This is a genomic window from Mycobacterium bohemicum DSM 44277, assembly GCF_001053185.1.
Lineage (GTDB): Bacteria > Actinomycetota > Actinomycetes > Mycobacteriales > Mycobacteriaceae > Mycobacterium > Mycobacterium bohemicum.
The window spans coordinates 494,761-608,494 of sequence record NZ_CSTD01000001.1 but is presented as its reverse complement, the minus strand read 5'-3'; the positions used below and the strand labels follow the sequence as shown (position 1 = coordinate 608,494).

Below are 113,734 nucleotides of genomic sequence, written 5' to 3'. Positions count from 1 at the left end.
GGTGGGCGTGCACGGCCTCCAGGACGGCCAAGCGGGGCCTCGTCACCCGCAAATCGGCCATCCGCAGCTGTTCTGCGTGATCGGCCGCCGATGACACGGCATCAATATGCGCCACTTATCTGGACTGAGTCAAGACTCTTTTGTGAAGTGGCCCACGAATGGCCCCGAACGTGGCGCACGCAACATTCGGCGGGGCGTCAGGGCTTCAGCGCGCTGCCCTTGCGCCAGTCATCCCAGCTCAGCGTCCAGTCGCCGTTCTGCTCCAGCTTCAGCCGCGGGCCGCCGGTGTTGCGGACCTCGACGACGTCGCCGGGCACCGAGAAGTTGTAGAACCACTTCGCGTTGTCGGCGTTGAGGTTCAGGCATCCGTGCGAGGTGTCCTGGTGGCCCTGCGCCCACACGGTCGCGTCGAGCTCGTGCAGGTAGATCCCGTCGGTGCTGATCTTGGTGGCGTAGTTGATGGTCTCGCGATAGCCGAGCCGCGAGTTCTTCGGCAGCCCGAAGGTCGAGGAGTCCATGATGACCGGGTTGCCCTTGTCGAGCACCGTGTAGGTGCCCGACGGAGTCCACAGCGAAATGGTCTGGCCGCCGACCGTTTCCGTGCCGCCCCTCCCCATGGAGGTGGGCATCGTGCGCACGAGCTTGCCGTTGTCGAACACGCTCACCTGATGGGTGGCGTCGTCGGCGATCGAGACGTGGGCGTCGCCGATCCGGAAGGACACCTTGGTGTCATCCTGCCCGAAGAGGCCGTCGCCCAACGCAATCCCGTAGATCTTGGCCTCGGCGGTGACCCTGGTGCCCGGGGCGTAGTAGTGCTCGGGCCGCCAATGCGCGTTCTGCCCGTCGACCCAGTACCAGGCGCCGTCCACCTTGGGGTCGGTGGTCACCGTCAGCTGCCGCTCGGCGGCCGCGCGGTCGGCGATCTTCTCGTCGAAGTGGGCGACGACGACCGTGCCCACGCCGTACGTGCCGCCGTCGGTGAGGGCCGCCTCGTTCGTGGTGGTGAAGGACACCTTCGTCTGGTTGGACGGCTGCAGCGTGGAGAAGGACGAAACTTGGCTCGACGCAACGCCATTGGAGCCGCTGCTGTTCACCGTCACCGTATAGGTGCGTCCGTACCCCAGCGGCACGGTCGGCTTCCACACGGTGTTGTCGGGGGTCATGACGCCCTGAACGGATTTGCCGCTCTCGTTGACCATGCGCACGTCGGTCAGCGTGCCGGAGTCGGCCTTCACCAGGACGGGCGAGACGGGGTCCACGCCGTGCGCGCCGTTTCCCGGTGTGATCGTGATGTGCGCCGGCCCAGGCGCTTTCGCGGGAGTGTCGCGGTGACCACAGCCGCCGACCACGGCGAGGGCGAGCAACCCGGCGAGCACGAGCCGGAGGGGCCCGCGCCGGTTACTGCGTGGTGACATCATGTGGGGCTGCCGATCCTTGGTCCGCTGGCGCGATGGTGTAGATCAGGTAGCCCGTCGCGGTCGCCGTCTAAACCGACGGGCGAATCACATCGCCGCGCGAGCCCGCCGGCGACGCGGTGAAAAGACCGAAGCGCAGCTCAGTCGGGCGCCGCGGCCCGGTCCGGGCGGTGCCGGGTTTCCCGGCCGCCAGGCCGGGTATCAGTGCCGCGTGACTTCGTTGTGGCTGTCCGAGCGAGCCGAACAACCTTGGGCGCCAAGCGCGCTTGACCAAGGACCCCACTCCGCGGACATCATCGTCGTGGGAGCCGGGATCACCGGTTTGATGACCGCGGTGCTGCTGGCCCGCGCCGGCAAGGACGTGCTGGTGGTGGAGGCGCGCACCGTCGGCGCCTGCGCCACCGGCAACACCACCGCCAAGATCAGCCTGCTGCAGGGCACGCACCTGTCGAAGATCGTGGCCAAGCACGGCACGCGGCTGGCCCGCGCCTACGTCGACGGCAACCGCGAGGGCCAGGACTGGGTGGTGCAGCACTGCGAGGCGCGCGGGGTGGCCGTGCAACGCGAGGACGCCTACACCTACGCCCAGTCCGCCGAGGGCGTCCCGTCGGCCAAGGCGGAGCTGAAGGCGTGCCAGGCGGTCGGGCTGCCCGCGGTCTGGGACGACGACGCCGATGTGCCGTTTCCCTATCACGGCGGCGTGCGCCTGCCGGACCAGGCGCAGTTCGACCCGATGCCGTTCCTGGACTCGCTGGCGGTCGAGTTGCTCGACCGCGGCGGACGGCTGGTCGAGCACACCCGGGTGCGGCGGGGGTCGTGGCGCGGCAAGACGGTGCGGGCGTACGTCAACGGCGCCGACGGGCGGGACGTGGAACTTCAGGCCGGGCGGCTGGTCCTCGCCACGGGAATGCCGATCCTGGACCGCGGCGGGTTTTTCGCGCGGCTCAAGCCGAGCCGGTCGTATTGCCTGGCCTTTCACGTGCCCGGCGACATCACCCGGCCGATGATGATCTCCGCCGACTCCCCGACGCGATCGGTGCGGTATGCCCCGGTGGCCGACGGCGAACGCCTGATCGTCGGCGGCGCCGGCCACACCGTGGGCCGCGAGCGCAGCCCGTCGAAGGCGCTGGAGGAGCTGTCGTCGTGGGCTCGCATCCATTACCCGGGCGCGGCGCAGACGCACTTCTGGTCGGCGCAGGACTACACGCCCATCGACGATCTGCCCTACGTCGGCCCTATCCTGCCGAACAACGAAAGCATCTACGTCGCAACGGGTTTCAACAAGTGGGGGATGACGAACGGGCCGGCCGCGGCGTTGGCCCTCGCGAGCGGCATCCTCGGCGGGCGGATGGACTGGGCGCGGGCGTTCGCCAGCTGGAGCCCGCACGAGCTGTCCGGGCTGCCGACGGCGCTGCAGGCCAATCTCGAGGTCGGCTTCGACATGGTGAAGGGCTGGATCACGCCGGCCACCCGCACCCGTCGCCGCGACCCGGGCGCCGACGAGGGCGGCGTCGTCAGCGGGCCGCCGTGGCACCTCGAGGCCCGGTGCCGGGTGGACGGCAAAGAGCATCGGGTGTCGCCGGTGTGCACCCACCTGGGCGGCATCGTGAACTGGAACGACGCGGACAAGGCGTGGGAGTGCCCGCTGCACGGCTCGCGGTTCGCGCCGGACGGGACCCTGCTGGAGGGACCGGCCACCCGCGACCTCAGCGCCTCGAACCCGGGGGAGTGACCCGCCCGGTTCAGCCCGCCTTGCGGTAGACGAGCCAGCACAACTCGATCGGCGAGTCCGCGGGCTCGACGTCGAACACGTCGAGTCCGCTGGCCCACCCGTCGAACCAGCCGGTGGGTGGCCAGGCGCCCTCGGGCAGGTGCGCCTTCTCGTACTCGCAGGCGGAGTCGTCGCCGATCAGCTCGAGGGGAAGCCCGGCCGCGGCCGTCGCCACCTCCTCGCGCGTGAAGATCATTGCGTTGCACTGCTGCCCGAGTTCGCGGGCCGCATCGTCGGGGGTGTAGCCGGGGCGCGCCAGGAACGCGTTGAACACCAGGCGCCCGCCCACCGCCAGGCAGTCCGCGGCGAGTTCGAACAGGCCGCGCAGCTCACCGGTCGTCCGGAAGTCGGGCACCACCTCGGAGAGCACCATCAGCTGGTACTCGTCGTGCATGCCCTCGGTGGCGGTGAAGACGTCGCTCTGGATGACGCGCACGCCCAGCGATGCGCGTTCGGCCTCCTCGCGGATCACGTCGGCGAACTTCGGCGTCATCTCGACGGCGTCCACCGGGTGCCCGCGCCGGGCCAGGGCGAGCGCGTTGCGCCCCGTGCCCGCGCCGACGTCGAGCACCCGGCAGGCCGCGGGGTCGGCCCCCTCGCCGGCCAGCGCCAGCACGCGGGCGTCGGGCTCGGTGCCGAACAGCGGCGGCGGGCGGAAGCCGACCCACTGCTCGTAATCGGCCTCGATCGTGCGCCACTCCGCTTTCACGCGGATGTTCACGCCCGTCCCGAACGGCGCCTGGAAGGAGATCACGATGTCCGAGCGGGGCGAGGCCTTGAAGGCCTTGGCGAGCTCCGCCTCGAGGTTCGATCTGAGCGCGGCCGATTGCTCGGGGGTGTACCAGACGCCCAGGGTCGCGCAGATGTTGCCGCACAACTGGACGTATTCGTCGACGAGGGCGGGCACGGCCGGGACCCTGATCTGGCCCTCGGCCACCGATCGGCGGTACAGCCGCCGGACGATCGCCTCGCGCAGCAGCGAGGGCTCGAACGACGTGGGCGGGTGGTCTTCCACCAGACCCTTCTACAGGACGCTCAGGGCCGGCACCAACGCTGGCGCAGGAGCCGACCGGCGGTCACCGCCCCAGCAGTTGGTTCTTCAGCCGGTCGTATTCGTCGTCGGTCAGGCGCCCCTGGTCGCGGAGCTTGGTGATCTCGCGGATCTTGGCCGCGACTCCGGTGACCACGATCCGCGGCGTGCCGGGTGGCGGTGGGCGATCACCGTCACCCACCGCACGTCCCATCCGCGCGGGCACGCGAGCGCCCTCCACCGTGCCGCCGGCGCTGCCCCCGCCGCCCTGCGGACCGGCCGTCGACGTCAGACCGGCGAGCCCCATGTTGCTGATGGTCGTGCTCGAGCCGGCTTCCGTCGATGCCGCGCCGACGGGGTCGATCCCACTGGCCGGCAACGCCAGCGCAAGAGGGCGGACCTCCGGCGCCGCGACGGTCCACGCCGACGGGACGGAAAGGGCGCCGACGGTGTCCGCGGCGCCCAGGGCGGCCGAGGACGTGCCGGGGGACGGGTTGGTCAGGGTCGCGGGGAACTCCTGGACCGGGGCCGGCGCCGTGCTCGGCCAACTCTTCTCCCCGTTCCAGCCACTGATGATGTCGTCGGTGTGGAAACCGATGTAGGTGCCGTAGACGGCGAACGGGAGATCCACCGGTCCCGTCAGGATGTCCAGCGGGACCTCGACACCGAGGGCGCCGATGTCGGCCGGGACGCTGAGGAAAATGGTGATGAGGCTCGCGAGCGTGTCGAGGGTGGTGGCGGAGGGGAGCGCCTGGGCCGGCGTCGCGAGGCTTTGCAGGACCGAGGGCACCGCGGCGAGGGTCTGCGGGACGCCGGAGACGACGTTCTGGGCGCTGCCGCCGGGCGTGCCGAGGGCTTGGGTGACCGCCGCGGCCTGGCCGGCGGGTCCGAGGTCGGCGGCGTCAGCGCGGTCGCCGCCGCCGACGACGCGGCGTAGGTGTACATCGCGCCCGCGTCCTGGGCCCACATCGCGGCGTACTGCGCCTCGGCCGCCGCGATCGCGGGGGTGTTCTGCCCAAAGAAGTTGGTCGCCACCAGCGCCGCCAGCAGACTGCGGTTGGCAGTGACCTCCCAGGGCGGCGCCGTCATGGCAAACGCTGCCTCGTAGGCGCCGGCCGCGGCGCTCGCCCGGGTGGCGGTTTCCTCGGCGACCGCCGCGGTGGCCCCCAGCCAGTCCGAGTACGACGCGGCGGCGGCCGCCATGGACGCCGCGGCCGGTCCCGTCCACAGCCGCCCGGTCAGCCCCGCGACCACCGATTGATAGGCGCCGGCCGCCGTGTACAGCTCGTCGGCGAGGGTGGCCCAGGCCTGCGCAGCGGCCAGCAACGGCCCCGAGCCGGGACCGGCATACATCCGGCCGGAGTTGATCTCCGGCGGATAGATCCCGAAATCCATTCGCTGCGCATTCCTCTTCCAGGCAACCGGCGGCCGCCGCGGCGGCGGTGTCTAGCGACCGAGCAGGCGGTTCTTCTGCTCCGTGTACTCCTCGTCGGTCAGGATTCCCTCGTCGCGGAGCTTGGCGAACTCGCGAAGCTCGGCCGCTACTCCGGTCACCACCGGCCTGGGCTCGCCCTCGGGCGGTTCGCCGGAAGCGTCCGCAGCCTTGTCGTCCGCGTTCGTGGCGTGGCCGGCGGCGGCCTGCACGCGTTGGCCGCCGGTCCCATTGCCGCGCTCTTTGCCGGCACCGGCGCCCAGGGAGCCGGCGATGGCCCGCCCGGCCAGGCCCGCCACGGCCATCTGGCCGAGCATGCCGCTCGATCCGAGCGTGGGACCCTCGCCGGCGGTGCCGCCCGCGGCGGGCGGCAACGCGGGCAGCGTGTAGGAGATCGGGCGGACCGCCGGCGTCGCGATCGTCCAGGTCGACGGCACGGACAGCTTGCCCACCGTGTTCGCCTCGCCCAGGCCGGCCGAAACCCTCGGCGGCGGCGGCACGGTACCCGGGGCCAGATTGGCAAGAGGCGCCGGAAACTCCTTGACGGGCGCCGGGCCGTTACCCGGCCACGGCTGTTGACCGTTCCAGCCGCTGACGATGTCGTCGGTGTGGACACCCGTGCCGTAACCGCCGATGTCGAACGGAAGCGCCACCAGGCCCAGCACGCCCAGCGGGATGCTCACGGTGAGTTCGGCGATGTTGGCCGGCGCGTCCAGGAAGATCGCGATCAGGTCGCTCAGCAGGTTCAAGTTGTCCAGCAAGGGACTCGACTGCGCGGGCGTGGCGAGGCTCTGCAGCGCGGCGGGGACGGCGGACAGCGTTTGCTGCGCCGACGCCACCGAGTTCTGCACACTGCCGGCCGATGTGCCGGTGGCCTGGCCCGCGGCGGCCGCCTGGGCGGCCGGTCCGCCCGGATTGGTGTTCTGCTGCGGGGCCGCGAAGGGCGTCAGCGTGGTCGCCGAGGCCGAAGCGCCCGCGTATCGGTACATCGCCGCGGCGTCCTGAGCCCACATCTCGGCGTACTGGGCCTCGTTGGACGCGATCGCGGAGGTGTTCTGCCCGAACAGGTTCGTCGCCACCAGCCGCGCGAACAGCGCGCGGTTGCCGGCGACCAGCTGGGGCGGCACGGTCGACGCGAACGCCTCTTCGTAGGCCGCCGCCGCGGCCCTGGCCTGTCCGGCGGCTTCCTCCGCCTGCGCGGCCGCGCCGCTGAGCCAGCTGACATAGGACGCGGCCGCGGCGGTCATCGCCGCCGACGACGGACCCAGCCACGGACCGGCGGTGAGACCCGATATCGCGGATCGGTACCCGTTGGCCGTGGTGTGCAGCTCGGATGCCAACGCCTCCCAGGCTTCGGCCGCGGCCGCGATCGAGCCCACCCCGGGGCCGACATACATCCGGCCGGAGTTGAGCTCCGGCGGCAGCATCGAGTAGTCCACGTCGGCCCCTAACCGCGCCCGATCCGACTGCGCCCGATCAGCAAAGCCGTGGCGGTGGTCGCGTCCCGGTGCGTGCCGCAGCGCGGGTGCGTGCGGAGTTCAACGCTGAGGTGGAACGGCCCCAGCAGTCCTATCGATTTGCTGGCGACACCGCGATGCCCGTCGCATCCCATTGCTGGCGGCCCGGGTCTACGGCCGTAGCCATGACGGCGCCACGCGTCGGCGCGCGGCCGTCGGTGCCCAAATCGCTCGTCGAACGGGCCGTCGCCACGCCCTCGACGGGTCCGACCGATTCCGCAGGACGTGCGTAGATATGCTCCGGACCGGCACAAATCCTAGCCCCCTGGTCAGCCGGACATGCTGGCGAGGGCAAATCCTGGCGATTGGAATTCGTTCCTGACTGTCCCAATACTAGTCGACAAGACGGCTTTTAACGCGGTGGCGTCGCCGGTCGCGCGCTTTCCTCGCGGCGCAGGCGCTACGCGGGAAGCGGTTGCTGACGGCCGCGGAGCCCCCATTGCCGGTGACCTCCCCGGGCAGCACGACCGAATCGCTGCGGCCCCGGAAACCCCGCCCACCGGCGCTCGGGACGAACGTTTCACGCCGGTGCATTCCCAGGGCGAAAAGCCACCCTGTTCAATTGCGCTCGCCGCGAACATCGGCGTCCATTCACGAATAGATGCTCCGGCAATAGTTTCACACCAATTCAGTTTCCGTACGCAGGGCTGCGAGCCGTTTCCTCGAGTGGCTCCGCGCCGGGCCGGAATTCGTGTCAATATTTGTGCTAAACCGCCCGCACGCGGTGCGAGAGTTTGCCCGCTATTGGGTTCCCAACCGAACCCCAGGAGCCGACATGCCGTATTCCCGGGCCCTCGCGACGGCACGCGCCGCGTTCGCGCCCGTGTGCCTGGGCGCGGTGTTCGTCGCGCTCGCCGGGTGCGGCTCCGCACCGCCCTCGACGCCGGCGGGCACCCCGGCGTCGACACCCACCGCCGCCACGCACCGAGACCCCTCGCCGACACCCGTCGCGACGTCGGCGACCGCGGCCGACGGCGTCTACGGTGACCCCGCCGCGGCCGCGAAGTACTGGCAGCAGCAGTCGCTGGAAGACAATTGCGGGCTGATGGCGGTCGCCGACGTGGTGGGCGAGGTCACCGGGCACAGCCCCACCGAACGGCAGATCATCGCGCTGGCGGAGGTGACGCCGTCGCAGACCAATCCCGGGCCCATCTACGCCCCGCCGGCCGATCCCGGCCATTCCAACGGCAACGGTGGCATCGAGATGGGCGACGAGGTCGTCCTGCTCGACCACTACGGCATCAAGTCGACGATGACCTATTCCGCGCATCCCGACCAGACCGGACTGCCCGCGCTCGAGCGCTACCTCGCAGACGACCGCAAGGTGATCGCCTGGGTCAATTCCGCGGTCATCTGGAAAACGAGTGACCAGCGGACCAAGGCCGACCACTTCCTGGTCGTCACCGGAATCGACACCAACAACGACGTCGTGCACCTCAATGACCCCGGCGCCGACTCTCCCGACGAGCGGGTCTCGATCGGCACTTTCCTGACGGCCTGGCACACCGGCGAGGAGTCGATCGTCGTCACCCGCGGGTAGCTGAGCCACGACGTGTATGAACAAACTATGAGCGACAACCCGACCGCGCGGTTGGGCGACGAGAAGTTCGTGTCGTTGACGACGTTCAAGCGCGACGGCAATCCCGTCGCCTCGCCGATGTGGATTGTCCGCGACGGGCCGCAGCTATGGCTGTGGACCCCTGCGAAGGCTTCGAAGGTCAAACGGGTTCGCCGCAACCCGCGCGTCACGCTCACGCCTTGCGGCCGGACGGGCAAAGTGCGCGCCGGGGCTGCTGTTGTCGACGCGACCGCTGAGGTGCTCACCGACGTCGGCGAAGTCGCGCGGATCGAATCGTTGCTCAAACGAAAGTACGGCGTGGAATTCTGGGTGGTGGTGATCGTGGAAACGATTGCTGCACGAGGCCGTAAACCGCGGGTGCTCATCCGCGTCGCCGTGTAGCAGAGAACGGGCGCCGCCGCAAATTCGCGATGCCCGGTTTCAGCGATTATTCGTCGAGTTTCACGCCGACCCTTTACAAGTAGGAAAGGGTTTTCATAGGTTTAATATTCGGGCTCTCAAAGGTCCATATACTGACCGCACCTCCACGCCGACAAGAAAAGAAAAGAAGGCCACATATGATCTCAACTCGCTGGCTTGTCAGAATCGCCGCGCCCGTGCTGGTTGGCGCCGCCCTGTCCACGAGCACCGCGATTGCGTTCGCCGATGCCACCGACGACGCCTTCCTGGGGCAAATGCACAAGCTCGGCTTCACGTGGCCGGCCGGGGACGACTCCGACATCATCGCGATGGGTCACCAGATCTGCGCCGACCGCAACGCCGGCAAGACGCCCGACCAGATCGCGACCGACATCCACAGCACCCTTGGCCCGAAGGGCATCACGTTCGCGGACGTCACCTCCATGGTCAGCGCCGCGGAATCGAACTACTGCCCGGGCTGATCGATTTCGGGGCCGCGACTGCCGAACGGCCGGCCGCATACTGGTATGGATGAACGCGCCGCAGATGCGAGTGGCGAGTCTGCTTCGCTACCCGGTGAAGTCGATGCTCGGCGAAACCGTGACCAGCCTTTTCGTTGATGAGGGCGGCGCGGACGGGGACCGGCGTCTGGCACTCATCGACGCCGAGACCGGCCATGTGGCCAGCGCCAAACAAGCACGCCTGTGGCGTGGGCTGTTGCAGTGCACGGCCCGCGCCGACGACGGGCGGGTGAGCATCCTGCTGCCCGACGGGACGCCGGTCGGCGCGGATGACCCCGGCGTCGAGGACGCGCTTTCCCGCTTGACGGGGCGGACGGTGCGCCTGGTACGCCAGCGACCGGACGGCGCGACGCTGGAGCGACCCGACCCGGAACGACTTCTCGAACTCGGGCTGGACGCCGACGACGCCGACGTGGGCGGCCGGATCCTGCAGATCGCTCAGGCGACCCCGGGGGACTCGTTCACCGACGAGGCCCCGCTGCACGCGATCACGACCGCCACCGTCGAACACATCGGCGTCGAGGCGCTGCGCTACCGGCCGAACGTGGTGATCGCGACCCCTGACGGCTATCCGCCGTACGCCGAGAACGACTGGGTCGGCAAGGCCGTGACGGCCGGCGCCGCGCGCATGCGCGTGTTGACGGCCACCTCGCGCTGCGTGGTGCCCACCCTCGAGCACGGCCCGCTGCCGCGGGCCCCGCAGGCGCTGCGCATTCCGGCGGCCGAAAACCGTTGGGACACCGGGGGGCACGGGCCCCAGCCGTGCGCCGGGGCGTACCTGGAGGTGCTGGCCGGCGGTGTCGTGCGCGTCGGCGACCCCGTCACCATCGGGGCGTGAGGGTTCCGACCAGCGGGCCGGCGATCGAGCCGCGGGCCCCGGCTCAGTCCGCGATCCCGGTGAAGTCCACCCACAGGTGGCGCGGGCCGCGGAACACCTGGTTGTGCCGGTAGGGGGGCGGGTCGACGACCAGCCTCGGGGATTCGACGCGGCCCAGGAAGATCTCCAGCGCCAGGTTGACCTCGAGCCGCGCCAGCGGGCCGCCCATGCAGGTGTGAATGCCGCTGCCCCAACCGAAGTGCTCGTTGTCCTCCCGGAACGGGTCGAAGCGGTCGGGGTGGTCGAAGCGCCGCGGATCGCGGTTGGCGGCCGCGTAAACCAGGTGCACCGCCGAGCCCGCCGGGATAACGGTCCCGCCGATCTCGATGTCGGCGGTCGCACTGCGGCTCGGGAAGAACTGCACGGCCGACTGCAGGCGTTGCACCTCCTCGATGGCCCGGGGGATCAGCTCGGGCCGCTGCCGCACCAGGTCCCAGGAGCCGGGGTTGCGCAGCAGCGTCATCACGCAGTTGGTGATCGTGTTGACCGTCGAGTCGTGGCCGGCGACCAGCAGGAGCATGGCGTTGGAGGTGGTCTCCGTGATCGACATCGGGCCGTCCGGGCCGTCGTCGTGCAGCAGGTGGGATAGCAGGCCGTCGCCCGGGGTCTTCGCGTACCGCTCCACCAGACCGCCCAGATAGTCCAGCAGCGCCGCCGTGCTCGCGCGACCCTTGCCGGCCAGCGCGCGGCCCTGTTCGGTCGCGCCCTCGGGGCCCAGGTCGGTGCCCATCATGAAGTCGAAGATCCAGCCGTGGAACATCGGCTCGTCCTGCACCGGCACGCCGAGGATCTTGCAGATGACCGCCACGGGTATCGGGTAGGCGAAGTCCTCCACCACGTCCAGGCGGTCGACGCCGGAGGCCTGCACCGTGTCCAGCAGCTCGTTCGCCAGCCGCACGACGAAGGGCTCCATGCCCGGGATCAGGTCGGGGGAGTGCGGCGGCCCCAGGTGCCGCATCACCTGCCGGCGCGCCCTGTCGTGGTCGGGCGGGTCCGACACGATGATGCTGGCCTCGCGGCCGTAGGCCTGCATGTGCTCGCCGCCGGGTTGCGGATCGGGCCGCTCGCCGCCGAAACCCGCGGGGCTGCGGCTGATGTCGGAACTGATCCGCGGGTCGTGGGCGAGCGCCAACAGTTCGCGGTGGCCGGTGACGACGTAGGTTTGCTCGCCGACCTTGGCCACCGGCGTCCGGCGCAGCTCGTCGAAGTAGGGATACGGGTTCGGGCGATTCTCGAACTTCATCGCCTCGGCCCATGCGGTTGCGGCATCCATCGAAATCTCCTGCCGTTCAGCGCTTCTCGGGCGCCCGGAATTCGGCGCCGCGCGAGGTGGGGTCGTGTCCGGTCAGCACGACGTCGGGGAGCGCGGTCGGCTCGCGCGGGTCGGGGAAGCGGGCCGGCAGCGGCTCGAAGAGCACGGGGCGGTCGTAACCCGGTGGCGGCGGCGGGAAGGGCGCGGACCGCTCGATGAGCGAGGCGTAGTAGGGCAACCACTTGCCATGGTTGAAGGTCACCGCCCCCACGATGCGGCCGCGGTAGCCGTAGGCGGCCGCGAAGCGGCGCTCGGTGATCGATCCCTGGGTGAACACGATCTCGTCGCCGAAGGAACACACCCCGACGCTTTTGATGTTGACGCCGAACTGGCCGGACCAGAAGGACGGCAGCGGCAGATGCGGGCGCCGGCCGGTCTCCAGGCTGATCATGTTGTTGGCCGCCACCTCCGCGCCGAAAACGGCGTTGTCCCAATGCTCTTGGGACATGAACTGGTATTCGTACAGCACGTGCGGGGCGCGCGCCACGTCGCCGGCGACGAAGATGTTGTCGGTCACCACGCCGTTGATGTCGAACGCGCGGCAGCCCGCGTCGCAGGCGACCCCCCAGAACCCGCTCGCCAGTTGGGCGCCGTCGAGCCATTCCACGTTGCGGATCGAGCCCAGCGAGGCGACCACCACGTCCACGTCCAGCACCGTGCCGTCGGAGAGCCGGGCCGCGCGGACGTGGCCGTCGGCGTCGGCGTCCAGGCCCTGCACCGCCACCCCGGTGCGCAGGTCGACCCCGGCGTCGAGTTGCATCCGCGCCGCGATGTCGCCGATCACCCCGCCGAGCGCACCCACCAACGGTGCCGTGCCGCGCTCGGCGACCGTCACCGGCAGGTCGAGATCGCGGCACACCGAGGCGATCTCGGACCCCACGAAACCCGAGCCGACGATGAGCACCCGCCGCGGTCGCCGCCGCAGCGCTGCGGCCAGCTTCGCGGCGTCGTCGCAGGTGCGCACCGTGAACAACCCCTTGTACGCGGCCTCCTCGGGTTTGAACCACGGGCGCGCCCGGGTGCCGGTGGCGATGAGCAGCCGGTCGTAACCCACCTTGTCGCCGTTGGCGAGCAGCACCTGGCGGTTGGACCGGTCGAGCCCGGTGGCCGCAACCCCGAGCCGCCAGTGCGCGTCGACGGGCCGCAGGCGGGGCAGCTTGGTGTGGTCGGCGGGCACCCAGCCCTTGAGGACCTGCTTGGACAGCGGCGGCCGGTCGTAGGGTTCGTGCGGCTCGTCGCCGACGATGGTGAGTCCTCCGCGAAACCCTTTCTCCCGCAACGCTTCTGCGGCTCGCAACCCGGCCAGTGAGGCGCCGACGATGACGATGCGGCCGTCGGTCTTGAAGCTCTCGACGAGCTGGCTGACCAGCGAGGCGGTGCTCACTTGGTGTCCCGGTCCGCGGGCGGGTCCACCTCGAGGATGATCGCCTGCACCGGGCACGAGGCAGCCGCCCGCAGGACCCGCTGGCGCTGGGAGTCGTCGGGGTTGGGGTCGTACGCCAGCGCTTCCTCACCGACGAGCTGCAACACCTCGGGCGCGAGCGGGACGCATTGCGCGTAGCCCTGGCACCTGTTGAGATCGACCACCAGCCGCATAGCCCGACCTTTCGCCCGCCTGCATCACTCTCCGCGCGCAGACACTACGTCGGCGTGGCCGGCGATTTCACACATCAGGCAAAAATGCGGCCGCTCGCGCGACGCGGCGGGGCGGCGGGTTCAGCCGCCGAGGTTGCGCACCGATCGTCGAGCGTCAGCCCTCGGAGTTGGCGGTCGGGCTCTGGGCCGACTCCCACTTGGACCCGAGCGAGCGCATCACCGTGGTACCGGCGGCCAGCTCGAGCTGAAAGGTCTCACCGTTGTCGGCTTCGAGCGTCAGCACGTACCCCTCGTCGGTGGCGTCCTTGAACACCAGCTTGTACGGCCGTTCGCCGGATCCGCGGTCGACGGTGATGATGTCGCCGGGGCTGACGTCGTCGATTCGATCGTTACCGGAGGCTTGGGACATGGTCTCGACGGTAGCCGACGCCGAGAAGCGCCAGGCGGGACGCGCGGCCGACTGACGGACGGTCACACCTTGGCGCCCAGGCCGGCGATCAGGTTGACGGTGACCGCCAGGACGACGGCGCCGAGCAGGTAGGACAGCAGCGCGTGGCGCAGGACCGTCGCCCGGATCGAAGTCAGGCAGATCTCGGTGTCCGACACCTGGAAGGTCATGCCGACGGTGAACGCCACGTAGGCGAAATCCCGGAAGCGCGGCGGCTCGGGGTCGTGGAAGTTGATCCCGCCCGGTTCGTCGGAGTAGTAGAGCCGCGCGTAGTGCACGGTGAACAGCGTGTGCACGGCGAACCAGGACGCCGCGACCGTGAGGACGCCCAGCAGGGCGGCCACCACCGCCGCGGGACCCGAGCGTGATCCCGCGGCCACGACGTAGCCGACGCCGACCAGGCTGGCCACGCTGGCCGACAGGACGACCACGTCGGCGACGATGCGGGTCGGATCCTCGCGGGTGACGTAGGCGCGGGTTTGCTCGGCGTCCATTCCGCCCAGGAGGAGCCGCGTCCACACCACGTACACCCCGGCCGTGATGACCCAGCCGACGAGGGCGAACCGCCAGCCGACGGTGTTGCCGACCGCGACGGCGACGGCGACGCCCACCAGCACGGCAACGGCAATCCGGACCGCGACGGTGTCGCGCAACGACGCCCCCGGGAATCGCACGATCGCTCGCTGCCCGCTACCCCGACGCGGGCCGTCAGGTGCGGTCCGGGCCGGGGCCCAGCCTGTTGGCCGCGAACGTCGCGGCCTGGGTCGTCATCCCGGACTGGATGTAGGACACGTGCGCCATGATGTTGCCGCCCGCCGAGCAGATCGGGTCGTCGGGCGCGCACAGGCTGATGGTCTTGGCGGCGTAGACCGGGTTGATCGTGGGCAAGGGCTGGCCCCCGTACAGCATGCTCGAGAACCCGCTGGACGGCTCGCCGAACAGGGCGACGGCGGCCACGTGGTCCGCCACGGACGCCGGCATCTGGTTGGTGGCCAGGTCGATGACGGTCGAGCCCTGCGAATACCCGCCCAGCACGATCTTGCTGTTCGGGCAGGCGGCGACCGTGCCCTGCACGTGGGCGCTGGCATCGTTGGCTCCGGCCGACGAGCTGCCGTGGTAGTCGTCGTTCGCCGGGTAGTCGACCGCGTACACGTCCACCGACCGGCCGTTGGCCTGCGAGGTCAGCGAGTCGACGAATGCCTGGCCGACGTCGCCGAGGCCGGGCGCCTGGTGGGTGCCGCGGGCGAAGACCACCGCGACGTCGGAGCAGGCGTCGGCGGACGCGGCCGGAGCGGCGATCGCCGGGGACACCAGCGTCCACGACGTCGCCGCCGAGACGCCGATGATGCGGGCAAGGATCCGTGCGCTGCGTGCGGTCATTGCCAAATGCTGACACACCGGCGTCGCCGGACGCTCGGCGCCTAACGCCACTTGATGCCGCAGCCGATCGACGGCCGCTGGTCGAGGTCGACGGGCCGGCCGGCGAGCACGGCGTCGACGGCGGCCCGGACGTCGGCGGCCGTTACCGGGAGCGCGTTCTTGGGGCGCGAGTCGTCGAGCTGGCCGCGGTATACGAGCCGGCGTTCGCCGTCGAACACGAACGTGTCCGGCGTGCAGGCCGCCGAGTAGGCGCGGGCCACGTCCTGGCTCTCGTCGTACAGGTACGGGAACGTCCAGCCGTGGCGGTGCGCCTCGGCGGCCATCTGCGTGGGGCCGTCCTGTGGATAGGTGGCGGCGTCGTTGCTGGAGATGCCCACCATCGGGACGCCGCGATCGGCGAGGTCTCGCCCGAGCGCGGCGAGCCCGGCGGCGACGTGCTGGACGTACGGGCAGTGGTTGCAGATGAAGGTGACGACGAGCGCGGGACCGGTCAGGTCGTCCAGGCTGACCGTGCCTCCGGTGGCCGGCTCGGGCAGCGTGAACGCGGGGGCGGGGGTGCCGAGGGCGAGCATCGTGGATTCGGTGGCCATGCCCCCAGCGTAGTGGCCCGCGCCCTTCTTCCCAGCCCGCGGCCCGGGCCGGACAACACCCGTCTGAACGGCCCCTCACCTGGCCTTTGAGCGAAACCATTAGGGGTATCCGGTTCTCGGTAGGAAACCGGCTCGATCAAGGAGGATCACATGTCGTTCGTGACCACGCGGCCCGACGCGCTGCTGGAGGCCGCCCGCGCACTCGAGGGTCTCGGCTCTTCGATGGCCGCCCAGAACGCCACCGCCGCCGCGCCCACCACGGCCGTCGCCCCGGCGGCCGCCGACGAGGTGTCGGCGTTGCAGGCGGCGCTGTTCAGCGCCTACGGGAACCTGTATCAATCCGTGAGCGCCCAGGCGGCGGCCATTCACCAGATGCTGGTGAACACTCTGGACACCAACGCCCGGTCGTACGGACTCACCGAGGCGGTCAACCAGGCCGCGACCGGCGCCGCGCCGGCGCTGCCCGGTCTGTCGTCGACGGACTCGGTGATCGGCACCCCGGTCGGGTGGCTGCAGAACTTCCCCGCCGCGGCGTCGGACATGTTCTCGCTGTCCCCGGGCTTCGCCACGTCCAGCGGCGGTGCGCCGGCCGCCGGCCTGGCGACCGACGTCGCCGCGCCCGCCCTGCCCACCGCGGTCCAGTCGCTGGCCTCGCCCGTCGCGGCGGCCGCCGCCCCGGCCCAGTCGATCCTCGATCCGCTGAGCAGCATCTTCAACGACAGCCTGGTGGTCAACGCGGGGCAGGCCATCTTCGACACGGGGGCGTGGAACATGTTCGCCGCGATCGCCGCCGGGGTGGTCACCCAGCACATCCAGGCCGGGGCCATCTCGGCCGGCGCGCGGGCGCCCGCCGGCGGCGGCGTCCTGGCCGGCTCCGGCGCCCCGGCGGGCGCCTCGGCGGCGCCGGTGTCGGCCGGCATGGGCTCGGCGTCGCTGGTCGGGAAGTTGTCGGTGCCGCCGGTGTGGTCGGCGGCCACGCCGGCCCCGCAGAACGCGTCGGTGCTGGCCGGCTCCGGCTGGTCGGCGCCCGCGGTCGAGGGCGCGCAGACGACGACGCTGGCCGGCGGCATGCCGGCGGTCGCCTCGGCCGGGCGGTCGTCGGGTTACGCCGCCGGGCCCCGCTACGGCGTGACGCCGAAGGTGATGCCCACGCGGTTGCTGGTTTGAGGAGAGGATCGGGCATGGCCGCTGTGAGGTAGCCGCCGGTTTGCACAATCGCGAGATTTCCCGGCGCCGATTTCTTAGAGTGCAGGCGTACCGGCCCTGGGAGGCGCCCCGTCAGTCGACTGGGGGGTGGGGTGCCGTTCTGGGTATGACATGCGGTCTCGACATAGTGGAAGGACACTCGGGGGATGAGTTTTTTGGTGTGGCCACCAGAAGTGAACTCGTCGCTGATTTTCGACGGCGCCGGGTCGGGGCCCATGCTGGCCGCGGCGGCGTCGTGGGACGGGCTGGCCGCCGAGCTGAACACGGCGGCGCAGTCGTTCACCTCGATCACCTCCGGCCTGGCCGATCAGGCCTGGCAGGGTCCGGCGGCGGCCGCCATGATGCAGACCGCCACGCGCTACGCCAGCTTCCTCAACGAGGCGACCGCCCAGGCCCAGACGGCGTCCGCGCAGGCCCAGGCGGTGGTCAGCGCCTTCGAGTCGGCCCAGGCGGCGACGGTGCACCCGTTCGCCGTGGCCGCCAACCGTAACTCGTTCATGCAGCTGGTGATGTCGAACCTGTTCGGGCAGAACGCGCCGGCGATCGCCGCCATGGAGTCCGACTACGAGCAGATGTGGGCCCAGGATGTGGCCGCGATGGTCGGCTATCACGGCGGCGCGTCGGCGGCGGCGGCCGGGTTGCCGTCGTGGACGACGGCCCTACAGGGCCTGTCCGGCCAGCTGTCCGGCGCGCTCACCGCCAACCCCGCCGCCTCGGCGCTGACCTCGCTGGACTCCGCGGCCAGCAGCGGCCCGCTGGCCAACGTGCAGCAGAACATCATCAACGCGATCAACGCCCCGACCGAGTTCCTATTCGGGACTCAGCTGATTTCCACCGGCCCCACACCGGCGCTGGGTGGCAACGGTACGACGGGCAACGTCCCGATCTCGCTGTACGCCAACACCGAGGCCCTGGTGAACGCCTCGGTGGGCACCGGGAGCGCCGTGCCGTTGTTGGTGGATACCGGATCGCAGGGCCTGGTCATCCCGTTCCAAAAGGTCGGTGGGATCGTCGGCCTGCTGCAGCTCGGCCTGCCCGTCAGCGGTGGCATCAGCGGCTACAGCGGCGGACTGGACTACGCCTACCTCACCTACAACGCGCCGGTGAACTTCGGTGGCGGGCTCACCACCGGGGCGACGCCCGTGGACGTCGAGCTGTTCGCGTGGCCGACGTCCCTGTCGTCGGCGCTCAACGGCGGCTGGTCGTTCCAGAACTTCTTCGCCTCCGACGGCGCGAGCGGCGTTTTGGGCATCGGGCCGAACGCGACCGGCCCCGGCCCCAGCATTCCGACCGAGCACTTCGTCAACTCGGCCTTCAACCAGGGCGTGCTGATCAACGAAACGCCAACTGGTCAGTACCTTCAGTTCGGCGCGCCGCCCAGCGGGGCGACCGCCCTCACCACGCTCAGCGGCGCCCCCATCACCAACGACCTGACCGTCGAGGTGACTCCTCCCGGCGGCAGCACCACTATCTACAGCAACGTTCCGTCGATCGTCGACACCGGTGGGGTGAACGGAACCATCCCGTCCTCCGTGAACGCGTCCCCTGGGGACACGATCGCGGTCTATGGCCCGAATCATCAGGAGCTCTACTATTACGTCTACAACAGCACTTACTTCCCCACGGCGGTCTCCTCGGGCGAGCTGATGAACACCGGTGCAGCGCCCTTCATCAATTTCCCGGCGTACATCAGCAACGACGCCAACACCATGACCTTCTACTCATCGCTGTGACCTGACGTGGCGCGCCGCGTTTTGCCGCATCCGGCCGCCGGGTACTAACGGGCATGGGTTGGGTCACCGGGCACGCGGTCGCGATCTTCTCGGCGTTGCTGGCCGCGTTCTGGGCCGCGGTGGGCATCGTCGTGCGCCAGCGCGTCGCCCGGGCCGTCCCAGACCGCCAGGCGATGTCCACCGGGGTGGCGGCCAGCGTCGTCCGCAAGCCGCAGTGGTGGGCCGGGGTGATCGCCGCCGTCGCCGGCTACGTGTTCCAGGCCGTTGCGTTGGCACACGGGTCGCTGCTGCTGGTGCAGCCGCTGCTGGTGTCGTCGCTGCTGTTCGCGATGCCGCTGAATGCGCGGCTCAGCCGGCAACGCATCAGCTGGGCCGACTGGGCCTGGGCGACGCTGTTGACGGCCGCGCTGGCGACCTTCGTGCTCGTCGGCCGGCCCGTCGAGGGCCACAACCGCCCACCGATACCCGCCTGGACGGTGGCCGTGGGGATCACGGTGCCGCTGGTGATCGCCTGCGTGGTCGCCGCCCGTCGCGCGCTCGGTCGCGCGCGTGCCATGCTGCTGGCGATCCCGGTGGCCGTGCTGTTGGGCGTGATCGCGGTGCTGACGAAGATCTGCACGCGCCGCTTCGCCGTGGGCGGCTGGCACGCGCTGCTGACCGTGCCCGCCCCGTACGTGCTCGTCGCGCTGGCCGTGACGCTGACGGTGTTGCAGCAGCAGGCTTTTCAAGCCGGGGCGCTGCAGGCGTCGGTGCCCATCATGCTGGTCGGCGAGCCGATCGTCGCCGTGGCGCTCGGAGTGGTGGTGCTCGGCGAACACGTCGCGGTACGGGGCCAGGGCGCCCTGGCGCTCGTCGCGGCGGCCACCGCGATGGCGGCGGCCACCGTCGCGCTGGCGCGTGATCAGGCCCGGGTGTCGAGCGATTCCTCAGCGCAGCAATGGCCTCCGGACGACTCCGCATCCCCGGTGCACGATCGCCCGACTCGCGTCGACGGTCGGGTAACCCATTGTCGCGCAATCTGATTCGTAGGGCGTAGCCTCACCGGCCCCGCCACCGTGGGGCGCGCTTCTCCCGCCACGCCCGCAGCCCCTCGGCCACGTCCTCGGTCGCCGCCGCGACCTTGCGCATCGTCTCGCCGAAACGAACCGACTCGATCCACCCCATGTCCGCGGTGCGCCAGGCGACCTCCTTGGTGGCGCGCTGGGCCAGGGGAGCGGCCTCGGTGAGCGTGTGCGCCCACGCGCGTGCCTCCGCCTGCAGGTCCTCGGGCTCGACCAGCTTCCAGACCAGGCCGACCTCCTTGGCCCGCGCGGCGCTCATCGGTTTGCCGGTCAACAGCAGTTCCATGGCGTTGGCCCAGCCCACCCGCTGCGGCATCCGGATGGCCCCGACGATGGTGGGCACCCCCAGCGACACCTCGGGGTAGCAGAACGTGGCCTCGGTGCTGGCGATGACGAAGTCGCAGAACAACACGCCCGTCAGCCCGTAGCCGATGCACGGGCCGTGCACGGCCGCGATGGTCGGCTTGAACAACTCCATGCCGCTTTCGAAGGAGTTGATGGTCGGCTTCTCCCAGAAAGTCCCGCCGAAGGTGCCGATCGCGCCCTCGCCGTCCTTCAGGTCGCCCCCGGCGCAGAAGACGCCGCCGTTGGCCGTCAGGATCCCGACCCACGCGTCCAGGTCGTCGCGGAACCGGTCCCACGCCGCGTTGAGGTCCTGGCGGAGCGGTCCGTTGATGGCGTTGCGAGCCGCCGGGCGGTTCAGGGTGATGGTGGCGACGTGATCGTCCAGCTCATAGGTGACGAGGCTCATGGGCTCACCCTAAATTCGCGGCCGGGCCCCTAGTCTGGCGGTTCTTTCTCCGACCCGCGGACTTCGGCCTGCTCGCGCTCGCTGGGCTTGCCCGGAACGTCCTCGGCCTCCCGCTCGCTGGCGACCTTCTCGTCGAGTTCATCGACGATGTTTTCCAGCTGCTCAGTGCGGCTCAGGGGCTCGCTGGGGGCGTCTTTGTCGGGTTCCGTCATATCGCTTTCCGTTGATTCCGCTCGTCCGGGCGGCGCCCCCCACCGGCGCGAGGCACCCCTGTCCAATTACCCTGCCGTGCTGTTGCCAATCCGGAAAAGCATACGGCCGACCACGACGGCGTGCGCCATCGAGACGCCACGCCGGGCACTGGGAGCGACGCACAGCCGAGGGTCATGGAGATCGCTTGTGCTTGACGGCGTAGAGATCGGTGTCGGCGGCCCCATGCAGCGCGGCGATGTCGGCGGCGTCGCCGAAACACGACGCGCGCCCGATGCTGGTGCCCGGCGTGCGGGCCAGGGCGTCGGCGACGAACCGCTCCGCCGCGACCGGTGTCGAGGCGCGCTCGGCGATGCACACCGCGAACTCGTCGCCGCCGAGCCTGGCGAGAACGGCCTTGGGGGGCAACACCTCTCGCCATGCGTTCGCCCGGCCGATCAGATGCTCGTCCCCGGCCAGATGCCCCTGGGTGTCGTTGATCTGTTTGAAGTTGTCGATGTCGAGGGCCAGCACGGTGACGACGCATGACGCCGACCGCGATCGAGCCAGCAGGTCCGCGGTGGCGATTTCCCAGCCGGCACGGTTGAGCAGGCCCGTCAGCGGGTCGGTGCACGCGGCGGTGACCAGGGCCCGGGTGAGCAATCCGAACGACTCGGCCGCCCCGACGATCGCGATCGCGAAGATGGCGTAGTCGATGTACAGCTTCGGAACGGGCGCGGCCGCGAGCGCGCCGACGCAGGCCGCCGTGAGCACGGCGACCAGAGCCACGCCGCGGCGTGCCGGGTAGAACGCACGCAGATACATGGCCAGGAACATCGGGGCGATCAGGCACGCGAATTCGGCGGTGATCGTTCGGTGGAACGCCATCACGATGGGTGTGGCCGCGATCGCGGCCGCCGTCGCCGGCCCCGGTTTGTCGGGCCGCAAAGCCAGCAGGGCCAGCGCCGCCACACCCAGCCCGATCGCGATGATGCCGCCGACGGGATTCGACAGCGTCAGTCCCCGGCGGATCGGGAACAGCGTGAAGACGACTCCGTACAGGTAGAGGAACGTGGTGGCGCCGAAGTAGATGCGCAAGATCCTGACCTGTTGCCTGCGGTAGAAGACGCTGCCGCCGTCGGTGCGCATCCGCACGCGGTCTCGGCGAGTGGCCCGCCCGCCGAACGGGCCGGCGAGGGTCAGACCCATCCCGTCAACTCCTCGTCGCGCCGGTGGTGCGGAGTGCGGCCAATTCTGGCATTACCGGGTCGGCCGCGCGCGGGTGGGCGCCTCGGCGCACGCCGGCACCCCGCCGGGTCTGGCTAGTCTGATCCGAGTGGCCGAACCGTCCTTCGAAACGTCTGCGGCGCAGTTGCGCAAGCGACTCGACGGCCTGACCCTTCGCGACGCGGCCCGCCTTTCCAGGCGCCTGAAGAACCTGCGCGGCGCCCCCGCGGACAGGCTGCGGCAGCTGGCCGGGGAGATCGCGGCGGCCGAGGAACTCGTGCTCACCCGGCAAGCCGCCGTCCCGCCGATCAGCTACCCGGACCTGCCGGTGACCCAGCGGCGCCACGAACTCGCGGACGCGATACGGGCCCACCAGGTGGTCGTGGTCGCCGGGGCCACGGGGTCGGGCAAGACCACCCAGCTGCCCAAGATCTGCCTGGAGATCGGCCGCGGGATCCGCGGCACCATCGGGCACACCCAACCCCGTCGGCTGGCCGCCCGCACGGTCGCGCAGCGCATCGCCGACGAGCTGGGCAGCCCGCTCGGGGACGCCGTCGGCTACGCGGTGCGGTTCACCGACCGGGTGAGCGACCGGACGCTGGTCAAGCTGATGACGGACGGCATCCTGCTGGCCGAGATCCAGCGCGACCGCCGGCTGCTGCGCTACGACACCCTGATCCTCGACGAGGCCCACGAGCGCAGCCTCAACATCGACTTCCTGCTCGGCTACCTGCGCGAGTTGCTGCCGCGCCGTCCCGACCTGAAGGTCATCGTCACGTCGGCGACCATCGAGCCGCAAAGGTTTGCGGCGCATTTCGGCGGAGCCGAGGGTGGGCTGGGTGGCGGGGCGCCCATCGTCGAGGTGTCCGGGCGAACCTACCCGGTGGAAATCCGTTACCGCCCACTGGAAGTCGCCGTGACCGCCGGCAGCGGCGACAGCCCCGACGACCCCGACGACCCCGACGACCCCGACGAGGAGATCGTCCGCACCGAGACCCGCGACGAGATCGAGGCCATCGTGGACGCGCTCGGCGAACTCGAGGCCGAACCGCCCGGCGACGTGCTGGTGTTCCTGTCCGGCGAGCGCGAAATCCGCGACACCGCTGAGGCTTTGGCCGGACTGCTCACACACACCGAGGTGCTGCCGCTGTATGCCCGGTTGCCGACCGCCGAGCAGCAGAAGGTATTCGCACCGCACAGCGCCCGCCGCCGCGTGGTGCTGGCCACCAACGTGGCCGAGACGTCGCTGACGGTGCCCGGGATCCGCTACGTCGTCGACCCCGGCAACGCGCGCATCTCGCGCTACAGCCGCCGCTTGAAGGTTCAGCGGCTGCCGATCGAACCGATCTCGCAGGCATCGGCCGAGCAACGGGCCGGCCGGTGCGGACGGGTCGCGCCCGGGGTGTGCATCCGGCTGTACTCCGAGCAGGATTTCGCGGCCCGTCCGCGCTACACCGATCCCGAGATCCTGCGCACGAACCTGGCCGCCGTGCTCCTGCAGATGGCCGCGCTGCAACTCGGCCCCCCACCCGGATACGTCGAGAACTTCCCGTTCCTCGACCCGCCGGACCGGCGCAGCGTCCGCGACGGCGTGCAGTTGCTCCAGGAACTCGGCGCCTTCGACGCCGACGGCGCCATCACCGCGCTCGGCCGTCGCCTGGCGCGGCTGCCGCTCGACCCGCGGCTGGGGCGGATGATCCTGGCCGCCGAGCACGAGGGCTGCGTGCGGGAGGTGCTGGTGTTGGCCGCGGCGCTGACGATTCCCGACCCGCGGGAGCGGCCCGCCGACCGCGAGGAGGCGGCGCGCCACAAGCACGCCCGCTTCGCCGACGAGCACTCGGACTTCCTGTCCTACCTCAACCTCTGGAACTATCTGCGCGGACGGCGAAAGGAGCTGTCCGGCAACCAGTTCCGCCGGATGTGCCGCGACGAGTTCCTGCACTACCTGCGCATCCGCGAATGGCAGGACCTGGTCGGGCAGTTGCGCGGGATCGCCCGCGACCTGGGCATCACCGAATCCTCCGACGCCCAGGCGCCCGCGGATCCCGGCCGCGTGCACGCCGCCCTGCTCGCCGGGTTGCTGTCGCACGTGGGCATGCGCCGGGAGGACGGCCGCGAGTTTCTGGGCGCCCGCAACTCGCGGTTCGTGCTGGCGCCCGGCTCGGTGCTCGGCAAGCGGCCCCCGCGCTGGGTCGTGGTGGCGGAACTGGTGGAGACCAGCCGGCTGTACGGGCGGACCGCCGCCCGCATCCAGCCGGAGGTCGTCGAGCGGGTCGCCGGCGAGCTCGTGCAGCGCACCTACAGCGAACCGCACTGGGACGCCCGGCGCGGCGAGGTGATGGCCTACGAACGCGTGACGCTGTACGGCCTGCCGCTGGCCGCGCGCCGCCGCGTGGGTTACGCCGGCGTCGAGCCGGCGGTCGCGCGCGAGCTGTTCATCCGGCACGCGCTCGTCGAGGGGGACTGGCAGACCCGCCACCACTTCTTTCGCGACAACGCCCGGCTGCGGGCCGAGCTCGAGGAGCTGGAGGAGCGGGCCCGCCGCCGCGACCTCCTCGTCGGGGACGACGAGGTCTACGCGCTCTACGACGCCCGCATCCCCACCGACGTCGTCTCCGCGCGGCACTTCGACGGATGGTGGAAGAAGCAGCGGCACAAGCAACCCGACCTGCTGACCTTCACCCGCGACGACCTGCTGCGCGCCGAGGGCGCCGAGGGCGCCGAGAGGCCCGACGCGTGGCGGACCGACGACGTTGCGCTGCCGCTGAGCTATCGGTTCGAGCCCGGCGCCGCCGACGACGGGGTGACGGTGCACGTGCCGATCGACGTCCTGGCGCGCCTGGGCGGCGACGAATTCGCCTGGCAGGTGCCGGCCTTGCGTGAAGAGCTGGTGACCGCGCTCATCCGGTCGCTGCCGAAAGATCTGCGCCGCAACTTCGTTCCGGCCCCCGACACCGCCCGCGCGGTGCTCTCGGCGATCGACCCGGCACGCGAGCCGCTGCTGGATGCGTTGCAGCGCGAATTGCGCCGCCGCACCGGCGTCGTCGTGCCCATCGACGCGTTCGACCTGGACAAGCTGCCGCCGCACCTGCGGGTGACGTTTTCCGTCGAGTCGCCCGACGGCAACGAGGTCGCCCGCGGCAAGGACCTGGGCGCGCTGCAGCAGCGGCTGGCGGCTCCGGCCCGCCGGGCCGTCGCGCACGCCGTGGCCGGGGAGTTGGAGCGCACCGGATTACGCACCTGGCCCGACGATCTCGACGAGCTGCCGGGCGCCGTCGAGCGCACGGTCGACGGGCGCGCCGTGCGCGGGTTTCCCGGCTTCGTCGACGCCGGTTCCGTCGTCGACCTGCGGGTGTTCGCGACGGCCGCCGCGCGCGACGCCGCGTCGAGGCCGACCGCGAACGCATGCGGCGCGTGCGGGCCGTCCAGGACGCCTACGACGAACTGGTGCGCGGCCTGTCGTCTGCGCGGGCGACGTCCGCCGACGTCCGCGACATCGCCCGGCAGATCGAGGAGCTGCGGGTGAGCCTGTGGGCCCAGCAGCTCGGCACGCCCCGCCCGGTCAGCGAGCAGCGGATCTATCGCGCCATCGAGGCCGTGCATGATCGTTCCTGAACAGATCCGAGCTCGACGCCAGAAAGCGAAACATGTCATGGGACCGACACCGCGCCCCCGGCGATCCGCCCTCTACCTGCCGGGCAACAACGCCCGGGCGCTGCAGAAGGGGGAGACGCTGCCGGCCGACGTGCTGATCTTCGACCTCGAGGACGCCGTCGGCCCGGACGCGAAAGCCGAGTCGAGGGCCCGGGTGTGTGAGGCGGTCTCGTCGCAGAGGTACCGGCCCCGCGAGGTCGTGGTGCGCATCAACGGGCTGGGCACCGGCTGGCACGACGACGACCTCGCCGCGGTGGCCGGCTCGAGCGCCGATGGCGTGCTCGTGCCGAAAGTCGAGACGGCCGAACAGGTCCGGGCGCTGGTCGCGGCGCTCGACGGGTGCGGCGCCCCGGAGTCGTTGCGGCTGTGGGTGATGATCGAGACGCCCCGGTCCTTCTTGCGCGCCGAGGAGATCGCTTCCGCCAGCGACCGGTTGGAGGCGTTCGTGGTCGGCACCAACGATCTGGTGAACGACCTGCACGCCCTGCACGTGCCGGGACGCGCCCCGGTGGTGCCGGCGTTGGCGATGGCCGTGCTGGGGGCCAGGGCCGCCGGAAAGACCGTGCTGGACGGGGTGTTCAACGACATCGGCGACGAGGACGGGTTCCGGGCCGAGGCCCGCCACGGCCGCGAGATGGGGTTCGACGGCAAGACCCTCATCCATCCCTCGCAGATCGCCGCGGCCAACGCCGTGTTCGGCCCCTCCGGGGACGAAGTGGCCGACGCGCGCAAGATCGTCTCGGCGTACCAGGAGGCGGAGGCGTCCGGGAAAAGCGTCATCACCGTCGACGGCCGGATGATCGAGAGCCTGCACGTGCGCAACGCGCAGCGGATCATCGCTCTCGCCGACCTCATCTCCCAACGGGAACGAGCGGGTGACGTGCCGTAGGGTTCGAGAGCTTGCAAGCAATCCACTCCGGGGGCAGAAGGAGCATTCCGTTGAGCGTGAACCGAACCACGGTCGCGGCGCTGGTCGCCCTCGCAGTGATTCTCGCGGGCTGCTCGAACGACAAATCGCCGACGGCCTCGTCGACCTCGTCCTCATCGACATCATCGCCGCCGGCGCCGGCGTCCTCCGCGCCGGGCGCACCACTGGACCAGTCGAGGTGCCTGGACATCGCCTTCGCCAAGGACAACCTGATGGTGGCCACCCAGGCCGACGCCGCGCGCCGGGCCGCCGACACGCTGGAGAAGTTCAGTCCGCCCGACCCGGTAAAGGCCGCGATCGAGCACTTCGTCACCACATTGGGCGCCAAGCCCACCGATCCGGACCTCGACTCCAATCGGGACCAGATCACCAATTGGATCAAGCAGATCTGCCCGAACGTGAACCCCTGACGCGGGCGCGCGGCGACTTGCCTCCCACTCTCAACTTATAGGGCATGGGGGGGCTTGCGGCAAGACCCGGGTGCTGACGCAAAATCGCTGGGCGAAGCGAGGACTCAACGCATCGGGGGGCGGTCACATTGTGTGTCGAGCATGCGGTCCTGATCGTCGGCGCGGGCCCGACGGGGCTGACGCTGGCGGGTGAGCTGGCGCTGGCGGGGATCGACGTCGCGATACTCGAGCGGCGCGCCACCCAAGACCTCGTCGGCTCACGCGCGGGCGGCCTGCATTCACGCACCATCGAGGTGCTCGACCAGCGCGGCATAGCCGAGCGGTTCCTGGCGCAGGGCGAGGTGGCCCAGGTCGCGGGATTCTCTCAGATACGGCTGGACATCAGCGACTTTCCCACCCGCCATCCGTACGGACTCGCGTTGTGGCAGAACCACATCGAGCGCATCCTCGCCGGCTGGGTCGACGAGCTCGGGGTGCGCATGCATCGCGGGCATGAGGTGACGGCCGTCGCCCAGGACGGCACGGGCGTCGATGTCGAGGTGGCGGGCGGCTCGTCCTTTCGGGCGCAGTATCTCGTCGGCTGCGACGGCGGGCGAAGCCTGGTCCGCAGAGCGGCGGGCATCGAATTCCCGGGCTGGGACGCGACGACGAGTTACCTGCTCGCCGAGGTCGACATGGCGTTCGACGCCGCCAACCCCCCGCAATGGGGCGTCCGCCGCGACGGCATCGGCGTCCATGCCCTCAGCAGGCAGGACGATCGGGGCCCGGTACGGGTGATGGTGACCGAGCGTCAGATCGGACCCGCCGCCGAACCCTCCCTGCGGGACCTGAGCGAGGCGCTCCTCGAGGTGTACGGCACCGATTACGGAATACACAGTCCCTCATGGATTTCCAGGTTCACCGACGCGGCCCGACAAGCCGCGTCCTATCGCGAAGGGCGTCTTCTGCTGGCCGGCGATGCCGCGCACGTGCACCACCCGATAGGCGGGCAGGGCCTCAACACCGGAGTGCAGGACGCGGTGAACCTGGGGTGGAAGCTGGCGCAGGTGATCAGGCGGACGTCGCCCGAGGGCCTGCTGGACACCTACCACGCCGAACGCCAGCCGGTGGCCGCCCGCGTGCTGCGCAACGCGCTGGCGCAAATAGCACTGCTGCGCCCCGATGACGGCACGAAAGCGTTGCACGACACCATATCCGGAATGCTCGCCATGGACGAGCCGCGCCGGCGGTTCGCGGCGATGATGTCCGGCCTCGACATCCGTTACGACCTCGCAGGGGACCACCCGCTCGTGGGGCGTCGCATGCCCGACCTCGACGTCGTCACCGCCGACGGCCCGTGCCGGGTGTTCACCCTGCTGCACCAGGCGCGGCCGGTGTTGCTGAACCTTTGCGGCCCTTGCGTTTTCGACATCACCCCCTGGGCGGACCGGGTGCGCTGCGTCGACGCGGAATACCTTGGGGCCTGGGAACTTCCGGCGCTGGGCGCGGTGCCGCGCCCCGGCGCCGCGCTGATCCGGCCCGACGGTTACGTCGCCTGGACGGGCGAGCGGCCCGACACCGGGCTCCTCGGCGCGCTCACCAGGTGGTTCGGCCCGCCGAGGCGCGCCTAGCTCCGGCGGCCGGTGCTGCGGATGCGGATCGGGCCGCGCCACTGGCCGGCGGGGTCGAGCACGGCGCCGCGCTGTGTGATCTCGATGCTGCCGCCCTTCGCCAGCTCGCGGGCGGCGCCATAGGCGTCGGCCATCAGGTCACGCCAGTCGTTGCCGCCGACGGCCCGAGCCGCGTCCGAGGGGCAGATGCTGCTGCGCGGGCCGCGATGCTCGGCCAGCGCGCGGATCGAGGCGCTCAGGCGCTGCCGCAGCGGGCCTTCGCCCAGGGCGATCTCGGCATGGCGCGCGGCGGCACCGCCGCCCGCCAGGACGCGACGCAGCTCGTCGACCAAGGGCTGACCCTTGGGGGGATCAGCCTTGCGCGCGGTCAGGCACTCCTCACGAATCCGCGGCGCCGTTGCGGTGGATCCACTGGGTGAGCGCATCCTCGAGCGCGGCCGCGACCGCCACGCCGGCGTTGCCGGCGGCTTGTTCGAACCGCTCGGCCAGCTCGGCCGGCACCGAGGCGTTCAACTTGGTTCGCCCGGATTTGGGCTTTGCCGGCAGATCCACCGCCACGTGCTTTGCCGAGACGGCGTCCATGGTTTCCCGCAGCGCCGGGATCTCCTCCAGCAGGCGGGCGAGATCGTCGCGCTCGATGCGCAACACCTCGGCCGGCCCGATCGTCGTGACCGTCGCCGAACGCAGTTTGCCCTGGCGGAGCGCGGATTCGCCGATCACCTCACCCGGGCCCAAGACGGCCACCCGGTCGTGGCCGACGTAGACGCCGACTTCCCCGCTCAAAAGGATGTAGCAGTCGTCGGACGGGGTCTGCTCGCGAATCAGGGGCCACGGCTTGGACTGCGAGGTGTGGTGTGCTGCGCGGACCAGGCGGTCGAGGTCGCTGTCGGTGAACTTGTCGAACGCGGCGAATTCGCGGAGCCGGCGGACGTCTTCCTCCTCGTGTCCCTTCGCATCGGCCTTCATCGGCGGGCTCCTCACTTGCGATGTGAAACCGGGCACCGAGAAGCCTAACGCGATTCTGCGATAACAAAAGGAAAAGATTATTTGCTGGTCGGCGTCAGAAACGCTGGCCGGCCGCCCGGCGCCCGGCCAGCCGGGTGCCGGTCGCCCGGCGCCCGGCCAGCCGGTAGGTTGAGGGCGTTCCAGAAGAACCCGAAGGAGACACCGTTGGGCCAAACCGCGGCGATGGCCGAGGCCGACCGCGCGTGGATGATCGACACGCTGCTGGCGTTGCTGCAGACACCGAGCCCGTCGGGGCGCACGGACGCGGTGATGCAGCTGATCGGCGACATCTTCGACCACTTCGGCGTGCCGTTCTCCCTCACCCGCCGGGGGGCGCTCACCGCGGAACTCCCGGGCAGGTCACCGACCACCGAACGCGCGCTGGTGGTGCATGCCGACACCATCGGCTGCATGGTGCGCGGCCTCAAGGACAACGGGCGCCTCGAGGTGATCCCGGTCGGCACGTTCTCGGCGAGGTTCGCCACCGGCGCCCGGGTCAGGATCTTCTCCGACGACCCCGACGAGTTCATCACCGGCACGATCCTCCCGCTCAAGGCCAGCGGGCACGCGTTCGGTGACGAGATCGACACCCAGCCCACCGACTGGGAGCACGTCGAGATCCGGATCGACCGCAAGGTGGCCTCGAAGCAGGACCTGATCGACCTCGGGCTGCGGGTCGGCGACTTCGTCGCGCTGATCACCAGCCCCGAGCTGACCGCCGACGGGTTCATCGTCTCCCGGCACCTCGACGGCAAGGCGGGCGTCGCGATCGCCCTGGCGCTGGCCAAGAACTTCTCCGAGAACCGGGTGGTGCTGCCGCACCGGACCATGATCATGGTGACGATCACCGAGGAGGTGGGCCACGGCGCCAGCCACGGCCTTCCCGCGGACGTCGCCGAGCTCATCTCGGTCGACAACGCGGTGTGCGCGCCGGGTCAGCACTCCATCGAGGACGGCGTCACGATCCCGATGGCCGATCTGCACGGCCCGTTCGACTATCACCTCACCCGAAACCTGTGCCAGCTCGCCGAAAAGCTGGACATCAAGTGCGTGCGCGACGTGTTCCGCTACTACCGATCGGATGCCGCCGCTGCGATCGAGGCCGGCGCGGGTACCCGCGCGGCGCTGATCGGCTTCGGGCTCGACGGCAGCCACGGCTGGGAACGCACCCACATGGACTCGCTGGAGGCCGCCTACAACCTGCTGCACGCCTGGCTGCAGACGCCGCTGACGTTCGCCGAGTGGGACGCCAAGCCCTCGGGCAAGCTGCGCGACTTCCCGTCGTCGAAGCAGCCCGCGCCCACCGAGCAGTGGGTGCCGCTGGCCCGCGGCGACCACACCGAACCCGGCGAAGCCTCGCCCGGTACGCACTGGCCGCCGGCGGAGGGGCCGCAGGCCTGAGGCCGCCCGCAAGCTTCCGTCGTCGCCGAAAGCTGTTGTGCGCCAAGACCGGTCAGGCCACGACCGAGCGCTCCAAGGTTTCCAGCGACGCGGCCAGGTAGTCCTCCGGAAACGGCGGCATCGCGCCGATACGATCGCGAAAATCCTGCGGCGTGGCGCTCCAGTCGTAGGTGAGCGTCACGTCGGTGCCGTTTCCGCTCGGTGCCAGGTCGTAGCGCCAGAACCAACCGCCGGCATTGTGGTGACCCGCGTCGTCGAGCACGCCCGGCATCCACCCGATCGCGCTGTCCCGGTCGAAGACGTTGACCAGGTTGTGCGTGACGTAGTCGCCCCCCGCCCGGGGGAGGTGCATGTTCATCGCGAACATCTGTCCGACGCCCGTAATCGGCGAGGCCTCCACCGGCTCGCGGACCCAGTCGCCTGGCTCGGTGTCGTGGTGGCGGGCCGGGTCGGCCAGGACCGCGAAGATGCGCTCCGGGGTGGCGGCCATGGTGCGGGTGGCGACGTAGCGTTCGGCATCGGTGGTCACGCGTTGTCCTCCGGTCCGTAGGCGCGGGCGATGTCGGGGGAGTCCAGCCAGCCGGAGTAGGTCGGGCGCGACGGCCAGCCTTCGGGGGAGTCGAGCCATTCCTCCTGCCTGCCCCACGGCAGGATGTCGATCAACCCGAACGTGTGGCTGAGCTGCTCGGTGCCACGCCCGTTGGTGTGCCAGGTGCGGTAGACGGTGTCGCCGTCGCGCAGGAATACGTTGACGCCGAACCCTCCGCCGGAGGGTGCGTCCATGTCGGCCGCGAACGGGCTCTCCGCTGACGAGTACCACTGCATCCGGTTGCCGACCTTCTGTTTGTAGGCGAGCGCCTCGTGGATCGGTCCGTTGGTGACGATGACGAAACGGGCGTCGTAGCTGTCGAGGAACTCCAGCCGAGTGAACTGCGACGTGAAGCCCGTGCACCCGCCGCACTGCCACGTCGCGCCGTTCGACCACATGTGGTGGTAAACGATGAGCTGCGAGCGCCCTTCGAACACCTCGACCAGGCGGATCGGCCCGTCGGCACCCATCAGCGTGTAGTCGGGCAACTCGACCATGGGCAGGCGCCGGCGCTGCGCGGCGATCGCGTCCAGTTCGCGGGTGGCGGCCTTCTCCCGCTTGCGCAGATCCTCGAGCGCGGCGCGCCAGGTCCGGTGGTCGACTTTCGGTGGTAATGCGTCGGGCATCGGGGCACCCCTCTTCTTGCGATGTTCGGTCTCAGGGTATGACCGGTGTGCCGCCAGAAACTCATCGCTGTTCGGCCCAGTCACATCCGTCACGGGGCGGGAGGGGGCAGGCGTTGTGCCCGCCTCCGAGCGACAATCGGTGCGGCGCCGTGCAGTTGTCGCTCAGAGGCGGGCAGAAAGCTCATCCCCTCTCCCGCGGTGACGGATGTGACGGGTGCGGCGTCCGTCGGCGATGACGCACGGACTCAACCGCCGAACGCGTCCGCAATCTGGGTGAGCCGCACGCTGTTGCCCGACGGATCACGAAATCCGGAGTCGATGCCGTACGGCATCTCATGCGGTGGTTCGGTGAACTCGACCCCGCGCGCCTTCAGGCGCTCATAGGTGGGCAAGCCGACGGGACCAGTGCAGCCGGGCGCCGTGCGCCTGGTCGACGGGGACGAGTATCGGCAGGTGGGCCGCCTGCTGCGGCAGAAATATCCCGTGCTGCATGGGGTGCTGGTGCCGTCGGCGCACCGCCTGATGCGGTCGAAGTTCGGTCGCACGGTGCACGCGGAGCTCACCCCTGGACGCTATGACGAGTGCCGCGCCGAGCGCGCCAATTCCGCTGTGGCCGAGCGCAACTGATCGGCGGAGGCAAGGCGTTCCGGGAAGCCGACCCGCGTGTAGGCCACCCCGCGCGGGGTGTGCACCCGCAGGTCCAGGCCGTAGCGGTCCACTCCGGTGCACGCCGCGGTGTCGGCGTCGGGGTAGCCGCCGAACGCCCGGGCCATCGCGGCCAGGGCGTCGGCGTGGTCGGCGTTGAGGTGTGCGACGGCCCCGGCCGCGGCCGGCGCGACGGGATCCGGCTCGGCGCTTGCGTATTGCTCGCCGGTGGCCGAGTCCATCCGGCCGTATCCGCCGACCCAACGCACCCGCTCAACCCGCAACAGCCACAGGGTGAAGTCGCTGAAGTCGAGGTAGAAGCGGGCGGCGGGCACCGCGCTCAGGTAGGCCGCCCGCGCCGCGTCCCGGTCGGCGTCAGATGGCCGGACAACCTTGCCGGCCAACGTGATTCGGCTGCCCGCCAGCGGGTCGACATCGGTGGTCGCCGCCACGATGGACAGGCTCGCCCTCGGGTCGGCCGCCAGGTTGCGGCCGTGCTCGGCCAGGTCGGACACGCACAGCACCGGCATTCCACCCAGCAGCCCGTAAGCCACGAACGATGCCCACGGGTCGCCGTCGGCGGTCAGGGAAGCCAGCGTGGCGGCGTTGGTGGCGGCCGCGATGGTGCGGGCCTGCTCGGCCGCCGACGGGCGCGCGTCGTTGGTCGGCGGGCGCAGCGGCGGCGGCGCGGAGGGTGCGTCCCCGGGATCGCCGTGATCTCTGACTGCCACGAAGGCGAGGTTACTTGCCGGGTTGGGCGCCGGCTAAGCGACGGTAGGCGGACCGGGCAATCAGGTCGACGCGCTGAGGATCTTGATCGCGAAGATGAGCGAGTCGCCCGGACGGATACCGGCGCTGGGCTGACCGTTGGGATAACCGTCCGCGGACGTCATGGCGACCGCGACCGTCGACCCGACCTTCTGTCCCGCGATGGCCTTCTGGAAGCCGGGCACGACCCCGTTGAGCGGGAAGTCGACGGGGGCTCCCCGTTCGTAGCTGCTGTCGAACACCGACCCGTCACGGCCGTTGACGCCCATGTAGCAGACGGAAACCTGGGCCGTGGCCGGGACCACCGGCCCGTCGCCGGCGCGCAGGGTGTGCACCTGGGTCTGGGTCACGCTGAACGGGGCGGTCACTACGACGCGGGGGGCGGTCGTGTCGGTGGGCCCGGTGACCGCCACGCTGCCGGTGTTGCCGGCCAGCGTCCAGTCGGGCGTCCCGCCGGTTGCCGCTGCCGCGGTGGGGCACGAGCCGGCCGCGGCAGCCGTACCCGATGCGGCGAGCGGTAGGGCGATGGCGGCGACAAAGGCCGCGAGTGCGACGGCGGGATACCTCCGGCAAGGGTTCACGGCCGTCACGCTACAGCAGCGTCACCGCTGGCGGCCCGAAGCCATCAATTGGTGATTCCGGCCAATTCGTATGCCACCGCGTCGAATGCGCGCAGCGTGTCCAGCATGTGCGGCTCGTGAGAGTGCGGCTGGGTGGATAGCTTGGCGGCGACCATCTCGGCCGCGCGATTGATGTAGATCATCTGACCGCACATCCCCAGGCACAGGACGACGTTGCTGCCGGGGTAGGGGACCCACATCTGGTTTCGGTACATCCCGCCGGGCAGTTCGGTGTCCTCGGGGCAGGCCGCGAACGCCTGACGCGAGTCGGGGCCGCCGTCGAGGGTGTCGGCGATCCACGCCGCCGGCACCACCTGCCGGCCGGTCAACGAGGCGCCGTCGCGCAGGAACAGCGACCCGAACCGGATCATGTCGGTGAGACAGGCGTTGACGCCACCGTCGAACAGTCCCGTGCCCTCGCTGTCGACGCCGATGGTCGCGTCGCCCCGGGCGCCGATGCGACTCCACAGCAATTCGGACATGAGCTCCGGCATCCGTTGGGCGGCAACGACTTCGCAGATCCAGCCGAGCACGTCGGTTTCACACGAGCGATATTCGAAGGGGCCGCCGTGCGGGGACTTCTGCCGCAGTGTCAGCAGGAATTCGCGCAGCGTTGCCGGGGCGTCGGGACGGCTTTTCGGGGCCCAGCCCATCGACTGGTCGAGGAGGTGTATCTGCGCCGCCGGGTCGTCGTAGTTTTCGGAGAAGTCGATACCCGACCTCATGTCCAGCAGATGGCGCACGGTCGCGCCGGCATAGCCGCAGTTCGCCAGGGCGGGAACGAATGTCGTGACCGGCGAGTCAAGCTCGATAGCACCGGCCGCGTTCAGCGCGCCGACGACCGCGGCCACCAGCGACTTGCTCACCGAAAACAGCAGGTGCCGGGTCTGCGGTCCCATGCCGCCGAGGTACTCCTCGGCCACCAGGGACCCGCGGCAGGCGACGGCCCACCCGTCGGTGGCGGTGGCGGCCATCACCGCGCCCACGGTTGCGGAGGTGCCGCTCGTCCCTGTCACCGGAATCTCGGCCAGGGGAGAGGGATTCGACGCCAGGGCGGCGGCCGGCCCGGTTCCACGCGAGATCATTGCGGTCGGCACGAAGTCCTCGACGTGCTGAAAAGACCAGTGCGAGTAGGGCGGTGTCAGCCAATTGTCCAGCGAGATGCCGGCCGGGGCGTTCACGCGCGCGCGACGAGCCGCGAGACGATCGGCGCGGCCGGCGTCAGGGGAGTCGAGACGAACTTCCCCTTCATGCCCTTGACCCAGCGTTGGCAGCGCTCGGTGAGCTGGTAGTCGTCGTTCTGGAGGTGCCCGCGGGTAACGAGCACCCCGAGTTGGGCCCCCTCGCAACGTAAGTCGTGCGGCGCCGCCACGCGCATGTAGAAGGCCTCGGACCCGTCGAGCAGCGTGGCCCAGTCGTTGGCGGGCCGCGCGAAGGAAACACGACCCTCGTCGTCGATGCGCCACACCCCGGTGCGCGGTGTCGAGGTGAAGATCTCGATATCCGGCGAGGTCTCGTTGAGTATCACCTGACCCCAGACCTCGTCCTCGCCATATCCGCGCTCCCAGCGCGCGTTGATCTCGTCGATGTCGAGTTCGTAGTCCACGTCCATGTACTCGAGCAGGTGGAAGAGGAACAGGGGCATGTCGGCGTAGGCCTCGGTGGTCAGGTTCGTCATCGGGCTGGCGCCGCTCAGGCGGGGGTTCACCTCGCCCAGGTAGAGCTCGTCGGAGTCCAGGTCGTGCAGAATGTCGACCTCGAAGTAGCCGCGGTACCCCTCGCGGCTGAGGATGTCGCCCAGCTTTCCCACCATCTCGCGCGCCGCACGCGTCTGGTGCACCGGCAGCACTTCGCGCCAGATGTCATTGCCGCACCACGCGCCCTTGTAGGGAGTGAGCTCCGAATGGCCGACGAGGCTGGTCATCGCGGGCCCGATCGCGGTGCCGTGGCGGGTGACGGCGCCCTCGATGCACACCTCGACATTGCGGATGCGCTTCATGACTTTGAGTTCCTGCTCGACCAGGTCACCGGCGTGCTCGTCCCAGTCGCGTTGGCCGCGCACGAAGAAGGTTCCGCTGCCGGCGTTGCCATAGGGGATCGAGATGACCAGGTCATCTCCCAATCCGGCATCCTGCGCCAGCGTCAGCAATTCCTCGTAGGAGCCGGCCCGCCCGATCACGTGAGGCACGCTCGGCACCCCGGCCTCGTCGGCCAAGCGCGTCATCACGGTCTTGGACCCCAGCCGATCGCGCAACTCCACCGGGGGATGCATGACCTCCAGCCCTGCCTGACGCGCGAGGGCCTGCGTCTCCTCGTCCATCATCACGAAGCAGGCCTTGCCGCCCGGCCCCCGACTTGCGATGAATTCGAGTGTCTCCGGGTCGCGCAGCAGGTGGTTGCACACATCACCCATGGAGTCGAAGTCGATGCGATCGCGGCGCCGGGGCACGAACACGCGCGAGTGATTGCCCTCGAACGAGTCGTAGTAGGTCAGGTAGAAGAAGTTTCGTATCCAGCGGTCGACGCCCAGCAGATTGAACGGGGTCGGCGAGATGAAGTAGAGCGGCACCTTGTTGGTGTGAAAGAACGCGCGTACGTCCGACAAGCCGCTGAGCGGGCGGGTTGAGCCTTGCTCGGGCCCGGAGGCGTTGCCCATCACGCCCGCCCGGACGCGAGCAGGGGTATTGCGGTCAATGCGACGTCGTGGGGATGACCAGGCTGCATTCCCCAATTGTGGACCATCCCTGCGCTGAGTGCGCGCACTGCCCCGGCCTGCGCAATCCGACAAAACGGTCTTGACCTCGTTGCTCGGACTCGGTTGCATGATGAATAAGCGACGAGGGGGGAGGCCCGGAATGAGGACTTTGGTTCGCCGCCTTGTTCCCGCCGTCATGGTGGCCGTGATGTCAATGGCGTCGATGGCATTCGCGACGATCGTGACGCCGGCGGTGGGCAAGGCCGACTGCGACGCCGGCGAATGGTGGGACCCGACGGGGAAGGTCTGTCGCCCGCTGGGAGTCGGGCCACAGCCGTTGGCGTGCGACCCGGGCCAGTGGTGGGATCCGACGGCCAATGTTTGCCGGCCGCTGGGTGTCGGGCCGCAACCGCTGGCGTGCGACAACGGCTGGTGGTGGGATCCGGGCGCCAACGTGTGCCGCCCGCCGATCGTGCCGCCGCCGGGCTAGTGATCCAGCGGATAGTGTCCGGCAGTGCGCACGGGCAGCGCAGAATGGCGGCTATGACCGACACCCAGCACCTCGGTATCGACGTGGCGCTCTTCTGCCCGTCACAACACCACATCGGCAACCTCATCAAGCCCGCCACCCACATCGGCTATCAGCCCAGGGGCGGGCAAATCGCCGCGTGGCCACCACACCAGACGGACGTGTGGTGGGAAGTCACGTGTCCCGACGGCTGCCCCGGCGTCTTCGGGGGTGCTGTCGATCCGATCCGCCAAGAGGTCAACAGGCTCGCTGATGACCCGAGGCGAACATCTGCCCACTACACGTTGAAGCAAGTGAGCTGAGCGCCACCCGTGCGAGCGGGCCACCCGTTCCACACCCCCGCCGCGGGGTCACGCATCGACACGATCTGAGGAACTTGCATGAAGACCTACCGTGTGGTGCAGTGGTCGACCGGAACGGTCGGGCGGCGCTCGCTGCAAGCGGTCATCGATCACCCCGAACTCGATCTCGTCGGCCTATATGCGCACGGGGAGAAGAAGATTGGGAAAGACGCCGGCGAGCTGGTCGACCGGCCCGCGACCGGTGTGACGGCGAGCAATGACGTCGACGCCCTCATCGGCCTGGCGCCGGATTGCGTGATTTATGAACCCAACGTCCTCGATTTCGAGCTTGCCTGCCGATTCCTTGATGCCGGTATCAACGTCGTCACGACCGGGGACTTCGTGACCGGAAGTCACCGTCGCACGGAACGGGACGCGCTCGAGGCGGCATGCCGGCGGGGCCGTACCACGTTCCTGGGGACCGGATCCGAGCCGGGCTTCATCAACGTGCTCGCCGGGTTTCTCACCGGTTCCTGCCGCCGTGTGCACAGCGTCCGGTTGATCGAGACGTTCGACGCGACCACCTATCCTGTCCCACAAGCCTGGCGCGCCATGGGATTTGGACGACCGATCGGGACCAGGTCGGAGCCGATCGACTCGGGGCCGTCCGCGCTCGGGCTGGGTTACTTCGAAACCCTGGATCTCGTGGCCGGCATGATGGCCCTCGAATTGGAGGCGACCGAAGGGTACGTCGAGCACGCCGCCGCCACCCGCGACATCGACCTGGGCTGGATGCGATTCCCCGAGGGCACCGTTGCCGGGCAGCGACGCGTCTACCGGGGCCTGGCCCACGGGCGCGTCGTCGTCGAGCTGGAAACGTGCTGGACGATGAGCAGAGACGCGCTGGATCCGCAGTGGGGCGAACCGGAACGTTTCCGCATCGAGATTGAAGGTGAGCCCCGCGTCGAAGCGACGCTGAACTTCACGATGCCGCGCACCAGCGGGCTGTCGCAGGAACCCGACGCCACGAGCATGCTCACGGTGTTAACCGCCATGGCCGCGGTCCACGCGGTGCCCTTCGTCTGCGACGCCGACCCCGGGGTGATGCGACCATCCGACCTGCCGATCTACGGGGCGCGACATTGCGTCGTGTGAGGGCAAAGCCACCGATGGCGGCCGCTTATTCACTCATCGGGAAGACCCCATGCTGGGTCGTGGCGATGATGCGTTTGTTGCGGTCCTCGGCCAGGACATAGAGCTGGGTATCGGCCAGATGCCGTGCGGCAATGTGTTGGGCGCGCTCGGCGTCGCCGATCTCGATGGCGTCGGCGAGCGCTTGGTGCGTCTTCAACGCAAGCTTGCGTTCCTCAAGGGTCGGGTAGGCGCCATCGGCCGACCTTCTCTCCGCCCATTTCTGTTCGTGGTGGGTCCACAACGCCTCAAGGCTTCCCACAACGGCGATCAATGTCGAGTTGCCGCTGCCCTGCACCACGCTGTCGTGGAACTGCCTGCCGTACTCCGTGCACAAGGGTCCGTCGTCCAGGGTGTCGGCCATGGCGGCGTTGATCCGTTGCATCACCGGGATCACCGCCTTGGCGCGGTCCGGGCGTTGGGCCGCCATGGCCGCGCAGGTGGGCTCGATGGATTTCAGCGCGGCAGCCAGATCGTCGAGTTTCACGTATTGGCTCTGGAGCAGCAGACCCAGCATGTAGCCGGCTTTGGTCTTGTCCGGCGCGTGTACCACCGCACCACCCTGGTTGCCGCGTCGAATCGAGATCAGTCCCTCGGTGACGAGAATCCGCAACGCCTCGCGCAAAGATACGAGGCTGACATTGAATCGCTCCACCAACACCGCCTGAGGGGGGAGCAAGGTTCCGTCAGCGATCTCGCCGTCAACGATCTGGCGGCGCAGCTCGTCGGCCACGGTTTCGGCGAGGCGGGGGGTCGTCAATCGTGGGCGAGGCTGCTGGCCCACGCCTGCTGCTGTCATCTGAACTCCCTGCGGCGGTTTGGGTTGCCCTGGTTGCAGTCCAGCCACCCGCGACCCGTTTCTTGTGAATTTAGCAGGCCAGCGGGGCCTCGCCGGAGTTGCGCGCTGGCGCGGCGGTGGGCGAGAAATCAAGCGCTGCCGCGCCAGTGCCGCCAATCCAACACCTGGAACCGGGATCGTTGCCAAGCTATTTTACTATAACAGCGCCGTCTGCTGAGGTGGTCCTTATCGCGGGATCCGCCGCCGCGAGGCGACGAGGGTGTGACGGCAAGGAGAAGAGCATGAGGGTTCACGGCGTCGCCGACCAGTGCGAAGCCAACGGGGTCTGCGAAGGCCTGGTGCCCGAGGTTTTCCCGACTGGGAGAGCGTGACGAAGTCGAAATCCCCCAACAGCCAATCCGATCCGATCTGAAGCCCGCGGTCGCCGGTGCCGTGGCGTCGTGCCCGAAAGCGGCATTGCGCTGTCAGACGATTAGCGCGGGGATTGCGGCAGGGCCGCCCGCGGGGGGCGGGCAGGGGAGCGCCACCTGGCTTCGGAACGTCGCGGCGCGCCCGGGCAACCTTGACCTAGAATGCTAAAGATAGTAAAACAGTCGGAGCGGCGCCCGGCCTACACCGGCTTGCGGCCGTTGATTCGCGGATGGAGCAGAGATGACAGAGACCTTCACCAGCGTGGCGGCCGACCCGTCGGAGTTGGAGTTCGGAGCCTCCGGGATTGCGCTCTCCACCTACCGGTTTCCCACCGGGTGGTTCATCGTCGGCTTCTCGTCGGACCTGCGCCCGGGCGACGTCAAGCCGGTCCACTACTTCGGCGAGGACCTGGTGCTGTTCCGGACCGAGTCCGGGCAGGCCCGGGTGTTGGACGCCTTTTGTCTGCACCTGGGCGCCAACATGGGCATCGGCGGCACCGTCGAGGGGGAGCAGATCGTGTGTCCCTGGCACGGCTGGCGTTGGAACGGGGATGGCGCAAACACCTCGATTCCCTACAGCAAGATCGGCTGTAAGCAGAACGTGCGCATCAAGACCTATCCCACCCGGGAGTGGTATGGCTTCATCGTGGTGTGGCATGAACGCCACGGGCGTGCGCCGTACTGGCAGCCGCCGGTGCTGCCCGACCTCGAGAGCTCGGACCGCTACCCGTTGCACCCCCACACGCGAATGGTCAACCGGGTGAAGGTCCATGCGCAGATGATCATCGAGAACGCGGCCGACCCCTACCACGTCCAGTTCGTGCACAAGGCCGATTCCGCGGCGAACACAACGTCTTTCAATGTCGACGGGTATCACCTGCACGCGACGGTGCGGGCTAACTTCGGGGGTGGCCGGGAGTCGACGTGGCTGACACCGAACGGACCGGTCGACGCCGACATCATCTACGACAACTACTCGCTGGGACTCGGGATAGTCAGGTTCCCCGACACTCTGGTCGAGACAATTCAGGTGACCGGGCAAACGCCCGTCGACGAGGAGTACACCGACTACTTCTATACCCAGTCGTCGGTCCGCGAGCCGGGCGACACCGGCGACGTTCCCACGGGACGGGCGGCCAGGTTCCTGCAACTGCAGCAAGAGGTCATCAAGCAAGACTTCTTCACCTGGGAGAACATGAAGTATCTGGAGAAGCCCAACCTGGCCCCCGAAGAGGCCCGGGACTACGCGGCGCTGCGGCGGTGGGCGCATCGGTTCTACCCCGGGCCCGAGCCGACGCCCGGCGATTTCGGGTATCTCCCTGATGGACAACCGGATCCGGCGGCAGCCGATGCGTGATGGCCGGCAGCCGGTGGTGCCGCGCCCGCGGAATGCCCTGGCCCAGCACGACTTTAGCGTGACCGTTTTGGCTGCACAGTGCACCGCCAGAAAGTGAGAGAACGATGTCGATGGGTTATCAACAGCAGTGCGTCCTGGACGCTACGGCCGCGCGAGCGGCGATCCTGAACCTCAATGCCCGCCACAACCGCTACTACAGTGGCGGCGAACGAACGCCATGGATCGCCACTTTCAAACACACGGGCGCCCGCCTCGCGGTCAACGGACAAGTGCATACCGACCTGCGGACTGCCTTCGACGGTGGCCGTGGTCGGCTGGTGACCCTCGACCACGACATCGTCGTCGACGGCGTGTTCGCCACCCAGCACTGCATTGCCGTGCTGCTCGCCGAGTCCGGCGACGCGTTCACCACCGGCACCTACTCCGACGAGCTCGTCTACGAACGCGGGGCGTGGTACTACGCGACCAGGTCCTTGAGCTGGGAGGGCGCGCGCAGGGTCGGCTCAGTCTCCGCGTGATCGCCGAAGTGAGACACGCACGTTCCGTCGAGGCGCAGATTTCATCACGGTTTCAATTGAGCAAAGGTCGTGCAGCGGGCCCGCGATGCGCGGGCCGATACCGCGTGTTCGACTTTAGTGTTGGCTGCTATGGCCGGACTGGGCACTTTCGTCAAGCGCTGCCGCACAGCGCTTCACGTGATCGTGTCTGCCTTCATGGTGACCGCCTTCGCACTCGCCAGCACCCCGGTAGCCCATGCGGCGGCGGCCGCCGCGACGTTGTCGGTGTCATCGACGTGGCAGACCGGTTTCATCGCCAACTTCACCGTCACCAACTGGAGCGCGGCGCCGATGTCCGATTGGCGGCTCGAATTCGACATGCCGGCGGGGCAATCCGTCCTGCACACGTGGAATAGCACCATCGCACAATCCGGCACGCACTTCGTTCTCACCCCGGCGAACTGGAACCGGATGATTGCACCCGGTGGTTCGGCCACGGGTGGCTTTCGCGGCGTGCTGAGCGGGACGTACTCGCCACCGTCGAATTGTGTGCTCAACGGGCAATATCGCTGTAGCTAGAGGTGACGGCTCAGGGCTGACGCACTGAGTCCGGCCGAGCGAGCGCCGACGGTTAAGACTTGTGCTTCTCCGGGCAGTACTCCGTGGTCGCAACCAAAACGAACAACCTGGCCTGGTCCGGACTCAGCTTCTGCGACAGCTGGGTTATCTCGTCGTTCTGGCTATAGCCGGCACTCAGGTCGTGGCACATCGCGCGGCCCATGTCCGCGGTCTGCGACACCGTGCCGAGGTGGATGCCGTCCGACTCGAGGTAGTTGGCAAACTCAACGTCCTTGTTGTCGGCGCTGGCGATGGCCGGGGGCACCAATAGCAGAGCCCCCAACGCACCGAACGTGCACTTGAATAGTTTGCTTGTCATTTCCACCACCACTCTCAAGGCATCACATCACGCTGGGAACGACACGAGGCCCGCCGAACTCATCGAGGGTCTCCGGTGCTCAGGGTTCCCACGGTGGGGGGTGTTTGATCATCAAATCCAAATGTCAACCAGCCGTTCACCAATGGTTTTCGGACCGTCGGCGGCTTTGAGGTCGAGGTGGACGCGGACATCCGTAACGGTCCGTGGGCGGGGTCATCGTCAGCGGTGATGGAAAGCGAACTGGCCGGCGGCGCCTTCGGTGATGTTGCGCTGCAACGCTTCTGCCCGGAATGCGGTGAGCTGGTGGGGATCGTGGGCGCCTAAGCTGATGCCGAGGTAAGGAGTGCGGTGACTGCGGCGCGAGCCTCCGCCGCGATGGATGGGTCGTGATCCATCTGCGCGCTGAGGATGGCGCCGTCATAGACGAGGTGCAGTTGGCGTCCCAGCGTCCGGGGATCGGCGGCACCGGTGTCTGCGGCGAGATTGGTGAACAGTTCCCGTAGCTCGGCGCGGTAGGCCTCGACGGCGTGTTCGATCATTCCGCCGGGCGGCGCCTCGGCGCTGGCCGAGATGAACGCGCAACCACGGAAGGAGGGCTGGGCAAGGATTTCGGCTTGGGCGTCGAAGACCGCGTACACCCGCGCCACCGGGTCACTGTGCTGTTGCACCGCGGCCCGCAGACGGGCGATGGTGCGCGCGTGCCGTCCATCGAGATAGGCCTGCACCAATTCGTCCTTGCTGCCGAACGCGTTGTACAGCGACGCCTTGGCCACTCCAGCGTGTTCGATAACGCGGTCGATGCCCACGGTGTGGACGCCTTCGTCATAAAACAATTCGTCGGCGGCATCGAGCAGCCGCTGGCGAGCCGAGCGCCTCGGCGCTGGCGCACTCGTGCCGGTGGTCGCCCGTGCCGCGGTGGCCATCAGCTCTCCCCGGCCACGTGGTCGACATCCGTTGCGCTGTCGGACCGTTCGACCGGTTCGAGCAGCATCACCGGAATGTCGCGATCGCCGGCCTTGGCGCGGTATTCGGGGAAGTGCGGCCAGAAGCGTTCGGCGACCTCCCACCATTGCGCTTTCTCGGCACCGTGGGCTTCCCGGGCGCGCAGGTAATGGACGGTGGCGCCGTCCTGCAGCGTCACCTGTGGGTGGGCATTGAGATTGCGGTACCACGCCGGATGAGTGGGGGCGCCGGCGGCCGAGGCGACGGCAACGTAGGTGTCGCCCTGTCTGATGCGCATGACCGGGTTTTTCCGGACGCTGCCGGTTTTGGCGCCGATCGTGGTCAAGATGACCACCGGTCGGCCCTCCAGGGTGCCGCCCTCGACTCCGCCGGTGGCTTCGTAGAGTGCGACCTGCTCACGTACGCGATCACTGGGGCTGGGCACATAGCTGCTGGTCATTTTCTACACCGCCGTCCGGCCGCCGTCGACGGGGATGACCGCGCCGGTGATGTAGCTGGCCTTGTCGGAGGCGAGGAAGGCAACGACCTCGGAAATCTCCTGCGGTTGCGCGGCCCGATTCAGTAGCGTGGTGCCGGCCAGATTCTCGATCAGATCGCGCATGGACTCAGCGGTGAACACCGGCCCAGGCGCCACCGTGTTCACCCGCACTCCCGAGGGGCTGAACTCGGCTGCCCACGCCCGTGACATCGCGGTCAGCGCCGCTTTGGTCGCCCCGTAGGCGGCTCCGCCGGCCAAGCCGACGTGCCCGGCCATGCTGTCAATGCTGACGATGCTGCCGTGCCCACGCTCGGCCATCCCCGGCGCCAGTGCAGCGACCAGCTGGTAGGCCGCGCGCACGTTGCTGTCGAACAAGTGATCAAAGGTCTCGGTGTCCAGCTCCGCGCTGGGACCGAACCAGGAGATCCCACCGTTGTTGACCAGCACCTCAACCTCACCAACCTCCGCCGCCAACGCCGTCACCGCGTCGGCGTCGGCTAAATCCGCCCCGACGAACCGCGCCCGACCGCCGTTGGCGGCGATCTCATCGACCGTGGCCGCGCCCCGTCCGGCGTCGCGACCATGCACGATCACCTCGAAACCGTCACGCGCCAAGTTCAATGCGACTGCCCGGCCGATGCCCGAGGTCGCCCCGGTCACCAATGCCACCGGACGCCGACTGTTCGATTGCTCCGTCATGATGACTCCTGATTGAGTAGACCTGTCTGTCTAAATTTGAGGACGCCAGTTCAAACAGCGGCCCTCGTCCGGTCATTCCCGACACAGCCGAGACGCGATCTGAGCACGCTCGTTGCTCCAGCTGCGCCGCCACGAGTCCACGCTTGCGGGCGGTCACGTGGCGTCAGTGGCCACCGCGTCGCGGCCGGCTAAGACCGCGGCAGACGCCGATACGGTCGTGTCATCCCTGGCAATCCACCTAGCTGCCGAATCCGCCCGAGACGGGTGTGGTGCGCGCGTTGATCAGGGTGGGTCGGTCGCGGTCGGCGATGCCCGCCTTGACCAACTCGAACACCTCGTCGGAGCTGTGCGCTTCGTGGGCGTCGACGCCGTAGCTGGCCGCGGTTCCCACGACGTCGAGGCCGGGGATGTCGAGCCCGGGGACGTTCGGGGTCTTTTCCCAGACGCCGAATTCTTTGACAACGCCGTACTCGGCGTTGGACGCCACGACAACGGTGACCGGGATCTTGTATCGCGCCGCGCTCCACAGCGCGGTGATCGCGTAGTGCATCGAGCCGTCGCCCATGAGCGTGACCACGGGCCGATCCGGTGCCGCGATCTGGGCGCCCACCGATGCGGGTAGGCCCCAGCCGAGTCCGCCGCCGGCCGCGGACAGATGCGACAGCGGGTTGCCCGGACGGATGCTGTCGGTCATGGGGATCTCATTGCTGCCGGCTTCGCTGACCCACAGCGTGTCATCGGGTGCGGCGTGGCCGACGGCCGTCCACAGGTCCTCGGGCTTCAACGGCACCTGAGCCGACACCCGTTCGGGGACCGCGGCGCGCGGCGTGGGGGCGGGCCGTTGCGTTGGTTTCACCGTCGCTGCCAGCGCCTGGGCCGCTGTGCGGACGTCGGCCACGATCGCATCCCCGACGGGGGCGCGTGCGGCCTCGTCGGGATCGTTGGTGATTTGGATCAGGCTTGCGCCCTCGGGCAGGTAAGGCCCGGGCACCAACGGGTAGTAGCGGAACACCGCGGTCCCGATGGTGAGGATGAGGTCGTGGCCGGCGAGAATCTGTGAGATCCAGCCCGCACCCGGCGGCAGCGCGCCGTGATAGAGACGGTGATTCTCCGGGAACCCGCTCCAGCCGGTCAACGGGGCGGTGAACACCGGCGATTCGGTGCGCTCAGCCAGTTCGATCACCGCGTCGTAGGCGTCGTAGCGGTCGATATCGCCGCCAACAACGATCGCCGGGGATCTGGCGGCGTCCAATCGTGCGGCGACCTGCTCAGCCAACTCGGTCGGAAAACCCGTCGCATGGGTCACGGTGCGATCGCGCACCACCCTGACATCGGCGAGCTGTTCGTCGGTCAGTTCGACAGGCATGTCGTCCATCGGCAGCGAGACGAAAACCGGTCCCATCGGGGGGGTGGTCGCCAGGTGGATCGCGCGGGCCAGCACGGCCGGGGATTCGCTCGCGATCGCCGGCTCGGCGGCCCATTTCACGAAAGGCTTGGGCGTAGTGGTGGGTTCGTGATTAGTCAGCAGGCAGTACTGGTTTTGCATGTTGCGGCGCTGGTTGCCCGCCGTGATGATCAGCGGCGTCTTGTTGACGTAGGCGTTGTAGATCTGGCCTTGCGCGTTGCCCATCCCGGGCGCGGTGTGCAGGTTGACCACGGCGGGGCGTCTGGTGACTTGCGCGTACGCGTCGGCCATCCCGACCGGGATCATCTCCTGCAGGCCCAGAAAGTAGCGGAAGTCGTCGGGAAAGTCTTGCAGCAGAGCCAATTCGGAAGAGCCGGGGTTGCCGAACCAGGTGGTCAGATTGTGTGAGCGGAACAGGTCGAGGATGGCGTCGCGCACTGTGGTCATGGGTGGTCACTGCTTTCGGGCGAAGTTATGAAAGGGCGTTCATGGCAAATATCTTGATCACTCTGTGTGGACTCCACAACGAACGGCAGCCTGAATTCACGATCGTGAAACGTGTGGCCAGAAGGGGACGCGTGGTGTTCTGCGCGAGCGCGCGTCTCCGGCAGGGGAGCGGCGCGGCGAGACGGAAGGCTTCATCACGGCCGGCTACTGCCGCGCTTACCGCGGGCGCGGCGGTCGCAACTGGACTGTGTGTCGCGCGGTGCTGAGCTGAAACTGGCGACCAGCGCGGCATCCACGGCAATCACCCGCCCGGGGTCTGACTCAATGCCAGCGCAGCGGCAAACTCGACAGCCGTACCGCCTCCTCGAGGATAACCGGCGGCACGGACTCAGCAGCTAACCCGAACGCGGGGATAGCGCGCAACCATTCGCTGACCAACACAGTCAGCGCTGTTTTCGCCAGACTGACGGCCACACAGCGGTGCGGGCCCCCGCCGAACGCCCAGTAGTCCGCCCGCGACCCGTGGCCGTCCGCCATGTCTTCTTGGATGGCCGCCCCTACGCAGAGCACGACTCGGGCCCCTGCCGGTATCTCGACACCCGCCACGGTGACGTTCTGAGCGGCCCTGCGGATAATCACCGGGGCCGGCGGCTCGCGGCGCAGCACGTCTTCGACGAATCCCTCAATCCCTGCGGGGTTTTTGCGGAGTGAAGCGCATAGCCGCGGGTCGCGGGCAAGGTCGAGAAACACGAAACCCACCGCGCTCCTAAACGGCGTAATGCCCGCAGCAATCAGCATCTCAACTACCGCGCACGCGTCAGCTTCGTCGAACCCATCGTCACCGGCAACCAACTGGGACATAACACCCGCAATATCAGGGCTGGCGCGGCGCTGCGCGAAAGCCTCCGCCAAATAGGCGAGCATCTCAAATTTTTGCACCCACTCCTCGAAACGGACACCGTTGACCGCGGCCAGAGGCGCCCGCTGGATCGCCCAAAGCGCCTTCTCCCAGCGCAGCAACCTATCCCCGTCCTGCGGCGGCAACCCCAACACTGTGAGAAGAACCTGGGCCGCGAATGGCTCGGCGACATCGGCGATCACCTCACAACTACCCCGCGGGGCGAGCGCTTCGACCACCGCCGCGGACTGATCTTGCAACGCGGGTTGCATCTGTTTCACCGCGCGGGAATTCAACAACGGCTGCAAGATCGCGCGCCAACGCGCATGGTCCGGCCGATCCAAAACGGGGTTGAGCGAAAACACTTCCGGGTTACGCAGCGCTGCGAGCACGTCATCGGCCCGTGTGAGGCAATAGCCATTCATAAACACGCTGTCCTCGATAAACACGACCGGCCCGCGCTTGCGCAGCGCGTCCCAAAGCTCGCTGCGATCCTCTGTCAAGAAATCAGGCAGCAACTTGTCACCGATCGGTGAGAGGTGATCTATCAGTCGAACTCGTCCAACAGCTACAGCCGCTCCCGCGCACGCCCCTTCCGCCGTAGGGCAACCCGGCGCGCGCAAGCTCACTCCCGGACACCACAACCGACTCAACAGCGTTCAACGCACGCTCGAACTCACACATCCGGCCTTCAATGCGCCACCGGTCCCACGACGCCTGCATGGCGACCCTGATTTACGCCACTCACCATAGCCGACGCCTCGGGAACATCGGTCTTGAGCGCCAACGTCTGGTTGATCGCCAAGTGCAGCGTTGCTTAACTTGACATAATGTTGCTTATCGGTAAATGCATGACCTGCGGATAACGCCCGGACGCCCGGTGACCAGCTGCTTCGACCCCTCGCACCGCTCCACTGTGAATGCTGCGACGCGACACGCGGTAAAAGCCGTCGCCCAGATGCGCACTCACTGAAACGGCCGACCAGGGCGGCGTCACGCTTGAGGCCGACGGAAGCACTTTGGGCCAGCCGCCCGCGGCCTCCCCGGACCCGCGCTTCACCCAGGCATTCGTCACAGTGACGAAACCGGCCCCACCAGCCCGAGCTCACACTCCGCCACAACGCCTGCCGACAACCCGCCGACCCGTCGTCAGATGCACACTCGCGCAACGAGGCCTGCCGCGGGCGCGTCAGGTCGGGGCCTTCCCCGGAGTCACCCGCCGACCCCTAATCGTCACAGTGACGTAATTGCCTTGCCGGGCAGCCGAATCTACGCCCGCCGAAAGACCGCGACGAGAAAGTCCGAGTCGTCGGTGAAGGGTCGCAGGTCCCACGTCGACAGCAGCAGGTCGGGTCGCAAGCCGGCGGTCGCCGCGTCGTCGAGGAATTGCGAAAAACCATATCCGCGCCCGGCGCCGAAGCCGATTACCGCGCGGCCGTCGCTCCCGAGATGGGTTCGCAGGCGGCTCAGCACCTGTGTGCGGGTGCTCGGCGCAAGAAAGGTCATGACGTTGCCGGCCATGACGATCACGTCGAACGGCTCGTCGATGCCCCGCGCCGGCAGGTCGAGTTCGGCGAGATCACCCACGAGCCATCGCGGCCCGGGATGATCCTGCTCCGCCGCCTCGATGAGCGCCGGGTCGACGTCGACGCCGACCACCCGGTGACCTGCCGCGGCCAGGTATCCGCCCACCCGGCCGGGGCCGCACCCGGCATCGAGGATGCGGGCGCCCCGCGGCGCCATCGCGTCTACCAGGCGAGCCTCACCGGCCAGATCCTCACCGGCGCGCGCCTTGGAGCGGAAACGCTCGATGTACCAATGCGAATGCCCCGGATCGGCCGCCACCTTCTGCATCCAGATGCTCTGTTCCGCCACGCACGCATTGTCTCAGTCGCCGATCGGGGCCATAAAGAGCAGTGGGCCGGTGCAACTATCGCACCAGCCCACTGTCAGGTATGTGATGTCTTAGACGGCAGTGACTCCTACAGCCTGGGGTCCCTTGGCTCCTTGCTCGACCTCGAACTGAACGCGCTGGTTCTCCTCGAGTGAGCGGTAGCCGGATCCTTGGATCTCGGAGTAGTGCACGAAGAGGTCCTTCGAACCTTCGTCCGGGGTGATGAAGCCGAAGCCCTTGTCACCGTTGAACCACTTCACAGTTCCCTGTGCCATTACTTTCTTCTCTCATTTCAATATGGATGTACCTACAACATCCAGACGATCAAACTATCACGAGCCGGCCGATTCCGATGGAAACGGTTATCGGCTACGACAATTGCTGCCGCGCACGCGCGGGACGACGCGCCCGCCGGCGCCCGGCGGAACCCGAGCGGCGAGGCTGGTGCGTCGGAGGCGGCGGAACCACCTTTTTTGGTTCCGGAGCCCGGTGCGGCGCAATCTCACCGGCGACGGCGTGCACGGCCGGCGAATCGACATTGACCTCCTGCGGGGTGACGCGAATACCCGCGCGGCGCATCAGCGCATGAGTGTCCTTGCGCTGCTCGGGCAGCACGACGGTCACGACGTCGCCGGAGTTCCCGGCCCGCGCCGTCCGTCCGGACCGATGTAGATACGCCTTGTGCTCGGTGGGCGGATCGATGTGGACCACCAATTCGATGCCATCGACATGCACACCGCGAGCGGCGATGTCGGTGGCCACCAATACCTTCGCCTCCCCCGCGCTGAACGCGGCGAGGTTTCGGTCGCGTGCGGGCTGAGAAAGGTTGCCGTGCAAGTCAACTGCGGGCACGCCTGATTCGGTGAGCTGGCGCGCGAGTTTGCGCGCCTGATGTTTGGTGCGCATGAACAGGATTCGGCGACCGGACCCCGAGGCGAGGCGGTGGACCAGTTCCTTCTTGGCCTGCGCGCCGGAGACGTGGAACACGTGGTGGGTCATCTCGGCCACCGGCGAGTCCGAGCCGTCGACCGAGTGCAGCACGGGGCTGCGCAGGAATCGATCGACGAGCTTGTCGACACCGTTGTCCAGGGTTGCGGAGAACAGCAACCGCTGGCCGCCGCTCGGGGTCGCCGCCAGGATCCGGGTCACGCCGGGAAGGAAGCCGAGGTCGGCCATGTGGTCGGCCTCGTCGATCACCGTGATCTGGATCGAGTCGAGGGTGATCAGCCGCTGCTTCATGAGGTCTTCGAGCCGGCCGGGGCAGGCCACGACGATGTCGACGCCGGACTTCAGCGCCGCCACCTGCCTGCCCTGCGGCACACCGCCGAAGATCGTCGTCACGCGCAGGCCGACGACGGCCGCCAACGGTTCCAGCGTCGCCGTGATCTGGCTCGCGAGCTCCCGGGTGGGCGCAAGCACCAGGCCCGAGGGTCGCGACGGTCGCCGGGGTTGCCCGGCCAGTCGGCTGACCATGGGAAGCGCGAAGGCGAGCGTCTTACCGCTGCCGGTCTTGCCACGGCCGAGGATGTCGCGGCCGGCGAGCGTGTCGGGAAGGGTTTCGATTTGGATGGGAAACGGATCGGTGATCCCGCGAGCCGCGAGCACTTCGATGAGTGATGCGCGCACGCCGAGATCGGCAAAAGTCTTGCCAGTAGTCACTTGATGTCTTTCAGCAGTGCGATGCCGAGTTGGCGGCGAGATGCGCGCGTTCGGTCATCGCAGGGTGGCGAGATTGCCGGGAGGCAATATCGATCGCCGCGATACGAACAACGCCGGATTCAGTACGTCTACCTCTGGTTATGGGCGGACGCCGGTCGGAAGAAGAAGCGTTTCACGACGTGCTTGCCGTCAACCTGACAGCGAGCGTTGTGAACAGCATAGCAGGAAGGCGGATCTGCGGTCCCGACCCGCCGATGTACACCCGTAGCCCACGACCTGTACAGTTGAGGGCGGCCCGCGTTCTGGCGATCACCCGTCAATGCATACGCAGGAGATCAGCGCGATTTGCTTCGTCACAGTGCGAAGCGGCCGACCCCTTTGTCTTGTAAGGACACCACATGGATAGCTCGAACCTGTTTTCTCACCCGGAAGTCCCGGAACACGTCGCGCCCAGCGAAGCCTCTGCCAAACCGGTAGAGAACCCGAGGTTTTCCGACCGCCCCGAGGCCCAGACCGGGGGTTCGCCGCACAAGCGGTCGTGAACCGCCGCGTCAGGCCCGCAGTCAGTCTTCCTCTTCGATGATGTGAATCGCGGCCTCCTCGGCCGACGCCGCGCCGCCGCTGATCCCGACGTCCTCGGCGATCAAGTCCGACTCGCCGTCCTCTCCAAACCCTAGGTCGGGAGCCACAAGTCGCCCTGCGCGCACGCTGCCGACCTCACGCCGCTGGGGGAATTCGGCTTCCCGCTCCCAGTCGTCGGAGAGCTGCATCTCGGCCTCGTCGAGCACCACATTGATGCGCGCCGCCGGATCCGGCTCCTCTTCGGCAAGAAGCTGATCCATGCTTTCCGACAACGCGAAAGCGCGGCTGCCATAGGGCCGCTCGGGCGGCGAGTACCCCTCGTCGAGGATGTCGTCGATGCCCCGATCGATGAGGGTGTCCTCCGGCTGCAGTTGGTTGTCGTCATCCACGCTGTATTCGCCGTAGGGAGCCGTCATGGTTTGCCCACCCCGTGGTCGCCGGTCATTGTGTCCTCCTGACTCGTCATGGCGCCGCAACAATCTGGCCCCACACAAAACAAGCTAGGAGCGGTGCCGCTCGCGCGCCTAGGGCCATTCGTCCCTTCGGGGTAGCCGCAGCGCCCGCGGACGGGCCTGATGCGATTTCGGCGTCCGCGCAACGCCACTCCAACGAGAACTCGGGCTCCCCCTCGATTATGCTTCGAAGTGGTGGGGCAGCCGGGTGTCCGCTCGACAATCAGCCCAACGACATCGGACCCGGACAGCGTAGGGGAATTATTCGAATGGGTTGGACGGCGACGGTCCGGCGGAGGCGACGCGAAAAGGACCCGGGCGACGACACCGACTACGTGAACGCGCTCACCACCCTGTCCGAAGGGTCGGTGCGAAGGAACTTCAACCCGTACACCGATATTCCATGGGAATCAGCGGAATTCGCGGTCACCGAAGGCGATCCGCGGTGGACCCTCCCGGCGAGCGACCCGCTCGGCCGCCATCCCTGGTATCGGGCCCAGTCGGCCGAACGCCAGATCAAGATCGGCATGTGGCGGCAGGCGAACGTCGCCAAGGTGGGGACTCACTTCGAGTCGGTGCTCATCCGCGGACTGATGAATTACACGTTCTGGTTGCCCAACGGCTCGCCGGAATACCGCTACTGCCTGCACGAAGCGGTGGAGGAGTGCAACCACACGCTGATGCTTCAGGAAATGGTCAACCGCGTGGGGGCCGACGTTCCGGGGATGCCGCGAATGCTGCGCTGGCTGTCGCCGCTGGTTCCGCTGGTGGCCGGGCCGTTGCCGGTCGCGTTTTTCATCGGCGTGCTCGCCGGCGAGGAACCGCTGGACCACACGCAAAAAAGCATCCTGCGCGAAGGCAAGTCGCTGCACCCGGTGATGGAGCGGGTGATAGCGATCCACATCGCCGAGGAGGCCCGGCACATCTCGTTTGCCTACGAGTTCCTGCGCAGGCGGCTGCCGATGCTGTCCCGGACGCGGCGATTTTGGATCGCGCTGTACTGCCCGCTCATCATGCGACTGCTGTGCGAGGCCATCGTGGTCCCCCCGAAAGCGTTCTGGCAGGAGTTCGATATCCCCGACGAGGTCAGGCGGGAGTTGTTCTTTGGGTCCGCGGACTCACGGGAGTGGCTGCGCGACATGTTCGCCGACATGCGGATGCTGGCCCACAGCACCGGACTGATGAATCCGGTGGCGCGGCTCGTGTGGCGGCTCTGCGGGATCGACGGCGCGCCCTCGCGGTACCGCAGCGAGCCACGACGCCGGCATCACACCGGCGCCCCACCATCGGTTCAGGCGGCGTCGTGAAAGATCAGGCCGAGGGTGTAGCGCTCGCCGGAGCGCACGACCGACACCCCGTGCCGCACGGGGGCGACTGACCATCCCCGCGTGGAGCGCACCGGCCGTTCCCTGGTGGTGAACACGTAGCCGTGCCCTTGCGGCAGCGAGATCACCGTGCCGCGCGACTGGGCCCGCGCCCGCTGCTCGACGAGGAGAAACTCCCCACCGGTGTGCGTCACGCCCGGTCGGTCCAGATTGATGACGACCTGCAGCGGAAAGACCAACTCCCCGTAGAGGTCTCGGTGCAACGCATTCCAATCGCCCGCACCGTACCTGAGCATGAGGGCGGTGGGCTTGGTTTGCCCGGCGCGATGGCACGTCTGCAGCCAGTCATCGAGTTCGTCGGGCCAGGGGGCGTCGCGCCGCAGCTTCGCCCACCAGTCGCGCGCGATCGGCAGCAACCGCGGATACAGCGCGTGTTTCAGCTCGTCGATGGGTTTCGGGTACGGGCATTTGAAGTAGCGGTACTCCCCCCGCCCGTAGCGATGGCGCCCCATGTCGATGGTCGCCCGGAAGAGGCTGTCGTCGCCGTAGAGATCGCGCACCGCCGCGCATTCGGTGGGCGTCATGAGTCGCGGCAGCAGCGCACCACCTACGTCGTTCAACTCGGCGGCGACCGCATCCCACTCCGCCGCATCGACGCGTCGGCGCCACGCCGATCCCATCAGTTCCACCTGCCAGCCGCGGCCCGGGACGGGCACTTCCGGTTGTCGACCGCCAAGCGTAACTAAACCCGCTCGATCACCGGCGGGGACCAGTGCACCACCTTCATGGCGGTCATCTCGTCGAGGAGTTCGGGCCCGAAGCCGAAGCCGGTTCCGCTGGCCCGGCGCGGTTGGGACGCTCCGCCCGGCGCACCGCCGAACACATCGTTGATCTTCACCGTGCCGACCGGGAGGCGCCGCCACGCCTCCTGCGCGTTGGCCATGTCCCCGGTCAGCACGGTGGCGGCCAGGCCGTAGCGGTCGTAGGACGCCTCGACGAGCGCGGCGGAGAAGTCGGGCACCATTCGCACCGGCGCGATGGGGCCAAACGTCTCCTCGCACATCACCAGCATGTCCGCCGAGCAGTCCGTCAGCACGGTCGGCGGATAGAAGGAACCCGGGCCCTCTCGCGGCTCACCGCCGATCAAGACACCTGCGCCACGTCGCGTCGCGTCCTGGACGTGGGAATGAACGTGCTCGCGGTGCGGCTCGTCGACCAGGGGACCGATGCGATCGGCCCACGTCGCCGCCTCGTTCACCAAAGCGTGGACGAACACGTCGGCGATCGATTGCGGCACGTACACCCGTTCCACCGACGCGCAGATCTGACCCGCGTTGGCGAAAGCACCCAGCGCAGCCTGGGCGGCGGCCCATTCCGGGTCCACGTTGTCGTCGACGATCAGGGCGTCGTTGCCGCCGTTTTGCAGCAGCGCCTTCGCACCGCGTTGGGCGCAGGCTTGCGCGATCGCCCGGCCGGCCTCGCTGCGGCCGACGTGCGCGACGACGTCGACCCGCTCCGCCTCGGCCAGCTGAGCGCCGACCGTTTCGTCGCCGTCGACGATCTCGAGCACCCCCGCGGGCAGGCGGGCCGCCAGCAGCTCGGCGAACCGCCGGCCCGTCTGCGGGCACCGCTCGCTGGGCTTGTGCACGACGGTGTTCCCGCTGACCAGCGCCGCACCGAGCAGCCCGGCGGCCACCGCCAACGGGTCGTTCCACGGCGTCAGCACCGCCACCAGACCCCGGGGCTGCGGAACCATCAGATCGGTCGCCGACCAATCGCCTTGCAGGCTGCGCCCCCGGTGCAGCGGCCCCAGCTGGGCGTACCGCACGAGCGTCTCGACCCCGGCGTCCACGCCGCCGCGCGCGTCGCCGCGCAGCCTGCCGGTCTCGCGCTCGTTGATCTCGGCGAGTTCGTCGGCGGCGGCGCGGACATCGGCCGCGGCCGAGCCCATGATTCGGCGGCGTCGGCCGCACGCCCGATCGCCGTGTCACAGTCGGCGGGGTCGGTGATCGGCACTTGGCTTGCGACCTCGCCGGTACGCGGGTCCACGACGCTGATGATCTTGGTCAGGGCTGAAGACACGCGACCGGATACCCCATGGCGGCGGCATCCAATCGGTCCGCTTCGCCTCGGCCGGAGACATCATCGGGGTGAGGTATGGTCAGCATGCCGCCGGCGCCGGGACCAGAAAGCAGACGATGGCGAACCCCTTGCCCCACAACGCTTTCACGTCGAGCAAGGCCGTCGACCCCCAGCTGCGCAAGGTGGCCCGATTCCTGCCGCGGGGAAACGCGCTCCAACGGGGCTACCGGGTTCAGCGCGCGATTATGAACGCGATGGGCAACGCCGGCCGCATCCGCAACCTGCCGACGGCCGACGTCAACGAGCACGTCACCGTCCGCCTGCACCGCCCACCCGGACTGCCCGCGCGGGCGCCCGCGATGCTGTGGATCCATGGCGGCGGCACGATCATGGGCCACGCCGCCCAGGACGACAAGTTTCTCCGCAGGCTCTCGCGCCGCACCGGCGTGGCGGTGGCGGCCGTCGAACACCGGCTGGCCCCGGAGCACCCCTACCCCACTCCCGTCGAAGACTGCTACGCGGCCCTGCGATGGCTGGCGGGTCAACCGTGGGTGGACCCGGCTCGCGTCGCGGTCGGCGGGGCCAGCGCCGGTGGCCACTTCGCCGCCGCGGTGGCCCAGCGGGCCCACGACCGCAACGAGATCGACCTGGCGTTCCAGATGCTCGTCTACCCCATGCTCGACGACCGCACGGGCGCCGATCCCGACGGCCGCAAGCGGATCATGTGGACCGAGACCGACAACCAGCGCGCGTGGCGGTGGTACCTCAACGGGGCGGATCCCGCGGAGGCCGCGCCGGCGCGCCGCACAGACCTGTCGGGCTTGGCGCCGGCCTGGATCGGCGTCGGGACGCTGGACCTGTTCTACCGGGAGTGCGTCGACTACGCGAACCGGCTCCGGGAGGCCGGCGTTGCCGTCCACGAGGAGATCGCACCGGGCGCCTTCCACGCGTTCGACCAAATCGCGGAGAAGGCGCCGGTCTCGGTGAAGTTCTTCGCCAGTCAGTGCGTTCACCTGCGCGCAGCCCTCGGCGTGAGCCCGGCCTGATTGCCGGCCGCACCCGATTGCAGGCAACGAATCGGGCGCCTTAGGACTGCAAAGTGTGCAGAACGTGCAACTATAGGTGCCATGCGTGTTATGTCGTCCAACCCGGTGGGTCTGCGCGAGCGTCGTCGCCGCCAGACGAGCGCGGACATCCGCGACACCGCGGTGCGCCTGGCGCTGCAGCGCGGATTCGACAAGGTGACCATCGAGGAGATCTGCGTCGAGGCCGGGGTGTCGACCCGCACCTTCTTCAACTACTTCCCCAACAAAGAGTCCGCGATCGCGTACGGACCCTCGGACATCCCCCCGGAGCTGGTCGAGGAATTCGTCGCCGCCGGACCGGTCCCCTATTCGGTGGTGCTCGCCGAGCTGATCACGCTGGCGGCGCACCATCTGCGCGACGTTCCCCCCAAGCGGGAACAGGCCGCGGGCATGCTGCAACTCGCCAAGACGTCCCCGGCCGTGTTGGCTGCTTTTCTCGCCGAACTGGAGAGGTTCCAGAATCACTTGACCGACGTCGTCGCGCGCCGGCAGGGCATGCGGCCCGACGACGAGATACCTGCCCTCATCGCCGCGCTGGCCCTGACGGCGGTGCGTTCGGGCATCGAGCGCTGGTCGGGCGGTGAACCCGACGCCGGCGAGGACACGCCCATGCCCTATGTCGAGCGCGCCGCCGCGCTGGTGAACAGCATCTTCACAAAGTGACGTGAAACACCGAGCCCAATTGTTGCATGACGTGCAAGGTCTGCACATTATGTACTATGCTCAGCAGGCGGCTCCCGAGACGACCCGGAAGTCGCGAAAGTAGGTTCCGGCACCGGGGGCGAACGCGGGGCGCGCCAGGTCAGCCGTGGCCTGCTCCAGACCATCGAATCCCGTTGCAGTTCAAGGTAATCGGCGCCTTCCTGCCGATGAGCGGTTACCGCAGGCCAGTACCGACGCTGAGCACATCACGGCGCGCTGATGGGGAAGGGAATCACGTAGGTGCAGATGATCTCGAGACTCGTGCGCAACGCCTGGTTACCGCTGCTGATCGTGGTGGTCGTGGCGGTTGGCGGCTTCGCGGTGGTTCGGGTCAAGTCCTTCTTTGCCGCCCACGACACCGGCGTCATGACGAGCCCTCGGCTCGACGATTCCAAGCCGTTCAAACCCAAGGTCGTCAAGTACGAGGTCTTCGGCTCCGCCGACCGCGCCAATGTGAACTACTTGGACCTGTCCGCGGACCCGAAACGCGTCGACGGTGCCCCGCTGCCGTGGACGCTGGTTCTGAGCACCACCGCGCCGTCGGTCTTCCCCAACATCTCCGCACAAAGCGACGGTGACCGCCTCGGTTGCCGCATCACCATCGATGACGAAGTCAAGGACGAGAACATCATCAACGGCGTGCATGCCCTCACATTCTGCCTGGTGAAATCCGCATGAGCAGACACCTCGACGACACCCGGGCGGACGCCGGTGCCCCGGCCGAAAGCCCGGCCCGGGCGCCGATTCCGCGCTTCATCCGGAAGTTCGCGCTGCCGATCATCCTGGGGTGGATCGCGCTCATCGCCGTGCTCAACGTCGTCGTCCCGCAGCTGGACGAGGTCGGCAAGATGCGCTCGGTCTCGATGGCGCCCGACGACGCCCAATCGGTGGTCGCGACTAAGCGCATGGGCGCGGTGTTCAACGAGTACAAGTCCAACAGCTCGGTGATGATCGTGCTCGAGGGCCAAAATCCCCTGGGCGCCGACGCGCACGCCTACTACGACCAGATCGTCAAGAAACTCGACGCCGACACCAAGCACGTCGAGCACGTCCAGGACATGTGGAGCGATCCGCTCACCGGGGCGGGCGCGCAGAGCAACGACGGTAAGGCCGCCTACGTCCAGGTCTATCTGGCGGGCAACCAGGGCGAAGCCCTGGCCAACGAGTCGGTCGAGGCCGTTCAGAGCATCGTCAAGAGCGTGCCCCCGCCCCACGGGGTGAAGGCTTATGTCACCGGCCCCGCCGCGCTGTCAGCCGATCAGCACGAGGCCGGCGACCGCAGCCTGCAAGTCATCACCATGTGCACGTTCACCGTGATCATCGCCATGCTGCTGCTGGTCTATCGGTCGGTCATCACGGTGTTGCTCACCCTGGTGATGGTGGTGTTCGAGCTGGCGGCCGCGCGCGGAACGGTCGCGTTTCTGGGCTACTACAAGCTCATCGGTCTGTCGACGTTTGCCACCAGTCTCCTGGTCACCTTGGCGATCGCGGCCGCCACCGACTACGCGATTTTCTTGATAGGCCGATATCAGGAGGCCAGGGCCAACGGCGAGTCCCGGGAAGACGCCTACTACACGATGTACCGGGGCACCGCGCACGTCGTGCTCGGATCCGGGCTGACCATTGCCGGCGCGACCTTCTGCCTGCACTTCACCAACCTGCCCTACTTCCAGACACTGGGCATCCCGCTGGCGATCGGCATGGTGGTCGTCGTCGCTGCGGCGTTGACCCTCGGCGCCGCCGTCATCGCGGTGGTCACCCGCTTCGGTAAGACACTGGAACCCAAGCGCACGCAACGGATCCGCGGGTGGCGCAAGGTCGGCGCGGTGGTCGTCCGGTGGCCCGGCCCGATCCTGGTCATGACGATCGGAGTGGCGCTGGTGGGGCTGCTCACCCTGCCCGGTTACCGCACCAACTACAACGACCGCAACTACCTGCCCGCGGACCTGCCCGCCAACGAGGGCTACGCGGCCGCGGACCGGCACTTCTCCCAGGCGCGGATGAACCCCGAAGTGCTGATGATCGAAAGCGACCACGATCTGCGGAATTCGGCGGACTTCCTGGTGATCGACAAGATCGCCAAAGCGGTGTTCCGGGTGCCGGGGATCGCCCGGGTGCAGGCCATCACGCGGCCGGAGGGCACGCCGATCGAGCACACCTCGATCCCGTTCCAGATCAGCATGCAGGGCGTCACCCAGCAGATGAACCAGAAGTACCAGGAAGACCAGATGGCCGACATGCTGCACCAGGCCGACATGATGCAGACGACCATCGACAGCATGACCAAGATGCAGAGCATCACCACGCAGATGGCCGCCGACATGCACGTCATGGTTGGAAAAATGCACGACATGACCATGGACATCAACGAATTGCGCCAGCACATGGCCGATTTCGAGGACTTCTTTCGGCCCATCCGCAGCTACTTCTACTGGGAGAAGCACTGCTTCGACATCCCGGTGTGCTGGTCGCTGCGCTCGGTGTTCGACGCGCTCGACGGCATCGACACGATGACCGATGACATCCAAAGCCTGCTTCCCGTCATGGATCATCTCGACACCCTGATGCCCCAGATGGTCGCACTCATGCCGTCGATGATCGACAACATGAAGGCCATGAAAACCACGATGCTGACCATGTATTCGACCCAGAAGGGTCTGCAGGATCAGCAGAACGAGGCGCAGAAGAACTCCAACGCCATGGGCAAGGCGTTCGACGCATCTAAGAACGACGACTCGTTCTACCTGCCGCCGGAGACCTTCAACAACGCCGAGTTCAAGCGGGGCATGAAGAACTTCATCTCCCCCGACGGTCACGCCGTGCGCTTCATCATCAGCCACGACGGCGATCCGATGTCGCAGGAAGGAATTTCGCACATCGGCGCGATCAAGAAGGCCGCCTACGAGGCGCTCAAGGGCACGCCACTGGAAGGCTCGAAGATCTACCTCGCCGGCACGGCGTCGATCTACAAAGACCTCAGCGACGGCAACACCTATGACTTGCTGATCGCCGGAATCTCCTCGCTCTGCCTGATTTTCATCATCATGCTGATGATCACCCGGGGTGTGGTGGCCTCGGCGGTGATCGTCGGCACCGTCCTGCTCTCGCTGGGGGCGTCGTTCGGGCTCTCGGTGCTGATCTGGCAGCACCTCATCGGCATCGAGTTGCACTGGATGGTCCTGGCGATGTCGGTCATCATCCTCTTGGCCGTCGGCGCCGACTACAACCTGCTGCTGGTGGCCCGGTTCAAGGAGGAGATCCACGCCGGCCTGAACACCGGGATCATCCGCTCGATGGGCGGCACCGGCTCGGTGGTCACCTCGGCGGGACTGGTGTTCGCGTTCACGATGATGACGATGGCGGTCAGCGAGCTGACCGTGATCGGCCAGGTCGGGACGACGATCGGGCTGGGCCTGCTCTTCGACACGCTCATCGTGCGGTCGCTGATGACGCCGTCGATCGCCGCGCTGCTGGGCAAGTGGTTCTGGTGGCCGCAACGCGTGCGGCAGCGGCCGGTGCCGTCGCCCTGGCCCTCGCCAAACCCCCCGCCGAACACGGACACGCCCGCGCCCCAGACGGCTGCGGCGGTGCGCTAGCGGGTCGCCGAGCCTGCACTCACGGCCTCGAGCCTGCGCTCACGGTGTGCGGGTGGCGCCTTGTCGAGCCCTGAGCGCAGTGTCGATGCCGCGGGTGACCGGCTACGTGACCCAGTCGGGTTGGGCGCCGGTTTCGACAGCGGAGAAGTCCTTGTGCCCCAGCCCGGCGGTCGTGCCACCGTCCACCACGAATTCCGATCCGGTCGAATAGCTCGCCTCGTCGCTGGCCAGGTACACCACGAGGTTCGAGACCTCCTGCGGCTCGGCGATCCGGCCGAGCGCGGTCTGGAAGATGTCCTCGGGCACCCAATCGGTCATCGGCGTCCTGATCAGCCCGGGGTGGATCGAGTTCACCCGGATTCCGCTCGGCCCGAGCTCCAATGCCACCGACTTCGTCAACCCGCGCACCGCGAATTTGCTTGCGGTGTAGCCGTGGCAGGCGATGGTGCCGGCCATCCCCTCGATCGAGGAGATGTTGATGATGGACCCGCGGCCCGCTTCTTTCATCGGCTTCACCACCGCGCGGATGCCGAGGAACACGCCCGTCAGGTTGATGTCGAGAATCCGTTGCCACTCGGAGAGCGCGTAATCCTCGATGGTGCCGATGTTGATGATGCCCGCATTGTTCACCAGGACGTCGACCCCGCCGAACTCCCGAAGCGCGGTGGCCACCGCGGCGTCCCAGTCCTCGGGTTTCGTGACGTCGAGGTGCAGGTAGCGGACGGAGTCGCCGACCTCGGCGGCGACCGCCTTGCCCTCGTCGTCGAGGATGTCCCCGAAGACCACCTTGGCGCCCTCGGCCACCAGCGCCCGCACGTGGGAGGCACCCATTCCGCGGGCGCCGCCGCTGACCAGTGCGACCTTGCCCGCCAACCGTTCCGCCACCGCGTCTCTCCCGTCCGTAGGTGACTAGCACCATACAGACGGGGGCGGATGTATGACCAGAGCCCGTTACTTACCCTTCGGCTTGCTCGCGGGGTGGTGTTCCGGGCAGTAATCCGCCGTGGCGGCGCCGACGAACATCTGGGCCTGCGGCTGGTTCATTCGGTCCGCGCCCGTCAGCTGGTCCACCTCGTCCTTTTCGGTGTAACCGGCGTCGAGGTCTTGGCACATCGCGTGCGCGGCCTTCAGCGTCATCGCCGGGCTTCCCAGGCTGACGCCGTGCGACTGCAGGAAGGTGGTGAAGTCCTGGTCGGTTTGGTCGGCATGCGCGACGCCCGCCGGAATCAGCAGGGCCGCCAGCAACGCCCCGACCGGGCCCGCGATCGTCGCGACCCTCGTTACGCGTTTCGTCGTCATTTCTCCCCCAGGTTCAATGCGCCCGATCCCCCCGACCTTCTCGAGGCTGACCATGTCGGACGGTTTCTTACGTGGATAATATCCACTGTCAGTAATTTTCGCTCGGCAAGGCGTGGGGGCTCAATCACGCGCGCCCAGAGCGAGTTTCGAAACCCGGAGCTCAACGGCGGCCTGGGCGGTTCGGTTCTGCAAGATTTAATTCCGCGCTCGGCGGCCGTACACCATCAGGTCCATGGAAGTAAGCGCGCCGTTCACTTGCGCTTGTCGAGCGCGCGGCTCAGTCCTCAACCAACGATGTCGAAAACCGCCGCCGCCGAGGTGACGGCCTTATCGGCGTTGCCCTCGTCGTGCAGGAGCATGCGAACACCGACGCGTCCGGCGCCGCCGGCATGCGCGGTGCCCTCCACGCGGAAGGGGCCCACCTTTCCGCGCGACATGAACATGACGTGCCAGCTGACGACCTGGAGCTTGCGCGTTCCGGCGGCGCCGGCGGCGAGGTCGATCGCCGCCGTCTCGAGCACCACGTGTTGTGGTCCGATGTGCAAAGCCGCGTCCGGAGAAGCCAATTCGGCGCTCAGCTCCGGCAGCACCCAGTGGCCGTCGCCGCGCAGGCGGGCCCCGAAGGCTTCCCACAGCGGGGGCAGGTCGGGCGAGTCCTCGATCGTGAGCTCCGTTCCGGACACGTCCATCCGGTCCAGGCCGTCGGGCGGAGTGCCGATGACCGCTCCCTGCCCCTCGTTGAAGGCGATGACCCGCTCGGGATTGTCGGCGTCCACGATCTTGCAACGCCCGTAACCCATGGTCCGCCCCTGGTGCACGATGCCGGAGTCGACGATCGCGATCCGTCGGACGTCGTAACCCGGGTCGACGATCTGCACCGAGGCGATCACCGGATTGGGCACCGCGACCATGTCGGTCTGACACCCCTCGGGCGACGCGATCGCCAACGGCGCCACCATGATTCCGCCCACTTCGTTGCGCATGTCGCGGCGGATGACGACGGTGTCGTCGACGTCGCCGAGGTCCATCGACGAGTGCCTACGGCCGATGTAGCGGTAGCTGAGCAGACCGGTCCAGCGGCGAAACAGCTCGTCGCGGTATGCGTCGGCGTCGCCCGCCAGCTCGCGGATGTCGCGAGGCCTGCCGGTCACCGGGACCGTCGCCCCGACGCCGATGTGTCGAGCCGCACCGCCGGGCGGATGAGTGCCTTGACGCCATGGCCGTCGAGGCCGGGGGTGAACAGCTTCGCGGGGTCGGGCTTGATCCCCGCGTCGATCAGCCGCGACGGAGACTCCCCCGCCTGCTCTGTGTCCGGCTTGGCCATGACCGTCCTCACCTGTGGGCGTGCGTGTCGAGCATACGCAGCTGACCACGGCGGGTCGCCGGAGGGAACCGGCTTACACTTCCGACGAGAAGTGTCACGCTAGGCGTGTCCCGGGAATTCGCCGACCTACCTGAATTGAGCCGCAATGACGGAGCAGACCACCGCAGCTCACGCCACCGAACTGGTGGCCATCGAGGCGATCAAGCGGCTCAAGGCCCGCTACTGCCGATACCTCGACGCCAAGGACTGGGCGGCGTGGCGATCGGTGTTCACCGATGATTTCGCCAGCGACACGTCCGAGGCCGGCGGCACGGTGATGGTCGGCGCCGACGACTTCGTCGCGTTCACCCGCAGAGCACTCGGGCGCCCGGCGCAGCGCACCGCGCACCAGGTCCACGCGCCCGAAATCGAGCTCACGTCGCCGGCGACGGCGCGCGGGGTGTGGGCGCTCCAGGACGTCGTCCGGTTCGGGCCGGGCGTCACCCTGGTCGGCTTCGGCCACTACCACGAGACCTACGAGAGCATCGCCGGCGAGTGGTTTATCAAGAGTTCCAAGCTGACTCGCCTGCGAGAGGATATCGTCACCCCGGTGTTCTCCATCTACGTCTCCGACCGGATCCGCAACGCGATGGCCAAGCTGGCAAGCCGGGTGACTCAGCCATGAGCGTCACCACCGTTCTGATCACCGGCGCGTTCGGCCAGATCGGCCGGCGCTGCGCGCAGATCCTGCTCGACCGGGGGCGAACCGTGATCGCGATGGACCTGCGTTCGGACGCCAACGCCGCCGCGGAACGGGAGCTGCGCGCCGGCGACCACCCCGGGACGCTGATCGCGGCCTATGCCGATCTCACCGACGCGCAGGCCGTGCGCGATGTGGTCGCGGCCCATCGGCCCGAGGCGATCGTCCATCTCGCCGCCGTCCTCTCCCCCCTGTCGTATCGGAATCCGGCGCTGGCCCGCAAAGTCAATGTTGGGGGCACCGAAAACCTGCTCGCGGCCGCCGCCGCGCTGGACCGCCCGCCGCTGTTCCTGATGGCATCGAGCGCCGCGGTATACGGGTCGCGCAATCCGTACCGCTACCCGGAGCGCATCACGGCCGACACGCCGGTCAACCCCATCGACCAGTACGGACATGACAAGGTGCTGGCCGAGGAGGCGGTACGGGCCAGCGGCGTGCCGTACGCCCTGCTGCGGCTGGGCGGGGTCATCTCGCCCGACACCCAGACCGGCATCAACGGCGACCACCTGGCGTTGCTGCGCTCGATACCGGCCGACAACCGCATCCACATGGTCGACGCCCGGGACGTGGCGCTGGCCTTCGCCAACGGGGTGGACCGCGAAGCCACGATCGCGGGCAAGACCCTCCTCATCGGCGGAGACGAGTCATATGTGTTGCTGCAGAGCGACTTTCAGGACCAGCTGACGACGGCCGTCGGCCTGGGTGCGCTGGGCCCGTCGGCCAGCCTGCCCGGCGACCCCGCCGACGACCGCGGCTGGAGTTTCACCGGCTGGTTCGACACCACCGAGGCCCAGGAACTCCTCGACTTCCAGGAACACACCTGGGCCCAGAGCCGGGCCTGGATCGCCGAATCCATCGGCACCCGGCGCATCCTGTTGAGCGCGCTGGGCCCGATCCTGCGACCGACGCTGCGGTGTGGGCTGCAGATGCAGCGGCGGATCGAGGGTCGCGGCCCCTACGCCGATCCGTGGGGGCTGATCGAGAAAAAGTACGGGCCCGGCGCGCTGGCGCCGCGAGCGTGAAGCCGGGCTAGCGGTCGACGCCGAGCGTGAAGCTGGCCGCACACTCGGCGCCGAGCGTGAAGCTGGCCGCACCCTCGGCGCGGGCGTGAAGCCGGCTAGCGGTCGATCCAGGCCAGTTGCGCCTCCGCGTGGTGGCCCCCGACGGGCGGCGTGAGCCGGTCAAGCCTGGCCAGTTGGTCGGCCGACAGCTCGAGGGCATCCGCCCCGACGTTCTCCTCCAGGCGTGCGACGCGCTTGGTCCCCGGGATCGGCACGACGTCCGGACCCTTGGCCAGCAGCCACGCCAACGCCACCTGGGCCGGGGTGGCGCCGAGGTCGGCGCTGATCTCGCGCAGCTCGTCGGCGCTCTTGAGGTTGTGCGCGAAGTTCTCGTCGGCGAACCGCGGGTTGGTCTTGCGGTAGTCGGTGTCGGGCAGCTCCGAGGTCGAGCGAATCGCCCCGGTGAGAAAACCACGGCCCAGCGGCGAGTAGGCGACGAACCCGATGCCCAGCTCGCGCAGCACCGCGAGCACGCCGTCCTCGGGGTCTCTGGTCCAAATCGAGTATTCCGATTGCACCGCGGTGACCGGATGCACGGCGTGGGCGCGGCGGATGGTGTTCACACCGACTTCCGACAGCCCGATGTGCCGGACCTTCCCCTCGGCGACCAGCTCCGCCAGGGCGCCGACGGTGTCCTCGATCGGGGTCTGGCGGTCGAGCCGGTGCTGATAGCAGAGATCGATGCGGTCGGTGCCCAGCCGTTGCAGCGAACCGTCCACGGCAATGCGGATGTTCGCGGGGCTGCTGTCGAGGCCGTGCCGGCCGGTGTGCGAGATCAAGCCGAACTTGGTCGCCAGCACCACCTGGTCGCGACGGCCGCGCAGCGCCCGGGCGACCAGTTCCTCGTTGACGTAGGGGCCGTAGACCTCGGCGGTGTCGATCAGCGTGACGCCCAGGTCGATGGCGCGATGGATGGTGCGGATCGATTCGGCGTCGTCGCTGCCGGCGCCGGCGTAGGCGACGGACATGCCCATCGCGCCCAGGCCGAGCCGGCCGACTTCCAGGCCGGCGAGGGAGGCGGGTTTCACGAAGCTCATTGTGCGCCGACGGGTGTCAGGCCCGTTGGCGGGTACCGTTGCCGACGTGGAGGACGTAGCTCGCGTGCCCCCGGCGCGAAACCTCGCGGTGGACTTTTACCGCGCTTCGGGCGTGGTTCTCATCGTGCTGGGTCACTGGCTGGCGGGCTCCGTGACGTACCGCAACGGCCAGTTCGGCCGGGAGAATCCGCTGCTCGACATGCCCTGGACGCAGTGGCTGACCTGGATTTTCCAAGCGGTGCCGGTGTTTTTCTTCGTGGCCGGCTATGCCGGGGCGGTGTCGTGGACGCACCGACGCGACTCGGACGGGTTCTCCCGCGAGGCCTGGATTCGGCACCGCCTGGCCCGGGTGCTGGGACCGACCGCGGTCTACGTGGGGCTGCTGTCGGCAGTCGTGGTCGTGCTGCAGGCCCGGGGCGTCGACGGCTCCGTGCTCGAGTACGCGGGCTGGGCGGTGGCCATGCACCTGTGGTTTCTCGCCGTCTACGTGGTGGTGGTGTCGCTGACCCCGATTGCCATTGCGGCGCAACGCCGCTGGGGCCTGCGGCCGCCGGTGGCGCTGGCCGTCGGCGTCGTGGTCGTGGACGTCGTCTCGCTCGCGGGACACGTGCCGTATATCGGCTGGCTGAATTACCTGCTGTGCTGGGGACTGCTCTACCAGCTTGGAATCGCCTGGCACGGCGGGCTGTTGAACGGCCGCAAGCCCCTGGCGCTGGCCGCCGGCTCGGCGGTGGCGCTGGCCCTGCTGATCCGGCTGGGACCGTACCCGGTCAGCATGATCGGCGTTCCGGGGCAGGAGATCGAGAACACGACACCGCCGACCGTCGCGATGCTGGCCTACGCGTGCACGCAGGCCGGTCTGGCCGTGGCGCTCGCGCCGGCGCTCAACCGTGTGCTGCGCCCCCGTCCGGTGCAGCGGGTGGTGGCCACCGCCAACACGAACGTGATGGCCCTCTACCTGTGGCACATGGTGCCCGTGGTGATCGTCGCGGTCGTGGCCTATCCCGCGGGGCTGATCCCCCAGCCGCCCGAGGGATCGGCGGCCTGGTGGCTGGCCCGGCTGGAGTGGATCGCCATCCTCAGCGTGGTGACCGCACTCGAGATGATTCTGCTCTGGTCCCTGCGACGCTTCTTCGCCGCGCCGCTGCCGCTGTTCGGCGTGCGGCTGGGCGTTCGCTGGGCCGAGGCGGCGATGCTGACCGGCGCGCTGTTGGCCGCCGGCGGCCTGCATTGGCTGGCGCAGGCCGGCTTTGCCCCCGACGGGCGTTTCTCCTGGCCGACCGCGCTGATCTTCGCCGCCGGCGTGCTGTTGGTGGCGTTGCGCCCGAAGGTCCTCAGCCGGCGACCGGTGGAGCGGGCACCCGCGACCGGCTGAGCAACGTCCGCGGGACACCCCTGGGGGCGACCCCGGATCCGGGCACGGTGTGTTTGCCCGGCGACTTACGACCCCTTGACAGGGGCCGTAGTGCCCTGGCCCGGGCCGGTGTTTAGGGGGATGATCCTCACAAGGCAACGTCGCCAAGGGAGTCGAATATGTTAAACAGCCTAAGTGTCCCCAGCAACGAAGTCCCCCCGCAATTCGAGGAGGACACCGAGCTGTTGAAGGAATCGGGTGTGCACAAGCTGGTCGTCACCGACCGGAACGGAAACTGCCTGGCCTTCCTGCTGGCGTGGGACAGCTTCGACTATGACGCGGCGACCGACACCTACGTGTGTGTGGCCGACGGCACCGGCAGCGAGCTCATGACCATCTACACCGCCGGCGAGGTGAAGCCGGGACCCGGCGAGAACATGTACGTCGTCACCGCACCGGACCGGCGCCCCGGCGCGCGCCGCGGGCCCCTCTGAGTCACCGGACTGCAGCACGCTGCACCCTTGAGCGCCCGGCCGCGATGGTTATGATAGACCGTCCGTACGGTTGGTTCGCGCCGAAGGGTTGAAGATGCCCAGATCGCCCGGCAGACGCAGCGAGATCCTCGACGCGTTCGTCCGCTATGTCGCCGAACGTGGTTACGAGAGAACCAATATCGGCGACATCGCCGACGAGCTCGGCATGTCCAAGGGCACCATCGTCCACCATTTCGGTACCAAAGCGCAGATGTTGCGGGAACTCGAAGAGACCCATCTGGAGCGGCAGCTCGCCGTGCTTCGGATGGCCTGGGGCCGATTGGCCACCCCGCACGAACGCATCGCCGCGATCATTTACGCCACCACGTTGCTCCAGGTGACGGCCCGCGATGCGACGGTGGCAAGCCAGCGCGAGGTGGTCCAGTTGTTCGACGACCCGGCGATGCAAAACGTCCGGAAGTTGCGACGTCGCCTGCAGAAACTCGCGATCGACGAGATCCGGACGGGGATCGACCGCGGTGTGTTCCGAAGCGTGGACGTCGAATTGGCGGCAATGCAACTGTTCGGATCGCTCGAGTGGATGTGGGTGTGGTTCGATCCCGCCGACTCGCGGACGCCCGAACAAGTCGGCGCCGCTTTCGTCGACGTATTCCTCGGCGGGCTGTTGCTCGACCGCTTCGGGCTGAGCAAGTGGGCGGATCCCGCCACCCCTTTGGTCTCGGTGGTACGCGAGTGCCTCACCGCGGCAACGACTTTGACGGGTTGACCGCGACCGGGACCCGCACGGGCACCCGGCGACCGCCGCCGCAGCGGCAAAAACCCGTCCCAACTCGCACGTGAAGGCGTAAATCGTTCGCCTCCAACGGGATCACGCGGTCATGTGGAGCGCTCGGAATCAAGGCCCGGCGCGCGGCGGCACCGGCCCCGCATGTTGTTGACTGACCGTACGGTCTAATGCGATAGTTGCCAGATGTCGCGACGAGGTCGGCGCAGGTGTGGACGGCACTGCGCCGGTTGGGAGGATGACGTGTTCGAGCGCCGCCGCGAACATGGGCTGCCGTCGCTGCTGGGCTGCTTGTCGAAATACGCTGGAGCCGAAGTTCTTTCAATTCCCGATCAGTTCGCCGGCGGTCTCGCGAGGGCGACAGAACTTGCGGATGTGACGCACCGATGACCACCTCGGACACGCTCGCGAGCAGATTCGGCGAGAAGATCAGGCCGGGCGCGGAGGTGGCCGGCGGGTTCTTCCGCATGTGCGTGCTGACCGGAAAGGCCCTGAAACAGCCGTTCGAATGGCGTGAGTTCATCTGGGTCGGCTGGTTCCTGATGCGGGTCTCGCTGCTGCCCACCATCGCGGTGTCCATCCCGGAAACCGTGCTGCTCATCTTCACGCTCAACCTTTTGCTGGCCGAGATCGGCGCCGCCGACGTCTCCGGTGCCGGTGCCGCGATCGGTGCCGTCACCCAGCTCGGCCCGATCGTGACGGTGCTGGTGGTCGCCGGCGCCGGTGGGACCGCCATCTGCGCGGACCTCGGCGCGCGGACCATCCGCGAGGAGATCGATGCGCTCGAGGTGCTCGGCATCGACCCGATCCACCGCCTGGTGGTGCCGCGCGTCGTCGCCTCGACGATCGTCGCGGTGCTGCTCAACGGCCTCGTTGTCGCCGTGGGGCTGGGGGGCGGCTACCTCTTCAGCGTGTACCTGCAGAACGTCTCGAGCGGTGCGTACCTGTCCACGTTGACGGCGCTGACCGGCCTGCCCGAGGTGGTGATCGCGTTCGTCAAGGCCGCGACGTTCGGCCTGATCGCCGGCCTGGTCGGGTGTTACCGCGGGCTCATCGTCCGCGGCGGTTCCAAGGGCCTGGGAACCGCCGTCAACGAGACCGTGGTGCTGTGCTTCATCGCGCTGTTCGCGGTCAACGCCGCGCTCACCACCATCGGCGTCCGGTTCGGAACGGGACGCTGACATGACCCTGGCGGCGGGACTTCCCGAGGACACCACGGCTGTTCCGGTGCACAGCCGATTCCCCTGGGCGCGTTACCGGGAGGCGCCGGTGCGACTGCTCGTCGAGATCGGCCAGATGATCTGGTTCGCCCTGTCGACGGTCGGCCAGATCCCCTTCGCCGTGCGCCGGTATCCGAAGGAGTTGCTGCGGATGGTCGCCCAGATGGGGATGGGCACCGGCGCGATGGCCGTCGTCGGCGGCACCGCCGCCATCGTCGGGTTCATCACGCTGTCCGCGGGCTCGCTGGTCGCCATCCAGGGCTACGCGACGCTGGGCAACATCGGCGTCGAGGCGTTCACCGGATTCCTTGCGGCACTGGTGAATGTCCGGTTCGTGGCGCCAGTGGCCGCCGGTCAGGCGCTGGCCGCCACGGTCGGCGCCGGCGCGACGGCCGAACTGGGCGCGATGCGCATCAGCGAGGAGATCGACGCGCTCGAGGTGATGAGCATCCGGTCCATCCCCTTCCTGGCGTCCACCCGGGTGGTGGCGGGCCTCGTGGTGATCATCCCGCTCTACGCGTTGGCGATCACCCTGGCGTTCTTGTCCCAGCAGGTCACCACGGTCTTCCTCTACGGGCAGTCCCCCGGCACGTACAACCACTACTTCCACACCTTCCTGCGCCTCAACGATGTGGGCTGGTCGTTCGCCGAGGTGATCCTGGTCGCGGTGGTCGTGATGACCACGCACTGCTACTACGGCTACACCGCCAGCGGCGGCCCGGTCGGCGTCGGTGAAGCGGTCGGCAGGTCCATGCGGCTGTCGTTGATCACGATCGTCATCGTGGTCGTGCTGACCGCGATGGCGGTGTACGGCAAGAGCCCCAATTTCAACCTCCCCGTGTAGCCGCCAATGACAGCCCCTGCCCCGAAAATCAAGGAAAACCCGGCGCGGATCCCGCCGTACAAGACGACGGCCGTGGCGGGGCTGGTGGTGGGGGCGATCGTGTTGGGGTTGGTGTGGATGCAGTTTCGGGGCGAGCTGACCCCGAAGACGAGCCTGACGATGGTGGCGCCCCGGTCCGGCCTGGTGATGGACACGGGATCGAAAGTCACCTACAACGGGGTCGAGATAGGGCGAGTGGCAAACATTTCCGAGATTGAGCGCAATGGCGCGCCCGCCGCCAAGTTCGTCATGGACGTCAATCCGAAGTACATCGCGCTGATTCCGGCCAACGTGGACGCCAAGATCAAGGCGACCACCGTGTTCGGCAACAAGTACGTATCGTTGACCTCACCGAAAGACCCCACGCCGCAACGGATCAGCCCGCAGCAGGTGATCGATGCCACGTCGGTGACCACGGAGTTCAACACCTTGTTCGAGACGCTCAACTCGATCGTGGAGAAGGTGGACCCGGTCAAGGTCAACCTGACGCTGGCGGCGGCCGCCCAGGCGTTGACCGGCCTCGGCGACAAGTTCGGGCAGTCGATCGTCAACGGCAACGCCATCCTCGATGACGTCAACCCGCAGATGCCCCAGATCCGACGCGACATTCAGGGGTTGGCGGCCCTCGGCGACACCTACTCCAACGCCGCGCCGCACCTGCTGGACGCGCTGAACCATGCGGTCGTCACGGCGCGCACGCTGCATCGGCAGGAAAGCGAACTGGACAACGCGCTGCTGGCCGCGACGGGGCTGGGCAACACCGGGGAGGACATCTTCGCGCGCGGCGGGCCGTACCTGCAGCGGGGCCTCGCCGATCTGCGGCCCACCGCCGAGCTGTTCGACACCTACAGCCCCGAGATCTTCTGCACCATCCGCAATTACTACGACGAAGAGCCCGCGGCCTACGCGACGACGGGCGGCGGCAACGGCTACGCGCTGCGGACCATGACGGAGCTGACGTCGGCCCTGGGCGGCATACTGACCCTCCCCGGGCTGGCCGGCACGGTGGCCACGCAGGGGCTCCTCGGGCTGGCCGGGCTGGTCGGCGGGGCGCCGAATCCCTATGTGTACCCCGACAACCTGCCCCGGGTGAACGCCCGCGGCGGGCCGGGAGGCGCGCCGGGCTGCTGGCAACAGATCACCCACGACCTCTGGCCCGCACCGGAATTGGTGCTGGACACCGGCGCCAGTCTCGCGCCGTACAACCACCTGGATACCGGCTCGCCGTATGCGATCGAATACGTGTGGGGCCGCCAAGTCGGGGACAACACGATCAACCCATGAAGATCACCAGCTCCGCTATCAAACTCGGCATCGTCTCGCTGGTGCTGGCACTGATCACCGTTTCGATCGTGGTGGTGTTCGCTCAGATGCGCTTCAACAGCACCAACGGCTACAGCGCGGAGTTCAGCAATGGCAGCGGCCTGAAAGACGGTCAGTTCGTGCGGGCTTCGGGCGTCGAGGTCGGCAAGGTCAAGAAGGTGCGGCTGGTCGACGGCGGCCGGAAGGTGCAGGTGGACTTCGTCGTCGACCGCTCGATACCGCTCTACCAGTCGACGACAGCCCAGATCCGCTACCTGAACCTGTTCGCCGACCGCTACCTGGAGCTCAAGCGCGGCGAGGGTGAGGGCGCCGACCGGGTCCTGCCGCCGGGCGGATTCATCCCGCTCTCCCGAACCTCGCCGGCGCTCGATCTCGACGCCCTGATCGGCGGCTTCAAGCCGCTGTTCCGCGCGCTGGATCCGGAGAAGGTCAACACCATTGCGTCGGCCATCATCAACGTGTTTCAGGGTCAGGGCGGCACCATCAACGACATCCTCGACCAGACGGCGCAGCTGACCTCGCACATCGCCGAGCGCGACCAGGCGATCGGCGAGGTGGTCAAGAACCTCAACGTCGTGCTGGACACCACGGTCCGGCATCGCAAGGAGTTCGACCAGACGATAGACAACTTCGAAAAACTGATCACCGGGCTGCAGAACCACGCCGACCCGCTGGCCGCCGGCGTCGCGCACATCAGCAACGCCGCCGGAACGGTCGCCGACCTGCTCTCCGAGAATCGGGCCTTGCTGCACAAGGAGATCAACTACCTGCAGGCGTTCCAGCAGCCGCTGGTCGACCAGCGCGATCAGCTCGGCGACCTGATCCACAAGACCCCGACGGCGCTCAACCTGATCGGTCGCAGCATCGGCCTCTACGGGGACTGGGTGAATTTCTACCTCTGCGACCTGTCGATCAGGTGGAACGGTCTGCAGGCCGGCGGCGCGGTGCGCACGGTGCGGATCTGGCAGCAGCCCACGGGCAGGTGCACGCCGCAATGAGGACACTGACGGAATTCAACCGCCGCCGCGTCGGGCTGATGGGTGTCACCGTGCTCGGGATCGTCGTCGCCGTTGGCCAGAGCTTCACCAGCGTCCCGATGATGTTCGCCAGTCCCAGCTACTACGGGCAGTTCACCGAGACCGGTCAACTCAACAAGGGCGACAAGGTGCGCATCTCCGGTGTGAATGTCGGCACGGTGCAGGGCTTCGACATCGAGGGTGACCACGTCCTGATCAAGTTCACCCTGGGCTCCAACACCATCGGGACCGACAGCCGGATCGCGATCAAGACCGACACGATCCTGGGCAAGAAAGTGCTCGAGATCGAGCCGCGGGGAAGCACGAGGTTGCCGGCCGGGGGCGTGTTGCCGCTGGGGCAGAGCACCACCCCCTATCAGCTCTACGACGCGAACTACGACATCACCAAGGCCGCCTCGGGCTGGGACATCGACACCGTCAAGCAGTCCCTGAACGTGTTGACGCAGACCATCGACCAGACCTACCCGCACCTCAGTGCCACCCTCGACGGCTTGGCCAAGTTCTCCGACACCATCGGCAAGCGCGACGATCAGATCAAACACCTGCTCGCACAGGCCCATCAGGTGGCCGGCGTGCTCGGCGACCGCAGCGAGCAGGTCAACCGGCTGCTGGTCAACGCCAAGACGCTGCTGGCCGCGTTCAACGAACGCGGCAGGGCCATTGACGCCCTGCTGCAGAACGTTTCCGCCTTCTCCGAACAGGTACAGGGGCTCATCAACGACAACCCCAACCTGAATCCGGTGCTGGAGCAGTTGCGCGCCATCAGCGACGTGCTGGTGGCCCGCAAAGACGACCTCGCCCAAACGCTGACGTACGTCAGCCAATTCGCCGCATCGCTGGGGGAATCGGTCGCGTCGGGGCCGTACTTCAAGATCGTCCTGTCCAACCTGCTGCCGTATTGGATGCTGCAACCGTTCGTCGACGCGGCCTTCAAGAAGCGCGGCATCGACCCGGAGGACTTCTGGCGCAGCGCGGGCCTGCCCGAGTTCCGCTGGCCCGACCCCAACGGCACCCGGTTCCCCAACGGCGCCCCGCCGCCGGCTCCCCCGGTGCTGGAGGGCACCCCGGACCATCCGGGGCCGGCGGTCCCACCGGGCGCGGCGTGTTCGTACACGCCACCGCGTGACGCCATGCCCCGACCGGGAAACCCGTTGCCGTGTGCGGGCGTAGACGTCGGACCGTTCGGCGGCAGCTTCCCCGCGCCGATCGACGTGCAGGCGTCGCCGCCGAACCCCGACGGCCTGCCGCCGACCCCGGGGATCGGAATCGCCGGGCGGCCGGGCCAGCCGCCCCCGGACGTCCCGGGCACACCCGTGCCGCTGCCGGCCAACGCGCCGCCGGGGGCGCGCACCGAGAACCTGCAACCCGCGGGCCCTCTTGCCGGCACCGTTCATCAACCCCGGCGGAACCGGCGGCAGCGGCGCAGCGGGAGGGGGTAACCAGAATTGAGCGCGATGTTCACTAGCCGAAATCTGCGGTCCCGCAAGGTTGTTGGGGCGCTCATCCTCGCGCTGGCCGTGCTGGCCGGGTACCTCGGGTTGCGGCTGTACGACAAGCTGACCACCAACACCGTGGTCGCGTACTTCCCGGAGGCGAACGCGCTCTATCCCGGCGACAAGGTCCAGATCATGGGCGTTCGCGTGGGCTCGGTCGACAAGATCGAGCCGGCGGGCGACAAGATGAAAGTCACGTTCAGCTACAAGAACAAGTACAAGGTGCCGGCCAACGCGTCCGCCGTGATCCTGAACCCGACCCTGGTCGCCTCGCGCACCATTCAGTTGGAGCCACCGTACAGAGGCGGCCCGGTGATGGGTGACAACGCGGTGATCCCCCTCGAGCGCACGCAGGTGCCGACGGAGTGGGACCAACTGAGCCAGAGCGTCGCCAACGTCATCTCCAAACTCGGCCCGACACCCGAGCAGCCCAAGGGCCCCTTCGGTGATGTCATCGAGGCCTTCGCCGACGGACTGGCCGGCAAAGGCAAGCAGATCAACACCACGCTGGACAGCCTGTCGCGGGCGTTGACCGCGTTGAACGAGGGGCGGGGGGACTTCTTCGCGGTGGTGCACAGCCTCGCGCAGTTCGTCAACGCCCTGCACAAAGACGACCAGCAGTTCGTCGCGTTGAACAAGAACCTGGCCCAGTTCACCGACAAGTTGACCGGGTCCGACACCGACCTCGCCACCGCGATCCAGCGGTTCGACAGCCTGCTCACCACCCTGCGACCGTTCCTGGACAAGAACCGCGGAGTGCTCACCCACGACATCGACAACCTCGCCACCTTGACGACGACCCTGGTCCAACCCGAGCCCCTGAACGGCCTGGAGACCGCCCTGCACGTCCTGCCGACGCTGGAGACGAACCTCAGCCAGATCTACCACCCGTCGCACGGCGCGGTCATGTCCATCCCGGCGATCCCGAACTTCGCGAACCCAATGCAGTTCATGTGCAGCATGATTCAGGCAGGTAGCCGACTGGGCTACCAGGAGTCGGCCGAGCTGTGTGCGCAATACCTGGCGCCGGTTCTCGACGCGATCAAGTTCAACTACCTGCCCTTCGGGTTGAACCTGTTCAGCACCGCCGAGACGCTGCCCAAGGAGGTCGCGTACTCCGAGCCCCGGCTGCAGCCGCCGAACGGCTACAAGGACACCACCGTGCCCGGGATCTGGGTGCCCGACGGCCCGCTGTCGCACCGCAACACCCAGCCCGGCTGGGTCGCCGCGCCGGGCATGCAGGGCACCCAGGTGGGGCCGATCACGGCCGGGCTGATGACCCCGGATTCGCTGGCCGAATTGATGGGCGGTGCGGACGCCGCGCCCCCGCCGTCGGGCTTGCAGACACCGCCGGGGCCGCCGAACGCGTACGACGAGTCTCCGGTGGTGCCGCCGATCGGCGTGCAGGCTCCGCAGGTGCCGATCCCGCCTCCCCCGCCCGGGCCGGGCGTCGTCCCGGGCCCGGTCGCCCCGACGCCGGCCGGGCCGCCGCCGGCGCAGGCGGCCGCGTCGACGGGGCCGGGATCATGAGGCGCGCGACGAGCACGATTCGTGCGACGAGCGCGATACGCGCGACGAGCACGATTCGGTTGCGCGCGTGGGCAACTCGCACCCGACGCCGAATCTGGCAGGCGTCGGCCCTGCTGGTGGCCGCCGCGACCCTGTCCTCGTGCGCAAGCTGGCACGGGATCGCCAACGTGCCGATGCCGGGCGGCCCGGGCAGCGGGCCCGGTTCCTACATCATCTACGTGCAGATGCCGGACACGCTGGCGCTCAATGACAACAGCCGGGTGCGGGTGGCCGACGTGTTTGTCGGCACGGTCCGCGCGATCAACCTGAAGAACTGGGTCGCCACGCTGACGCTGCGCGTGGACAAGGGTGTCAAGCTCCCGAAGAACGCCACCGCCAAGATCGGGCAGACCAGCCTCCTGGGTTCTCAGCACATCGAATTGGCCGCGCCGCCCAACCCGTCCCGGGAACTGCTGAAGGACGGCGACACCATCCCGCTGAGCAATGCCTCCACCTACCCCACGACCGAGCAGACGCTGGCCGCGCTCGCCATGGTCATCCGCGGGGGCGGCATCCCGAACCTCGAGGTGCTGCAGAACGAGGTCTACAACATCGTGCACGGGCGCGGCGACCAGATCCGCGCCTTCCTCGGCAAGCTGGACACGTTCACCGCCCGGCTCAACGAGCAAAGCGACGACATCACCAGGGCCATCGATTCCACCAACCGGCTGCTGGCAATCGTGGGTCCGCGCTCGGACGTCATCGATCGTGTCCTCACCGAATTCCCGCCCCTGCTCAAGCATTTCGCCGACAAACAGAACCTGTTGATCAACGCGGTCGACGCAACGGGGCGGCTCAGCGGAGTTGCCGACCAATACCTGTCCGCGTCGCGGAACGACCTGCACCAAAACCTTCTGGCGCTGCAATGCCCGCTGCGGGAATTCGGCCGTGCCGCGCCGTATCTCATCAAGGCGCTCAAGCTGATGCTCGTCCGGCCGTTCGACATCGACGCCGTGCCGAAGGCGTTCCGCGGCGACTACTTCAACCTGTCGCTCACGCTCGACCTCACCATGAGCGCCGTGGACAACGCGGTGCTCACCGGGACGGGATTCTCAGGGGCGCTGCGCGCGCTCGAGCAATCGTGGGGCCGCGACCCCGAGACGATGATCCCCGACGTCCGGTACACGCCGAACCCGAACGACGCACCGGGCGGGCCACTGGTGGAAAGGGCGGACCGGCAATGCTGACCCCCTTCATCAAGCGCCAGCTGATCCTGTTCACCATTCTGAGCGGGATCACCGCGGTGGTGCTGGGTGGGTACTACCTGCGGCTTCCGGCCGCGGCGGGGATCGGTCAGTACAAGCTGCACGCGAATCTGCCCGCGTCGGGCGGCCTTTACGAGACGGCCAACGTCACCTACCGCGGTCAGACGATCGGCAAGGTCACCGACGTCGAGCCGACCGAGCGGGGCGCCCGGGTGACCATGAGCATCTCCGACCGCTACAGGATCCCGATCGACGCGTCGGCGAACGTGCACTCGGTGTCGGCGGTCGGTGAGCAGTATCTCGACCTGGTGTCGACGGGCAACCCGGGGAAGTATTACTCGGAGGGCCAAACCATCACCAAGGGCACCGTGCCCACCGATATCGGGCCGGCGCTGGACGCCGCGAACCGCGCGCTGGCCGCGCTGCCCAAGGACAAGATCGCCTCGCTGCTCGACGAAACAGCCCAAGCCGTCGGCGGATTGGGTCCCGCGCTGCAACGCCTGGTCGACGCCACACAGGCGATCGCCGGTGACTTCAAGACCAATATCGGCGACGTCAACGACATCATCGCCAACTCCGGACCGCTCATCGACAGTCAGGTGGAGTCGAGCGATTCGATCGCGCGCTGGTCGCGCAATCTGGACACGTTGGCCGCGCAGAGCGCGGAAAACGACCAGCACGTGCGCAGCATCCTGACGCAGGCGGCGCCGACCGCCGATCAGGTCAACGCCGTGTTCGGCGATGTCCGCGAGTCGCTTCCACAGACGCTGGCCAACCTGGAGATCGTGCTGGACATGCTCAAGCGCTACCACAAGGGCGTCGAGCAACTGCTGGTCGCCTATCCGCAGGGCGCTTCGGAAGGCCAGACGGTGACGACGCCCTTCCCCGGTTACGCGTCGCTGGGGACCCATCTGACGATCACCCAGCCCCCGCCGTGCCTGACCGGCTTTCTGCCCGCGCCACAGTGGCGGTCGCCGGCGGGTACCAGCCTGGCTCCGATGCCGTCCGGAACCTATTGCAAGATCCCGCAAGACACGCCGGCGAACGACGTGCGCGGGGCGCGCAATCTCCCGTGTGTCGACGTGCCCGGCAAGCGCGCCGCGACGCCCCGGGAGTGCCGGGACTCCAAGCCCTATGTCCCGCTTGGCACCAACCCGTGGTACGGCGACCCGAACCAGATCCTGACCTGTCCGGCGCCGGCGGCGCGCTGCGACCAACCGATCAAGCCGGGCCAGGTGATCCCCGCGCCGTCGGTCGACAACGGCATGAACCCCGCGCCCTCCGACCGGGTGGCGGGGACACCGCCTCCCGTCAGCGACGTGCTGCAGCGGCCGGGATCGGGCACCGTCCAGTGCAACGGGCAGCAGCCGAACCCCTGCGTCTATTCCCCCGCCGGGCCCCCCGCGGCCGTTTACAGCCCGCAAAGCGGTGAACTGGTCGGACCCGACGGCGTCAAGTACTCGGTCGAAAACTCGAGCAAGACCGGGGACGACGGCTGGAAGGACATGCTCGCCCCGGCGGGCTGACGCTAATTCGATTGCGGTATAACGTTTTTCGTGATTCGGCCCGAACGCGTCGGCCGACGCGCCGACACGGCAGAGGCCAAGAGATTGACACTGACCGCCCGTACGGTCATATAATCGAGCCCAGAGTGCGCCGCGCTGCCCCCGCGCACCGCGAGATCGGAGCAAAATGCCGGAAGTGATTGGCCTCGGCCAACTCCGGAGCCACGCCTGCGCGTACCTCGAACGGGTCGCCGCCGGGGAGGAAATCGACGTCGTCCGCCGGGGCAGGTTGGCGGCGCGGATTCTGCCCGTCGGTGACTGGAGGGTTGCGCCGATCCCGGCGAGGACCGCCAAGGCCGCGGACGCGGGCGGCTGGGTCGGGCTCGACGAGCTCCGGACCCGCGCGGGCCGCTGCTTCGACCGGGTGGCCGCCGGCGAAACCATCTACGTCGTTCGCGACGGCAGGCTGCTGGCGCGCATCGTGTCGGCCGGCGACGCAAGAGCGAGGGTCCCGGCGCACGCCGGGCGGCGGATCGAGCTCGACGAGCTGCGCAAGCGCGCGGGACGCTATTTCGACACGGTCGCCGAGGGTCAGACCATCGAGGTCGTCCGCGGCGGCAAGGTGGTCGCCCACATCGTGTCGGCCGGCGCCAACGACGCCCTCGGCGCCTGAGGCGAGGCTTTCAGTCGGAGGCTTCCGACGACGGCCGGGCCACGATCACCGGGATCTTGACGGCGTGCAGCACCGCGTTGCTGACCGAGCCCAGCAGCAAGCCGCTCAAGCCGCTCCGGCCGTGACTGCCGACCACGAGAAGCTGGGCTGATTCGGCCATTTCGGCGAGGTGGCGCGCCGGCCGGTCGCGGACGACCGTTCGATGCACCGCGACGTCGGGATAGCGTTCCTGATACCCGGCCAGGCTTTCGGCGATGCTGCGCAGCGATTCCTCTTCCACCGTCGCCCAGTCCTCGGCGGGCAGAGCGCTCACCGTGACATCGCTCCAGGCATGCATGGCCACCAGGTCCACGCCGCGGCGAGACGCCTCGTCGAACGCGATGGCGGTGGCGAGCTCGGAGGCCGGCGAGCCGTCGACCCCGAGCAGAACGGGCGCGTGGGCGTCCGGCACGCTCTCGTCACGGACGACGACGACGGGGCACCTCGCCTGCCGCACCACGCTGGAACTGACCGATCCGAGCACGCCCCGGGCGAGAAGTCCTCGTCCGGCGGTGCCCATCACGATCATCTCGGCCTCGTCGGACAACGTGATCAGGGCCGCGGCCGGGCTCGAGAAAACCAACTCCCGGGCGATGGGGACCTTCTGGCCGGCGGGCATCGCCTCTTCGGCCAGTTTCATGGCATCCATGACGGCCCTCTTGCCTTCGTCTTCCAGCCGCACCGCCAGAGATTCCGGGTAGGCGACGGGCGGCCAGGTCGACGTTGGGGTGACCACAGCGTGGACCACGGTCAGTGGAACGTTTCTCATCGCCGCATCACGGGCCGCCCACGTCACGGCGGCATCCGATGCGGGCGAGCCGTCGACCGCGACAACAATTCCGTGTTGGCTAACCGGTGCTGACATTTTGCTCTCCCTCTCTCACACCACGACGCTATTAACCGGGAGACCATGTGTCGCGGGGCTTTAGTCCCTAAACACCGGGATCGACGGCTTGCAGAGCAGCAATTTGGGCGGCGGTAACGTTCCGGCCACCCGGTGGCCATGAGCCGGTCGGCCCCCGTGCAGAGACCGGGTCAACCCCGGCGCCCTCGGTCACCGCGCGATGATCCCGCATGGCAGCGGCACCACCAGCGCCGGCCGGGCTCAGTAGGCGATGTGGCACGGCAGCGCACGCCGGGCGCGCCCGAAGGCCGTCCCACAAACCGATCGCGGAGGCTGCCCCGTGCCCGAGGCGCTCGCCGATAATGGCCTGACCAAGCCGGGACAACACCGTCGCGGTGGCCGTAGGCGCGAACGGCCTTGCCGTCGTCAGCGCATAGGCGACAAGATCGGCTGAATGCCTTGCGGCGGCGGGTGTGTCGCTCACTTGCAAGCCATATGCGCAGCGACAGGCCACACCAATCTGCGAAGTTCAGCAGCGACGGACAGTCGGACAGATGACCCAACGCGGCCCCCGACATCCTCGCAGACGCCACCGCTACCGGTTTGCGCTCATTCTCGGCCCGACCATCGGCCCGGAGGGCGGTGACGGCGTCGTCGCCAGTTGGCTAAACGCGGCGCCGCTGCAACTGGGCGATGATCCAGAACGGCAGCGCCACGAACAGCGTGCCGCCGATCAAGTTACCGACGCTGGTGATCGCGATGTTGGTGAGCAAGCCGTGCGCGCCCCAGCCCCAGCCGATTCCGCCGCGGGGCGCGGCCCGATGAAAGAGGTTGAGCAGCAAGGGGAGCCCAAGGAACCCAACGTTGGCGATCACATGCTGGGTGCCGCCGATGACGAATGCGAACGGACCGTAGAACGCGAAGGCCATGCGGGCGACGTCGCTGCGGGCCTTGAAGAACATGCACATCGAGGTCTGAAGAAACCACGTGCACAGGACCGCAAGCAAGATTGCGGTCCAAAACGGCTGGCCGGCTTTCGCCGCGCCGACGGATGCCGCCCGCTCGGCGAAGGCACCCAAGTAGGGGCCGCCGGCGGCACCGCAAATGGTGACGAACGCCAGTGCGCCAGCGATGTTGCCGATAAGGCCGACGACGACCAGGAAGACGTAGCCGCCGGGACTCATGGTGCGTTTGAGCACGGCAAGAAATCCCGCGGCCATGTCCGCCGTGATCAGCGACATGCCCGACACCAGGATGAGGACGAACGACATCCCGAACGCCAGGCCCATCAGCAGGCTTGCGACGCCGGGAGTCTTGACCCCGGTGCTCACCGTCAAGGCGAGTACCGCCCCGAAGGACACCATCGCGCCGCCGACCAGCGAGCGCACCAGGAAGGCCCAGGGGTGGGCGATTTTCTCCACGGCCATTGCGGCCACCCGATCCACCATGGCGCCGACGCTGAGCGGCTCGAAGGGGTCGTCGACGGCGCCGTTCGTGATGACGCCGGAATGCAACCCGACGCCTTCGGGTATCGACGCCGCGCTTTCCAGTTGCGGCGCTTGCGCGTTGATCGTCATCCGAGTTGACCTTTCCTGAGTGCGTGAATGGCGTTGAGGACACTGTCGATGTGCCGGTCGGTGAGCTTCTCCCCCTCGAAGACGTGGCGGAGCAGGATCTTGAGATCGAGCATTTGCTCGAGGTAGACCAGGCACGGGGGGCACTCGTCGAGGTGTCTGGCCACGATAGGTCCCCACTGCGTCGGGTCCGAGTCGACGAGGTCGTCGACGAGCCGCACGAAGTCAACGCAGTCGATCGCGGGCACCGTGTTGTCATGAACGGTCATCGTCGATACCGCTTTTCCAATTCGTTTCGGAGATTGCCCCGGGCGCGGTAGAGCAGGGCGCGCTGCGCCTCGGCGGACAGATCGAGGACCTTGGCCGCCTCGTCGGCGGACGCGCCGACAAGGTCACGCAGGATTATCAGCTGTCGCTGCCGCTGCGGCAACGTACCCAGTGCCGCGCGGAGGTATCCGACCAGTTCACTGCTCACCGTCTGGTCCTCCGGTAGGAAGCGAGTGGACGGCGGGAGGCTCCAATGCCCCGCGTCAGCGTGGCCGGCCGGGTGCATGCGCCCCGACAACGGATCGGCGTCGGTGGCGTACGGTGCGGCCAACACCTCGTGGTCCCGAATCCGGGACTCGCGCCGCCGGTGCCGCAACGCGGTGTTCCGTACGATTCCGAACAGCCAGGTACTCACCGAGGAACGCCCCTCGAACGAATCCGAGGACTGCAGCACCTGAACCCATGCCTCCTGCACGGCTTCCTCGGCCACAGCCGCCGAATTCACCATGGTGCGTGCGAAGTTCAACATCGGCCGGTGATAGTCACGCACCAGGACGGCCAGCGGGATGCCCCCCACCAGCTGGTCGGATTCGGCGCCCTCCGGTGGCACCGCCACCGGAGTCACCATCGTCCCGCGCTCAGGAGCATCCGGCCAGTTCCCAGCGCAGTTGACCCTCGGAAGGGGACTGGACCGGAATGAACGCCGCCTCGCGATAACGTCGACTTGCCGGAGTTCTGCTGGCGTAACCCCTGCCGCCGGCCGTGCGGAGCTCGAGATCGGCGCTGGCGCTGGACAGTTCGGCGGCCGTCAGCCGCAGGGACAGCAGCTCCTTCTTGGTCGGCCGCCTGGCGCCGCCGACGGCCCCCGCCAGGCTCGCCAACGTGATTTCGGCGCAGGCGAGCCTGCCGGCTATGCGGTCGACGTCGGCAGCGAAGACGTCGTTGACCCCGCTCAGCCCGCGCCGGCTCTCCTCGACCATGGTCTTGGTGAGCCCCAGACACATTGCCGACTGCAGCACCAGGAACGTGGGCCGCACCGCGTGCAGGAACCCGTCGAAGTCGCGGGACAGAACCTGCTCGGAGGAGATGAGCGCAGCCGTCAGGTTCAGGTGCGACGAGGCGGTGCTGCCCATCGCCAACAGGTCGAAATGGTCGCCGATCACCACGCCCGGGGTGCCGAGCGGCAGCGCCACGATCAGCTTCTCACCGTCGGCTGAACGGGCCGCGGTGACCATGGTCGAGTCGGCGTAGAGGTTGCTGGCCCACCTGATGGTTCCGGACAACTCATAGCCGCCGGCTACGGGTGTGGCGGTCAGGTCCAGGGTGCCGCAGCCCGCCGCCTCCTTGAACGCCGACGCCATGCCGGTGACGCCGAGCGTTGTCCCGGTGAGCAGCGATTTGGCGACGGCCGTGCTGAACGGCGTTGCGGCCGTGAGCAAATACTCCACGGTCATCCGGTGCGCCCACAATGAGAACCCGGTGCTCATGCACTCACCGGAGATCCGCCGGATGACCTCGGCCATCTCCGGAAGCCGGCCGTCGGCGTTGCCCGGCGCGCCGACCCCGAGCAGGCCGGCCGCCCCAAGGGCGGTGAAGCTGCGCCGGGATTGGCCCTCGCCGCGATCCAACACCGCGGCGTGCGCCCGAATGTCTTCCAGCAGCCGCACATCCACACGGCCGGCCGCAGGATCCATCGTCGCCGTCATTTGGCTGCCCCCTGCTCTGCCGCGTGTTTCCATGCGTAGTCGAGGAACTTGCCGTCGAGGGTGACGACCACCCTGTCGCCGTGCGGATCCGGACGACGTTGCACACTCACCTGGAAGTTGATCGCACTCATGATGCCGTCGCCGAACTCCTCGTGGATGAGCTCTTTGATCGCCGGACCGTAGACCGCCAGCGCCTCATAGAACCGGTAGATGGTCGGGTCCTTCGCCGCGGCGTCATCCGACCCGCGGTACGGACTCAACTGCAGGACCGCCACGGCCTCGTCGTCGAGGTCGAGAAGCGATGCGACGGTGGCCGCCTCGCCGGCCGGCAGGGGGTGCTGGCCGAGCAACGCCGCCACGGTCCACACCGGGTCCTTTCCGATCGATTCGGCGATCTTCGCCCAGCTCAATCCCTGCTTGACACGGGCCAGCCTGATGACCTGTGCGAGCTCGTTCTTGCTCAATGTCCCCAATGTCTTTGCCACGGTTGATCTCCCCGTCCGAATCGCTATTCAGTCCGCAACGACGAGTCGACATCCACCGGATTGCGGAACGTGTTGACGACGGGCGACCAGGCGATCGCGTTGTCGTGGATCTCCTTCAGTGTCGCGTCGTCGGCGTCTCCGGCAAGCGTCACCCTGCAACGGACCGCGCTGAAACCCAGGCGTTTGCCGTCCGGGGTGTCACCCACGCCCCACACCGCGGATATGTCGATGTCGCCCTCCATCTCGACCTCGATCTTGGTCAGTGTCACGCCGCGATGCGTGGCGTTGGCCAGCAGGCCGACCGAGACGCACGAGCCGAGAGCGGCCAGGGCGGTTTCTGACGGGTTGGGCGCCGAGTCGTCGCCCAGCAACGCGGGCGGCTCCCCCACCAGCATTGGCGCCAGATCGCGCACGTAGGTCATATTGCGGAACCCGGTTTCACAGACCGTCTTGGCTTTGAGGGTCTTCTTGCCGGTCTCGGGATTGGCCTTGGCGTTACAGGACAATCGATCGAGGCCTTCCGCGTCGATGACGAGCGTGTTGGTCATGAACTTTTCTCCGTTCCTCGCTGAGCCTTCACGGAGTGAGTGCCCCAGACCGGGCGCACGTGACGGCGGAGGGAAGGGATTTACCAGGAAGACTCGAACGACACTTGCACGAAACATCTGAGCCGATTCTGGTCGCAGCGCGTTCGCAATCGTTGCGAGCAGACCCGCAATCAACCCGGTGAAGTGCGCCTAGTCCGATCCCGGCGCCCCCGGGCCGATAGCTGCCCACCGGGCCGAACGCGGTCGTTCAGCCAGTATCGCGATGGCCCGGGCGCGCGGCGGCGGGAAAAAATCCCGCGGATCTTTTCGGTGTCAGGAACCCGCCGGCTGGGTCACGAAGTCGATAAGTTCCTCGACCCGGCCGATCAGGTCGGGCTCGAGGTCGTTCCAGTCACGCACCCGGGAACGGATGTGCCGCCACGCCCGGGCGATGTCCGCCTGGCTTGCGTGCGGTAGCCCGAGCGCCTCGCACACGCCGTGCTTCCACTCCACCTGCCGCGGCACCTTCGGCCAGGCCTTCAAGCCGAGTCGCTGCGGCTTCACCGCCTGCCAGATGTCGACGTACGGGTGTCCGACGACCAGCGTGTCGGGACCACCGGGCCCCCGTCGGACCGCATCGGCGATCCGCGCCTCCTTGGATCCCGCGACCAGATGGTCGACGAGCACGCCCAGCCTGCGGCCGGGTCCGGGCGCGAACTCGGCGACAACGTCGGCGAGATCGTCGACGCCACCGAGGTGCTCGACGACGACACCCTCGATCCGCAGATCCTCGCCCCACACTTGTGCGATCAGTTCGGCGTCGTGGCGGCCCTCAACGTAGATCCGGCCGGCTCGCGCGACGCGCGCGCGGGCGCCCGGCACCGCGACCGAGCCGGATGCCGTCCGCCCCCCCGCGGCGGGGCCCGGGCGGCGCGGCGGCGTGAGGATCACGGGCCGGCCCTCGAGCAGATAGCCGGGGCCAAGCGGGAATCCGCGCGTGCGTCCGTGCCGGTCTTCGAGGTCGATGCGGCCGTACTCGACGCGAACCACCGCCCCGACGTAGCCGCTCTCGACGTCCTCGACGACCATTCCCATTTCCACCGGATGCTCGGTCGAGCGCGGCTTGCGCCGCCCGGCCGCCAGAACATCGGTGCCATAGCGATCAACCACCCGGCCATACTAGAAAGCGTTGCGGCCAAACCTCGTTGCGGCGCGCCAGAATCGTGCGTCGGCCGCCGGTATGCGCGACAACGGTTGTAAAAAATCGTGCCAGCAACCGCGTGGCGTTAACCAGATGGTGGCCGCGGCGATGCTACCTTGTTATCCGCGGTGACATGGCCGCTGATCCGCAGCGCCGCGGTGAGCGAGGTGAAAGATGGACCTGACCCAATGGGTTTCCAGCATTGTCGCCTTTGTGCGGGCAGGCTATCCCAGCGGCATGCCGACCACCGGTCACGTCCCGGTGGCGGCGCTGTGCCGCCGCCGCGTGTCAAACGACGAAATCGACTCGGTAACAGACGAACTCATCGGTCATCTTCGACGGCCCATCAGCGATACCGACGTCGGGGTCGCGATCAGCCGCATCACGAACGCGATGCCCTCCCCCGAGGACATCGCCCGCGTCCAGCGCCGGCTCGACCGCCGGACGACGCGCACCGCCTGAGTCGCGCTCACGACCGAGGGTTGACCGGGCCGCCGCAGGCCGCCCGGAAGGCCGCGAAATCCCACGTCGCCAGGAAGTCCCGACCGGCCCGCAACCCGCTTTGGTACAGCGTCTCCCGTTGCTCGGCGGTGATACCGAAGTCGATGGGGCTGATCCCCTCCGCGGGCACGAAGATGGTGCGCCGCACCGTGCAAGGATCGTCGATGTAGGCGTTGTCCTGATTGCTCAGCAACGTCTCGATCGCGGCGATCCCCAACGACACCGGGCCATGAACGGGGTGCGTGGGGGGAATGCCGGGGCGCGCCGACAACCGGATGCCGAACGTCGGCCAGGCGTCCCGGCCGTCGGCCCGGTCGAACAACTCGACCGGGAAGTCCGACAGCAGACCGCCGTCCACCCACGTCGCACCGGCGAGCCGAATGGGCTCGAACACATACGGAATCGCCGCCGAGGCGTGCACGGCGCGGGCCACCGGGAAGCCGTCCGGGTCGAGGCCGTAGTCGCTCAGGTCCCAAGGGATGCGGACCAGTCGGCGCCGTGACAGGTCGCTGGCCGTGACGACCAGCGACCAGCGGAACTGTTCGGGCTCTTCGCCGGTCCGCAGGTCGCCGAACGTGCGCACGCCGAGGTCACCGAGCAACCCGGCCAGCAGCCGTTCGAGGTACGCCCCGCGATAGACGCCGTCGGATACGAGCAGGGAGAGTCCCCCGCCGATCACCGGGACCCGCCCAATCAGGCTGCGGTCCAAGAACTTCTGATAGTCGATCGTGCGCATCACTTCGGCCAGCCGTGTCAGGGGTTCGCCTGCGGCCTGCAGCGCCGCGACCAGCGCAGCGACGATCGCCCCGGCGCTGGTCCCGGCGACGCGGGGAAACCGGTAACCGGCTTGGGCGAGCGCGTCCACCGCGCCGACCAACCCGACGCCGCGGACGCCGCCCCCCTCGCACACCAGGTCTGCGCGCGTCTCGTTCACCGCCGTCACCATAGCCGGATCACCGCCGGGCGGGTGCGCGGCGCGCCCCGATGCACCGGCCGGCCTTGAATGCTCATGAGATCCGGCGCCCGTCCGCGCCGAAGAAGTGCACATGGCCTGGCTCCGGGTGCAACCACACGCGGCTGCCCTTCTGCGGCGGGTGACGCCCGTCGGCGCGCGCGACGACGGGCGTCTCGATCACCTTGCCCGAGTCCGTGATTCGGCCGTACAGGTAGGCGTCGGCGCCCAGCTCCTCGACGACGTCCACCTCCATCTCCACGCCGCGCTCGCCCAGCTCGAAGTGCTCGGGGCGGACGCCGACGACGACCTCGGCACCCGACCCGGCGACCTCGCGCGGCAGCGGGATGGACCAACTGCCCAGCGACACGGCGGAATCGGCGATCGGCAGGGTGAACAGGTTCATCGCCGGCGACCCGATGAATCCGGCGACGAACACGTTGCCCGGGTTTCGGTAGAGCTCGCGCGGCGGCGCGAACTGCTGCAGCACCCCGTCGCAAAGCACGGCGACGCGATCGCCCATGGTCATCGCCTCGACCTGGTCGTGGGTGACGTAGACGGTGGTGGTCTCGAGGCGCCGCTGCAGGGCGGCGATCTGGTTGCGCGTCTGCACCCGCAGCTTGGCGTCGAGGTTGGACAGGGGCTCGTCCATCAAAAACACCTGCGGGCGACGCACGATCGCGCGTCCCATGGCCACCCGCTGGCGTTGCCCGCCGGAGAGGTCCTTGGGCTTGCGGTCCAAATACGGCTGCAGATCGAGCAGTTTCGCCGCGTCCAGCACCCGATCGCGGATGTCGGCCTTCGGCATTTTGGCGATCTTCAGCGCGAAGCCCATGTTCTGCGCGACCGTCATGTGCGGGTACAGCGCGTAATTCTGGAAGACCATGGCGACGTCGCGGTCCTTGGGGTCGACGTCGGTGACGTCGCGATCGCCGATGCGGATCCGTCCGGAGTCCACCGTCTCCAGGCCGGCCACCATCCGCAGCGACGTCGTCTTGCCGCATCCGGACGGCCCGACCAGGACCACGAACTCGCCGTCTGAGACCGCGAGGTCCAGGCCGTCGAGCGCCGGCCGGTCCGCCCCCGGGTAGCGCCGCGTCGCTTGCTCGAAGCTCACCGAAGCCATGGCTATCCGCCGAGCCCGGTGACGGCGATGCCGCGGACGAACGAGCGCTGCGCGATCGCGTAAATGACGACCAGCGGCACCATGATCAGCATCGAGGTCGCCATGATGATCGGCCACCTCGCGACGTATTCGCCGCGCAGCCGGACCAGTCCGAGCGTCAGGGTCGCCAGGCTGTTGCGCTGGATCATCAGCAGCGGCCACAGGAAGTCGTTCCAGACGTTGACCCACGTGAGCACTGCGAGGACCATGACCGCCGGCCGGGCATGCGGCAACAGGATCCGCCAGTAGATCTGCCACGGCGAGCAGCCGTCGAGGATCGCCGCCTCCTCGAGGTCGGTCGGGAGCGTCCGGAAGAACTGTCGCATGAGGTAGGTGCCGAACGCGCTGCCGAAGAGCCCGGGAACGATCATCGCCCACGGAGTGTCGACCCAGCCCACCGTGCGCATGAGAATGAACTGCGGGATCACCGTCACCGTCAACGGCACCATGAGCGTGCCCAGGTACAGCACGAAGAGCGCGTCGCGGCCGCGAAAATGCAATCGCGCGAACGCGTATCCGGCCAGTGAGCAGAAGAACACCTGCCCGGCCGTGACGCACCCGGCGTAGAGCACGGTGTTGAAGAACATCCGCCAGAACGGCATCAGCGCGAAGACGTCGGTGTAGTTCGACCAGCGGGGGCGGGCCGGCAGCAGCCTGGGCTCGCTGATCTCGCCCTCGCCCTTCAGCGATCCCGAGACCGCCCAGGCGATCGGGAACAGCCAGATCCAGGCGACGGTGATCAGCGCCGCGTAGAGAAGAACGGCGCGAAAGACCTTGCGCCTGAACACCCGCTCACTTAAGCCCACGAGAAGTCTCCCAAGAACGGCGGTGCGTCAACCGCAACTGGACCACGGTCAGCACCAGCAAGAAGGCGAACATCACCCACGCCAACGCGGACGCGTAGCCGAATTCCAGGAACGAGAAAGCGTGCTGGAACAGCATGATGCCCAGGACGTAGGTGGCGCTCTCCGGGCCGCCGTTGGGGCCGTTGAGCACGTACACCAGGTCGAAGGCCTGGAAGGCGTGGATGACGGAGATGACGACCACGAACGAGATCGCGCCGCGGATCAACGGCACCGTGATCGAGGCGAACTGCCGCACCTCGCCGGCCCCGTCGATGCGCGCCGCCTCGTAGAGGGTCTCGGGGACCCCTTGCATCGCGGCCAGCAGCACCACGGTGGCGAACGGGACGCTGCGCCACACGCTGACCAGGCACAGCGACGCCATGGCCCACTTCGGCTCGATGAGCCACGGCACCGGGCCGATTCCCACCCAGCCGAGCATGATGTTCAGCAGCCCGTTGTCGGTGTTGAAGACGAACTGCCAGACGACGGCCATCACCACCGAGGAGATGGCCAGCGGCAGGAACACAATGGTTCGAAAAACGCCGATTCCCTTGATCTTTCGGTTCAGCATTCCGGCGACGACGAGGCTGATCAACACCGTCGGGACCACCGTCCCCAGGGTGTAGATGGCGGTGTTGCGGATCGCGATGACGAACAGCGGGTCGGCGGTGAGGAGGTCCTCGAAGTTCCTTAGTCCCACGTATTTCGGCGGCCGGAACACGTCCCAGGTCTGGAAGCTCATGAACAGCGAGAAGCCAAGCGGGAACATCATGAAGACCAGCACCGCCGACAGGTTCGGCGCGACGAACAAGCGACCCGCGCGCGCACGCCGGCGCTCCAGGCCGGTATCGACCCGGCTGGCCGCGGCGACGTCAACCGATGTCATGGGCTTCTCAGCACTTCGTCGACGGCGTGCGCCAACCCGGTCAGCGACGTCGCGGGGCGTTTTCCGCGCAGCACGGGTCCCATGTTGCGGTCCATCAGGGCGTTGACCTTCTCCCACGCCGGCGTGATCGGGAGGCCCTCGGAGTGGGCCGGCCCTTCGGTGAGGACGGCGAGATTGCCGATGCTGCCGTGCGCCTTGGCGAATCCGGGCGACGCGAGGGCGGACCGCAGGACCGGCACGAAGAGGCTGGATTCGCCGACGAGGGCCTGGCCGACCGGCCCCGTGGCGAACTTCACGAACTCCCATGCCTTTTCCCGGTGGCGGCTGCTCGCGGCGACGGCCAGGCCCGTGGCACCGATGTTCGAGCAGGCGGGCCGGCCCGCTCGCCGAGGGCCGACCGGCAGCGGCGCGACGTCGAAGTCGAGGGCGTCGGCGCGGATGAAGGTCTGGTATCGCCAGTGGCCGCCCAGCGCGATCGCGGCCTTGCCGACCGAGAACAGGTCGGTGGTGGACATGGACTGTTGCTCGGAGCCGTTGGGCGCCACCCGGTACCGGTTGGTGAGGTCGGCGTAGAACTGCACCGCCTCGATGAAGGCGTCGTTGTCGAAGTTGAGGTGACTGGGATTTCGCCGCGGGTCAGACCAGGGCACCCCGTTGTTCATCGCGAACAGCCCGGCCGAGTAGTAGGACAGAAACGTGTTGACGAAGCCCCACTGGCCGACGCGCCCCGACGGGTTCCGCTTGGTGAGGGACCGGGCGGCGTCGAGGAACTCCCCGAAACTCCAGGGCTTGTCCCAGGTGCCGGGCGGGGGCGCGACACCCGCGTCGGCGAAAAGTCGCTTGTTGTAGAAGAGGTAGTTTCCCGACCACTGTTCGGGCAGCGCGTACTGGCCGCCGTTGTAGGAGAACGTCTCATACAACTCGCCGATGCTGTCGGACTTCAGCTCGGCGGCGAACGCCCGGTCCTGGGCCAGCATGGTGTTGAGGTCCAGCAGGACGCCCCGGTCGGCGAGTTCGGCATAGGTCAGGTCCCATGCCATCAGGACGTCCGGGCATTTGCCGCCGGCACAGAACGTCGACAGCTGCTGCATCACACCGGGGCCGGACAGCACCGGCCGCACTTTGATCTCGGGATGGCGGCGCTGAAATTCGTCGACGATGCGCAGCCTGGCGTCGCGCTCCTCGGGGTTGGCGGCGAAGAAGAAGGTGAGCGCGTCGTCGTCGGGTGCGCAGCCGCTGGTCCACGGCGCGCACGCCGCCACGGTCAGCGCGCCGGCGCCCCGCAGCAGGCTGCGCCGCCCGAGCGGCTTATCGAGCATGGTTTTGCCGATCGCGCCCACGCGTCACGTTTCCCGCGCCCGGCTCGTCAAGAGGATGAGCGCACCGACCCGCTACCGCAAAGGAGATCACAGCCATGACGCCATCGATTGTGCGCCGCGCACAGGCGTGCTGCCATTCGGCTCGCCGCCGCGGAAACAGCTGCCCGACAGCTCATTCGGCGAATCGACCGGCATGAACACCGCGTACGTCGTCGTCACGCTGGCGACCGCCTTGATCACCGGGGCGATCGCCGTCGCCGACCTCGTCCCCGCGGGATTCGTGCTGGCGAACTCGGCGGAGGTGGGGGTGCCGCGCTCCTGGCTCCCGGTGCTTGCGGCGCTCAAGCTCGCCGGCGCCCTGGGGCTGGCGGCCGGGCTGCTGGGCCTGCGGAGCCTGGGGATCGCGGCCGCCGCCGGCTTGGTCCTGTTCTTCGTCGGCGCCGTCGTCACGCACCTACGGGCCCGGGTCTTGTACAACATCGCGTTCCCGGGCGCCTATCTCGGCATGTCCGCGACGACGCTGGCGCTGATGATGGCGCACTGAACGATCACGACGATCACGCCGGAAAGTAGCGGATCCGGTCGACCGCCCGACCCCGCCGGTCCACGTCGGCGAACAGCACGCCGCGCCCGTCACGGGTGCCGAGCGAGGTGACCACAGTGAAACCCGCGCCGATCGTCTTGAGCGGGTGAGCCCCGCGGACCCGCTCGACGAAATCGGCGACGTCGAGCGGCTCGTCGTCGCCCAAAGTCGTTGCCGCACCAGGGGATAAGACTCCGCGAACCGCGGCCGCGTCGCCGTCGGCCGCCCCGCCGAGCAACACCTCGACCAGCTTCTTGTGCCGCGTGCCCACCCGCCGAAAGCCCGCCATGAACCCCGCGGTTCCCCGCACTTTCTGGTTGGTCAGCAGCCCCCGCGACAGCCGCAGGGCGGGCGTTGCGGCGCGCGGCCCGGTCCGCAGGAACTGCACCACCATCGCCGGCAGTTCCCAGTAGGCCCGCAGCTCGGCGATCTGCCACTGGCCGTCGTGCTCCCGCAGGTCATACCGCAGAAACGCGGGAATGTGCATGGTCACCGCCGCGCCCATCGCGACCTCCAGCTCGAGGTCGCGCACCACGGTCGTGCCGGAGACGATGTCGAGATCGCGATGGAAAGCGATGTCGCGCGGCCCGACGAAGGTGTCGTAGAAGCGGTAGATCTCCGCGTGCCCGACGTGCGGGCGTGAGCCCACCGGGTCCTCGATGCGGGCGTCGGGGGTGAAGGCGCCCACCCAGCCGTCGCGGTCGTGCACGCTGAACGCCTGCGGCGAGCGTTCCACCGCGTCGATCAGGTCCGCGCGCGAGGCCACCATCAGGTTGCCCCGACCAGCTCGACGCCGAGGCGGCCCTCGAACGCGGACGCGAACTGGCCAGCACCGCCGCCGAACGGGGCGCGCCCTACGCCGAGGCGGCCCTGGAACGCGGCCGCGAACTGGCCAGCACCGCCGCCGAGCGGGGCAAGCCCCTGGCCAAGAAGGCGCGCAAGCGCGGCGAGGAACTCGCCGACGAGGCCGCCGACCGCGCGGCCTATCTGGCCCTCAAGGCGCGCAAGCGGGGCGAGGAACTCGCCGACGAGGCCGCCGACCGGGCGGCACCGCTGGCCAAGAAGGCCCGCAAGCGCAGCGAGAAGCTGGCCAAGCAGGCGCGCAAGCGCAGCGAGAAGCTGGCCAAGCAGGCGCGCAAGCGCAGCGAGAAGCTGGCCAAGCAGGCCAGGGCGCGCGGCGAGGACCTCGCCGACACCGCCCGTGACCGGCTCGAGGACCAGCTCCACACGGGCCGCCGCAAGCTCGGCGTGTAGTCAGCCGCGGCGGGTGCCGTGACGTAATCCCGCGAGCACACCCTCGACGATCGCGTCGACGCCCCGGTCGATGTCGACGACGACGCCGGCTTCGTCGGCGCCGAGGGGTTCCAGGGCGTCGAGTTGGGATCGCAGCAGCGCCGCCGGCATGAAGTGAGCGGTCCTGATCGCCAGCCGCCGCGCGATGACGTCGGCCGAGCCGCTCAGGTGCAGGAACCGAGCCGAGGCGCAGTGCGCGCGCAGTTTGTCACGGTAGGCGCGCTTGAGCGCCGAACAGCTGACCACACCACCGTCGCGGTGGTCGGCCAGCCACCCTCCCACGCGCTCGAGCCAGGGTTGCCGGTCTTCGTCGTCGAGCGGTTCGCCGGCCGCCATCTTGGCGATGTTGGCCGGCGGGTGCAGGTCATCGGCGTCGAGGAACGGCACCCCCAACCGCCGCGCGAGCGCGATCCCCACCGTGGACTTGCCCGATCCGGCCACGCCCATCACCACGATGGGGCCGGAGAGTCCCGGCGCCGTCACCCCGTGTGTTCGCCGAGGTTGCGGTTCCACTCCAGCCACCCGATGCCGCGCCGGCCGTCGGCCGTGCGCACCGTCGCCCAGGCGCGGGGAAACTGGCTCACCCGTCCGTCTTTCGAGAGCAGGCGCACCGGGGCGTGTCCGCACACCTCGACGTCAGCGGTGATCCCGTCGAACGCCACCGCCGCGCTCAGCGGTAAACCGTTGGGCGCGAACGTTTCCCGGGAGTTTACGGTGGTCAGCTCGATCAGGCTCCCGTCGGCATCCTGCGCGTAGCCGATGCTGAATCTCGGCGTGCCGGGGATGCGGATGTTCACCCCGTGCAGGTGGGTGCCGTCGTCGAGGTGCAGCGCGCTCCAGATCCAGTCCATGCTCCACCAGTCGCGCACGCCCCATGAGTGATCGCGCTGACCCGGGACGGAGTCGACGTCGTAGCGGGTGTCCCCGATGGTGACCGTTCCCGAGACGGTGCAAGGGATTTCGTACCGCGTCGTCACTCGGTACGTGTACGGGGTGCCGTCGGTGGTCCACACCAGATGCATCGTCATGTCGACTTCGGTGCCCGGCTCGCCCCGCAGCAGCGCCGACGGGTCCGGGTAGGACTGCGCCCGCGCGCGCACGTCGACGCGGTAGGTCTGCAGCGGCGCGCCGGCGGAGTGGCCGATCTCGAAGTCGTCGCCGCGCACCAGCCAGGGGTCGGCCGGCAGCGGGACCTGGGCGTCGACGGCCACGGTCGGCATATCGGGGCCGCACAGCAGCGCGTGCACCCACGCGGTGTCCTGGTTGGCGACCAGGCCGAGGCGAAACCAGCCGCCCAATCCCTGTGCCACGTCGGCGAAGTCGGCGTACCAGCTCTCGCTCCACAGCGGCTCGGCGCTGGGCCGGTGGGCAAGTTCGTCGTCCGCCGTCGGCCGCAGCGCCTCCGGGACCACCGGGGCGGGCAGCGTCGCCAGCGCGTCGGTGTCGAGCACGTGATCGCAGTGCCGCTGCAGCATCGTCATGAACATCCGGTCTCCGCGCTCGGTGCGCTCGACCAGCATGGACGACACGATGGCCATCATCACGCCGAAAAAGCTTTGCCGCCTTACGCCTTCGGCGACCTCGTCGACGGTGAGGGGCGCGTCGGCTCCATGGGTCCCCAGAGCGTCGTGGTAGGCGCGCAGCAGCGCGTCGTAGTGCTCGCGGCGGTCGGGCGTCGCCAGCGCGCAGCCGAGGAAGTACGACAGGTCGGTCAGCGCCGGGCCCCAGGAGACGGTCTGCCAGTCCACCACGGTGAGCGCCCGGTCGGCGCCGTCGGTGCCGAACAGCATGTTGTCCAGCCGGTAGTCGCCGTGCACCAGACCCCGGACGCGATCCGGCGCCGATTCCTGGGCCTGGTAGCCGTCGAACGCCGCCACCAGGCGCTCGCACACCACCCGGTGCTCCGGCGCGATCTGGTCGCCGTAGCGGTCGATGAACCCGGCATACAGCGGCGCGATAATCGCCTGGCTCAGCGGTGACTCGCGGTTGAGCCACGGCGCGTCGGCCAGCGCGGCCTCTCCTAGCCGGGAGCCCAGCAGCGGGCCGTGCAGGCGGCCCAGTTCGACGACGCCGAGGCGGGCCTGTTCGGTTGTGGCGCCGGCGATTTCGTCGCCGACGAGCGCCGGGCCCGCGTCGCCCAGGAGTATGTCGAACACGCCCGTCGCGGTGTCCACCGCGGCGTGGTAGCACGGCGCGATCGGCCCGCTCAGGCGCGGCGCGATGTCCCGGTAGAAGCTGACCTCGCGCTCGTAAAGGCCCAGGGCCAGGCCGGTTTGGCGGCTCACCGGATCGGTGGCGGCGACCTTCAGCACCACCGAATCGGGCCCGGGCGCACCGGCGTCGGCGTAGGTGAGGCGGACGCGGTAGCACTCGCTCATCTGGCCGGTGCCGATGCGCTCCACGGCGAAGTCCGCGACGGGTCCGGCGCCCACCGCCGCGGTCAGCCACGCGGTGGTGAGGTCACTGGGTCGTTCGATGACGTGCTCGGTCTCGGCATGCATGACGGTCAGCGTGCCAGGTCAGCGCGCCAGAGAGAAGCCGTCCCAGGCCATCCGGCGGTGCGGGTGCGGGTCGAACTCGACGCGGCTCTTGCGGTCGAACACCATCACGGCGCGGTCGGAGACGGTGTAGGCGGGCCAGTCGTCGCCCGGCACCCCGGAGTGGCTGAACGACCGCCAGCGCCGTTGCACCTGGTTGCTGACCTTCAACGCCGCGCGCCGGTCGGCCGCCGCGGTCAGCAATGCGCCGAACCGGGTGCGGTAGACGTCGAAGACCGCGAGCAGCTCGGTGGCGTGGGTGGCCCCCAGGCCCGACCAGCGCAGCGTCCGCGGGGCGTAGTCGTACCGGTACAGGTAGGTGGGCGCGTGGGTGCCGTGAGCCTCGGCGATCTGCCAGGCCGCCGAGCTGAACGCGAAGTCGCCGCCGAGCTGGATGCACGCCGACGGCGCGGGATAGTCGGGGTAGGCGGCGGTGATGCGTTCGCGGGCGGCCGGTTCGGTGTCGGCCAGCAGCTCCTCGATCATCGCCTGATTCGTCGGCAGCATGCGCAGGAAGCGGGTGAACAGCCGGCCCTCTTCGGCGTTGGTCCCGACGATCAGCGGCACCCGATGCGCCCGGCCGCCCCGCATGGCCTCCACGGGGTCGTCGGGCAGGCAGTCGTCGCCGAAAACGGGCCCGATCGGGAAGGCGCCCAGCCGGTCCTCCATGCCCTGGTCGATCAGCCGGTGCTGGGTGTCCACCAGCTGCGCCGGGGACACCCGCATCAGCGTCTCGGCGGCGTCGTGCTCCCCCGCGCCCAGCAGGCGGGCGAAGCGCGCCGCGAACTCCGCGGCGGTGTCGCGCGAGCGGACCATGCCCGAGGCCGGGCTTTCCGAGATCGCCCGCGCGAACAGTCCCTCGGCGGCCGGCACCGACAGCAGCGTGGCCGTGATGTGGGCGCCCGCGCTTTCCCCGAAGATGGTGACCTTGTCCGGGTCGCCGCCGAAGTTGGCGATGTTGTCGCGGACCCACTGCAGCGCCAGGACCAGGTCGCGCAGGAACAGGTTGCTGTCGATGGGGACGTCGGGGGTGGACAGCGCCGACAGGTCCAGGCAGCCCAGCGCGCCGAGGCGGTAGTTCACCGAGACGTACACGCACCCGCGCCGGGCCAGCGCGGCGCCGTCGTACAGCGGCGTGGCCGAGCTGCCCATGATGTAGCCGCCGCCGTGGATGAACACCATCACCGGGAGCGGTTCGTCGTGGGCCCGCTCCGGGGTGACCACGTTCAGGGTCAGGCAGTCCTCGCCCATCGGCTGGTAGCGCCCGACACCGAGCAGGGTGTAACGGCGCTGCTGGGGTGCGCAGTTGGCGAAGCCGTGGCAGTGCCGCACCCCCGACCACGGCAGCGGCGGCTGGGGGGCCCGGAACCTCAACGCTCCCACCGGCGGGCGGGCATACGGGATGGATCGCCAGCGGTTCACGCCGTTGCGGGTGAAGCCCTCGACGGTCCCGGCGGTGGTTCGGGCACGAACGGTGCGCTCATGCATATCCCGACGGTAGCCGACACCACCGGCGCGACGCGCGCGCAGCGGCCTATTTCTGCTTCCGTGGCGGTTAGCCTGTCGGGATGCGGCTCGCCGCGCTGATCGCAGCGTCGTTACTGGTCGCCGGCTGCTCGCACACGGTCGCCGGCCGCTCCGCGCCACCACCGCCACCGTCGGGAGGCTCGCCCCTGGATCCAGGCGGGCCATGCCGCCGATCCGGCCCGCTATCACAGCGCCACCCGCGACGGCTCCGTCACGCCCCTGGGTGACGACATCGCCTTCACGGCCGCGGCCGGCAAGGCCTCCTGCGCGACCGACGCCAAACACACCGGCGGCGCGCTCATCTGCCTGGTGCAGCTCACCAGTCCCCCGCCACGGCCCGACACCGCCTACGGTGACTGGAAGGGCGGGTGGGTCGACTTCGACGGCACGACGCTTCAGGTCGGGGCCGCGCGCGCTGACCCGGGCCCGTTCGTCAACGGCGACGGGCCCGAACTGGCCGATGGGGACACGCTGTCCTTCGGCGACTACCGCTGCCGCGCCGACCAGGGCGGCCTGTTCTGCGTCAACTACGCGCACCAGTCGGCGGCGCGAGTGGCGCCCGCGGGCGTCCAGCCGTTCGGTTGCCTGCGCTCGGTGCCGCCGCCGGACGGTGTCGGTATCGCCTTCGCGTGCTGAGCCGGTCACCAGCTGACCGGCAGCTCCTTCATGCCGTAGATATCGGCTTCCTTGAACTTCAGCTCCTCCGGTGGCACCGCCAGCTTCAGTCCCGGCAGCCGCCGCGCCAGCGTGGCGAATGCCACCTGCATCTCGACGCGAGCGAGGTTCTGCCCGATGCACTGGTGGGCTCCATAGCCAAAACCCACGTGGCCACGAGCGTTTCGGTCAGCGTCGAGCACCTCCGGGTGGTCGACGAATTCGGTGTCCCAGTTGCCGGCCGGCAGGTTCATGACGACCATGTCCCCGGCCCGGATCGTCTGACCGCCGAGGACGAAGTCTTCGGTGGCCACCCGGTCGACCTGCGCGTGCACGATGCTGAGATAGCGCATCAGCTCTTCGACGACGTTGGCGACGAACGCGGGATCGTCGGACTGCCCGAGTCGTTCGAAAACCCGCGGATTCTCAAGCAGCGCAACGGTTCCCAGCGAGATCATGTTGGCGCTGGTTTCGTGGCCGGCCAGCATCATGATCGCGCCGTTCAGCGCCGCCGTCGCCCGGGTGAGCTGGCCGGTCATCACGTAACCGGTGACCAGCCGGCTGATCAGGTCGTCGCCGGGGTCGTGCTCGCGGCGGGCCACCAGTTCCTCGATGTAGGCAAACATCGCCGCAAGCGATTCGCCCCGCTGCTCGTCGGTCGTCTTCGACTCCAGCCCGAGCGTGCTGTGGTGCTGGAAGAAACCCAGGTCCTCGGACGGCACCCCCAGCAACAGCGCGATCACCAAGGACGGGACCGGTAGGGCGAAGTCGTGCACCAGGTCGGCAGGTGGACCGGTCCGGATCATGTCGCCCAGGTGCTGGTCGACCAATTCCTGAATGCGGGGCCGCATGGCCTCGCAGCGCCGGAAAGTGAAGTCGCGGACCATCATGCGCCGCAGCCGGTGATGCTCGGGATCGTCGATGCGGGGAAACATCACCGGTGGCGTGCCGTCGGAGCCGGCCGGCTTCAGGAAGGAGGGAATCGTGTCCGCGGACAGCCGCGGATCAAGCAGCGCCTCCCTGACGTCCTCATACCGGCTCACGGCCCAAGCGGGCCGGCCGTGGTACATCACCCGTTGCAGCCCGGGTTGTTCGCGCCAGCTCGTGAACTCCGGCGGGGGCGCGAGGGGACAGCGCGGGTCCCGCACCGCGGGGATGACCGGGAGGCCCGCCTCGGGGCACCCAGAAGACGTTGATACCAAAGGAGTTTCCCGCTAACTGTCAGCCATCTGCCAATTGCCCGAGCCTAAATGGTCGTCGTACTGGCAGTCAACTGTCAGTTATCCTGTGGGGGTGACAGCGGTTGAAGACCGGCCGTTGCGGGCGGACGCGGCCCGCAATGTGGCACGCATCCTGCGTGCCGCGCGCGATACCTACGGCGAGCTCGGGCCCGACGCCTCGGTGGAAGCGGTCGCCCACCGGGCGGGTGTCGGCGAGCGAACCCTCTACCGCCGGTTCCCCACCAAGGCGTCGCTGGTCCGCGCGGCCCTGGACCACAGCGTCGCCGAGAATCTCACGCCGGCAATCGATGTCGCGCGCAGGTCCGACGACGCACTGGCGGGCCTGGCCGACCTGATCGGCGCCGCGATATCGCTGGGTGCGCGCGAACGTAACCTCTTGACCGCCGCCCACCGGGCCGGCTCGCTCACCCCCGACATCTCGGTCGCGCTGAACGACGCGCTCGGCGAGCTGGTTCGCCGCGGCCAGCAGGCCGGGCGGATACGCGCCGACCTGGTCGCCGACGACCTCCCGCGCCTCATCGCGATGCTCTACAGCGTGCTGTCGACGATGGACCTGGCCGGCAACGGCTGGAAACGCTACGTCGCGCTCGTCCTCGACGCGATATCGACCGGCGACCGACGGCCGCTGCCCCCGGCGCCCGCCTTTCGTTACGCGGGTGACCCGAACAGCTGGCCGCTGTGAGCGACTCGGCGCTCGTGGGCTAGCCGGGCGGGCCGCTGCTGACAGCGGCGCCCGCCCGCTACGTCCCTGGCGGCTTGGCCGGGTGTTGTCGTAGGTGGCTGTCATGATGGCGCCATGTCGTCGATCGCATCCGCTGACGCTGTGGCGATGAGCCCTGGCGAGCGCCTTGACGTGCTGTTCGAGGAGCTGGCCGAATTGACCGGTCAGCGCAACGCGATCGATGGGCGCATCGTGGAGATCGTGGCCGAGATCGATCGCGACCAGTTGGGCGGCGTCACCGGGGCTCGGTCGGTGCCGGCGTTGGTGGCCTGGAAGACCGGCTGCTCGCCGGCCAACGCCCACACGATCGCCACCATCGCCAGCCGGCTGCAGGAGTTCCCACGCTGCGCCCAAGGCATGCGCGAGGGCCGGCTATCGCTGGATCAGGTCGGCGTCATCGCCGCGCGGGCCGGCCAGGGGTCCGATGCGCACTACGCCCAGCTGGCCGCGGTAGCCACGGTCAACCAGCTGCGCACCGCGATCAAGCTCGAACCGCGACCCGAACCCGAACCTCGCCCCCAGCCCGAGCGCTCGATCACCTCGACCACCACCGAGCAGGGCAGCTGTTACCGGATCACCCTTGACCACCTGGACGCCGCAAAGTTCGACGCCGCCTTGGCCTCTCATCGTGATGCGCTGATCGCCCAATGGCGCCACGATCACGGCGATGCCGCGGGCGCGTCCGATCAGCGACCCCCGTTGCCGACCACCGCCGACGCGTTTATGCGCCTGGTCGAGGCGGGATGGGACGCCGAGGCGACCCGCCGGCCCCACGGGCAGCACACCACCGTCGTGGTGCACGTCGACATCGAACGGCGCGCTGCGGCACTGCATCTGGGCCCGCTGCTCACCGACGGCGAAAACCGATACCTCACCTGTGATGCCACCGCCGAGGTCTGGTTCGAACGGCACGGCGAGGTCATTGGTGCCGGCCGGGCGACGCGGCTGATCAACCGGAGGCTTCGCCGCGCCCTGGAGCATCGCGACCGCACGTGCGCGGTTCCGGGCTGTAGCGCCACCCGTGGTCTGCACGCCCATCACATCCGGCACTGGGAAGACGGCGGCCCGACGGAGTTGGCCAACCTGGTGCTGCTCTGCCCGTACCATCACCGGTTGCACCATCGAGGCGTCATCACGATCACCGGATCCGCAAGCGCTCTCACGGTCACCGACACCGCCGGCCGAGCACTGAGCCCGGGATCGCTGGCGCGCCCGCCCACTCAACCCCCGCCCGCCGTGGCCCCGTGCCCGGGACCTACGGGCGAACGCGCCCAGTGGTGGTGGTATGACCCCTTCCAACCCCCACCACCACCCACAAGCAACTAGCCAGGCCGTCGGGGCTGCTACGGCGTAAGACGCTGGGGCGCAACGGGATTCGTTCTCCCGCAACGCCGCCGCCGTCTCGGACGGTCACTGCGTGGGACGGTCAGCCGACACAGACGGATCGCGTTCCGGCGCCAGTTCGAGCACCCGGATCTCACCGCTGCCGCCGTCGACCTCGATCAGCGCGCCCGGCGGCAAACTGCGGGTGGCGCCCTGGGCGTCCACCACGCACGGGAAGCCGAATTCGCGGGCCACCACCGCGGCGTGCGACATCGGGCCGCCGAGTTCGGTCACCACCGCCGCGGCGTAGCAGAAGGCCGCGGTGTAGCCGACGTCGGTGACCTCCGCGACCAGGATCTCCCCCGGCTGCAGGTCGTCGATCGTCTCGGGCCGCACGATGCGCACCCGGCCCCGCACCCGCCCCCCGCAGACGCCGACCCCGCGCAGGGTCTCGCCGCCGGCGAGCGCCGGCGGGGCCTCGCCGGACGGTTCCCAACTCCCGCTGAACACCGTCGGGGGGACGATCCCGACCAGCCTGTTGCGCTCGGCCCGGCGCCGGGCCACCAGCGCCGCCACGTCCCGCGGCAGCCGCCCGATGTCGTCGAGTTCGTCGACCAAAAGGTAGAACACGTCGTCGGCGGTCTCGAAGACCCCGGCGCCCACGAGCCGGCGGCCGTATTCGCGCAACAGGGCGCGCAACACCCAGTTCGCGCGCACCACCTTGTCGCGGCGCGCCTCGCGGTCGCGGATCTGCCGCGCCGCCAGGCCGGCCACCGCCTTGGCCCGCAGAGGAATCCGCGGGGGACGGGGCCGCGGCGGCGGTGGCGCGCTCATCGCCCGGATCACCATGCGCACCAACAACTCCGGGTCGTCGGCGTAGCTCGTGGACAGCATCTCGAGCTCGGCGGGGCCGCGGTGACCGATCAGGGCCAGCTCGTCGCGGACGGCGGCGTGAAACTCCGGCGCCTCGGCGGCCAGTCGCTCCAGGTGCCGGCCGGGCTCGGCCAGCAGCCGGCTCACCGTCGGATCGCGCCGCGCGGCGGCCGCCAGGCGCTGCACCGCCTCCACCGGGCGGGCGCTGACCAATTCCGGTCCCGCCGAGGGGGCGGTCTCCTTTCCGCACAGGCCGCGCAGCAACACGCTGAACGCCGCGCACAGCATGAACGACCCGGAGGCCAGCACCCAGCCGTGGACGACCTGGTCGCGCGCCAGCAGGATGAGGCTGAGCAGCCGGCGATCGTCGAGCCGGGTGAGGTCGCCCCCGGCCAGACGCTCCAGCCGGTCGACCTCGGCGATGAAATCCGCGGTGTCGCGGGGCGAATCGGCGCTGAGGCCGATCAGGTTGACCCCGAACACCCCGATGTTGCGGACGACGCGCAATTGCCTTGGAAGACGGCCGGATTGCACCGGTGGCTGCTCGTCGCCGAAGACCGGCAGCGAGGCCATGCTCGGGCCGAAGTACCCGCTGGTGCTGACGACCGTGGCGGGCTTGACGAACGGCACCGCTTCGGCCATGAAGTGCGCCGAGGTGATCCCGCCGTATAGCCGGTGGGCGAACACCGCGACGGTGCGCATGGCGATCTCGCGCTGGATAATTCCGCCGGGCCGCAGCCGCTCGGCGATGGCGACGCCGCCGGCGCGCAGCCCACGCACGGTCACCGACGCCGACGACGGCGAGAAGGGGCCGGGCAGCGCCTCCGACAGGTTGGTCGCCAGGTAGGTCGGGAAGCGGGGGTCGATCGGGGTGTCGAATTCGCCGTTGAGCCCTTCCGGCCCAGCCAATCTCGGCCGCACCCCGTCGTCCGCGGGAGCGTCGACGGCGGGCAGGTCCTGGATGGCGGCCAGCCGCCACGGGACGGACATGGTTCGCCCGGCCAGCGTGACGCGCCCGCGCACCGCCTGCGCCAGCTCCGCGAGGCACTCGTCGGCGGTCCATGCCGGCCGGAATCCCCACTGGTCGCGCAGCCGATCGGTGTTCATCGGCGCGGCGCTTTGCAGCAGTTCGAGTACGGCGATCGAGGTAGGGCCGCGACGCGCCAGCGCGCCGATCGGGCCGCTCAGGCGGACGACGGGACGTCCCAGGGCGGCGGCGATCTGGCGCAGCGTCGGCGCGCCGTGACCGGCGAGATTGACCGGCCCGCTTGCGGTTTCGCTGTCGAGGAGGGCGCGCACGAGTAGCCGCAACGCGTCGTCCAGGTGGACCAGCTGCACGCCGCGGTCCACCTCGGCGCCGCACAGCACCGGCAGCGCCAGGACTCGCCGCACCCAGTTGTCGACGCCGCGACCGACCACCGGGGCGCTGCGGACCACCACCGACTCCACGCCGGACTCCGCGAGCAGCGCCTCGACGCGGGCCCGGTGCCTGCCCTCGGCGGTCACCGGGGCGAGGGTGTCGGCCTCGGTCCGCGGCCGGACTCCCCCGCCGTACACGTGCGCCGACGACGGGAAGACGATTCGCCGCGCCCCCGTCGCCGCCATGGCCGCCAGCACGTTGCGCGCGCCGTCGACGTTGACCTGCCGGCTGATCCGGGCGTCCGGTCCCGGGCTCGTGGCCCAGGCGCAGTGGGCGACGACGTCCGCGCCGGCGAGGCAGCGCTTGACCGCGACCGCGTCGCGGACGTCCACCTGGGCGAATTCTGCTGCGCTGGGCCAGCTCTGGGGCCGACGGCGCGCGATCCCGACGACCTCGTGACCCTGGCCGAGCAGTCGGGAGGCCAGGCCGCGGCCGACGACGCCGCCGGCCCCGGTGACCGCGATTCTCATGGATCAGCCCGGCGCATCGTCAGTCGTCGTCGTCCAGCAAGGCCGCGTTGACGAGGTCGTCAAGGTCCATCTCCGCGATGTCCTTTTCGGTGGTCACCGTCGGGGCGGTGCCCTGGCCGTCGCCGTTGGTCTCGCTGGCCAGCGCGAGCAGCAGCTCCAGCACTCCGGCCTGTCGCAGGCGCTTCACGGGTATCGACCCGACGACGCGCTGGATGTCGGCGTCCCCGGGCGCCGCGGCGCCCGGGGCGGATTGCTCGGCCGCTCCGACGAGTTCGCGGTGCATGTAACCCGCCAGCGCCGCGGAGTTCGGGTAGTCGAAGATGAGCGTCGGCGAAAGCGGCAGACCGGTGGCGGTTTTGAGCCGGTTGCGCATCTCGACCGCGGTCAGCGAGTCGAAGCCCAGCTCCTGGAAGGCGCGGTCCGGGTCGATCGACTCGGGGTTGGGGACGCCCAGCACGGTGGCGATGTTCGAGCGCACGAGGTCCAACAGGATCGCGTGCTGCTCGTCGTCGGCCAGCCCTTCGAGCCGTTGCAGCAGTGCGGATTTCGACTTCGCCGCCGCGAGGGTGTCTTCGACCTGCCGCCGGGCCGGCGCATTGATCAGGTCGACGAACATCGGCGGCAGCGTTCCCCCGTCGAACTTGACCCGCAGCGCGGCGAGGTCGATGTGGGCGGGGATGAGGAAGGGCTCGTCGACGATCATCGCGGTGTCGAGCAATCGGAGGGCCTCCTCCGACGACATCGCCACGATGCCGTCGCGGGCGAACCGCGCGAAGTCGACGCTCGCCAGCCCGCCGGTCATGGCGCTGGCCTGGTTCCACAGACCCCAGCCCAGCGAGATCGCCGGCAGGCCCTGCGCTTGCCGATGGGCCGCCAGCCCGTCCAGGAAGGAGTTCGCGGCCGCGTAGTTGCCCTGACCGGACGAACCAACCAGGCCGGCCATCGACGAGAACAGCACGAACGCCGACACGTCCAGGTCGCGGGTCAGCTCGTGCAGGTTCCACGCGGCGTCCACCTTCGCCCGCAGCGCCACGTCCATCCGTTCGGGGGTCAGTGACGTCACCACCGCGTCGTCGAGCGCGCCGGCCGTGTGGATGACGGCCACACCGACAGGTCCGCGGACGGCGCGACCGACCCCGCGCTCAGCAGGCCCTCCGCGTGCAGCACCCAGCCGGATCCGGCCTCGCCACGCGAGAACACCGACACCGCGCGGCCGCCCAGTTCGTCGGGACCGCCGACGACGACCTGCACGGCCACCGAGCCGGAGGCGGGCAGGACCAACGGCGCCGCCAGGTTCAACTCGTCGACAACCCCGCACCCCACCTCGTCGCCGGCCCGGATCGCCAGCTCGACGAAGCCCGCGCCGGGGAACAGCACGACGCCACCGACGGCGTGATCGGCCAGCCAGCCCTGCACCCTCGGCGCCAGCCGGCCCGTCAGCACCACACCGCCGGACGCCGGCAATTCCACCACCGCGCCCAGCAGCGGGTGATCGCCCGCGCCCAGCCCCAGCCCGGCGGCATCGACGGCGGCGCCGTCGTTCGACAACCAGAACCGCCGGCGCTCAAAGGCGTACGTGGGCAACTCCACGAGGTCGGCCGTTCCCAGCGCGCCGCGCCAATTCACCGGCATGCCGGTGACGAAGCCGCGCGCGACCGCGTCGGTCAGCGCCTCCGGTTCGGGGCGGTCACGGCGCAGCGCGGACACCGTGGTGACCGGCGCGTCGGCCAGCAGTTCCTCGATCGAGGCCGTCAGCCCGCTGGCCGGACCGACCTCGAAAAACCGTGTCGCGCCGGCGGAATGCGCGAAGCGGATGCTGTCGGCGAAGCGGACCGCCTCGCGGATGTGCCGCTTCCAGTAGGCGGGCGAGGCGAAGTCGTCCCCGGCCGGCCCGCCGGTCAGGTTCGACACGATCGGGATCGCCGGTTGCCCGACGGCGAGGCCGGACGCGACCGTCCCGAACTCGTCGATCATCGGGTCCATCAACGGCGAGTGGAACGCGTGCGACACGGCGAGCCGGTGCACCCGGCGGCCCTGCGCGCGCAGCCGCTCCGCCACGGCGGCCGCGGCGCCTTCGGCGCCCGAAACCACCACGGACTCCGGACCGTTGACCGCCGCGAGGCCGACCTGCTCGCTCAGCAGGGGGCGCACCTCCTCCTCGGTGGCCTGCACGGCGAACATCGCCCCGCCCGGCGGCAGGGCCTGCATGAACCGGCCGCGCGCGGCCACCAGCACCGCCGCGTTCTCCAGCGACAGCACGCCGGCGACGTGGGCCGCCGACAACTCGCCGACCGAATGACCCATCACGAAGTCGGGCCGCACGCCCCAGGATTCGAGCAACCGGAACAACGCCACTTCCACCGCGAACAGGGCGGGCTGAGCGAATTCGGTGGCGCTCAGCAGGTTTTCGTCATGCCCCCACATCACCTCGCGCAGCGGTCGCAGCAAGTGCCGGTCGAGCTCGGCCACCACGGTGTTGAAGGCCTCGGCGAACACCGGGTAGCCGGCGTGCAGCCCCATGCCCATGCCCAGCCATTGCGAGCCCTGCCCCGGGAAGACGAACACGGTCTTGCCCGCGGGGGTGGCGGTGCCGCGGATCCCCGAGCCCACGTCGCCACCGGCCAACTCGTCCTGGCCGTAGGTCGCCAGCAGCGCCTGCGCCTCGATGGGATCGCCCAGCGTGGTCCCGGTCCCGTGGCCCTCCACCACATCCACGTCGGCCGCCGACAGCCCCGCGTTGGCCAGCGCCGCGCGCAGCACCCGCTGCTGCGAGGGGCCGTTGGGCGCGGTCAGCCCGTTGGACGCGCCGTCCTGGTTGACCGCGGTGCCGCGGACGATCGCCAGCACCGGATGCCCCAACCGATGCGCGTCCGAGAGCCGCTCCACCACCAACATCGCGCCGCCCTCGGAGAATCCGGTCCCGTCGGCCGCCCCCGCGTACGCCTTGCAGCGGCCGTCGGGCGACAAGCCGCGCATTCGGCTGAACTCCACGAAGATGTCGGGCGTGGCGTTCACGGTGACCCCGCCGGTCAGTGCCAGGTCGCACTCGCCCGAGCGCAGCGACTGCACCGCCATGTGCAGCGCCACCAACGACGACGAACACGCGGTGTCCACCGACACCGCCGGGCCCTCCAGCCCCAGCACATACGACACCCGACCCGACGCCACGCTGGAGGACTGCCCGGTCAGCCGGAAGCCCTCGGCCGCCGGCGGCGCGCCGATGCCGTAGCCCTGCGTGTACACCCCGGCGAACACCCCGGTGGCGCTGCCGCGCAGGCCGCCGGGATCTATCCCGGCCCGCTCCAACGCCTCCCACGACAACTCGAGGAACATGCGCTGCTGCGGGTCCATCGCCAGCGCCTCACTCGGTGCGATGCCGAAGAACGCCGGGTCGAAGTCGGCGACGCGGTCGACGAATCCTCCGGTGCGCGTGTAGCAGGTTCCCGGAACGTCGGGGTCGGGGTTGAAGAGCCCGTCCACGTCCCAGCCGCGGTCGCCCGGGAACTCCGACAGGACGTCGCGCCCCTGCACCAGCATGTCCCACAGGTCCTCGGGGCACTCGATCCCGCCGGGATACCGGCACGACATGCCGACGATCGCGATCGGATCGTCGCCCGTGGCGCGAACCGCGGGTACCTGCTTGACTTCCTGCGGCGCGCCGGCCAATTCGGCGCGCATGTACTCGGCCAGGCCGTTGGGCGTCGGGTAGTCGAAGATGAGCGTGGGCGACAGCGACAGCCCGGTGGCCGCCTTGAGCCGGTTGCGCATCTCGACCGCGGTCAGCGAGTCGAAGCCCAGGTCCCCGAAAGCCTTGTCGGGATCGATGACCTCGGGGCTGACGTTGCCCAGCACGGTGGCGATGTGGGAACGCATCAGGTCGACCAGGACCGCGCGTTGTTCGGATTCGGGCAGCCCGTGCAGCCGTTGCGCCAGCGCCGATTTCGACTTCGCGGCGGCCAGCGAGTCGTCGACCTGACGGCGGCTGGGCGCGTTGACGAGGTCGGCGAACATCGGTGGCACCGCGACCGCGTGGGCGCGCAGCGCGGCGAGGTCGATGCGGGCGGGAGCGAGGAAAGCCTCGTCGAGGACCATGGCCGTGTCGAACAATTCCAGCGCCTCGTCGGAGGACAACGCCAGCACGCCGTCGCGGCCCAGGCGCGCCCGACCGGCGGCGTCCAGGCCGCCGGTCATGTCGCTAACCTGATCCCACAACCCCCACCCCAGCGAGATCGCCGGCAGGCCCGACGCCCGCCGGTGCGCGGCCAGCCCGTCCACGAAGGTGTTCGCCGCGGCGTAGTTGGCCTGGCCGGACGAGCCCACCAGCCCCGCCAGCGACGAGAACAGCACGAACGCCGACACGTCCAGGTCGCGGGTCAGCTCGTGCAGGTTCCACGCCGCGTCGGCCTTGGCGCGCAGCACCGCGTCGAGGCGCTCGGGGGTCAGCGACGTCACCACCGCGTCGTCGAGGACACCGGCGGCGTGGATGACAGCCGAAAGTCGTTGCTCTGCAGTGATATCGGCGATGAGCGCGGCCAACTCGTCGCGGTCGGCCGCGTCGCAGGCCACCACCCGCGCCCGGGCGCCGGAGGCTTCGAGTTCGGCCACCAGCTCGCCCGCGCCCGGCGCGTCGGGACCGCGCCGGCTCACCAGCACCAGGTCGCGCACGCCGTGGCGGGCCACCACGTGCCGCGCCAGCGCCGAACCCGCCATCCCGGTGCCACCGGTGATCAACACCGTGCCCGACGCCCACGCGTCCGGCATCACCATCACGACCTTGCCCACGTGACGCGCCTGGCTCAGATACCGCAGCGCCGCCGGCGCCCGCCGGATGTCGAAAGTCGTCACCGGCAACGGCCGCAGTATCTCGTCGCCGAACAGCGCGGTGAGTTCGGCGAGCATCTGCTGGATGCGGTCGGGTCCCGACTCGAACAGGTCGAAGGCGCGATAGCGCACGCCGGGGTAGTCCCCGGCGATGACGTGCGCATCGCGGATGTCGGTCTTGCCCATCTCCAGGAAGATGCCGCCCGGGGCGACCAGCCGCAGCGAGGCGTCGACGAATTCACCGGCCAGCGAGTCCAGCACCACATCGAAACCGCGGCCACCGGTCACCGCCCGGAACTTCTCCTCGAACTCCAGGCTCCGCGAATCCGAGATGTGGTCCTCGTCAAAACCCATCGCCCGCAACGTGTCCCACTTACCCCGGCTCGCGGTGGCGAACACCTCCAGGCCCAGGTGACGCGCCAGCTGCACCGCCGCCATCCCGACCCCACCGGCCGCGGCGTGCACCAGGACGCGCTGCCCGGGCTTGACGTCGGCCAGTTGCACGAACGCCATCCAGGCGGTGGTGAAGACGGCGGATATGGCGGCGGCCTCGGCGTAGGACCAGCCCGCCGGCATCGGCAGCAGCAACCGGGTGTCACCGGCGACCAGCGTGCCGCTGCCGTCGGGGAAGAATCCGTACACCGAGTCACCGACCGCGAAATCGGTGACGCCCGGGCCGACTTCGACGACCACGCCCGCGCCCTCGCCGCCGAGCAGGGCGTCGTGGGTGAACATGCCCAGGATGATCATGACGTCGCGGAAGTTGGCGGCGATCGCCCGCATGGACACCCGGACCTGGCCCGGCTCCAGCGGCGCGCCCGCGTTGGGCACCGGTTCCAGGCGCAGATTCTCGAAGGTTCCGGCGCCGCTGATGCCGAGCCGCCACGGGCCGTCGCCGGGCGGAGTCAGGATCCCGCTGACCGCGCGGCTGCCGTGCACCCGCGGGGCGTAGGCCGTTCCGCCGCGCAGCACCACCTGCGGCGCGCCGGTCGCCAGCACCGCGGCGACGGCCGAATCGTCCAGCGGCGCATCGGAATCGACGAGCACGATGCGGCCGGGGTGCTCGGTCTGCGCCGATCGCACCAGCCCCCAGACCGCCGCGCCCGACAGATCGGTGACGTCCTCCCCCGCCAGCCCCATTGCGCCGCGGGTGGCCACCACCAGGACACCGGAGTCGCGGCCGGTCACCCAGGCCTGCACGGCGGCCAGCGCCCGGCGCGTTCGCTCGTGCGCGGCCGCCACCGTCGGCTGGTCGGTGGCAACGGATTCGAAGACCTCGTGTGCCGGGCGGTCGCTGCCGGCGGGCGCTGTCCCGACCCCGGGTGACCACACCACCTCGAAGAGCCGGTCGGGGCCCGCGCCGGATACCGCCGCGCGCAACTGTTGCCCGGACACCGGGCGCGCCGCCATCGACGCCACCGACAGCACCGGCAGACCCAGGCCGTCGGCCAATTCGATTGATATAGCAGGAGTTCCGGCCCGGCCCGTCGGCGCGATGCGTGCCCGCACCGCCGACGCACCCGCGGCATGCAGGGACACGCCCTGCCAGGAGAACGGCAACAACACGTCGGCGCCGTCTCGGTCGGCCATCACGGCCGCGTGCAACGCCGCGTCGAGCAGCGCCGGGTGGATGCCGAACCCGTTGACCCCTCCGGCCGCCTCGGGCAGCGTCACTTCGGCGAAGACTTCCTCGCCGCGAACCCACAGGGCGGTCACGCCGCGGAACGCCGGTCCGTAGCCATAGCCGTTGGCCGCCAACCGTTCGTAACCGTCGGCGGCGTCCACGGCGACCGCGCCGGCGGGCGGCCACACCGACAAGTCCGCGGCCGGCTCGACCGATCCGGGGCTCAGCACGCCCTCGGCGTGGCAGATCCACGCCGAACCGGCGTCCGCGTCGGCACGCGAGTAGACCGAGAACGTCCGCCGGCCGCCGTCGCCGCCGTCGTCGCCGTCGTCGTTCGAGGCCGGGCCGATCACCACTTGCACCGCAACGGATCCCAGCCCGGAGTCCACGGTGGGCAGCAGCAGCGGCGCCTGCAGCGTCAACTCGTCGACCGCCGAGCAGCCGACCTCGTCGCCGGCGCGGATCGCCAGCTCCACGAATCCCGCACCCGGGAACAGCGTCGTGCCCGACACCGCGTGGTCGGCCAGCCAGCCCTGCACGGTCGGCGACAGCCGGCCCGTCAGCACGACCCCGCCGGAAGCCGGCAGCTCCACCACCGCCCCCAGCAGCGGGTGCTCGCCGGCGGCGAGGCCCAGGCCCGTCGCGTCGGCGCCCGCACCCTCACCGGAGATCCAAAACCGGCGCCGCTCAAAGGCGTACGTCGGCAGTTCGGCGAAGCCCGCGCCCGCCAGCGCGCCGCGCCACTGCACGTTCACGCCCGCGACGAACGCCGCCGCGGCCGACGTCAGGAAACGCTCGAGGCCGCCGTCGTCGCGGCCGAGCGTGGGAACGACGATCGCGTCGACGTCGCCCCCGGCGCCGGCCAGGCAGTCGGTGGCGGTGTCCTCGATCCCGGCGATCAGCGCCGGGTGTGGGCTCGATTCGACGAAGGTGCGATAGCCGTGCTCACAGGCGCTGCGCACCGCCTGGTCGAACTGCACCGTCTGGCGGATGTTGCGGTACCAGTAGTCGGCACCCAAATCGGCGGTGTCCAAACGGCTTCCGGTGACCGTGGAGAAGAAGGCGGTGCGCGAGGAACGCGGCTCGATGCCGGCCAGCGCGCGACCGAGCTCCTCCTGGATGGCCTCCACCTCCACCGAATGCGAGGCATAGTCCACGTCGATGCGACGGGTGCGCAGCTCCTGGGCGGCGCAGGCCTCGATCAGCTCCTCGAGGGCGGCCACCTCCCCCGACACGACGACCGCCGACCGCCCGTTGACGACGGCGATGCCGAGCCGGGCGCCGTACCGGGACAACAGTTCCCGCGCCCGCTCGGCGCCGCAGGCGATCGACACCATGCCGCCCGGCCCGGCCAGTGCCGTCAGCAACTTGCTGCGCAGCGTGACCACCTTCGCCGCGTCACGCAGCGACAGCGCGCCGGCGACGTACGCGGCGGCGATCTCGCCCTGCGAGTGACCGATCACCGCGTCCGGACGCACCCCCACCGACTTCCACAGCTCGGCCAGCGACACCATCACCGCGAACAGCACCGGCTGCACGACGTCCACGCGGTCCAGCCCGGGAGCGCCGGGCGCGCCGCGCAGGACATCGGTGAGCGACCAGTCGACGAACTCCGCGAAGGCCTCCTCGCAGGCTTCGATCTGCGCGGCGAACGCCGGTGCGGTGTCGAGCAATTCGACGCCCATGCCCGGCCACTGCGAGCCCTGGCCGGGGAACACGAACACGGTCTTGCCCGCGGGGGTGGCGACGCCGCGGATCACCGAGCCGACCTCGTTGGCGGCCAGCTCGTCGAGCCCGGCCAGCAACCGGTCGCGATCGGCGCCGACGACCACCGCGCGGTGCTCGAACGCCGACCGGCCCGCCAACGTCCAGCCGACGTCCGCGGGGTCGGTCGCGGGGTGCGCCCGCAGGTGGGCGGCCAGCCGCGCGGCCTGCGCCGATAGCGCCGGCGCGGACTTGGCCGCGAGTACCCATGGCAGCACCGGCAATTCGGGCCGTTCGTCGACGCGCGGCCGCGCGGGCGGGGCCTCCACGATCACGTGCGCGTTGGTGCCGCTGATCCCGAACGACGACACTCCCGCGC

The 113,734-nt window shown here is 69.0% G+C and carries 100 protein-coding genes and 9 pseudogenes (1 of these 109 cut by a window edge); 45 read left to right on the top strand and 64 right to left on the bottom strand.

The window, feature by feature from the left end; translation table 11 throughout:
- Together BN971_RS03005 and BN971_RS03000 are read right to left on the bottom strand one after the other, a co-directional pair.
- Window positions 1-97 carry the 5' end (the start) of a Fur family transcriptional regulator gene (locus BN971_RS03005; protein ID WP_139027032.1) on the bottom strand. It extends 344 nt beyond the left edge of the window, so 97 of the gene's 441 nt are visible here — the first part of the coding sequence; it begins with the start codon at window positions 95-97; its stop codon lies off the left edge, out of view.
- A gap of 100 nt (window positions 98-197) precedes the next feature.
- Window positions 198-1,415 (bottom strand): L,D-transpeptidase, encoded by a 1,218-nt coding sequence (locus tag BN971_RS03000; RefSeq protein ID WP_085181152.1) that lies wholly within the window; start codon window positions 1,413-1,415, stop codon window positions 198-200.
- Window positions 1,416-1,626: 211 nt separating this feature from the next.
- Between BN971_RS03000 and BN971_RS02995 the strand changes: the two genes are divergently transcribed.
- Complete coding sequence (locus BN971_RS02995) at window positions 1,627-3,147, top strand: FAD-dependent oxidoreductase (RefSeq protein WP_170322103.1); 1,521 nt, start codon at window positions 1,627-1,629, stop codon at window positions 3,145-3,147.
- Window positions 3,148-3,157: 10 nt separating this feature from the next.
- Here BN971_RS02995 and BN971_RS02990 read toward each other — a convergent pair whose 3' ends face one another.
- The 4 genes and pseudogenes from BN971_RS02990 to BN971_RS02975 all read right to left on the bottom strand — a co-directional run bounded on the left by BN971_RS02990 (window position 3,158) and on the right by BN971_RS02975 (window position 7,087).
- Window positions 3,158-4,201 (bottom strand): class I SAM-dependent methyltransferase, encoded by a 1,044-nt coding sequence (locus tag BN971_RS02990; protein ID WP_085181074.1) that lies wholly within the window; start codon window positions 4,199-4,201, stop codon window positions 3,158-3,160.
- 61 nt (window positions 4,202-4,262) lie between these two features.
- Window positions 4,263-4,847 (bottom strand): PPE family protein, SVP subgroup, encoded by a 585-nt coding sequence (locus tag BN971_RS26560; RefSeq protein WP_170322102.1) that lies wholly within the window; start codon window positions 4,845-4,847, stop codon window positions 4,263-4,265.
- Between the two features lie 129 nt (window positions 4,848-4,976).
- A pseudogene (locus BN971_RS26555) lies at window positions 4,977-5,611 on the bottom strand (PPE family protein); the annotation flags it as partial.
- Window positions 5,612-5,662: 51 nt separating this feature from the next.
- Window positions 5,663-7,087 (bottom strand): PPE family protein, SVP subgroup, encoded by a 1,425-nt coding sequence (locus BN971_RS02975; protein WP_085181072.1) that lies wholly within the window; start codon window positions 7,085-7,087, stop codon window positions 5,663-5,665.
- An 853-nt stretch (window positions 7,088-7,940) separates the two neighbouring features.
- On the opposite strand from BN971_RS02975, the gene BN971_RS02970 reads away from it, so the two are divergent.
- From BN971_RS02970 to BN971_RS02955, 4 genes are all read left to right on the top strand, one after another.
- Window positions 7,941-8,705 carry a C39 family peptidase gene (locus tag BN971_RS02970; RefSeq protein WP_085181071.1) on the top strand — a complete coding sequence of 255 codons (765 nt, stop codon included), beginning with the start codon at window positions 7,941-7,943 and terminating at the stop codon, window positions 8,703-8,705.
- Window positions 8,706-8,732: 27 nt separating this feature from the next.
- Window positions 8,733-9,125 carry a PPOX class F420-dependent oxidoreductase gene (locus tag BN971_RS02965; RefSeq protein ID WP_085181070.1) on the top strand — a complete coding sequence of 131 codons (393 nt, stop codon included), beginning with the start codon at window positions 8,733-8,735 and terminating at the stop codon, window positions 9,123-9,125.
- A gap of 215 nt (window positions 9,126-9,340) precedes the next feature.
- A complete protein-coding gene (locus BN971_RS02960; protein WP_428978043.1) occupies window positions 9,341-9,625 on the top strand; it encodes a DUF732 domain-containing protein in 285 nt (94 codons plus the stop codon).
- A gap of 49 nt (window positions 9,626-9,674) precedes the next feature.
- A complete protein-coding gene (locus BN971_RS02955; RefSeq protein WP_085181068.1) occupies window positions 9,675-10,502 on the top strand; it encodes an MOSC domain-containing protein in 828 nt (275 codons plus the stop codon).
- Window positions 10,503-10,545: 43 nt separating this feature from the next.
- On the opposite strand, the gene BN971_RS02950 is transcribed toward BN971_RS02955, so the two are convergent.
- The 7 genes from BN971_RS02950 to BN971_RS02920 form a co-directional block, all read right to left on the bottom strand.
- Entirely contained in the window at window positions 10,546-11,814 is a 1,269-nt protein-coding gene (locus tag BN971_RS02950; protein WP_245836735.1) for a cytochrome P450, read from the bottom strand.
- Between the two features lie 16 nt (window positions 11,815-11,830).
- Entirely contained in the window at window positions 11,831-13,237 is a 1,407-nt protein-coding gene (locus tag BN971_RS02945; protein WP_085181066.1) for an NAD(P)/FAD-dependent oxidoreductase, read from the bottom strand.
- Window positions 13,234-13,449 (bottom strand): ferredoxin, encoded by a 216-nt coding sequence (locus tag BN971_RS02940; RefSeq protein ID WP_023364435.1) that lies wholly within the window; start codon window positions 13,447-13,449, stop codon window positions 13,234-13,236. The genes BN971_RS02945 and BN971_RS02940 overlap by 4 nt, the downstream gene beginning before the upstream one ends.
- Window positions 13,450-13,603: 154 nt before the next feature.
- Window positions 13,604-13,858, bottom strand: a complete 255-nt coding sequence (locus BN971_RS02935) for a hypothetical protein (RefSeq protein ID WP_085181150.1) — start codon at window positions 13,856-13,858, stop codon at window positions 13,604-13,606.
- Between the two features lie 62 nt (window positions 13,859-13,920).
- Window positions 13,921-14,571: a DUF1345 domain-containing protein gene (locus BN971_RS02930; RefSeq protein WP_085181065.1), complete on the bottom strand. Its 651-nt coding sequence runs from the start codon at window positions 14,569-14,571 to the stop codon at window positions 13,921-13,923.
- Between the two features lie 34 nt (window positions 14,572-14,605).
- Complete coding sequence (locus tag BN971_RS02925; RefSeq protein WP_085181064.1) at window positions 14,606-15,277, bottom strand: cutinase family protein; 672 nt, start codon at window positions 15,275-15,277, stop codon at window positions 14,606-14,608.
- A gap of 41 nt (window positions 15,278-15,318) precedes the next feature.
- Complete coding sequence (locus tag BN971_RS02920) at window positions 15,319-15,867, bottom strand: thioredoxin family protein (RefSeq protein WP_085181063.1); 549 nt, start codon at window positions 15,865-15,867, stop codon at window positions 15,319-15,321.
- Between the two features lie 150 nt (window positions 15,868-16,017).
- Here BN971_RS02920 and BN971_RS26215 point away from each other — a divergent pair, with 150 nt between their 5' ends.
- The 3 genes from BN971_RS26215 (at window position 16,018) to BN971_RS02905 (ending at window position 19,828) form a co-directional block, all read left to right on the top strand.
- Window positions 16,018-17,034 carry a PPE family protein, SVP subgroup gene (locus BN971_RS26215; protein WP_090349771.1) on the top strand — a complete coding sequence of 339 codons (1,017 nt, stop codon included), beginning with the start codon at window positions 16,018-16,020 and terminating at the stop codon, window positions 17,032-17,034.
- Between the two features lie 185 nt (window positions 17,035-17,219).
- Window positions 17,220-18,806 carry a PecA family PE domain-processing aspartic protease gene (locus BN971_RS02910; RefSeq protein WP_090349769.1) on the top strand — a complete coding sequence of 529 codons (1,587 nt, stop codon included), beginning with the start codon at window positions 17,220-17,222 and terminating at the stop codon, window positions 18,804-18,806.
- Between the two features lie 53 nt (window positions 18,807-18,859).
- The gene (locus tag BN971_RS02905; protein ID WP_085181059.1) at window positions 18,860-19,828 is read left to right on the top strand and encodes a DMT family transporter; all 969 of its coding nucleotides are present in this window, start codon (window positions 18,860-18,862) and stop codon (window positions 19,826-19,828) included.
- A gap of 16 nt (window positions 19,829-19,844) precedes the next feature.
- Here BN971_RS02905 and BN971_RS02900 read toward each other — a convergent pair whose 3' ends face one another.
- From BN971_RS02900 to BN971_RS02890, 3 genes are all read right to left on the bottom strand, one after another.
- On the bottom strand, window positions 19,845-20,618 hold the full coding sequence (locus tag BN971_RS02900; protein ID WP_085181058.1) for an enoyl-CoA hydratase/isomerase family protein: 774 nt from the start codon (window positions 20,616-20,618) through the stop codon (window positions 19,845-19,847).
- Window positions 20,619-20,647: 29 nt separating this feature from the next.
- Complete coding sequence (locus BN971_RS02895) at window positions 20,648-20,830, bottom strand: hypothetical protein (protein WP_085181057.1); 183 nt, start codon at window positions 20,828-20,830, stop codon at window positions 20,648-20,650.
- 172 nt (window positions 20,831-21,002) lie between these two features.
- Window positions 21,003-21,962 carry a GGDEF domain-containing protein gene (locus tag BN971_RS02890; RefSeq protein WP_085181149.1) on the bottom strand — a complete coding sequence of 320 codons (960 nt, stop codon included), beginning with the start codon at window positions 21,960-21,962 and terminating at the stop codon, window positions 21,003-21,005.
- A gap of 238 nt (window positions 21,963-22,200) precedes the next feature.
- On the opposite strand from BN971_RS02890, the pseudogene hrpA reads away from it, so the two are divergent.
- The 4 genes and pseudogenes from hrpA (at window position 22,201) to BN971_RS02870 (ending at window position 28,636) form a co-directional block, all read left to right on the top strand.
- Window positions 22,201-25,649, top strand: a pseudogene (gene hrpA / locus BN971_RS02885) (ATP-dependent RNA helicase HrpA).
- A gap of 37 nt (window positions 25,650-25,686) precedes the next feature.
- A complete protein-coding gene (locus BN971_RS02880; RefSeq protein ID WP_085181055.1) occupies window positions 25,687-26,577 on the top strand; it encodes an HpcH/HpaI aldolase/citrate lyase family protein in 891 nt (296 codons plus the stop codon).
- Between the two features lie 50 nt (window positions 26,578-26,627).
- Window positions 26,628-27,026 (top strand): hypothetical protein, encoded by a 399-nt coding sequence (locus tag BN971_RS02875; RefSeq protein WP_139027031.1) that lies wholly within the window; start codon window positions 26,628-26,630, stop codon window positions 27,024-27,026.
- Between the two features lie 128 nt (window positions 27,027-27,154).
- The gene (locus BN971_RS02870; protein WP_085181053.1) at window positions 27,155-28,636 is read left to right on the top strand and encodes an FAD-dependent monooxygenase; all 1,482 of its coding nucleotides are present in this window, start codon (window positions 27,155-27,157) and stop codon (window positions 28,634-28,636) included.
- Here BN971_RS02870 and BN971_RS02865 read toward each other — a convergent pair.
- Window positions 28,633-28,968, bottom strand: coding sequence for a DUF3253 domain-containing protein (locus BN971_RS02865; protein ID WP_245836734.1), 336 nt, complete (start codon window positions 28,966-28,968; stop codon window positions 28,633-28,635). The genes BN971_RS02870 and BN971_RS02865 overlap by 4 nt on opposite strands.
- Window positions 28,969-29,014: 46 nt before the next feature.
- Window positions 29,015-29,602 carry a cyclic nucleotide-binding domain-containing protein gene (locus BN971_RS02860; RefSeq protein ID WP_085181051.1) on the bottom strand — a complete coding sequence of 196 codons (588 nt, stop codon included), beginning with the start codon at window positions 29,600-29,602 and terminating at the stop codon, window positions 29,015-29,017.
- Window positions 29,603-29,806: 204 nt separating this feature from the next.
- On the opposite strand from BN971_RS02860, the gene BN971_RS02855 reads away from it, so the two are divergent.
- Window positions 29,807-31,042 carry an osmoprotectant NAGGN system M42 family peptidase gene (locus BN971_RS02855; RefSeq protein ID WP_085181148.1) on the top strand — a complete coding sequence of 412 codons (1,236 nt, stop codon included), beginning with the start codon at window positions 29,807-29,809 and terminating at the stop codon, window positions 31,040-31,042.
- 52 nt (window positions 31,043-31,094) lie between these two features.
- On the opposite strand, the gene BN971_RS02850 is transcribed toward BN971_RS02855, so the two are convergent.
- The 3 genes and pseudogenes from BN971_RS02850 to BN971_RS02840 form a co-directional block, all read right to left on the bottom strand.
- Entirely contained in the window at window positions 31,095-31,532 is a 438-nt protein-coding gene (locus tag BN971_RS02850) for an SRPBCC family protein (RefSeq protein WP_276010681.1), read from the bottom strand.
- 35 nt (window positions 31,533-31,567) lie between these two features.
- Window positions 31,568-32,257, bottom strand: coding sequence for a DUF899 domain-containing protein (locus BN971_RS02845; RefSeq protein WP_085181049.1), 690 nt, complete (start codon window positions 32,255-32,257; stop codon window positions 31,568-31,570).
- A 245-nt stretch (window positions 32,258-32,502) separates the two neighbouring features.
- Window positions 32,503-32,679 (bottom strand): annotated as a pseudogene (locus BN971_RS02840) (VOC family protein); the annotation flags it as partial.
- Between BN971_RS02840 and BN971_RS02835 the strand changes: the two are divergent.
- Window positions 32,645-32,884: pseudogene (locus BN971_RS02835) on the top strand (hypothetical protein); the annotation flags it as partial. The pseudogenes BN971_RS02840 and BN971_RS02835 sit on opposite strands and share 35 nt — an antisense overlap.
- Here BN971_RS02835 and BN971_RS02830 read toward each other — a convergent pair.
- Genes BN971_RS02830 through BN971_RS02815 form a run of 4 tightly spaced genes read right to left on the bottom strand, consistent with a single transcriptional unit; the run spans window position 32,830 to window position 36,946 of the window.
- A complete protein-coding gene (locus BN971_RS02830) occupies window positions 32,830-33,633 on the bottom strand; it encodes a HugZ family pyridoxamine 5'-phosphate oxidase (RefSeq protein ID WP_085181048.1) in 804 nt (267 codons plus the stop codon). The pseudogene BN971_RS02835 and the gene BN971_RS02830 sit on opposite strands and share 55 nt — an antisense overlap.
- A 60-nt stretch (window positions 33,634-33,693) precedes the next feature.
- Window positions 33,694-34,260, bottom strand: coding sequence for an FKBP-type peptidyl-prolyl cis-trans isomerase (locus BN971_RS02825; protein WP_085181047.1), 567 nt, complete (start codon window positions 34,258-34,260; stop codon window positions 33,694-33,696).
- Between the two features lie 35 nt (window positions 34,261-34,295).
- Complete coding sequence (locus BN971_RS02820) at window positions 34,296-35,471, bottom strand: serine hydrolase domain-containing protein (RefSeq protein WP_085181046.1); 1,176 nt, start codon at window positions 35,469-35,471, stop codon at window positions 34,296-34,298.
- A complete protein-coding gene (locus tag BN971_RS02815; RefSeq protein ID WP_085181045.1) occupies window positions 35,468-36,946 on the bottom strand; it encodes a biotin carboxylase in 1,479 nt (492 codons plus the stop codon). Before BN971_RS02815 ends, BN971_RS02820 begins: the two co-directional genes overlap by 4 nt.
- A gap of 199 nt (window positions 36,947-37,145) precedes the next feature.
- Here BN971_RS02815 and BN971_RS02810 point away from each other — a divergent pair, with 199 nt between their 5' ends.
- From BN971_RS02810 to BN971_RS02800, 3 genes are all read left to right on the top strand, one after another.
- Entirely contained in the window at window positions 37,146-37,475 is a 330-nt protein-coding gene (locus BN971_RS02810; protein ID WP_085181044.1) for a hypothetical protein, read from the top strand.
- Window positions 37,476-37,528: 53 nt separating this feature from the next.
- Entirely contained in the window at window positions 37,529-37,816 is a 288-nt protein-coding gene (locus BN971_RS02805) for a hypothetical protein (protein ID WP_139027030.1), read from the top strand.
- Between the two features lie 78 nt (window positions 37,817-37,894).
- Window positions 37,895-38,950 carry an NAD(P)H-dependent amine dehydrogenase family protein gene (locus BN971_RS02800; protein ID WP_085181042.1) on the top strand — a complete coding sequence of 352 codons (1,056 nt, stop codon included), beginning with the start codon at window positions 37,895-37,897 and terminating at the stop codon, window positions 38,948-38,950.
- A gap of 25 nt (window positions 38,951-38,975) precedes the next feature.
- On the opposite strand, the gene BN971_RS02795 is transcribed toward BN971_RS02800, so the two are convergent.
- Entirely contained in the window at window positions 38,976-39,785 is an 810-nt protein-coding gene (locus tag BN971_RS02795) for a FadR/GntR family transcriptional regulator (protein WP_085181041.1), read from the bottom strand.
- A 651-nt stretch (window positions 39,786-40,436) separates the two neighbouring features.
- On the opposite strand from BN971_RS02795, the gene BN971_RS02790 reads away from it, so the two are divergent.
- From BN971_RS02790 to BN971_RS02780, 3 genes are all read left to right on the top strand, one after another.
- Entirely contained in the window at window positions 40,437-41,552 is a 1,116-nt protein-coding gene (locus BN971_RS02790; protein WP_085181040.1) for an aromatic ring-hydroxylating oxygenase subunit alpha, read from the top strand.
- 104 nt (window positions 41,553-41,656) lie between these two features.
- The gene (locus BN971_RS02785; RefSeq protein WP_085181039.1) at window positions 41,657-42,070 is read left to right on the top strand and encodes a nuclear transport factor 2 family protein; all 414 of its coding nucleotides are present in this window, start codon (window positions 41,657-41,659) and stop codon (window positions 42,068-42,070) included.
- A 129-nt stretch (window positions 42,071-42,199) separates the two neighbouring features.
- Window positions 42,200-42,628 carry a cellulose-binding domain-containing protein gene (locus BN971_RS02780; RefSeq protein WP_085181038.1) on the top strand — a complete coding sequence of 143 codons (429 nt, stop codon included), beginning with the start codon at window positions 42,200-42,202 and terminating at the stop codon, window positions 42,626-42,628.
- A gap of 52 nt (window positions 42,629-42,680) precedes the next feature.
- Here BN971_RS02780 and BN971_RS02775 read toward each other — a convergent pair whose 3' ends face one another.
- The 10 genes from BN971_RS02775 to BN971_RS02730 all read right to left on the bottom strand — a co-directional run bounded on the left by BN971_RS02775 (window position 42,681) and on the right by BN971_RS02730 (window position 52,427).
- Window positions 42,681-42,986, bottom strand: coding sequence for a DUF732 domain-containing protein (locus BN971_RS02775; RefSeq protein ID WP_139027029.1), 306 nt, complete (start codon window positions 42,984-42,986; stop codon window positions 42,681-42,683).
- A 320-nt stretch (window positions 42,987-43,306) separates the two neighbouring features.
- Window positions 43,307-43,909: a TetR/AcrR family transcriptional regulator gene (locus BN971_RS02770; protein ID WP_085181036.1), complete on the bottom strand. Its 603-nt coding sequence runs from the start codon at window positions 43,907-43,909 to the stop codon at window positions 43,307-43,309.
- Window positions 43,909-44,388, bottom strand: coding sequence for a nitroreductase family deazaflavin-dependent oxidoreductase (locus BN971_RS02765; protein ID WP_085181035.1), 480 nt, complete (start codon window positions 44,386-44,388; stop codon window positions 43,909-43,911). The genes BN971_RS02770 and BN971_RS02765 overlap by 1 nt, the downstream gene beginning before the upstream one ends.
- 3 nt (window positions 44,389-44,391) lie before the next feature.
- Window positions 44,392-45,126 carry an SDR family NAD(P)-dependent oxidoreductase gene (locus BN971_RS02760; RefSeq protein WP_085181034.1) on the bottom strand — a complete coding sequence of 245 codons (735 nt, stop codon included), beginning with the start codon at window positions 45,124-45,126 and terminating at the stop codon, window positions 44,392-44,394.
- A 238-nt stretch (window positions 45,127-45,364) separates the two neighbouring features.
- The gene (mdlC, locus tag BN971_RS02755; protein WP_085181033.1) at window positions 45,365-46,978 is read right to left on the bottom strand and encodes a benzoylformate decarboxylase; all 1,614 of its coding nucleotides are present in this window, start codon (window positions 46,976-46,978) and stop codon (window positions 45,365-45,367) included.
- A 321-nt stretch (window positions 46,979-47,299) separates the two neighbouring features.
- Window positions 47,300-48,394: a cytochrome P450 family protein gene (locus tag BN971_RS02750; protein ID WP_085181032.1), complete on the bottom strand. Its 1,095-nt coding sequence runs from the start codon at window positions 48,392-48,394 to the stop codon at window positions 47,300-47,302.
- Between the two features lie 751 nt (window positions 48,395-49,145).
- Window positions 49,146-49,751: a class I SAM-dependent methyltransferase gene (locus tag BN971_RS02745; RefSeq protein WP_085181031.1), complete on the bottom strand. Its 606-nt coding sequence runs from the start codon at window positions 49,749-49,751 to the stop codon at window positions 49,146-49,148.
- A 90-nt stretch (window positions 49,752-49,841) separates the two neighbouring features.
- Window positions 49,842-50,045: a transcription antiterminator/RNA stability regulator CspE gene (gene cspE, locus BN971_RS02740; protein ID WP_085181030.1), complete on the bottom strand. Its 204-nt coding sequence runs from the start codon at window positions 50,043-50,045 to the stop codon at window positions 49,842-49,844.
- A 94-nt stretch (window positions 50,046-50,139) separates the two neighbouring features.
- A complete protein-coding gene (locus BN971_RS02735) occupies window positions 50,140-51,429 on the bottom strand; it encodes a DEAD/DEAH box helicase (RefSeq protein ID WP_085181029.1) in 1,290 nt (429 codons plus the stop codon).
- A gap of 563 nt (window positions 51,430-51,992) precedes the next feature.
- The gene (locus tag BN971_RS02730) at window positions 51,993-52,427 is read right to left on the bottom strand and encodes a DUF5709 domain-containing protein (protein WP_085181028.1); all 435 of its coding nucleotides are present in this window, start codon (window positions 52,425-52,427) and stop codon (window positions 51,993-51,995) included.
- 305 nt (window positions 52,428-52,732) lie between these two features.
- On the opposite strand from BN971_RS02730, the gene BN971_RS02725 reads away from it, so the two are divergent.
- Window positions 52,733-53,770 carry an AurF N-oxygenase family protein gene (locus BN971_RS02725; protein WP_085181027.1) on the top strand — a complete coding sequence of 346 codons (1,038 nt, stop codon included), beginning with the start codon at window positions 52,733-52,735 and terminating at the stop codon, window positions 53,768-53,770.
- Here BN971_RS02725 and BN971_RS02720 read toward each other — a convergent pair.
- Window positions 53,755-54,468 carry a 2OG-Fe(II) oxygenase gene (locus BN971_RS02720; protein ID WP_085181147.1) on the bottom strand — a complete coding sequence of 238 codons (714 nt, stop codon included), beginning with the start codon at window positions 54,466-54,468 and terminating at the stop codon, window positions 53,755-53,757. The two genes, BN971_RS02725 and BN971_RS02720, sit on opposite strands and share 16 nt — an antisense overlap.
- Before the next feature lie 62 nt (window positions 54,469-54,530).
- The gene (locus BN971_RS02715) at window positions 54,531-55,739 is read right to left on the bottom strand and encodes an aldehyde dehydrogenase family protein (protein WP_139027028.1); all 1,209 of its coding nucleotides are present in this window, start codon (window positions 55,737-55,739) and stop codon (window positions 54,531-54,533) included.
- 247 nt (window positions 55,740-55,986) lie between these two features.
- Here BN971_RS02715 and BN971_RS02710 point away from each other — a divergent pair, with 247 nt between their 5' ends.
- The 4 genes from BN971_RS02710 (at window position 55,987) to BN971_RS02695 (ending at window position 61,253) form a co-directional block, all read left to right on the top strand.
- Complete coding sequence (locus tag BN971_RS02710) at window positions 55,987-56,916, top strand: alpha/beta hydrolase (protein WP_085181026.1); 930 nt, start codon at window positions 55,987-55,989, stop codon at window positions 56,914-56,916.
- Window positions 56,917-57,006: 90 nt separating this feature from the next.
- Window positions 57,007-57,618 (top strand): TetR/AcrR family transcriptional regulator, encoded by a 612-nt coding sequence (locus BN971_RS02705; protein WP_085181025.1) that lies wholly within the window; start codon window positions 57,007-57,009, stop codon window positions 57,616-57,618.
- A gap of 285 nt (window positions 57,619-57,903) precedes the next feature.
- Window positions 57,904-58,335, top strand: coding sequence for an MmpS family transport accessory protein (locus tag BN971_RS02700; RefSeq protein ID WP_170322100.1), 432 nt, complete (start codon window positions 57,904-57,906; stop codon window positions 58,333-58,335).
- A complete protein-coding gene (locus BN971_RS02695) occupies window positions 58,332-61,253 on the top strand; it encodes an MMPL/RND family transporter (RefSeq protein ID WP_085181024.1) in 2,922 nt (973 codons plus the stop codon). Before BN971_RS02700 ends, BN971_RS02695 begins: the two co-directional genes overlap by 4 nt.
- 102 nt (window positions 61,254-61,355) lie before the next feature.
- On the opposite strand, the gene BN971_RS02690 is transcribed toward BN971_RS02695, so the two are convergent.
- The 4 genes from BN971_RS02690 to BN971_RS24895 all read right to left on the bottom strand — a co-directional run bounded on the left by BN971_RS02690 (window position 61,356) and on the right by BN971_RS24895 (window position 63,876).
- Window positions 61,356-62,138: an SDR family oxidoreductase gene (locus tag BN971_RS02690; RefSeq protein ID WP_085181023.1), complete on the bottom strand. Its 783-nt coding sequence runs from the start codon at window positions 62,136-62,138 to the stop codon at window positions 61,356-61,358.
- A 66-nt stretch (window positions 62,139-62,204) separates the two neighbouring features.
- Window positions 62,205-62,552, bottom strand: coding sequence for a DUF732 domain-containing protein (locus tag BN971_RS02685; RefSeq protein ID WP_169718594.1), 348 nt, complete (start codon window positions 62,550-62,552; stop codon window positions 62,205-62,207).
- Between the two features lie 284 nt (window positions 62,553-62,836).
- Window positions 62,837-63,703, bottom strand: coding sequence for a hypothetical protein (locus BN971_RS02680; protein WP_085181021.1), 867 nt, complete (start codon window positions 63,701-63,703; stop codon window positions 62,837-62,839).
- Window positions 63,700-63,876, bottom strand: coding sequence for a hypothetical protein (locus BN971_RS24895; RefSeq protein WP_169718593.1), 177 nt, complete (start codon window positions 63,874-63,876; stop codon window positions 63,700-63,702). The genes BN971_RS02680 and BN971_RS24895 overlap by 4 nt, the downstream gene beginning before the upstream one ends.
- 145 nt (window positions 63,877-64,021) lie before the next feature.
- Here BN971_RS24895 and BN971_RS02675 point away from each other — a divergent pair, with 145 nt between their 5' ends.
- Window positions 64,022-64,540 carry a nuclear transport factor 2 family protein gene (locus BN971_RS02675; RefSeq protein WP_085181020.1) on the top strand — a complete coding sequence of 173 codons (519 nt, stop codon included), beginning with the start codon at window positions 64,022-64,024 and terminating at the stop codon, window positions 64,538-64,540.
- Complete coding sequence (locus BN971_RS02670; protein ID WP_085181019.1) at window positions 64,537-65,637, top strand: NAD-dependent epimerase/dehydratase family protein; 1,101 nt, start codon at window positions 64,537-64,539, stop codon at window positions 65,635-65,637. The genes BN971_RS02675 and BN971_RS02670 overlap by 4 nt, the downstream gene beginning before the upstream one ends.
- 95 nt (window positions 65,638-65,732) lie before the next feature.
- Here the strand turns inward: BN971_RS02670 and BN971_RS02665 are convergent, their stop codons facing one another.
- Window positions 65,733-66,704 (bottom strand): aldo/keto reductase, encoded by a 972-nt coding sequence (locus tag BN971_RS02665; RefSeq protein WP_085181018.1) that lies wholly within the window; start codon window positions 66,702-66,704, stop codon window positions 65,733-65,735.
- Between the two features lie 55 nt (window positions 66,705-66,759).
- Between BN971_RS02665 and BN971_RS02660 the strand changes: the two genes are divergently transcribed.
- The 12 genes and pseudogenes from BN971_RS02660 (at window position 66,760) to BN971_RS02605 (ending at window position 80,253) form a co-directional block, all read left to right on the top strand.
- The gene (locus BN971_RS02660; protein WP_245836728.1) at window positions 66,760-68,088 is read left to right on the top strand and encodes an acyltransferase family protein; all 1,329 of its coding nucleotides are present in this window, start codon (window positions 66,760-66,762) and stop codon (window positions 68,086-68,088) included.
- 158 nt (window positions 68,089-68,246) lie between these two features.
- Entirely contained in the window at window positions 68,247-68,561 is a 315-nt protein-coding gene (locus BN971_RS02655; protein WP_085181016.1) for a hypothetical protein, read from the top strand.
- A 94-nt stretch (window positions 68,562-68,655) separates the two neighbouring features.
- On the top strand, window positions 68,656-69,327 hold the full coding sequence (locus BN971_RS02650) for a TetR/AcrR family transcriptional regulator (protein ID WP_085181015.1): 672 nt from the start codon (window positions 68,656-68,658) through the stop codon (window positions 69,325-69,327).
- A gap of 404 nt (window positions 69,328-69,731) precedes the next feature.
- Window positions 69,732-70,526 carry an MlaE family ABC transporter permease gene (locus tag BN971_RS02645; RefSeq protein WP_085181014.1) on the top strand — a complete coding sequence of 265 codons (795 nt, stop codon included), beginning with the start codon at window positions 69,732-69,734 and terminating at the stop codon, window positions 70,524-70,526.
- A 1-nt stretch (window position 70,527) separates the two neighbouring features.
- Entirely contained in the window at window positions 70,528-71,409 is an 882-nt protein-coding gene (locus tag BN971_RS02640; RefSeq protein WP_170322099.1) for an MlaE family ABC transporter permease, read from the top strand.
- A gap of 6 nt (window positions 71,410-71,415) precedes the next feature.
- Window positions 71,416-72,732 (top strand): MCE family protein, encoded by a 1,317-nt coding sequence (locus tag BN971_RS02635; RefSeq protein WP_085181012.1) that lies wholly within the window; start codon window positions 71,416-71,418, stop codon window positions 72,730-72,732.
- Window positions 72,729-73,769 (top strand): virulence factor Mce family protein, encoded by a 1,041-nt coding sequence (locus BN971_RS02630; RefSeq protein WP_085181011.1) that lies wholly within the window; start codon window positions 72,729-72,731, stop codon window positions 73,767-73,769. Before BN971_RS02635 ends, BN971_RS02630 begins: the two co-directional genes overlap by 4 nt.
- Window positions 73,766-75,257, top strand: a pseudogene (locus BN971_RS02625) (virulence factor Mce family protein). The gene BN971_RS02630 and the pseudogene BN971_RS02625 overlap by 4 nt, the downstream one beginning before the upstream one ends.
- Complete coding sequence (locus BN971_RS02620; RefSeq protein ID WP_085181009.1) at window positions 75,254-76,831, top strand: virulence factor Mce family protein; 1,578 nt, start codon at window positions 75,254-75,256, stop codon at window positions 76,829-76,831. The pseudogene BN971_RS02625 and the gene BN971_RS02620 overlap by 4 nt, the downstream one beginning before the upstream one ends.
- Window positions 76,828-78,057 (top strand): virulence factor Mce family protein, encoded by a 1,230-nt coding sequence (locus BN971_RS02615; protein WP_085181008.1) that lies wholly within the window; start codon window positions 76,828-76,830, stop codon window positions 78,055-78,057. The genes BN971_RS02620 and BN971_RS02615 overlap by 4 nt, the downstream gene beginning before the upstream one ends.
- On the top strand, window positions 78,051-79,601 hold the full coding sequence (locus BN971_RS02610) for an MCE family protein (protein WP_090349766.1): 1,551 nt from the start codon (window positions 78,051-78,053) through the stop codon (window positions 79,599-79,601). Before BN971_RS02615 ends, BN971_RS02610 begins: the two co-directional genes overlap by 7 nt.
- A 166-nt stretch (window positions 79,602-79,767) precedes the next feature.
- Window positions 79,768-80,253 (top strand): type II toxin-antitoxin system Phd/YefM family antitoxin, encoded by a 486-nt coding sequence (locus BN971_RS02605; protein ID WP_085181006.1) that lies wholly within the window; start codon window positions 79,768-79,770, stop codon window positions 80,251-80,253.
- A gap of 10 nt (window positions 80,254-80,263) precedes the next feature.
- Here the strand turns inward: BN971_RS02605 and BN971_RS02600 are convergent, their stop codons facing one another.
- The 8 genes from BN971_RS02600 to BN971_RS02565 all read right to left on the bottom strand — a co-directional run bounded on the left by BN971_RS02600 (window position 80,264) and on the right by BN971_RS02565 (window position 86,865).
- A complete protein-coding gene (locus BN971_RS02600; RefSeq protein ID WP_085181005.1) occupies window positions 80,264-81,157 on the bottom strand; it encodes a universal stress protein in 894 nt (297 codons plus the stop codon).
- 644 nt (window positions 81,158-81,801) lie between these two features.
- Window positions 81,802-82,713 (bottom strand): formate/nitrite transporter family protein, encoded by a 912-nt coding sequence (locus BN971_RS02595; RefSeq protein WP_085181004.1) that lies wholly within the window; start codon window positions 82,711-82,713, stop codon window positions 81,802-81,804.
- Window positions 82,710-82,979, bottom strand: a complete 270-nt coding sequence (locus tag BN971_RS02590) for an anti-sigma factor (RefSeq protein ID WP_085181003.1) — start codon at window positions 82,977-82,979, stop codon at window positions 82,710-82,712. Before BN971_RS02590 ends, BN971_RS02595 begins: the two co-directional genes overlap by 4 nt.
- Entirely contained in the window at window positions 82,976-83,605 is a 630-nt protein-coding gene (locus BN971_RS02585; RefSeq protein WP_085181002.1) for an RNA polymerase sigma factor, read from the bottom strand. Before BN971_RS02585 ends, BN971_RS02590 begins: the two co-directional genes overlap by 4 nt.
- A gap of 10 nt (window positions 83,606-83,615) precedes the next feature.
- Window positions 83,616-84,683, bottom strand: coding sequence for an acyl-CoA dehydrogenase family protein (locus BN971_RS02580; protein WP_085181001.1), 1,068 nt, complete (start codon window positions 84,681-84,683; stop codon window positions 83,616-83,618).
- Window positions 84,680-85,147, bottom strand: coding sequence for a cyanase (cynS, locus tag BN971_RS02575; RefSeq protein ID WP_276011424.1), 468 nt, complete (start codon window positions 85,145-85,147; stop codon window positions 84,680-84,682). The genes BN971_RS02580 and cynS overlap by 4 nt, the downstream gene beginning before the upstream one ends.
- A gap of 44 nt (window positions 85,148-85,191) precedes the next feature.
- Complete coding sequence (locus tag BN971_RS02570) at window positions 85,192-85,716, bottom strand: OsmC family protein (RefSeq protein ID WP_085180999.1); 525 nt, start codon at window positions 85,714-85,716, stop codon at window positions 85,192-85,194.
- 312 nt (window positions 85,717-86,028) lie between these two features.
- Entirely contained in the window at window positions 86,029-86,865 is an 837-nt protein-coding gene (locus BN971_RS02565; protein WP_085180998.1) for a DUF3097 domain-containing protein, read from the bottom strand.
- Between the two features lie 205 nt (window positions 86,866-87,070).
- Here BN971_RS02565 and BN971_RS02560 point away from each other — a divergent pair, with 205 nt between their 5' ends.
- Window positions 87,071-87,358: a DUF3349 domain-containing protein gene (locus BN971_RS02560; RefSeq protein ID WP_085180997.1), complete on the top strand. Its 288-nt coding sequence runs from the start codon at window positions 87,071-87,073 to the stop codon at window positions 87,356-87,358.
- Between the two features lie 7 nt (window positions 87,359-87,365).
- Here BN971_RS02560 and BN971_RS02555 read toward each other — a convergent pair whose 3' ends face one another.
- The 5 genes from BN971_RS02555 to BN971_RS02535 form a co-directional block, all read right to left on the bottom strand.
- Window positions 87,366-88,343, bottom strand: a complete 978-nt coding sequence (locus tag BN971_RS02555; protein ID WP_085180996.1) for a patatin-like phospholipase family protein — start codon at window positions 88,341-88,343, stop codon at window positions 87,366-87,368.
- A gap of 61 nt (window positions 88,344-88,404) precedes the next feature.
- Complete coding sequence (locus BN971_RS02550) at window positions 88,405-89,475, bottom strand: ABC transporter ATP-binding protein (protein WP_085180995.1); 1,071 nt, start codon at window positions 89,473-89,475, stop codon at window positions 88,405-88,407.
- A gap of 2 nt (window positions 89,476-89,477) precedes the next feature.
- A complete protein-coding gene (locus BN971_RS02545; protein WP_085181143.1) occupies window positions 89,478-90,320 on the bottom strand; it encodes a carbohydrate ABC transporter permease in 843 nt (280 codons plus the stop codon).
- The gene (locus BN971_RS02540; RefSeq protein ID WP_085180994.1) at window positions 90,307-91,245 is read right to left on the bottom strand and encodes a carbohydrate ABC transporter permease; all 939 of its coding nucleotides are present in this window, start codon (window positions 91,243-91,245) and stop codon (window positions 90,307-90,309) included. The genes BN971_RS02545 and BN971_RS02540 overlap by 14 nt, the downstream gene beginning before the upstream one ends.
- A complete protein-coding gene (locus BN971_RS02535; RefSeq protein ID WP_085181142.1) occupies window positions 91,242-92,564 on the bottom strand; it encodes an ABC transporter substrate-binding protein in 1,323 nt (440 codons plus the stop codon). The genes BN971_RS02540 and BN971_RS02535 overlap by 4 nt, the downstream gene beginning before the upstream one ends.
- A gap of 193 nt (window positions 92,565-92,757) precedes the next feature.
- Here BN971_RS02535 and BN971_RS02530 point away from each other — a divergent pair, with 193 nt between their 5' ends.
- Complete coding sequence (locus tag BN971_RS02530; RefSeq protein ID WP_085181141.1) at window positions 92,758-93,108, top strand: DoxX family protein; 351 nt, start codon at window positions 92,758-92,760, stop codon at window positions 93,106-93,108.
- A 13-nt stretch (window positions 93,109-93,121) separates the two neighbouring features.
- On the opposite strand, the gene BN971_RS02525 is transcribed toward BN971_RS02530, so the two are convergent.
- Window positions 93,122-93,916, bottom strand: a complete 795-nt coding sequence (locus BN971_RS02525) for a nuclear transport factor 2 family protein (RefSeq protein ID WP_085180993.1) — start codon at window positions 93,914-93,916, stop codon at window positions 93,122-93,124.
- Window positions 93,917-93,939: 23 nt separating this feature from the next.
- On the opposite strand from BN971_RS02525, the pseudogene BN971_RS02520 reads away from it, so the two are divergent.
- Window positions 93,940-94,401 (top strand): annotated as a pseudogene (locus tag BN971_RS02520) (DoxX subfamily protein); the annotation flags it as partial.
- On the opposite strand, the gene BN971_RS02515 reads toward BN971_RS02520, so the two are convergent.
- Genes BN971_RS02515 through BN971_RS02505 form a run of 3 tightly spaced genes read right to left on the bottom strand, consistent with a single transcriptional unit; the run spans window position 94,402 to window position 98,465 of the window.
- Entirely contained in the window at window positions 94,402-94,887 is a 486-nt protein-coding gene (locus BN971_RS02515; RefSeq protein ID WP_085181140.1) for a gluconokinase, read from the bottom strand. It lies immediately after the preceding pseudogene.
- 32 nt (window positions 94,888-94,919) lie between these two features.
- Window positions 94,920-96,941, bottom strand: a complete 2,022-nt coding sequence (locus tag BN971_RS02510; protein WP_085180990.1) for a DUF7064 domain-containing protein — start codon at window positions 96,939-96,941, stop codon at window positions 94,920-94,922.
- Window positions 96,942-96,959: 18 nt separating this feature from the next.
- On the bottom strand, window positions 96,960-98,465 hold the full coding sequence (locus BN971_RS02505; RefSeq protein WP_085180989.1) for a carboxylesterase/lipase family protein: 1,506 nt from the start codon (window positions 98,463-98,465) through the stop codon (window positions 96,960-96,962).
- An 80-nt stretch (window positions 98,466-98,545) separates the two neighbouring features.
- Here BN971_RS02505 and BN971_RS02500 point away from each other — a divergent pair.
- A pseudogene (locus BN971_RS02500) lies at window positions 98,546-99,140 on the top strand (hypothetical protein).
- A gap of 5 nt (window positions 99,141-99,145) precedes the next feature.
- Here BN971_RS02500 and BN971_RS02495 read toward each other — a convergent pair.
- The gene (locus BN971_RS02495; protein ID WP_425436610.1) at window positions 99,146-100,201 is read right to left on the bottom strand and encodes a cytochrome P450; all 1,056 of its coding nucleotides are present in this window, start codon (window positions 100,199-100,201) and stop codon (window positions 99,146-99,148) included.
- 250 nt (window positions 100,202-100,451) lie between these two features.
- On the opposite strand from BN971_RS02495, the gene BN971_RS02490 reads away from it, so the two are divergent.
- The gene (locus BN971_RS02490; RefSeq protein WP_085181139.1) at window positions 100,452-101,081 is read left to right on the top strand and encodes a TetR/AcrR family transcriptional regulator; all 630 of its coding nucleotides are present in this window, start codon (window positions 100,452-100,454) and stop codon (window positions 101,079-101,081) included.
- A gap of 114 nt (window positions 101,082-101,195) precedes the next feature.
- Window positions 101,196-102,446, top strand: a complete 1,251-nt coding sequence (locus BN971_RS02485) for an HNH endonuclease signature motif containing protein (protein ID WP_085180986.1) — start codon at window positions 101,196-101,198, stop codon at window positions 102,444-102,446.
- Window positions 102,447-102,530: 84 nt separating this feature from the next.
- On the opposite strand, the gene BN971_RS02480 is transcribed toward BN971_RS02485, so the two are convergent.
- The 3 genes and pseudogenes from BN971_RS02480 to BN971_RS25265 form a co-directional block, all read right to left on the bottom strand.
- Window positions 102,531-105,206 carry a sugar epimerase family protein gene (locus BN971_RS02480; RefSeq protein WP_085180985.1) on the bottom strand — a complete coding sequence of 892 codons (2,676 nt, stop codon included), beginning with the start codon at window positions 105,204-105,206 and terminating at the stop codon, window positions 102,531-102,533.
- A gap of 19 nt (window positions 105,207-105,225) precedes the next feature.
- A pseudogene (locus BN971_RS26550) lies at window positions 105,226-106,305 on the bottom strand (beta-ketoacyl reductase); the annotation flags it as partial.
- Window positions 106,305-113,734, bottom strand: a pseudogene (locus tag BN971_RS25265) (SDR family NAD(P)-dependent oxidoreductase); the annotation flags it as partial. The pseudogenes BN971_RS25265 and BN971_RS26550, both read right to left, overlap by 1 nt.

What these genes read in the sequence shown, in the direction of transcription:
- mdlC (WP_085181033.1), bottom strand. Translation starts at nt 46,978, where the DNA reads ATGACCACAGTGCGCGACGCCATCCTCGACCTGTTCCGCTCACACAAT.
- BN971_RS02775 (WP_139027029.1), bottom strand. Translation starts at nt 42,986, where the DNA reads ATGACAAGCAAACTATTCAAGTGCACGTTCGGTGCGTTGGGGGCTCTG.
- BN971_RS02480 (WP_085180985.1), bottom strand. Translation starts at nt 105,206, where the DNA reads ATGAGAATCGCGGTCACCGGGGCCGGCGGCGTCGTCGGCCGCGGCCTG.
- BN971_RS02510 (WP_085180990.1), bottom strand. Translation starts at nt 96,941, where the DNA reads ATGCATGCCGAGACCGAGCACGTCATCGAACGACCCAGTGACCTCACC.
- BN971_RS02655 (WP_085181016.1), top strand. Translation starts at nt 68,247, where the DNA reads ATGTTAAACAGCCTAAGTGTCCCCAGCAACGAAGTCCCCCCGCAATTC.
- BN971_RS02730 (WP_085181028.1), bottom strand. Translation starts at nt 52,427, where the DNA reads ATGACGGCTCCCTACGGCGAATACAGCGTGGATGACGACAACCAACTG.
- BN971_RS02610 (WP_090349766.1), top strand. Translation starts at nt 78,051, where the DNA reads ATGCTGACCCCCTTCATCAAGCGCCAGCTGATCCTGTTCACCATTCTG.
- BN971_RS02555 (WP_085180996.1), bottom strand. Translation starts at nt 88,343, where the DNA reads ATGGTGACGGCGGTGAACGAGACGCGCGCAGACCTGGTGTGCGAGGGG.
- BN971_RS02760 (WP_085181034.1), bottom strand. Translation starts at nt 45,126, where the DNA reads ATGACGGAGCAATCGAACAGTCGGCGTCCGGTGGCATTGGTGACCGGG.
- BN971_RS02925 (WP_085181064.1), bottom strand. Translation starts at nt 15,277, where the DNA reads ATGACCGCACGCAGCGCACGGATCCTTGCCCGCATCATCGGCGTCTCG.
- BN971_RS02615 (WP_085181008.1), top strand. Translation starts at nt 76,828, where the DNA reads ATGAGGCGCGCGACGAGCACGATTCGTGCGACGAGCGCGATACGCGCG.
- BN971_RS02770 (WP_085181036.1), bottom strand. Translation starts at nt 43,909, where the DNA reads ATGGCCACCGCGGCACGGGCGACCACCGGCACGAGTGCGCCAGCGCCG.
- BN971_RS02800 (WP_085181042.1), top strand. Translation starts at nt 37,895, where the DNA reads ATGAAGACCTACCGTGTGGTGCAGTGGTCGACCGGAACGGTCGGGCGG.
- BN971_RS02810 (WP_085181044.1), top strand. Translation starts at nt 37,146, where the DNA reads ATGAGGACTTTGGTTCGCCGCCTTGTTCCCGCCGTCATGGTGGCCGTG.
- BN971_RS02515 (WP_085181140.1), bottom strand. Translation starts at nt 94,887, where the DNA reads ATGGGCGTGGCCGGATCGGGCAAGTCCACGGTGGGGATCGCGCTCGCG.
- BN971_RS02790 (WP_085181040.1), top strand. Translation starts at nt 40,437, where the DNA reads ATGACAGAGACCTTCACCAGCGTGGCGGCCGACCCGTCGGAGTTGGAG.
- BN971_RS02950 (WP_245836735.1), bottom strand. Translation starts at nt 11,814, where the DNA reads ATGGATGCCGCAACCGCATGGGCCGAGGCGATGAAGTTCGAGAATCGC.
- BN971_RS02570 (WP_085180999.1), bottom strand. Translation starts at nt 85,716, where the DNA reads ATGACCAACACGCTCGTCATCGACGCGGAAGGCCTCGATCGATTGTCC.
- BN971_RS02795 (WP_085181041.1), bottom strand. Translation starts at nt 39,785, where the DNA reads ATGACAGCAGCAGGCGTGGGCCAGCAGCCTCGCCCACGATTGACGACC.
- BN971_RS02880 (WP_085181055.1), top strand. Translation starts at nt 25,687, where the DNA reads ATGGGACCGACACCGCGCCCCCGGCGATCCGCCCTCTACCTGCCGGGC.
- BN971_RS02850 (WP_276010681.1), bottom strand. Translation starts at nt 31,532, where the DNA reads ATGGCCGCCACCCCGGAGCGCATCTTCGCGGTCCTGGCCGACCCGGCC.
- BN971_RS02710 (WP_085181026.1), top strand. Translation starts at nt 55,987, where the DNA reads ATGGCGAACCCCTTGCCCCACAACGCTTTCACGTCGAGCAAGGCCGTC.
- BN971_RS02910 (WP_090349769.1), top strand. Translation starts at nt 17,220, where the DNA reads ATGAGTTTTTTGGTGTGGCCACCAGAAGTGAACTCGTCGCTGATTTTC.
- BN971_RS02525 (WP_085180993.1), bottom strand. Translation starts at nt 93,916, where the DNA reads ATGGTGGCCTCGCGCGCGGACCTGATCGACGCGGTGGAACGCTCGCCG.
- BN971_RS02920 (WP_085181063.1), bottom strand. Translation starts at nt 15,867, where the DNA reads ATGGCCACCGAATCCACGATGCTCGCCCTCGGCACCCCCGCCCCCGCG.
- BN971_RS02535 (WP_085181142.1), bottom strand. Translation starts at nt 92,564, where the DNA reads ATGCTCGATAAGCCGCTCGGGCGGCGCAGCCTGCTGCGGGGCGCCGGC.
- BN971_RS02585 (WP_085181002.1), bottom strand. Translation starts at nt 83,605, where the DNA reads ATGGTGACTCCGGTGGCGGTGCCACCGGAGGGCGCCGAATCCGACCAG.
- BN971_RS02900 (WP_085181058.1), bottom strand. Translation starts at nt 20,618, where the DNA reads ATGAGCCTCGTCACCTATGAGCTGGACGATCACGTCGCCACCATCACC.
- BN971_RS02685 (WP_169718594.1), bottom strand. Translation starts at nt 62,552, where the DNA reads ATGACGACGAAACGCGTAACGAGGGTCGCGACGATCGCGGGCCCGGTC.
- cspE (WP_085181030.1), bottom strand. Translation starts at nt 50,045, where the DNA reads ATGGCACAGGGAACTGTGAAGTGGTTCAACGGTGACAAGGGCTTCGGC.
- BN971_RS02485 (WP_085180986.1), top strand. Translation starts at nt 101,196, where the DNA reads ATGTCGTCGATCGCATCCGCTGACGCTGTGGCGATGAGCCCTGGCGAG.
- BN971_RS02895 (WP_085181057.1), bottom strand. Translation starts at nt 20,830, where the DNA reads ATGACGGAACCCGACAAAGACGCCCCCAGCGAGCCCCTGAGCCGCACT.
- BN971_RS02815 (WP_085181045.1), bottom strand. Translation starts at nt 36,946, where the DNA reads ATGGGCAACGCCTCCGGGCCCGAGCAAGGCTCAACCCGCCCGCTCAGC.
- BN971_RS02580 (WP_085181001.1), bottom strand. Translation starts at nt 84,683, where the DNA reads ATGACGGCGACGATGGATCCTGCGGCCGGCCGTGTGGATGTGCGGCTG.
- BN971_RS02560 (WP_085180997.1), top strand. Translation starts at nt 87,071, where the DNA reads ATGGACCTGACCCAATGGGTTTCCAGCATTGTCGCCTTTGTGCGGGCA.
- BN971_RS02640 (WP_170322099.1), top strand. Translation starts at nt 70,528, where the DNA reads ATGACCCTGGCGGCGGGACTTCCCGAGGACACCACGGCTGTTCCGGTG.
- BN971_RS02675 (WP_085181020.1), top strand. Translation starts at nt 64,022, where the DNA reads ATGACGGAGCAGACCACCGCAGCTCACGCCACCGAACTGGTGGCCATC.
- BN971_RS02765 (WP_085181035.1), bottom strand. Translation starts at nt 44,388, where the DNA reads ATGACCAGCAGCTATGTGCCCAGCCCCAGTGATCGCGTACGTGAGCAG.
- BN971_RS02600 (WP_085181005.1), bottom strand. Translation starts at nt 81,157, where the DNA reads ATGTCAGCACCGGTTAGCCAACACGGAATTGTTGTCGCGGTCGACGGC.
- BN971_RS02860 (WP_085181051.1), bottom strand. Translation starts at nt 29,602, where the DNA reads ATGAAGGCCGATGCGAAGGGACACGAGGAGGAAGACGTCCGCCGGCTC.
- BN971_RS02645 (WP_085181014.1), top strand. Translation starts at nt 69,732, where the DNA reads ATGACCACCTCGGACACGCTCGCGAGCAGATTCGGCGAGAAGATCAGG.
- BN971_RS02670 (WP_085181019.1), top strand. Translation starts at nt 64,537, where the DNA reads ATGAGCGTCACCACCGTTCTGATCACCGGCGCGTTCGGCCAGATCGGC.
- BN971_RS02805 (WP_139027030.1), top strand. Translation starts at nt 37,529, where the DNA reads ATGACCGACACCCAGCACCTCGGTATCGACGTGGCGCTCTTCTGCCCG.
- BN971_RS26215 (WP_090349771.1), top strand. Translation starts at nt 16,018, where the DNA reads ATGTCGTTCGTGACCACGCGGCCCGACGCGCTGCTGGAGGCCGCCCGC.
- BN971_RS02955 (WP_085181068.1), top strand. Translation starts at nt 9,675, where the DNA reads ATGAACGCGCCGCAGATGCGAGTGGCGAGTCTGCTTCGCTACCCGGTG.
- BN971_RS02970 (WP_085181071.1), top strand. Translation starts at nt 7,941, where the DNA reads ATGCCGTATTCCCGGGCCCTCGCGACGGCACGCGCCGCGTTCGCGCCC.
- BN971_RS02785 (WP_085181039.1), top strand. Translation starts at nt 41,657, where the DNA reads ATGTCGATGGGTTATCAACAGCAGTGCGTCCTGGACGCTACGGCCGCG.
- BN971_RS03000 (WP_085181152.1), bottom strand. Translation starts at nt 1,415, where the DNA reads ATGTCACCACGCAGTAACCGGCGCGGGCCCCTCCGGCTCGTGCTCGCC.
- BN971_RS02540 (WP_085180994.1), bottom strand. Translation starts at nt 91,245, where the DNA reads ATGACATCGGTTGACGTCGCCGCGGCCAGCCGGGTCGATACCGGCCTG.
- BN971_RS02780 (WP_085181038.1), top strand. Translation starts at nt 42,200, where the DNA reads ATGGCCGGACTGGGCACTTTCGTCAAGCGCTGCCGCACAGCGCTTCAC.
- BN971_RS02550 (WP_085180995.1), bottom strand. Translation starts at nt 89,475, where the DNA reads ATGGCTTCGGTGAGCTTCGAGCAAGCGACGCGGCGCTACCCGGGGGCG.
- BN971_RS02705 (WP_085181025.1), top strand. Translation starts at nt 57,007, where the DNA reads ATGTCGTCCAACCCGGTGGGTCTGCGCGAGCGTCGTCGCCGCCAGACG.
- BN971_RS02530 (WP_085181141.1), top strand. Translation starts at nt 92,758, where the DNA reads ATGAACACCGCGTACGTCGTCGTCACGCTGGCGACCGCCTTGATCACC.
- BN971_RS02505 (WP_085180989.1), bottom strand. Translation starts at nt 98,465, where the DNA reads ATGCATGAGCGCACCGTTCGTGCCCGAACCACCGCCGGGACCGTCGAG.
- BN971_RS02845 (WP_085181049.1), bottom strand. Translation starts at nt 32,257, where the DNA reads ATGCCCGACGCATTACCACCGAAAGTCGACCACCGGACCTGGCGCGCC.
- BN971_RS02650 (WP_085181015.1), top strand. Translation starts at nt 68,656, where the DNA reads ATGCCCAGATCGCCCGGCAGACGCAGCGAGATCCTCGACGCGTTCGTC.
- BN971_RS02630 (WP_085181011.1), top strand. Translation starts at nt 72,729, where the DNA reads ATGAAGATCACCAGCTCCGCTATCAAACTCGGCATCGTCTCGCTGGTG.
- BN971_RS02715 (WP_139027028.1), bottom strand. Translation starts at nt 55,739, where the DNA reads ATGGGCTCGGCCGCGGCCGATGTCCGCGCCGCCGCCGACGAACTCGCC.
- BN971_RS24895 (WP_169718593.1), bottom strand. Translation starts at nt 63,876, where the DNA reads ATGGCCAAGCCGGACACAGAGCAGGCGGGGGAGTCTCCGTCGCGGCTG.
- BN971_RS02935 (WP_085181150.1), bottom strand. Translation starts at nt 13,858, where the DNA reads ATGTCCCAAGCCTCCGGTAACGATCGAATCGACGACGTCAGCCCCGGC.
- BN971_RS02595 (WP_085181004.1), bottom strand. Translation starts at nt 82,713, where the DNA reads ATGACGATCAACGCGCAAGCGCCGCAACTGGAAAGCGCGGCGTCGATA.
- BN971_RS02700 (WP_170322100.1), top strand. Translation starts at nt 57,904, where the DNA reads ATGATCTCGAGACTCGTGCGCAACGCCTGGTTACCGCTGCTGATCGTG.
- BN971_RS02635 (WP_085181012.1), top strand. Translation starts at nt 71,416, where the DNA reads ATGACAGCCCCTGCCCCGAAAATCAAGGAAAACCCGGCGCGGATCCCG.
- BN971_RS02940 (WP_023364435.1), bottom strand. Translation starts at nt 13,449, where the DNA reads ATGCGGCTGGTGGTCGATCTCAACAGGTGCCAGGGCTACGCGCAATGC.
- BN971_RS02605 (WP_085181006.1), top strand. Translation starts at nt 79,768, where the DNA reads ATGCCGGAAGTGATTGGCCTCGGCCAACTCCGGAGCCACGCCTGCGCG.
- BN971_RS02695 (WP_085181024.1), top strand. Translation starts at nt 58,332, where the DNA reads ATGAGCAGACACCTCGACGACACCCGGGCGGACGCCGGTGCCCCGGCC.
- BN971_RS02590 (WP_085181003.1), bottom strand. Translation starts at nt 82,979, where the DNA reads ATGACCGTTCATGACAACACGGTGCCCGCGATCGACTGCGTTGACTTC.
- BN971_RS02720 (WP_085181147.1), bottom strand. Translation starts at nt 54,468, where the DNA reads ATGGGATCGGCGTGGCGCCGACGCGTCGATGCGGCGGAGTGGGATGCG.
- BN971_RS02965 (WP_085181070.1), top strand. Translation starts at nt 8,733, where the DNA reads ATGAGCGACAACCCGACCGCGCGGTTGGGCGACGAGAAGTTCGTGTCG.
- BN971_RS02905 (WP_085181059.1), top strand. Translation starts at nt 18,860, where the DNA reads ATGGGTTGGGTCACCGGGCACGCGGTCGCGATCTTCTCGGCGTTGCTG.
- BN971_RS02725 (WP_085181027.1), top strand. Translation starts at nt 52,733, where the DNA reads ATGGGTTGGACGGCGACGGTCCGGCGGAGGCGACGCGAAAAGGACCCG.